This window comes from Shinella sp. GW821-FHT11G07 (assembly GCF_058808115.1).
This window is the reverse complement of record NZ_JBXARJ010000022.1, coordinates 1-95,860: the sequence shown is the minus strand read 5'-3', so window position 1 is coordinate 95,860 and position 95,860 is coordinate 1. Positions and strand designations below refer to the sequence as shown.

Here is a 95,860-nt window from a genome sequence, read left to right as displayed (position 1 = left end):
ATCAAAATCTCCTCATGCATATTGCCGAGAAAATTCTACTTTTGAACCCGATTAGTGCGCGGGAGGATTACCAGCTCTTGAAACGGCCTTGTTAGCCAACTGTTCCATCCAGTGTGCTTGCCGCATAAAGAAGGACCAGAACCAATCCACATTGCGGCATATATCGGCGAGCATTTGGTAAGCCCGTCGGCCTTCTGGATCGGCACGCAGATTTGGTGCGGCAAGTATAACGAGGTGGACAACGCCTTTCGCAGTCAAGGCATCGGGGGCAAGCTTATGGCGTGGGTTGAACAGGAGGGGGAGCGAACCGAATGCGCTGTGACCCGCATCGCCATGGTGCTGGGCAAGGTGCGCACACATCGCTTCTACGTAGAAAATGGCTACTTCGATGACGGGTGTTGATGGTGAAAGCCTTGAGCCGTGGTGCGGAAGAATTTCCGGAATATACCGCTCGGCGCCTCTAAGGGTCTCTTCAGTACCGATAGAGTCCGGTGTGCCTATCTGTGCCGCATTACATTGACTGTCCGTCCTCAGATCATTTACCTCGGATTGGATCGCGGATCAGCGAACTGCCGGCCTCGTCTTGGGATGATGTTGTGATGCTGCAAGAGCCGTTGTTGGATGGTTTGTCGTTTGATCTTGCCGCGTCGTGCGATAGTGGTCTAGACTCCGTCGACCGTGTGTCCGCTGGGTGCCCACTTTCGTGCTTTGCTTGCATCTTATTTCTGGCTGCGCGAAATTTGTCCGATATTTGCCATATCCGCAGCTAGGATGCGGCTCCGTCAGCTCAGTTCGAGTGGAACATGAAGAAGCGTGTGGTTGCCGAAGATCATTCGTCGCGGTTCGTCCGACTTCTCCTGACATATCGGCTCTATGTCCTCGGGGCAGCGAGCCTCTTCGTCTTCGCTCTCGTCGCCTTCGCCATTTACCGGCTGACGGCGGAGGTGCGCTACGAGGAGGTGCTGGCAGTACTTTCGGCCACCTCCTGGAGCGCCATTGCGCTCGCGGTGCTGTTCACCGGTCTCAGCTTCCTCGCGCTGGTCTTTTACGACGCCAACGCGCTCGACCATATCGGCCGCCGTATACCCCTCCTTACAGTCGCCGTGACGGCCTTCATGGCCTATGCGGTCGGCAATACGGTGGGTTTCGGGCCGCTCAGCGGCGGAGCGATCCGCTTCCGGGCCTATTCCCGCCTTGGCTTGGCCCCTGGCGAGATCGCCCGCGTCATTGCCTTCGTGACACTCGCCTTCGGTCTTGGTCTGCTTTCCGTCAGCGCGCTGGCGGCGCTCGCCGTCGCCCCGCGTGTGGCCAGCATTCTCGGCGTCGATGCTCTGTGGCTGCGCGTCATAGCGCTGCTGATCCTCGCTGCGCTGGTCGGCGTATTCTATATCGGCCGCAACGGGCATGTGATCAGCCTCAAAGGCTTTCAGCTTCTGTTGCCGGACAGCCGCACCGCCTCCCGCCAGTTCCTCGTCTCAGCCTTCGATATCGCAGCCGCCGCCTCGGTGCTCTACGTGCTGCTGCCCGATACCCATGTCGGTTGGCCGACCTTTCTTGCCGTCTATGCGGTGGCGATCGGCTTCGGCGTGCTCAGCCACGTTCCAGCCGGTCTTGGCGTCTTCGAGGCGGTCATCATAGCGGGGCTTTCCAATGCCATCAGCATCGACCAGCTGCTAGGTAGTCTCGTGCTTTACCGGCTGGTCTACTATGTGCTGCCGTTGTTGTTTGCGACCGTGCTGCTGCTGGTCACCGAGATGCGGCAGCTTGCGCTGAAGCCTGGCGTCGCCGAGGCCGCGCAGCTTGCCGGCAAGCTCGCCCCGGCATTGATCGCCACGCTCTCGCTGGTGCTCGGCACCATGCTGATCTTTTCGAGCGTGGTGCCGACGCCTAACTCGGATCTCGATTTCCTGTCGAGTTACCTGCCGTTGCCGATCGTCGAGGGCGCACATTTCCTGTCGAGCCTGCTCGGCCTGCTGTTGATCGTCGCCGCCCGTGGGCTTGGACAGCGGCTGGACGGCGCCTGGTGGGTGGCGCTGGCAGGCGCATCGGTCGCCTTCGCCTTCGCCTTCCTCAAGGCCATAGCCGTCTTCGAGGCGGGGCTGCTTGTGTTGTTCATCGTTGCGCTGCTCGCCAATGCCCGTGCCTTCGACCGGCATTCCTCGCTGCTCCGGCAGGCGCTCGGACCGTCCTGGCTTGCCGCCATCGCGGTCATCATCGTCACCGCGACGCTTATCCTGCTCTTCGTCTACCGGGATACAGACTATGCGCATGAACTTTGGTGGCAGTTCGAGTTTTCGGAAGAAGCCCCGCGCGGCCTGCGTGCCCTGCTGGGGCTTGCCATAGCCTCGTCGGCGCTTGCGCTATTCAGCTTGCTGCGGCCGGCGCATTTCCGCACGGAAGGCCCGACGCCGGAGGAGTTGGTGCAAGCGGCCACCATCACAATGGGCCAGGATTTCGCCGATGCCAATCTCGTGCGCATGGGCGACAAGCGGTTGTTGTTTTCGCCTTCAGAGAAATCCTACATCATGTATGGCATTCACGGTCGCTCCTGGATCGCGCTCGCCGACCCGATTGGTCTGCAAGAGGAATTCGCTGAACTCGTCTGGCAGTTTGTCGGCGCGGCGCGGGCAGGCGGGGGGCGTGCGGCCTTTTACCAGATCTCTCCGGCCCTGCTTTCGGCCTGCGCCGATGTGGGGTTGCGCGCCTTCAAGCTTGGAGAACTAGCCATCATCGAACTGGCACAGTTCGAGATGAAGGGCAGCCGTTTCGCCAATCTGCGGCAATCCTACAATCGCGGCCAGCGCGATGGCCTCTCCTTCACCGTCGTACCGCCTGGTGAGGTCGCCGCGATCCTACCCGATCTCCAGGCGGTATCCGATGGTTGGCTCGATCACCACAATACCAAGGAAAAGACCTTTTCGCTCGGCGCCTTCGACGGTGCCTATGTAATGGCGCAACCCGTCGCCGTGGTGTGGCTGGACAATCGGATCGTCGCCTTTGCCACGTTGATGGTGACGGACACCAAGGCGGAAGCGACCGTTGACCTGATGCGTTTTGCCCCCCAGGCCCCGAAGGGCACGATGGACTTCCTCTTCGCCAGCATCCTCGAATACCTTCGCACCGAGGGCTATCGACAGTTCAATCTGGGCATGGCGCCACTGTCAGGCATGGCGCAACGCGAGGCCGCTCCCGTCTGGGATCGTGTCGGTGGGGCTCTGTTCGAGCACGGTGAACGCTTCTACAACTTCAAGGGCCTGCGCGCCTTCAAGTCGAAGTTCCACCCACGCTGGGAGCCGCGTTACCTTGCCGTATCGAATGCCACCGGCGCGGCACTCGCCCTGATGGACGTAACCTTCCTGATCGGCGGGGGTGTCAAAGGAGTGATTTCCAAATGAAGGTTTTTTGCCCTCTCGCGCTTGCCATCCTTTTCTCCTGCGTGGCACCCCGCTTTACCGTCGCGCAGGAGAACAGCAAAACCTTTGCTACCGGTATGATCCCCGCTGACCACATCCTGCTACCGGATGGCGCCCCCGGTGCGAGCGTCTTTCTGATCTCGGATGCAGAGGGCTGGGGATCCGAGGAGGACAGGCAAGCCGCGAATCTCGTTGCAAAAGGCGCGGCCGTGATCGGTATTGATTTTCCGTCCTATCTCAAGGCCCTGCAGGCCGATGACGGCGACTGTGTCTATATGATTTCCGATGTCGAATCGCTCGCCCATCAAGTCCAGCGCGCCAGAGGGGCGACGAGCTACAATCCACCCATCGTCGCCGGCATCGGCGAGGGGGGAGCGCTGGCGCTCGCCATGATCGCCCAGAGCCCTGCCGCCACGCTTGGCGAGGCCATCGCCGTCGATCCTGTGGCCGGGATCCCGCTCGACAAGGTTCTCTGCACGCCCGCCTCCAAGACGAAGGCGGATGGGCGAACAATGTATGGTTTCTCCGATGGGCCGTTGCCCGCACCCGTGACCGTGTTCTTCACCGATAAGGCGCAGCAAGCGGGTCGCGATCACGTCGCCGCGCTGAAACAGGCGCATGCCGATATCGACGTGCGGGATGAAACAGCCTCGGCTCTGGACACCTTGGCGCAATCGGTAGCCGACCGGGTCGATGCCGCTGGTGATACGGACGGTCCGCTCGGCCTGCCGCTCGCCATCCTCAAAGCTGCGCCTGCCTTTGACACGATGGCGGTGGTCTATTCGGGGGATGGCGGCTGGCGCGACATCGACAAGCAGGTGGCGGGTGCGCTGCAACAACGCGGCATTCCTGTCATCGGCGTGGACTCCTTGCGGTACTTCTGGTCCGAGCGCAAACCGCAGGAGACGGCGGACGATCTTTCCCGTATCATCGGGGCCTTCCGCAAGGAGTGGAACGTCAAACACGTCCTGCTCGTCGGTTATTCCTTTGGCGCGGACATCCTGCCGGCAACCTACAACCTGCTTTCGCCTGAGAACCGAGCCCGGGTGCCACAGCTCACCCTCATGGCGCTCTCCCATCAGGTCGACTACGAAATCTCCGTATCCGGCTGGCTCGGTGTTGCGGGTGAAGGGGCGGGCGGCGATCCCGTCGACGACATCGCCAGGATAGACCCCAAACGCGTGCAATGCATTTCCGGTACGGAGGAGGATGACGACCCTTGCCCGACGCTCAAATCCTCCGGTGTGGAGGCGATTGCTATCAATGGGGGGCATCATTTCGATGGTGACTACGAAGGCCTTGCCGATCGGATCGTCAACGGGCTCAAGGCGCGGCTTGAGGCAAACTAAGCCCAGTCCCGCCACTTGACGCTAAAGATTACAAATCGATCATGGAGGTCGGAGTTCCTCCGATCGAAGCAGATACAGGTACGCCTTTGAATGGAAAGCGGTTTCTCATGGCAGTGCTCGAGATGGAATTCCTCGATCCGGGCGATACTTTGGCAAAAAGGCCTGCTGAAACTTTATTTAATTGTAAGACGACCCAGACCGATGGGCGGGCCTATAGATGCCGCCGGCAGAAGGGAACCGCGATGCTACGACACCGGACAGCCTGAAGGGAAGCATTGCCTCCCCGTTTATCGAGGATACGCATCATGCTCTCGACATTCAAAACCGTCGCCTTCGCCACAATCGCGCTCTCGCTTGCCACCGTTGGCGCTTTCGCCACCAGCCGGCATGAAAGACACGAGGGCTTCAGGGGCTAGATGGACGGATACGATTGCGGACCTCACGTCAAGACGACTCCGGTCGTCATGATGCAGGCACCGGTCTACAAACCGCGCCTCAACCAGGTTCTCGCCGGGGTCCAGGCGGCCGTCGCGCGGATTGATCGGGACCGGGCTATGCACAGGCATTCGGCTAGCGCCGCGCACGAGTCTCGATTGTGTACGTGACCAACCCTGCCCGGCAGAAGCCGGGAAGGGTTGGTCCATCGTCCGGCCGTTTCGCGACAGCCGTAATCTACGATGGCTTTTGTTTCGCATCCAGTCTGGTCGCGTTAGCTTACTCCCGCGGCCGAGACGCCATAGGGGTAGTATCCCGTTGTTCCATCAAAGTCCGGACAAGGCGTTTGCCGTGACGCGGGCAGTTCTGCCGGTCACGGTCTTCCACTGCGTTACGTCGTGGATTCGATGAATGTAGGAGCAGATCAAAATCCCGCGCTAAGTTCGAACCGACGATGAACATCATGCATCCCGGAGAAGGCTCGATTTTGTGTTCCAGGCGTTGCTTCTGCCGCTGCAGGCTTCGCAGGAACAATTTGGTTCTGCTAACTTGCGCGTGAAGTGCACCGGCTTTGCCGGAGACCGCGATTCATGAGCAGCAACGTCTATGACAATAAAGACGGTGGATAAATTCTCTCCTGAAGTCCGCGCTCGCAAAGGCGAGCGGCCCCGCGCAAGTTCAGGTGGAGCCGGTTAAGCGTTTCGTCCAGTCCTCGACCCGGTTGCTTTCCAGGCGGCGGGCGGCGTGGCTGCGCCAGCTGTCGGCAAGGCACTCGAGCGCGGCGATGCCGGCCAGCTCCGAGTGGTTGAGCGGATCGATGTAGAAGGCACGCCAGATGCGCGTCAGCGTCCATTCCGGCGCACGACGCTCATGCAGGATAAGGCGGTCGGCGGGCGAGACGGTGCCGGGTGTGAGCACCCGGTAATACCAGCCGGTTCGTCCGGTCGACTGCACCAGGCGCGCCATCTCCGTTCGGCCGAAGCGCTCGTTCAGCTTCCAGCAGGGCTGCCGCCCCTGGCTGACCTCAAGGACCGTGGTGCCGAGCTCGAAGACATCCCCGATCGCCACCATGCTCTCCGTCAGCCCGACCGTCGAGAGGTTCTCGCCGAAGGCGCCGGGGCCGGCAAGAAGCGGATGCGGCCCGAGATCGCTCGTCCACTCGGCATAGTGTTCGAAGGGGTAGTGGTGCACGGCCTTTTCCAGCCCGCCATGCCGCACCGTATCGCCCTGCATGTCGCCAATGAGACCGGTCTTGGTCAGAGCAAGCGCATGGTCGACCGGCGATTTCACGATGCCGCTCGGCATGCCGCGTGCACCCAGCGGCGCGACGCTGCCGATGCCCAGGCTGAGCAATGCGACTTCCGTCATGGCGTGACAACCGACGGTGTCGGTATGGCGCAGCGGCCATCGGTGCAGGTGCCATCCTCGGCTGCGACGGACTGCACCGGGGGAGCGGAAATTGCCATGGCGATCCGTGCTCCGACGGCGATGTCATCCTCCACGCCGAAAGCCTGGTGCAGGATGGTGCCGTCCCGCCCGATCAGCACGGAGGAGGGTGTTCCGCGCAGCCCGAAGCGCTGCATCGTCACCGGAATATTCGATCCCTCTTCGGCCTTGTCGATGCCGACCGGGGATTTCAGCCGGTACTCGTAGAGGAATGCCTTGAGGGTGACCGGCGACATGGCTGCATGGTGTTCGAAGACCGTGTGGATGCCGAGGACCTGCAGATCCGTCTGGGCGAAGACGCGCTCGATGCGCTGGACCTGCGGAATGGCCTGCGCCACGCAGCCGGGGCAGAGGAGCTGGAAACTGTGCAGGAAGACCGGCCGCCCTCGCAGGCCGGCGAGTGTCAGTGGGATCGGTGTGTTGAACCATTCGCTGATCGCGAGTTCCGGGGCAAGTGGCGTCTCAGGCGTGGTCATGGTCACCTCCCGCTATATGATGACAACGGCCGGGCCGGGCGTGCCCGTTGCATTGCAGGGACCTGTGAGGGTAAATCTCGGCATGTTCTTTCCTTTCATTTGCCTGGAGGGGAGGAATGGCCGGTCTGGCAATGGCAGTTGCCGGACCGGCACGGGGTCATTTGGCCGGCACGACCTTGCCGGGCAGGCTGAGATCACCCGAGGCCACCTTGAACACGTTGCTGACGCACAGCAGCGGCGCATGCAGGTTGCCGTTGACCTTCAGACCCGCCGTCACGCCGTCGAATGAAGCACCCTTGATGCCGCCGATCAGCGAGAGGGGAATGGCCACATCCACCGTATCGCCCTTGAAGCTGGTCGGATATTCCGGGCTGTCGATGAGCAGCGGAACGCCGGGCCAGGTCTCCGGCACCTTCGGCTTGGTACCTTCGGGGATGTCGATCACCTTGAGGCCGCCGCCACAGGCCTTGTCCTGTGCCAGCACCACCCAGTGCGGATGCCAGACATGGCGGTTCTTGCCCCCCTTGGCCGCATCGTCGAAATCCGGGTGGAAAGTGACGGCGAGCGCGACGATGCCCTGGCCCTTGTCGAAGCCGATCTCGCCACTGTCGAGACTCGTCGGCCAGACATAGGCATAGACACTGGAGCCCTCGAACTTGCCCGTCGCATCGGGCTTGTCCTTGCCCGCCTCGCCGCGCACGCGGGTGGTGAAGATCGCGCTATCACCTTTGGTGACGATCGTCGTCTCGATGATGTCGAACGCAGCCTCTAGCGCCTCGGCGGGCTCTGCCTTGATGGAATGGGCGGAGGCTGTCGTCAGCCACAGCAAGGCCGTTCCGGCGGCGAGGGCGCCGGTTGCAAATCTGCCGAACATGATGGTCTTCCTTTCGTTTGCCTGGAGGGTCGGAACTATCCCGCTTGAAAAGCATCCCAGGTGGCAGCCCGGGATGCGGGATCGGCTTCATCGTGATCGCGGCAATCGACGCGCAACGCGCGTTGGCCGAAGGCGGCGTCGACGAAATGACAATGATGGGGGCGTGTGGTATCCGCATGCGCAAAGGGCGAGAAGTGGCGACAGGTCACGCACATGCGCTGGACGGGGATAGCCCCCGCCACTTGCAGATGCCGGATCATCTTGACGAGGGTGAGGAGGAGTTCTTCCTGCTCGCGTTCATCGAGCGCGCCAAGGGCCTCGACGGCAAGGCCATCACCGGTGTCCGAGGCGGCAAGGGCTGCAAGGCCCGCCGCCGTAGACACCACGCGCACCGCGCGCCGGTCGCTCGCCTCCGGCCGCTTCTCCAGATAGGCCTTGCGCTCCAGGGCATTGATCGAATCCGTCGCCGTCGGCTGCGAAACGCCGAGATGGGCTGCGATCTCGCGCACGCCAAGGCCGTCCACCCCGCGGCCTTCCAGCAGCGTCAGGATGGCAAGCTGCGTCGGGTTGAGCCCACTCGCCTTCGACCGGTTCCATTCGTCGATGCGCATGGCCATGCCGACGCGGGAAAGGCCTTCGCGAAGGCGTTCGGTGATGGAATGTGAGTCTGTGGGCGTCTCCATGGGGGGAATATATATAGGAGTCCTATATAATATCAAGGCCGCAAAAAATAAACTCGGGACGGAACGAGAACCGTTCAGAATCGCGCACCAAGGTCAAACGAAGTGGCAACGTTTAGTTGATTTCAACTGTTGAGTTGTATTATCGAATATTTGCAATAAGCCCTGAAAAATATGGGGTTTTTTGCGGTGGCATATTGTGAGCCTTCATTGTCCGATGCACTCTGTTTCTGACTTCTGCGGTGAGAGGTCGGAAGGACGTATGATGCACTACAATATTCGTTCTTTGCAGGTGTTCGAGTGTGTTTACCGGCATGCATCCTTGATGGGTGCAGCACGCGAACTCGGCATAACGTCCAGCGCCATCAGCCATCAACTCCGGGGTTTGCGCGCGCAGATCGGCGAAGAACTCTTCGTCAAGCAAGGGCGCAAGATTGCCTTTACCGACCGCGGACGGCAGATTGCTGAAAGCCTGAAGTATGCGTTCTCCGAGATCGATTCTTCTGTTCGCAACGGTATTGCTGCCTCCAATCGTTTTCTGCGTGTGACGATGTGCAGCTGCTTCGGACTCGGTTGGTTCATTCCCCTGTTGAATGCCACCGAACAGGAGGCCTGGCGCAGTTGTCTGCGAGTGAAGATGTATGCCGGAGAAACCGACATCAGCGACAGCATTGCCGACGTGTTCTTTTCCACCACGCCCCTGAAGGCGGGATATTGGTCGGCTAAAATGTTCGATGAGACTCTGGTCGCTGTGGCCAGCGAAGCAAGAGGTGGACAGCAGCTCATCACGCATGAGGTCGAAGAGGCGAGCTTCGGCGAGGACTGGTCTGCGTACTCCCGAACGGCCGGCAGCCTGTGGCCGTCTCCGTTTGAACGATCTGCACTGATCGGCTCTAGTCACTACATCTTCGGGCTTGAAATGGCGATGGCAGGCGTTGGTGTCGCGCTGGTTCCGGATTTTCTGGCAGAACACAAGTTGAAGGAGGGACGCGTCATCCTGAGTTCAAGCCATCGGATGCCCTCCGGGCGCGCCTACTACATGAACATAAAACATGCCCGGCGCCATGAGCCGCTGATCGACGAGTTCTGTTCCTGGGTGCTCAAGGTCGCGCGCCGGTAGGGCGTGGCTAAGGTCCGAAGTTCCCGGCAAGCTGAGACAGGAAGATCTTGAGGAGTGCCGCATCGAAATGCCCGTCGGAGCTCTTCATCATATCGATGGTCTCGCGCTGCGACCAGGCGCGCTTGTAGGGGCGTATTGTCGTCATCGCCTCGTAGACATCGCAGATCGCTGCCATGCGCGCGGCGAGCGGAATTGCCTCGCCGGCTAGCCGGTCGGGATAGCCTCGCCCGTCGTATCGCTCGTGATGGTGGAGGCAGATGTCGAGCGCCGTACGCGAGACGCCGTCGATCCGTTGCAGCATGTCGAAACCTTGCCGTGGATGCGCGCGGATCAACGCGAGTTCCGGCGGGGTCAGACTGCCGGTCTTGGCGAGGATGGCGACGGGGATCACGGTCTTGCCGATATCGTGCAGAAGGCCGCCCAACGCTAGTTCCCGCACCGTCGTTTCATCGAAGCCGAGGCGGCGGCCGAAACAGGTGAGGAGCGTGCTGACGGCAAGCGAGTGCAGGTAGGTGACCTGGTCCCTGTCCTTCAGCCGGGACATGGCGATAAGGGCTGCGGCATTGTCCAGGGCGGCCGACATGATCTGGTCGACGGCGAGCGTCGCATGTTCCAACCGCGCGACCCCGTTCATGCGAGCTTCAGCGATTATGTTTCTGACAAGCGGGGTTGTCTCGGCAAGCGTCCTTTCTGCCTGCTCCAGCTCTCGGGGGGAAAAAGAGCGCAGCAGCCGTTCCCGCTCGTGTTCTCCCGCGTGGTCACGACACGATGCGGTCGCGATGTCGACGCCCTTCTCGGTGTCAATGAGCAGGCTGAGAGTGCGACTGCTGAAGACCCTCTCCAGTTCTTCGCCGGAGAGGATGACGAAACAGCCGGACGGGGTGGACCCTTCCAGCGGTGAATGTTCGAGCTCGTGCACGAACATCCCGATCCTGGCTTCATGCACACGGATGCGCTTCTTCATGGCAAGGCCCTTACTCGGGAAAGGGAGGGCAGGGCGTGTCTCCGGCCCGCGAGAAAGTGCTCGTCGCCGTCGCCGGCGCAAACCTGATTGCGTCCCTGCGCCTTGGCGTTATAGAGCCGTCGGTCCGCGGTCGCGAGAACCTCGCTCCATTCGATGGCTGTGCCTGGCATGCGGATGCACAGGCCGATGCTGGCAGTGACGGAAATGGGCGGTTCGTGTTCTACTGTCATGGCCGCTACGCCGCGGCGCAGCCGCTCGGCGATTTCAACCGCCTGCGTGCCACCGCTGAGATCGAGGATGATGAGGAATTCCTCTCCACCGAAGCGCGCCACCACATCGGTGCTGCGCAAGGTGCGCTTCATCTGGTCGGCCGTTGCCTTCAGCACGAGGTCGCCGACCGCGTGGCCATGCGTGTCGTTGATGCGCTTGAAGTGGTCGAGATCGACGATCAGCACGCCAAGCGGCCAATCATTGGTATCGGAATCGCGCATGCGGACGGTGGCGAGCTCCTCTACGGTCCTTCGGTTGAGCAATTGTGTTAGCGGGTCGTGCTCGGAGAGGAAGCGCAGAGTCTCCGTCAGGCGCTGCTGCTCCTGCTCCATCAGTTTTTTTTCAAGCAGCTGCCCGTGCAGGATGGCAAGCCCCTCAAAAATCTCCTCCAACTCTCGGCTCGCGCGTGGTCCCCGTCGTGTCCCGTCGAAATTATCGGCCGCGAGCGCCAGGATTTGGTTGCGTGCCGAAAGCAGGGGCGCAAAGAGCAGACGGCGCGCAGCCAGCGCAAATCCGAGCAGGAGGCAACAAATCATGGCGAAGGATGTCACGCCTGTTAAAAGTGCATGACGCGCATCGCTCGCGCGACGTTGCGCGCTTTCGATGGTTGCCCGAATTATTTGCGAGCGCAGCTCGTCAGGGGCTTTCAGGCCGCGGACATAGCGGTCCGTGAATGTCTTGGCGGAGATGTCCTGTCCAGTTGCCGAGAGGTGGAGCACCTCGTCGAGATAGGGCAGCGAACCGAGGAAGTAGCTTCGGTTGGTCATTTCGACCGCCGCCTGCACTTCCGGCGCCTTTAGATGGGCAGGCGCATAGAGCCGGAGATCGTGCCACAGGAGTTCCAGCTTCGCCCGTATCGCGTTCATGGCCGCCCGCTCGTCCTCGGCGGTTTTCGCGCCGGCGAGGATGAGCACGGTGTGGGAGCCGAGGCGACCAGTCATCTCCCTGAGAGCACCGGCCGCGTTGAGTAGCAGGATTTCTGCGGAAAGATTTTGCGTTCTCGCGGCGATCTCGCTGCCGAGCCGGTCGCGCAGGTTAAATGCGTGATCTGCGCTGCGGAAAAGGGCATGTACGGCCGCCGCCACCTTGTCGGGATTCCGCTCTTCGGGCGGAAAGGTGGCAACCTTGTCGACGACGGCGCGGGCGCTGCGGAGATGGGCTTTCAGAAGGGCATAGTCTTTGGAATAGCGGCCGTTTTGCGAGAGTTCTTCATGATAGGCTTCTCTCATCTCGGCGAGGCGGCCATCGGTTTCGGCGCGTTTCTGACGCAGGGCCTCGATGACGGCGGGGCCGCGACTGGTCATGGCATTGTTGGAGGGGCCTCGTTCCGAGGAGATGGCACTGACCGCCATAAGGATAAGCTCGTAGCGGGCGAGTTCCTCCGCTTCCGCTTGTGCCTCCCGGCGCAACTTCTGGGCCTGGCCGAGAAAATGGATAGCGATGACGGCACAGCACAGCAGAATGCCGCCGCCTGCACCAAAAAGAATATGTTTCAAGCCAATCGAGAATTTCCGTACTGGATGGCCAGTCATTCACAACTCCGCACCTGCATGCCGCGTCCGTATGGCCGCGGTACAGCATGTCGGCGTTTCCTTGAGAAGTTGACAAAAGATAGGTGAATTTACCTCATGGCTTGAGCCAATTGCCGGAAATCGAGGGCTTTGGTGTGGAAAAAGCGCAGTGACGGGGTTCACAGCAGTACAATGGATAAAGAAAATGATGAGGTCAGCTCAACATGGAGAATATAATTCATTCGTCTTTGTGGCGCGCAATATGTTCCTAGCAACCTGTGGTAATTATTTATGATTAGTTTCGTATTTAATTGCGAATTAACAATTTTCCGTAATATTACTTTAGTCGATTAACCTGCATGCCATGACGGCATTCTTACATCAGCCATGAAAAGTGTGCGAAGCCGGCTCTGCTCGCTGCCAGCGAGGCCGTGTCTTGATGAGACGGGTGCGACGTCAATCCGGTCCACGCCACCCAAGAGGCAGACATGTCCATTTTGCAAAATGCCAAGATCATGACGAAGGTGCTGACGCCGCTCATCGTGCTGAGCGCCATCACCGTCGCCAGTATTCTTTATCTGTCGCTGAATTATCTCAAAGCTGATGCGAGCTACAGCGAGTTCATCGCGAGCGACAACAAGGCGACGCTGTTAATGGCTAGAGCCAATACCAGCGTCCACACGGTCGCCTACATCACTTACAAAGTGATCGTCTATGACCAAAGCTCTCCAGAAATGGCGGGCCTTAAAGAAAGCTATGCAGAGAATGTTAAGACGGCGATGGAGCGGTTCGAGGGTGCCAAAAAATACTTCCCGGAAGGAAGCGCGGATATTCAGGGCTTCATCGACACGGCCAAAGCCATTTTCCGAGAGCTGGACAGAGCTGTCGAGTATGCGTCAAATAACAGGAACGACGAAGCAATCGCCATCCTCGCGAAGCAAGATCTGGAGATTATCAAGCTCAGGAAAGGTATTGTTGCCTGGGTCGACAAGGGCATGGCATCCGTCGATGCACAATCGGACCAGTTGACCGCCGATGCTCATTTCACGGTGGATATGTCGCTGGCGGTTCTCGGCGCCGTTCTTCTCGCCGCGATCGCAGCCTCCTTGGCGGTAACGGTGTATGGCATCACGCGACCGGTCAATGCGCTGCGCCAGCGAATGCTGTCGCTTGCCGAGGGCGAGACGCAGCAACCGGTCTTCGGGCTGACCCGCAAGGACGAAGTCGGTCAGATGGCGTCCGCCGTTGCCGTCTTCCGCGACAATGCCGTTGAGCGTATCCGGCTCGAGCAGGAGTCGGAAGCGGGCCGCAGCCTTTCTGAAAGCGAACGCCTGGAGCGGGAAAAGCAGAAGGCGCAGGAGGCCGCAACGATCCAGGGGGCTGTCGACGCCCTCGCCGCCGGCCTCGTACACCTCTCCAACGGTGACATGACCTATCGCATTGAGCAGCCTTTTGGCCTCAACCTCGATGGCCTGCGCGGCAACTTCAACACGTCGATGATCAAGCTGCAATCCACCCTGCAGCGCGTCGAGGAAAGCACACGCAGCATCAATGCCGGCGCGCAGGAAATGCGCTCGGGCGCTGACGACCTCGCTCGCCGCACCGAGCAGCAAGCGGCTTCGGTCGAGGAGACGGCCGCCGCGCTGGAGGAAATCACCACGGCCGTCAAGGATTCCGCCCGCCGGGCCGAGGAGGCGGGTACGTTGGTCGCTCGGACGCGGGAAGGGGCCGAACGTTCGGGTGTGGTTGTCCGCGATGCGGTCGAGGCCATGCAGCTCATCGAGAAATCGTCGGGTGAGATCACCAATATCATCAGTGTCATTGACGAGATCGCCTTCCAGACGAACCTGCTGGCGCTGAATGCCGGTGTCGAGGCGGCGCGTGCGGGAGAGGCGGGCAAGGGCTTTGCGGTCGTGGCGCAGGAAGTGCGCGAACTCGCCCAGCGGTCGGCCGCCGCCGCCAAGGATATCAAGAACCTGATCGGTGCCTCCAGCCACCAGGTACAGGCCGGTGTGCACAAGGTGCGTGAGACCGGCGCGGCCCTCGGCACGATCGCGACGGAGGTGCAGGAGATCAACCGCAACGTCATGGCCATCGTCGAGGCGGCGCGGGAACAGTCGATCGGTCTTGGGGAGATCAACACCGCGGTGAACGCGATGGATCAGGGCACGCAGCAGAACGCCGCGATGGTCGAGCAAACGACCGCCGCGACGCACAGCCTCTCCACCGATGTTTCAGCGCTGACGCAGCTGCTGGCTCAGTTCAAGCTGCAGGACCGTGGTGCGGCGTCCGCTGTCACTGCCCAGGCCCCTCATGCTGTGGTGAAGGCTTCTGCACCTCGCGCTCTTGTCCGCAAAGTAGCAAACGCATTCTCAGGCTCCGCAGCATTCGCCAAAGCTCCATAAGGCGACAGCTGGGAGGAGTTCTGAGCGGCCGGGGGGTGGCCTCCCGCCCCCCGGCCACGTCCTTCGCCGACTTCAGGAGATTGCAGTGTCCAACGTCCTTGCCTTTCCCACCCTCCGGCCGGTTTCCGTCGACAGGAGCGATATCTTCGATGAAGCCGAGATTCAGGCTTTCGTCTTGCGCAATTCGGTGTGCAAGCCCGAACGCGTGCAGGATCTGAGGTACAAGCTGCTACTTGCAACGGAGGCGGCCGGGCTGCTTCGGCATCTGGTCGACACGATCCGGCTCGATCTGGATCTGGATAAAATCGAGGGGCATTCCTGAGCCGGGACACAGCACTCCCTTTCCGGCGAAGGCTGGGGCGGGAAGTGCATCGACGACCTGGATATCGGCTGTCGTGCCGCCCAGAGTGATAATGGAGTTCTTGGCAATGCTGACTGTCTACAACTGCCTCGTGAACGAGCATGATCTTCGCCTCGTTGTTCTCGCCGGGTTGGTCTGCACCCTGGCATCGTTTTCGGCGATCAATCTCCTGCACCATGTGGTTCGGACGGAAGGCAGGCTTCGGGCGGTGTGGCTGTGGGTGGCCGCCATGGCCACGGGGTTTGGCATATGGGCGACCCATTTCATCGCGATGCTCGCGTTCTCGCCGGCTATGCCGACCGGCTACAACATCACGCTGACGGCGGCCTCGCTTGTAGCCGCGATCCTGCTGACCCGTCTTGGCCTTTCCATCGTGCTGGCCGCAATCCGCTTTGCCCGGTGGTGCGGGGGCGCGGTCGTCGGTGGCGGGATTGCCGTCATGCATTATACCGGCATGGCCGCCTTCGAGATCCCCGGCCGTATAGAATGGGATCCGCTGCTCGTCGTCGCCTCGATTGTGCTCGGCACGACGATCGGCGCGCTCGCCTTGCCCGTCGGCCTGCGGGATCGCACGAAGAAGGCGCTCGCAGGTGGAACATTGCTGCTGACTGTCGCCATTGTCAGCCATCACTTCACCGCCATGGGGGCGGCCGTGATCGTGCCCGACCCGCGCTTCGACGTCTCACCCATGGCCATTCCGGCGGGTTGGCTGGCGGTGCTGGTCTCGGTTGCGGCCCTCACGATCCTGCTGTTGACTTTTGCCGGGCTCGCGCTGGATGTTCGCGATCGCCGATTGGCCGAAAGGCAGGCAGAGCGCATGCGCGGTCTTGCCAATGCCGCCTTCGAAGGCCTGCTGGTCTGCCAGCGCGGTGCCATCGTTTCAGCCAACGCCAGTTTCGAACTGCTCGCCGGCCGCACAGAGGATGAGCTGGCCGGAACCGATCTTGCGACATTCCTGCCGGAGGAGGCCGCGCGCCGCCAATTGGCGGAAAAGCCGAATGTTGCCTTCGAGACATGGTTATGCGCGGCTGATGGCACCATGATCGATGTCGAGGTGATCTCGCGGCCGATCGGTCTTTCGAATGAGACGCATACGGCGATCGCCGTTCGCGATCTGCGTGCGCACAAGAAGGCGGAAAACAGCATCCATTTTCTAGCTCACCACGATACCTTGACGGGGCTTGCCAACCGCAACAGTTTCAATACGAAACTCGATGAGCTGATTGCCGCCCACCAGCCGGATGGTCCTATGAGCGGTACACATCTGGCCGTGCTCTGCCTCGACCTCGATCGCTTCAAGGAGGTCAACGACCTCTTCGGCCACGCCGCTGGCGACAGGCTCCTGCAGAAGGTGGCACAAGTCGCTTCGAAGGTTCTGCGCAAGGGCCAGCTAATGGCGCGGCTCGGCGGCGATGAATTCGCCATCATCGCGCCCGGCCTCAGCAATCCCGCGCAAGCCGGCCGGATCGCCGAAAGCATTCTCGATTTCCTGCGAGCGGAAAACGAGAATGCCGCCACCACCGAGGGCCTGATTTCGACGAGTATCGGCATCGCCATCTTCCCTGCGGATGCGATAGACCGCACCTCGCTCATGAGCCATGCCGATACCGCGCTTTATCGTGCGAAAGCCGACGGGAGAGGCACCTATCGGTTCTTCGAAACGACGATGGGTGATCAGGTGCGCGAACGTCGGCGCATCGAGCACGATCTCCGGCATGCGATCGTGCGCGGTGAACTGTCGCTTGTCTACCAGCCCCAGGCACGCACGGCCGACCGCGAAATCGTAGGTTTCGAGGCACTGCTGCGCTGGTACAGCCGTGAACGCGGCCGCATCGGGCCGGACGTGTTCATTCCCATCGCGGAGGAATGCGGGCTGATCCTGCCTATCGGCGAATGGGTGTTGCGCGAAGCCTGCCGGGAGGCTGCGGGCTGGGCGCGTCCGCTCGGCATTGCCGTGAACGTCTCGCCGGTTCAGCTTCATAGCGCCCATTTTGCGCAGTTGGTCCACGAGATACTCCTTGAGACCGGCCTGTCGCCCGACCGCCTGGAGCTGGAAATCACGGAAACGGCTCTCATCCGTGATTTCAACCGCGCTCTCGCTACCCTACGCCTGCTGAAAAACCTTGGCGTTCGGATCGCGATGGATGATTTCGGAACCGGCTATTCCTCCCTTTCCAACCTGCGGGCGTTTCCCTTCGACAAGATCAAGATCGATGCTTCGTTCATCCGCTCGGTCGATGGAAACGGAGAGGCGGCGACGATCGTGCGCGCTGTCCTTGGGCTGGGGAGGGGGCTCAAGCTGCCCGTTCTCGCGGAAGGTGTCGAAACGGCCGGAGAGCTGGCCTTCCTCAGCTCCGAGGAATGCCAGGAGGTGCAGGGTTATCTCTTGGGCAGGCCTCAACCAATCGAGGACTTCGGGCTGTATACCGGGTCCTTCACGGGCGACATTTCGTCAGGTTTCGCCCGATTGGCGCAAGGTAAGAGTTAGGTGTCAGCGAGCCTCGAACATTGCAGATGGTGAGCGGCAGTGGGCGAAACCGCCGGCGTCCAAGCCGTAATCGAAAGGCACGGTCAGCGCTCCAAATCCCTTCAAGGCGGCCGTAAACGAGAATGCCTGCCGCAATCATGTTCAAGTGTGTGTCGTGCGTCTCCGGTTTCGACGGTCGAGCCGTTGTACGCGGCTTCACATCACAACAGCGGCGACAATCGGCAACCTTCTACGGCATTTGGACACCCGTGCGCCATCCGGTGGGCATACTCATGGCACCGGTTGACGACGGCGTGGACCCGCGGCAGTTTCCGTCAATGCAGCCATGAACGGGAAACGGGATGTCGAGAGTATGAGCAGTGATGCGAGGCATGCCCATTCGGACGGCGACCACGATCATGGGGCCGAGGTGACGCCATCGAACGAACGGCGGATCCGTCTTGTCTTCATCCTCACGGCCAGCTACGCCCTCGTGCAGGCGGTCGGAGGCTGGCTTGCCGGGTCGCTTGCCCTGATCGCGGACGCCGGGCACATGGTTTCGGATTCGGCGGCGCTCTTGCTGGCCTTGATCGCCTATCGCGTTGCACGCTGGCCCGTCGATGCGCAGCGGACCTATGGGTTTCACCGCGTGCGGGTTCTCGCCGCCCTTGCCAATGGCGCAACACTGCTGCTGCTGGTCGTCTGGATCGCGTGGGAGGCCGTGCAGCGGATCAACGAGCCCGCGGAAATCCTTGCCGGCCCCATGCTGGTTGTCGCTGTCATCGGCCTCGGGGTGAACCTGATCGGCGCCTATGCCTTGTGGACCGGCAACAGCGGCGACAGCAATCTGCGCGGAGCGCTCCTGCACGTCATCGGGGACCTGTTGGGATCGGTCGGCGCGATTGCAGCGGCGGTCGGTATCATGCTGACAGGCTGGAGTATTCTCGATCCGATCCTGTCGGTGCTCGTCGCCGGCCTCGTCATCCGGTCGGCCTGGGGGCTCGTTGTCGATTCCATTCGCGTCCTCCTGCAGGCAACGCCGAAAGGCATCCGCGCGGATGACATAGAAGCGAGCTTGCGGAGCCTTCCAGGCGTGTCAGGAGCCGGCCACTTTCACGCCTGGACACTGACCGACGAGAGCATCGTCGCGACGGTCCATGTCAGTCCCGCCGCGGGAGTCGATCCCCTATCGCTGCCGCCGGTGATCGCCGCCTGGCTCAAGGCGAAGGGGAACATCGATCACGTCACGGTGCAGGTGGATCCGCCGGGTGCGCTTGTCGCCCGGCACGAGTGACCGGGCCGCGCCATCAGCCATCCGACCAGAAACGGCTCTCGTCGAACGTCGTCTGCTGGTCGGCGGGTTGAACACGCCGCTCCAGTGGTTGCTGGATATCCTCGGCGCTTGCCACCGTCTGCCGCAAGCTCGTCGGAAGGCGCAGCTGCTCCAGTTCCTTGGCCGGTGCGAGCGCCCAGTCGAGGAGCGCGGTTTCGGAAACCGCCCATTCCGCCTGCGTGCCGGAAAGGCCTGAACCGGTGAGACTGGACTCGACCGCAGTCGGCTGCCGCAGCAGGCCCGTGCCCTGCACGACCCAGAACGATGCGGACGGAACGAACGCGGCAGTGTTCACGGGAAGTGCGCGCTCGATAGCGGCGGACCGAAATGTCGGAAGCGGCGCAACAATCGTCGCGAGGTCGACGAATGACGGCTCCTCGGCAACCATCTCGCGTGTGGTCTGCAGCTCCAATGCCTTCTCCGCGCGGCCTTTGCGGGTCGGCAGCATGGCGGTGAGCAGCGTGCTTTCGGACGGAGATGCCTCACCTTTGAATTTCGATTTTCCCGCAGTGCTGGCGGCGATCACGGATGTCGCCTTGACCCGCCGTTTGTAGTCCACCATCGCCAGATCATAGCCCGGCAAGGCCCGGCCGTCGACCGGCAGATGCAGTGTCTGGCCGTTCGGGAAAATGCGCGCCAGCTCCTGGCGCGACACCCGCGGCCAGGCCCGGACACGGCCGACATCGAGATGCACGAAGGGCGAGCCGGAGGTCGGATAGTAGCCGACGCCGCCGATCTGCAGCTGCATGGCAATCTCCCGCAGCCGCGCGAGCTTGACGCCGGGAATGAAGAAGTCCATCGCCTTGCCGAGTGTGTGCTGGCTGTTCTTCGCGACGCCTGTATTGCGCGAGCGGCCGCGCAGCATGGTGTTGGTGGCCGGTGAACGGTAGGCCGAGACGATATTGATGTAATCCTTCGCGCCGGCGCGCTGGTAGACTTCCCAGACCAGATCCAGCAGGCGCGGATCCATGCGGGCCGGCTCGTTCCGACGCCAGTCGCGCAGGAGGCGATTGACCTGTGCGAGCCCCTTCGGGTCGTACTTGCCATTGCGCTTGTAGGTGATTGTCGCACGCTCGCCGGTATGGGTGAAGAACAGCTTAAGCGCGCGGACTTCCGCAAAGGCTGCGGAGGGGGCGGCGGTCAGGGCGGCGACGGCAATCGCACTTGCCTGCGCAACCCGGCGCGCAGCTTTGCCAAAACCATTCCTTGCAACGGGATGCAGGGCGTGGACCCACGACGCGGGCAACAAATACTCGAACACGACACGTTCCAATCCAACGAGATACAGCCATCGAAAGCGGATGACGGCGCTCAGGCACCGGTGAGGATTATGGTCAATGAAGGGTTAAGATCCAGTTGATGGCGGCCGGGCGGGCACCGATCCTGTCCTCAGCTCCTGCCGCGGAGGCCTGGACAGGCCCCCATCCGAGGCTGCCGGCGCGCGCAATGGCGCCGGCAACGTTGGCAGAAGGGCTCCCGCGACCGGGCCGCACCCTTACGAAATCACGACGACCCGGGCTCCCACGGGAACCCGTTCGTAAAGGTCCTCGACATGGTCGTTAACCATCCGGATGCAGCCGTTCGAAACCGCTTTGCCAATTGTCCAGGGTTCGGTGGTGCCGTGAATCCGGTAGAGCGTGTCGCGCCCGTCGCGAAACAGATAGAGGGCCCGGGAGCCCAACGGGTTCTTCGGTCCGCCCGGCACGCCCCCGGCATGGCGGGCATACTTCTTCGGGTTGCGCCGGATCATGTTGTCGGTCGGTCGCCAGCTTGGCCATTTTGCCTTGCGGCCAACGGTCGCCGAGCCGGAAAAGGCCAATCCGGCGCGGCCGACCCCGACCCCGTAGCGGCGTGCAAAACTGTCCTCTTCGATGAGGTAAAGGTAACGGTCCTGCGGCGCGACCACGATGGTGCCGGGCTCTTCCGAATAGGGCGAGGTCACGAGTTGCGGCAAGAAACGTGCGTCGATGTCTAATGTGCGCTTCTTCCCCTCGGCAAGGGCAAGGGCAAGGCTCGGCGAGATGAGCAGCGCGAGAGTTGCAAGGCTGAAGCTTCGCCGGTCAAGGCCCACCACTGCCGGGGCGGGGTCTATGTCGGATGGGAAGAGACGTCTCATGGAAATCATCCTTGCTGCGGGCAGGGCGCATCAGGCCGCCATCTGTCACCCGCGATCAAAAAGTGGAAGAATACGGTGAAGCGGAACAGGCCGCCGATTGCAGTGCAGCCGCTCGATGGAGCCTGTTATCCGCAATCGACCCGGCACGGCCACGCCTGTAACGTCAAGCCACGCGAGGGGGAGGCAGGATCAGGAGGACGGGACCTGGTACCTGCGGGTCGGACGCTCGGTCGGGCCGTAGGCAATACGCAGGACCCACTCCCGGCCAGTGCCATTCGACAAGCCAGCCACAGGCCTCGTGGCAACTGTCCGCCGGGGCCGGGTGATCGGGAATGTCGTTATCGATATCCGCGACCGTCAGGTTTGCAGTAAGGTGCGACGGCTCGAACGATGGATGGCTGCGGGCGGCGGCCGACGCTGTTGTGCTGATGCCGACGACCAGTGACATCAGCAGTATGACGATCCATCTCACGACTGCGTGGTGCGGCATGCCCGTAACACTCAAGTAGCTCCGACCTCGAAGGATAATGTCGCGGCATTGTGCTTAAGAAGCCGTTAGCGGCGCCGATTTCCACGCGGTTTCCAGCCTTTGCAGAATTCTCGGAAATGCGCGCTTTCGCGCACTTGCACCTCAAGTAGCTAGAGGTTTTATGATCCGGCTCCTTGAATTTGGAGGCGACATGAACAGGCGGCAATTTTGGGGATCGACCGTGGCGGGGCTGGGCTTGCTGGCGGCAAGCCATGTGATGGCACAGGGTAACGGCACGACGGCGACACCTGACCTCATGGAACCTGGCCGCTTGCCAGAGCGGGTCCTCGGGCGCGACGATGCGCCCGTCACCATCATCGAATATGCTTCGATGACCTGTGGCCACTGCGCCAATTTCCACCTCAACGTCTGGCCGGCCTTCAAGGCGGAGTTCGTCGATACCGGCAAGGTTCGCTTCATCCTGCGCGAATTCCCCTTCGATCCACGATCGACTGCCGCCTTCATGCTCGCCCGCTGCATGGGCGACGACAAATGGTATCCGACAGTCGATCTGCTCTTCCGCAACCAGCCGCGCTGGGCGCGGGTGGAAGACGGGAAAGCGGGCTTCCTGTCAGTTCTTTCGATGACAGGCCTGAAGGAAGTAGATCTAGAGGCCTGCCTTGGCGACCAGGCGCTGCTCGACAAGGTGAACGCCGTTGCCGCGCGGGGCCAGGAGCTCGGCGTGGATTCGACGCCGACCTTCTTCATAAACGGCCAGAAATACACCGGCGTCATGCCGATCGAGCAAATGCGCTCCATTATCGAGCCCCTCGTTGCGGTAGCAGGAAAATGACCATCGGAAACATCAGGAATGCCCTTCTCGCAGGGCTCATTCTGGCTGCTATTCCAGCCTTCGCCGAGGAACGGGCGGACCAGGTTGCGGCCCGCGTCGGCGATACGGAAATTCTGGAATCCGATGTCGCGTTCGCAACCTCGTTCCTCGGTGATTCCAATCCAGAGGCGACGCAGGAGGCCAGGAAATCGGCTGTCGTCGATGCGCTGATCGATCTCAAGGTGGTGTCGGATGCTGCGATCCGTGATGGTATGGAGAACGACGAGACGTTCAAGCGCCAGATGGCGTTTCTCCGCCAGCAGGCCTTGAGGCAGGCCTACCTGGCCAAGGCCGCCGCGGTCGTCGTGACGGAAGATGTGGTGCGCAAGACCTATGACGAGCGTGTCGCCGCGATGCCGGTAGTCGAGGAGGTGCGCCTGCGGCACATCCTGACCAGCGACCAGGCCAGCGCCGATGCGGCCATCCGCGACATTGCCGGGGGAATGCCCTTCGAGGAGGTGGCGGGACGTGCTTCGCTGGACGACGCATCGAAGGGTAAAGGCGGCGACCTCGGTTTTCTGACGATCGAGCAGCTTCCGCCGGAGCTGGGAACGGCCATTGCGACGATGAAGGCTGGCGAGACTTCCACCAACCCCATCGAAACGCCGTTCGGTTTTCACGTCCTGAAGCTGGAAGAGCGGCGCAAGCGCGAACCGCCCGCCTTCGAAACCGTGTCGGCGGAGCTGCGGAGCGGCATGGAGGCCCAGGCCGTTGGCAAGATCGTCGCCGACCTCAAGGCGAGCGCGCGCATCGAGAAGCTCGTTCCCGATGTCGCCATGCCTGACGCATCTGACGATGGGCACGACCACGGTGCCAACTGAGGCGGCGAACCAGTTGGTCGACGGTGTGCACCAGCGCACGATTCGGCGCGGAACTGGATCATGCTGCTCGTCCTGTCGGGTTTCGTCCTGGTCGTGACTGCTTACAGCGCGCTCCATATCCGCAGTGAAATCGATATGTCGGCGCCGACGGGCGCCGCGAAACCATGATGCAACCGTCGACGGAGCGCAAAGACGTGAACGACCAGGCCCCCCGCGCTATCCAGGCGGGTTCTCCTCCTGGGTATGGTGTCGTCGACACTTACGGCCTGTTCCACCCTCTCTCCCGCCAGCATCACGAACATCACGCCAAGCATCGCCCGCCGCCCCATGGGACTGCCGAGCGAGGAGGAACTGGCGGCGCGCTATGCCGGCCTGGAGGATGGTGGCTACACATTGCCGGCCGTTCCCTACCAGCAGATCGATCCGAAATTCTATCGCCAGCGGGTGATGAACACCACGGGCGAGCCTGCAGGCACCGTTGTGGTCGATGTAGGCTCTAGGTTTCTCTATGTTGTGGAGCCCGGCGGCACGGCCATGCGGTACGGGGTGGGGCTCGGCCGAGCCGGCTTTGCCTAAGAGGGCGAGGGGGTTGTCCAGTGGCGCCAGAGATGGCCGCGCTGGAAGGCGCCGGCCGAAATGATCGCGCGCCAGCCCGAACTGGCGAAATTCTCCGTTGAAAACGGCGGGCAGCCGCCCGGACCGGACAACGCGCTCGGCGCCCCGCGCCCTTTATATCTTCCAGAACGGCGAAGACACGCTCTATCGCCTGCATGGGACTCGCGAGTGGAACTCCATCGGCACGTCCGTTTCCTCCGGCTGCGTTCGGCTGATCAACCAGGATGTCATCGACCTCTATACCCGGGTGCCATCGAAGGCGCGCATCATGGTGCGCTGAAACCCGACGATATCGCGGCATGAATGCCCTTGCGGCTTCACGTCATTTATGCGAATGACTTGCAATAGCATTTGCAACTAGTGGATCGAACATGGATACGCGTCGGGAAGGTTGGTTGCATGCGGGCGGAGACGTCTCCCTCTCCGATGTTCATCGCTCTATCCCAGTCAGGAAGGATGCATCGACGCTCCGGCGGGCGCTTGCCTTCTTCGGGCCGGGTTATCTCGTCGCCGTCGGCTACATGGATCCGGGCAACTGGGCGACCTCGCTCGCCGGCGGGTCACGTTTCGGCTACACGCTGCTTGTCGTGGCGCTGGTGTCCAACATCATGGCGATCGTCCTGCAATCGCTGTGCGCGCGGCTGGCGATCGCCTCGGGTCGCGACCTGGCACAGGCCTGTCGCGACGCCTTTTCTCGCCCCGTGGCGATCGGCCTTTGGCTTCTGGCGGAAATCGCCATCATCGCCACCGATATTGCCGAGGTCATCGGCACGGCAATCGGCCTCAACCTGATCTTCGGCATCCCGCTGGAAGTCGGCGTCATCGTCACGGCGCTGGACGTGTTCCTGATCCTCTACCTGCAGCGCATGGGCTTCCGCTGGCTCGAGGCCTTCGTGATTGCCCTGCTCGGCATCATCGCCGTTTGCTTCGCTGTCCAGATCGGTCTTGCGGATCCGGACTGGGGCGAGGTCATCCGCGGCTTTGCGCCGACGACCGAGATCGTCACCAATCCGGACATGCTCTACCTCGCGCTCGGTATTCTGGGGGCGACCGTCATGCCGCACAATCTCTATCTGCATTCCGGGATCGTCCAGACGCGTGCCTATGGGGAGACGCTTGCCGAGCGGCGCGAGGCACTGACATTCGCGACGATTGATTCCACCGTGGCGCTCATGTTCGCGCTCCTGGTGAATGCCTCCATCCTGATCCTCGCCGCCGCGGCCTTTCACGCGACAGGTCGCACGGACATCGCCGAACTCGGCGAGGCGCACAATCTTCTGGCGCCGCTTCTCGGCATCGCCCTCGCCCCCACGCTCTTCGGCGTGGCGCTCCTGTGCTGCGGCATCAACTCGACGGTGACGGCGACGCTGGCCGGACAGGTGGTCATGGAAGGGTTCCTGCGCATGCGCCTGGCGCCCTGGTTGCGGCGGTTGATCACGCGGGGGATCGCCATCATTCCGGCTGCCGGCGTGACCATCATCTATGGCGACAGCGGAACGGCCGAGCTTCTCATCCTCACGCAGGTCGTCCTCAGCCTCCAGCTTTCCTTCGCGGTCTTCCCGCTCGTGATGTTCACGGCTGATCGCCGGAAAATGGGAGAGCTCATCGCGCCGCGTTGGCTGACGGCGCTGGCACTGCTGATCGCGATCGTCATCGCGGGGTTGAATATCAAAATGCTGGTGGATTTTGTTCTTTAGGGCCGCGGTCAAAGACCCTGTCGATCAAAGATGGTCCCATCTCCGGGAGGTTTGTTCCCGCCAGGCGCTCGGCCACCACTCCTCATTTGCTGAGAAGAGGCTTATGGGATTTTATGGCAGCATTGGATGCGGCCCTGGGGCGAGATGGCCGACTGTGGGTTAGGCTCGGAAATACCTGCATTTTTCAATCCGAAGGTCTTCGCCGCAAAACCAGTTGTACATTCGGCGATCAGAAACGCCGAGGCCGCCGCTTCGGCGCTGCAAATCACCTCTCTATGAGGTGAACCGGGAAACGCTGCTCAGAACCCATCGAGGGAGATCATGTTCGGTCGTCTCCAGGATTGGCGCCGCATCGCCACCCGATACGACTGATGTCCGACCGGCGTCTTCTCCGCCCTTGCTCTGCCCGCAACTGTCATCGTCTGGCTGTGATCAACGAATCCTGACGAAAAGGATGGTCACTTCTCGGCGCAAATCCCAGGCCAGCCCTGAGTGAAAATCAAGATGCTCAAGTACGTCCGTTGGCATCCAAGACGTTGCTGGCTGCGGCATTTCATCAGGGCGCTATCCGAGGGATGACACTGTCTGGGCCGTATCGCCGTCGATGATCAGGCCATTGACGATCCCGCTACGGAGCAGCGCCTTGGCGGCATGGGCCTTTTCCTGTCCTGCGATCAGCAGGATAACCGGCAGCGTTTTCAACTGCTCGAAGCCGAGCGCGATGGTCCGCTGGTTGAGATCGTGATCCACCTGACGGCCGTCCTTGTCGAAGAAAATGCCGTTCGTGTCGCCGACCGCGCCGGCGTCCCGCAGGCTTTCCAGCTCCGCCTTGCTGATCATGCCCTGGTTTCGCAACAGGGATTCTTCCGTCAGTTCGCCTGCGCTGATGATGCAGACCGATGCCGTTTCGGCAATCTCCATCGCCTTGACGACGGAGCGCTGTGAGAGGAGTACGCGCTTGTCCTCGACCGAGTCGGCGATGAACGGAACGGGCAGGAAGAAACCCTGTGCGCCGGTGCGGCGGGCCAGGTTGTGGACCACCTCGAACGGATTATAGGCGTTATTCGCAGTCAGCGAACCCATGACCGAGATGAAGCGAGCGTGCGGCGCACGCACGCCGGCAAGGTGCAGTGTCATCTGTTCGATCGTGCGCCCCCAGCCGGTCCCGACCGTGATGCTTTCATTCTCTGCTAGAAGTGTCTTCAGGTGGTTTGCAGCTGCGACGCCCACCGCCCGGAACGCAATCTGCTTGCGGATATCGCTGTCAGCGGGGGAGCCGTCATGGAAACCGAAGGCTGGTGTGGAGATGCAGAAGTCGAGGCCGAACCGGCGGCTGAGCATGTCCTCGATGGGCAGCACGCCAACGCGCTGATGATCGATCGATATGCTGACAAGGCCGCTTTCCCGCGCTTCCGACAGCATTTTGTTGACCCGCGCGCGGGTCAGTCCGAGCCGGTTGGCCGTCATCTCCTGATTGAGGCCTCCGACATAGTAGTACCAGGCCGCGCGGATCATCAGTTCGTCGTCTTCAAGGGGCATGATTCGTCCTTTCGAGTACAAATGTAATTTTGTTTGACATTTGTCTCAATGCATATTCTACTCTTCTCATTCGCTTTGAACGCGAATGAGGGAACGGGTCAATCATCGATCCGTATTGGAGGAAATCACATGTCTGGAATGTGGAGGAAAGCGGCACTCGCTGCCGCTGCAGGATTTCTGTTGTCTGCCGTCAGCGCCAGCGCAATGAACCTGGCATGGGTACATGCCAATGCCGCCGCCCAGTCGGAGCAGCGCGTCAAGGCCGGCTTCGATGCCTGGCTGAAGGAAACGGGCAAGGACTGGAATGTCAGCCTGCTCGACAGCGGCGGTTCGGGCGAACGTACGGCCTCGAACCTGCAGGATGCGGCCGCGCGCGGCGTGGATGCCATCATCATCACTATGGCGGATCTGCGCGCCTCGCGCGCGGCGCTCGATGCGGCCATCAAGGCGAACATCCCGGTCATCACGGTCGACAGCGGCTACATTCCGGGCGTGCTCGCCGATATCACCACCAACAACTGGGCCATGTCCTCGGATGTCTCGCCTTATCTGCTGAACGAACTGGGCGGTAAGGGCAACATCATTTTCCTGCGCATGGCCGAGCATCATGGCACCCGCAAGCGTGGCGACGTCATGGAGACGATCCTCAAGGAGTATCCGGACGTGAAGGTGCTGGCCGAGCACAATATCGACTACACAGCCTTCTTCGAGGACACGACTTCGACCATGCAGGACTATGCCTCCCGCTTCGGCGAGGAGATCAATGCGGTCTGGGCGCCCTGGGACGAGCCGGCACAGGCCGCCATTAACGTGCTCCAGGGCGCGGGCCTCAAGAACGTTAAGGTCATCGGCATCGACGGTCATCCGAATGCCGTTGCGGAAGTGTGCAAGGAAGGCGGCTTGATGATCGCCACCGTCAGCCAGCCCTTCGAGAAGATGGGTGCGCAGGCGGGCGAATGGATCGAGGCGATCGTCGAGAAGAAGGAAGACCCGGCAAAGGTCATCCCCTCGAAGACCGTCTACATGGATGCGCCGCTCGTCACCAAGCAGAACTGCGCGGAATTCCTCCCCAAGTGACCGCCAGGCCGGCCCGCTTTTGCGGCGGGCCGGCACCTTTTCGCGAACAGGTTCTGTGGAGAGACGGATGTCCGTCAGCCTATCCGACATCGTGATGCAGTATCCCGGCACCCGGGCGCTCGACAGCGTCAGCGTCGATTTCCGCTTCGACGAGGTTCATGGTCTTATCGGCGAGAACGGCGCCGGCAAGACGACACTGGTCAGCATTCTCGGCGGTTCCAAACAGCCGACAGCCGGCCGGATCCATGTCGACGGAACCGAAGTGACGCTTGCCAGCGCGGGTGACGCCTTGCGCAAGGGCATCGCTCATGTCTCGCAGGAAGGCAGCCTCGTACCGGCCCTCAGCGCCGCGCAGAACATCCTTCTGGGCGATGAGCCCCGCATGGCGCTCGGCATCATCGACAGGCGCGCGCTGAAGCGGCGCGCCACTGCGCTCATGACGCAATGGTTTCCGGATGTTCCGATCGATCTCGATGCGCCGGTGGAAAGCCTGCCGATGGCCGACCAGAAGGTCATCGAGATCGTCCGGGCGCTGCGCAGCGATATCCGCCTTCTGATCCTCGACGAACCGACGGCGACCCTGCCGTCGCGCGAGAAGGAAAGCCTCTGGAGCATCATAAGGTCCCTTCCTGCGCGCGGCATCGGCATCGTGCTCATCAGCCACTTCCTGTCCGAAGTGAAAGCGCTGAGCGACCGTATCACGGTCCTGCGCGACGGCCGGCATATCGCCACCCGGCCGGCCGGCGAGACGACCGAGGCGCAGCTCATCGACTATATGCTGCAGCGCTCAGGCAAGCCCTCCGCAATGGAGGCCGAGGCCGTCCGCGAGCGTCAGCAGGGCCAGACAGTCTTCCAGGCGGACGGCTGGCGCGCCGGCAATGTCCATGTCGACCACTTCGCCATCCGAGCAGGGGAGATTGTCGGGCTGATCGGGCTTACTGGCGCGGGGCATTTCGGTTTCGCGCGCTCGATCTATACCGGCGAGGGCGTCGTCGCCGGCAAGGCCTTTTTCAAGGGAGAACCGCTTGCACGGATCGATGCCCGCCGAATGCAGAAGCGCGGCGTGGCCTTCATCCCAGACCAGCGCATGGAAAATTCCCTCGTGGCCGACTGGGAGGTGCGGGAAAATCTCGCCATGGTCCATCCCGCGCATGCGGCAGTCGGCGGCCTCGGTGTCTTGTCCCCGGCAAGGGAGAGGCGCGAGGCCGCATCGATCATGGCGCTCCTCAACGTCAAGGCGCATTCCAGCGCCCAGATGATCAAGGACCTCAGTGGTGGCAACAAGCAGAAGGTCTCTATCGGCAAGTGGCTCTACGGCGCGGATGCGCGCTACGGCCTGATGATCTTCGTCGAGCCAACCGAAGGCGTCGATATCGGAGCCAAGCGGGAAATCCACGCGCAGATCCGACGGCTGGCGGCACAGGGCACGGCGGTCATCGTCACCTCGTCCGACCTCATGGAAATCGCCGAGGTTTCCGATCGCGTCGTCCCCTTCGTCAACGGCCGGGCCTGTAGTGAGATCGCCAAACCCGACTTCTCCGAAAACCGATTCATTTCAGCCATGGCAGGAGTGCTCCCGTGAACGCTGCATCCCCCACCGCCGAAGCCAGGGAGGCTTCGTCCAGCCGCATCCGCAAGGACTGGCTGCTCCGCTACAGCACGCTCTTCGTGCTCATCCTGCTTTTCCTGGGCTTCGCGCTGAGCGTCGATCGTTTCCTGACGACCACCAACCTTCTCAACATCGTGCAGCAGATTTCCATGCTGACGATCGTCGGGGCCGGGCTGACCTTCGGTTTCGCCGCGCGCGAGATGGACCTGTCGGTCGGCTACATGGTCGGCCTGTCGGGTATCCTCGTGCCGCTGATGCTGGTCTCCGGCGTTCCGCTGCCGGTTGCGCTACTGACCGGCGTCGGGGCAGGCCTGCTGGTCGGCGCGATCAACGCTGCGCTGGTGACGCTCGTCGGCGTACCGTCGTTGATCGCCACGCTGGCGACCGGTTCCATTCTCTATGGCGTCAACTTCCTGACGACCGGCGGGCGAGCCATATACGGCGGTCTTCCGGATACCTATCTGTGGTTTGGCCAGGGCCAGTTGCTCGGCATCCCGGTCCTCGCCTATGCCATGGTTCTCTTCGTGGCGCTGGCATGGTTCGTAATGGAGCGCACGATCTTCGGCCGCTACATCTACGCCGTCGGCGGCAACCTGAAGGCGGCAGAACTGTCGGGCGTCAACGGACGCTTCTATCGCGCCGCCGGGCTCATCGTGTGCAGTCTCTTCGCCGCTGTCGCCGGTGCGCTGCTCGCCGCCCGCCTCGGCTCGGGCCAGCCCAATGCCGGGGAACGCTACCTGCTCGACGGTCTCGCCACGGTGTTCATCGGCATGACCATGTTCCGTCCGGGCACCGCGACGATCGCGGGCACCTTCTTCGGTGCCCTCTTCATCGGGGTCATCAACAACGGCCTCAACCTCATCGGCATGGACACGTACATCCAGAGCATCGTGAAGGGTCTCATCATCCTCGTCGCGGTGGCGATCGTGTCGCGCACGACGAAACTCAAGCTGCTCTAGTCACGGCCGGTTCAATTTCAACATTGCAAGCAACAGGGAGGGACGCGTGGGCGCTCCTGTCAATTCCAACCTTCTCGAACTCTATAGGACCATGCGGCGCATCCGCACGTTTGAAGAGCGGGTAGGTGAACTCTTCCTCCGCGGCCACTCGGCCGGTTCCATGCTACATCTGTCGATCGGCGAAGAATCCAGCGCCGCCGGCGTCTGTGCCGCCATGAAGCCGCAGGATACATTCACGACGCATCATCGCGGCCACGGCATCTTCCTCGCCCGCGGCGCCGATCCGGCGCAGATGATGGCCGAGATCGGCGGCAAGGAAACTGGCTATTGCAAGGGCAAGGGCGGCTCGATGCACATCGCCGACATGGCGCTTGGGCATCTCGGCGCCAACGCCATCGTCGGCGGCGGCATTCCGGCCGTCGTCGGGGCCGGCCTGTCGAGCAAGCAGCTCAAGCAGGACTCGGTCTCCATCGCCTTCTTCGGCGACGGCGCCATGCAGCAGGGTATCCTCTACGAGAGCATGAACATGGCAGCACTTTGGGATCTGCCGGTGCTCTTCGTGTGCGTCAACAACCAGTATGGCATGGGCACCCGCATCGACCAGGCCACCCGAAGCAGCCGCTTTGACGAGCGCGCCAAGGCCTTCGGCCTCAACGGCGCCGTGGTGAATGGCCTCGACGTCGAGGAAGTGGAAACCGCGGCCCGCTGGCTCGTGGACGACGCTCGCGCGGGCAAACCCGGCTTCCTGTCCGTCGAAGTGTACCGCTTCTTCGGCCATGCCCGCATGGACAAGAGCCCCTATCGCAGCGAGGCGGAGGAAGTCGAGGGTCGCAAGAAAGACCCGGTTCTGTTTGCTCGCGAGAAACTGATCTCAAACGGTCTCGAAACGGTCGCCGCACTCGACGTGCTGGACAAGGAGATCGCGACCGAAATGGATGCGACGATCGACTTCGCCGTCGAGTCCAAGGCGCCACCGCTCTCTTCCATGTTCCGCGACGTCTATGCCGTCGGAGAACCCGAGCCGGAGCCGGTTAGCGCTCGGATCGATCGTGTACTTGCCAGGGATGACGCATGATGACCTCCACCACCTACAGAGACGCACTGCGCAAGGCGCTGGACGATGCGATGCATGAAGACGAGACGATCGTCGTGATCGGCGAAGAGGTCGGCCGTTACGGCGGCGCTTACGGCGTCACGAAGGATCTGATCAAGACGCATGGGCCGCAGCGCCTCATCGACACGCCGATTTCTGAACCGGCGATCATCGGTGCGGCGGTGGGGGCGGCGATGACCGGCCTGCGCCCTGTCGCCGAGTTGATGTATGTCGATTTCCTCGGTATGACGATGGACCAGCTTGCCAACCAGGCGGCGAAGATCCGCTACATGTTCGGCGGGCAGATCGGGGTGCCGATGGTGCTGCGCACGCAGGGCGGCACGGGGCGCTCGGCCGGCGCACAACATTCCCAGAGCCTGGAAGCCTGGGTCATGCATACGCCCGGCCTGCGCCTCGCCATGCCGGCGACGGCGGCCGATGCCTATCATCTCCTGCGCCAGAGCCTGACCAAGCCTGATCCCGTCGTGTTCATCGAGCACAAGGCGCTTTACACCCGCAAGGAAGAGGTGGATTTCGATGCCGAGCCGCTGCCGTGGGGCAAGGCCGCCGTGCGCCGCCACGGCAAGGATCTCGTAATCGTGACCTATTCCCGGCAGGTGTTCTACGCACTGGAGGCCGCCGAGGCGCTCTCCCGCAAGGGCATAGAGGTGACCGTCATCGATCTTCGCACCCTCAATCCGCTGGATTTCGATACGGTGCGCGAGCATGTCGAGAAGGTCGGGAAGGCTTTGGTCGTGTCCGAGGGCGTGATGACGGCCGGCGTGGCCGCAGAGCTTGCAGCGCGCATTTCGGAAGAGTGCTTCGACTTCCTGGAGCAGCCCGTCGTGCGCGTCGCGGGTGAGGACATTCCGATTTCCGTTTCGCAGGATCTCGAATCCGGCAGCGTGCCTTCCCCCCGTTCCATCGCCGATGCCGCGGAAAGAATGCTGTCATGACGGAACGCATCCTGAAGATGCCCCGCCTCGGCGAAACGATGGACGAGGGCAGGGTTGTGGGCTGGCTGATCGCGCCGGGCGACAGCTTCAAGCGCGGCGACCCGATCCTCGAAATCGAGACGGACAAGACGATCGCCGAGTTTCCCGCGCTCGGCGACGGCCGGCTCGGGGAAATTCTCGTGTCCATCGGCGACATGGTGGACGTCGGCAAACCCTTGGCGCGCCTCGACATCGGCGACGGCCCAGATTGGACGACCGAAGACGGCGACAAATCCGATCACGTCTCCAGTGACACGAACGCGGCCGACGGCTGGAGCGAGACCGATCTCGCCATGCCACGTCTCGGCGAGACGATGGAGGAGGGGCGCATCGCCAAGTGGCTGAAGTCGCCCGGCGACCGTTTTGCCCGGGGTGAGGCGATCCTTGAGATCGAGACGGACAAAACGATTGCCGAGTTTCCCGCGCTGCATGACGGCAGGATGGTTTCCATCCTGTGCGGCGAGGGTGAGATGGTGACGGTCGGCGAGCCTATCGCGCGTATCGAAGCGCCTGCTGCTCTGGTTGCTCCAGTCATCGAGCCTTCCATGCCGATCGTTCAGATGCAAACCATCGAACCTGTTGCGCCCGTTCGCGCAGCGATGCGCCAGGGTGAGCGGGTGCGGGCGACGCCATTGGCGCGCAGGCTGGCTCGTCGCCAGGGATTGGATATCGCCACGATGGCGGGCACCGGTCGGCGCGGCCGTATCGAGAAGGCCGATGTCCTTGCGGCTGCCGGCAATGTCTCGGGGCCGGCCGACGTGCGCTTTGCCACGCTCCGGCGCGGGCGAATGGCCTATTCGGACAGCGGCGCGGCCTCCGGCCGGCCGGTGCTGCTATTGCACGGTTTTTCGGGCGATCGCACGACATGGGCTTCCGTCGCTGCCGGCCTGAAGCGCGCCGGCCGGCGCGTCGTCACGCCCGACCTGCCGGGCCATGGCCTGACGGAAATCGAGGTGCGGGATGCATCGGAGCTTGCTCAGGACCTGCCGGAATTTCTCGATGCTCTCGGCCTTGCCGAGATTGACGTCGTGGCCCATTCCCTCGGGGCGATGGCGGCACTTGGCCTGGCGAATGCGATGCCCGGGCGGGTAAGCTCGCTTTCGCTTATCGCGCCGGCCGGCCTCGGCTCGGAGATCGACACCGGCTTCGTGCATGGCATGGCGCAGGCGGAAGCGCCGGGCGAGGTCGCCCATCTCCTGCGGCGCTTGTCGGTCAACGGCGTGGACCTGTCGGATGCGGCCTTGGCGGCGCTTGCGGCCGATCTTTCCAGAGGCAGGCTCGCGGCATTGGCCCGGGCGATCGCCGGAACGTCCGGACAGAAGGTTGACGGCCTGGCGGCGATCGGCAAGCTGTCCGGCAAGGTGCCCGTGCGTGTTCTCTTCGGCCTTGAGGACCGGATCATTCCCTGGAAACACGTACTGGCGCTGCCGCCCACTGTCGCGATCCATCTTCTGGCGCGCTCCGGCCATATGCCGCAATGGGACCAGACCAGGGACGTGCTTGATATTCTTACAGCATGAGGAGGCACTATGGCCGATACGATGGAACGACTGAAAGACGCGCAGCGGCGCATCGGCACGCTGGCCAAGGCCAGCCCCGAGCTTTTCGGCGGCTTTGCCAGGGTCAGCAAGGTGGCGGCGAGCGCCGGCACCTTCAGTGCCGCACAGAAGGAACTGATGGCTGTTGCGATCGCCGTTGCCAAGGGATGCGAGGATTGCATCCTCTATCACGTCGATGCGGCCGTGAAACATGGAGCAAGGGAAGCCGAACTGATCGAAGCGCTGGAGGTGGCGATCGAGATGGGAGGCGGGCCGGCCGTCATGTACGGCTCGAAAGCCTTGGAAATCATGCGCTCTCTTCAATAGCGCCGAAAAGGTATCTGCCGGGAGGAGAAAGATGGCCTATTTCCTGACCGCCGACGGTGGCACCGAAAGCCTCCGCGCGCGCGTTTACGACCTATCCGGCGCCTGTCTAAGCAGTGCTGCCGTGGCTTACGAGACGAAATTCTCCGCGGGCGCGCGTGCCGAGCAGGACCCGGAAGACTGGTGGCGGGCCTTCGTCGCGGCAGCTAGACAGGCGATCGAGAACGCGCGCGTCGATCCATCAGCCATCGAGGCAATCACGCTCGCGACGACGAGCTGCACGGTCGTCGCGCTGGATCGCGAGGGTAAGGCGCTTCGGCCCGCGATCATATGGATGGATGTGCGCGCCAGCGCCGAGGCGGAAGCGGTTCTGGCGACTGGAGACGGCGCGCTGATCTCCAATGGTGGGGGGCGTGGTCCCGTTTCGGCGGAATGGATGATCCCTAAGGTGCTGTGGATCGCCCGCAACGAGCCGGAGGTTTTCGAGAAGGCTCATACGATCTGCGAGTATCAGGACTTCATGACGTTGCGGCTCACGGGCGAACGCGCCGCCAGCCTGAACAATGTCACGCTGCGCTGGCATTATCAGACGGATCGCGGCGGCTGGCCCGCCACGCTTGTGGAGGCGCTGGGTCTCGGTTCCCTGCTCGACAAATGGCCGCAGCGCATCGTTCCGCCGGGCGGCGTAATCGCGAACCTGTCGGCAAGGGCCGCCGGCGAACTCGGCCTGTCGACCCAGGTGAAGGTCGTCCAGGGCGGGGCCGATGCGCTGATCGGCATGATCGGTCTCGGCGTGGCCCATCCGGGTCAGCTCGCTTTGATCACCGGCTCCTCGCACCTGCAATTCGGCGTGACGGAATCGGCGGTTCATGCGCCCGGCATCTGGGGCACCTACCGGGACTGCGTCTATCCCGACCGCTACATCGTCGAGGGCGGCCAGACCTCCACGGGATCCATCATCGCCTGGCTTGGCCGCCTCATGAACGGCACCATGGACCTCGACGACCTGAACCGGAAGGCGGCTGCGCTGGAGCCGGGTTGTGAGGGGCTTCTCGTGCAGGACCATTTCCAGGGCAACCGGACGCCTTATACCGATCCGTTGTCGCGCGGGGCGATCGTCGGCCTCACGCTCGCCCACGAGCCGCACCACATCTTCCGGGCGATCATGGAGGGGATCGGCTTCGGTACGCGCGCCATCCTTGACGCCATGGCGGACGCCGGTTACCGCGGCACGGAAATCACCGTGGGTGGTGGTGCCGGCGCCTCCGACCTCTGGCTGCAGATCCATGCCGATACGGCAGGCCTGCCGGTCTGCGTGCCGGCCTCGCGCGATGCGCCGTCCGTCGGCTCGGCAGTTCTTGCCGCCCATGGCGCGGGCCATTTCGCGACCATCGATGATGGTATCGCCGCGATGGTCCGGCCCGGTAAACGCATCGAACCGCGCACCCGCGAGATGGCGCTCTACGCGGATATCTACCAGCAGTATCTCGCACTCTATCCGGCGCTGAAGTCCGTCCGCGGGCAGAAAGGCAGGACGGCATGAGCGGGGATGCGGATTTCCGGCTGGATGGTAAGCGTGCGGTCGTAACAGGAGCGGCGCGCGGCATCGGCCGGGCGATCGCCGAGCGCCTGGTCGCCGCGGGCGCCGAAGTTGTCGTGGTCGACCGGGACGAGGCCGAAGGCAAGGCAACGGCAAAGGCCATTGCGACGGCGGGTGGCAAAGCGACGTTCTTCGCGCTCGATGTCACCGATCCTGACATGGTCACGCGTGTCGTGGAGACGATCTACCAGCAACACGGCGCAGTCGATGTTCTCGTCAACAATGCGGGCATTGTGCGCAACGCGCCGGCGACCGAGATGAGTTTCGAGGACTGGAAGGCGGTTATCGACATCGATCTCGGCGGTGTCTTTCATTGCGCGCAAGCCTTTGGCCGTCGCATGGTCGCCGCAGGGCGGGGCACGATGGTGAATGTTTCATCCATGTGCGGCGAGATCGTCGTCCATCCTCAGCCGCAGGTCGCCTACAATGCGGCCAAGGCTGGCGTCAACCTCCTCACCAAGTCGCTCGCCGTCGAATGGGCGAAGAACGGCATGCGCGTCAATGCCGTCGCACCCGGTTATGTCGGAACCGAACTGACACTGCGCGGCCGCAGCAATCCCGAATGGTTCGATACATGGATGACGATGACCCCGATGGGGCGTCTCGGTGAGCCGCATGAAATCGCCAATGCCGTCCTTTTCCTGGCCGCCGATGCGTCGAGCTTCATCACCGGAACGGTGCTGACGATCGACGGCGGCTATACTGCACTATAGCTCACGGAGACTTCTCATGACTGCTTCCAATCGCACAGTCCTCGTTACTGGCGCCAGCCGGGGCATCGGCGCAGCCATAGCGATCGGCCTTGCAAAGCGCGGCTACGACGTCGCCCTGAACGACATCGCGCGCCAGAAAGATACCCTTGCAGGTGTCGCTGCCGAGATCGAGGCCCTTGGCCGCCGGGCCGTGCTCGCGCTAGCCGATGTCAGCGACAAAAGCGCGGTCGAGGCCATGGCGAAGACCATCGCCGAAGCCTTCGGCCATATCGACGCCGTCGTGAACAATGCCGGCATCCTGATAGCCGGCGACGTGGACGGCTTGAAGGAGGAACACTGGGACAGCGTGATGGATGTGAATGCCAAGGGCACGTTCCTGGTCATCCAGTCGCTGCTGCCGATGATGAAGGCGCGCAAGTACGGGCGCATCGTCAACATAGCGTCGATTGGTGGCAAGCACGGTGCTCCTTCCCAGGCGCACTACTCGGCCTCGAAGGCCGCCGTGATGGGCTTCACACGCGTTCTGGCTCAGGAGGTCGGTGCCGATGGGATCACGGCGAACTGCGTCTGTCCCGGCATCATCCTGACGGACATGGGCCGCGTGAACCTCGATGATCTTGAGGTGCGCAAGAGCTGGCAGGACAAGACCGCCATGCGCCGCATCGGCGATCCGGAAGACGTGGTCGGCGCCGTCGCCTTCTTCGCGTCCGACGACGCCGCCTTCGTTACCGGCCAGACGCTGAATGTGGACGGCGGTATCGTTTTTAGCTGAGAGTGCTGGGGTCGGAACAAGAGGAGTGCGAAATCGTGCGGCAAGGTCGGACAGAGTGAGAACTTAAGCGGCACGTGGCAACCCAGCGAGAAGGCGAAGCAACCGGATTCCTTCCTGCCGGTATTGCTCGCTGCCCCAGATGTAGATGCCGAAGACAGGGCGCTTCAGCTTATGGGCTGTCTCGCTTTCGGTCGGGCTGATGGGCAGAATGCTGAGGCAGCCATACCGATCGGAAAGATCGCTAAAGCCGGTCCATTCATGCACTTCTTTTAATATGTCGGGAACCTCGGCCGGCGGATACATGTCGTTGATCTCGGCATTCAATGCCTCGGCGGCTACGGGGACTTCGCCGGCGGTGGGTGTGACGATCTGCTTTCCGGGTGCACATGGGTTGCACCCGGGTCCGTGCCGCATAGGCCATCAGGCCCGCACCGGCATCGTGGCAACAAGCCAAAATGTTCACGCGAGCGTGCCTTCACGGGCTGATCGAGGTTGCTGCCGCTCGCGGATCTGGCTTACCGGTGTTCGAAAGCGGCGTTCAGGATGCTGAGGTAGGTTTCCGCCGCGCGTTGCGAGCCCGGGGAAATCTGCACATGCTCCATGAAGTTGTGCAGGATGCCGTCGAAGCTCTCGTGACTGACGGTGACGCCTTTTTCTCTAAGCGCGGCGGCGAATTCGACGCCTTGATCATAGATCGGGTCGGCGCGGGCGGCGAGGATGTGGGTCGGCGGCATCAGGTGCAGATCCGGCGAGAGGATCATGGAGCTGCGCCAGTCCGTCCCGTCCTCGGGAGCGCGCAGATAGTGGTCGGCGAACCAGTAGAGCTCATCGGTTTCGAGATAATAGCCCTTGGCGAATTCCTTCATCGACCCGGTCGGTTGGCCGTCGTGGGGCAAGCGAAAGTCCGTGGCGGGATAGAGCAGTACCGCCGCGCGTGGACGTTGCCCGCGAAGGGCGCCATGAAGGGCTGCGACAATGGCCAGTCCGCCGCCGGCGCTGTCGCCGGACACGATGATATCGTCAGGTGCGAGGCCCAGTCCGTTGGTGGCCCAGTCCCAGGCGGTCATCGCGTCATCAGTGGCTGCGGGAAAACGATGTTCCGGAGCCAGACGATAATCGACCGACGCGACGCGGCGGCCGCTCATTTCGGCGATCCATCGCGACTGCCGATCATAGGTCTCGACATTGCCCAGTACGTAGCCGCCGCCGTGGAAATAGAGGATCAACGTGTCGGGTCTTGCCCGTGACGGCGTATAGAGGCGGATCGGAACGCCGGCTTGCGATATGGCGATATCCTCCACTGCCACGCTGCCGATATAGGCCGGCCCGCGCTCGTGATAGCCTTCACGATATGCCGAACGAATGTCGGAGAGGGACGGCGTTGGATTGGCGGCCTGCCGGGCGTTGAGTTCGGCGACCATGTCCTTGAGCGCTGCTTCGATCATCGATGTCCCTGTCCTCCCCAGCATCGGCTGACGCGATGCCTTCTCCGTTGCAAGCAGCCCGGGGGCCTGCTCGAAATCCTTCATAGCGCAACCCTTGACCGCCGTCATTTGTCGATATACGCATATAGTAATCGATATACAATTATAATAATTGAGATGCGCTTATGTCTTTCCTGCAGATCCGCGGTGTCGTCCACAGTTATGGTGCCAATCGAGCGACGGCGCTGGGGGGCGTCGCACTCGATATCAAGGAGAGTGAGTTCTTCACGCTGCTCGGACCGTCGGGCTGCGGCAAGACCACGCTCCTGCGTATTCTTGCGGGTTTCGAACTGCCGGGAGCGGGGGAAGTGTTGCTCGACGCCGAGCCGCTGCTGCGAGTCCCGCCCTGGCAGCGCCCGGTGAACACGGTGTTCCAGAATTACGCCCTGTTTCCGCATCTCAGCATTCTGCGCAATGTGACGTTCGGATTGAAGATGCGCGGCGTGCCGAAGGCGGAACGCCATGCGCAGGCGCGGCTGGCACTCGAACAGGTCCGCCTCGACAGCTACCTCGACCGCAAGCCGGCCGAACTTTCCGGCGGCCAGCAGCAGCGGGTGGCGCTGGCCCGGGCGCTCGCCTGCAAGCCGCGGCTCCTGCTGCTCGACGAGCCGCTTTCGGCGCTTGACTACAAGCTGCGCAAGGAAATGCAGGGCGAACTGAAGCGCCTGCAGGTAGAGACGGCGACGACATTCGTCTTCGTTACCCACGACCAGGAAGAGGCGCTGGCGATGTCGGACCGTATCGCGGTCATGAATGCAGGCAGGGTCGAGCAGGTGGGGTCGCCGCAGGAAATCTATGCGCGGCCGAAAACCGGCTTCGTCGCGGGCTTCATCGGCGAATCCAATATCTATGATGTGCGCGCGGCACCCGACGGTACCCTGCTGCTGGCGGATGGAACCACGCTTCCGATCAAGGGACCGGATCACGCGCAGGTGGTTATCCGGCCGGAGGCACTGCGCGTCGATAACAACGGTATCCTGCGCGGGACTGTCGAGGAACTGGTGTTTTCCGGGGCTTCGACCCGCATCCGCGTCAAGCTTGCCGGCTGTCTCGGCGTGGCGCATGTCGATGCGCCCGGCAGGCTCGCCAGCGAACTGGCCGTCGGCGACGACGTTCGCTTGGCGGTGGACCCAACGCAGCTTGCGGTGATTGGCCAATGAGCGCGCCCGGATACAATCCCGTCAACGGGCTGAAGCGTTATTTTCAGACGCTGCCGGCCGTGCTCGTCATAGCGGTCTTCATGGGCCTGCCGATGCTGATCATGGCCTTTGTCTCCATCGTCGAGCGCGCGCCGGATGGCGGGGTCACATGGGGCCAGTTTACGCTGCGGGCCTATGGCAATTTCCTCTTCGAGGAATCGTTGATGGGTGGGGTCGAGCTCAACACCGACTACATGACCATCTATCTGCGGTCCTTCGTCCTGTCCGGCCTGACGGTGGTCGGCACGCTGCTGATTGCGTTTCCCGCAGCCCTGTTCGTGGCGCTTCAGCGTGTCGAGCGCCGCAACCTCTATATTTTTCTGATCTCGATCCCGTTCTGGGTCAATCTGCTGGTGCGCAACTATGCCTGGATCCTGCTGCTGCGGACCGAGGGGCTGCTTGATCAGGCTCTGATGGGCGTCGGCATCACGTCGCAGCCGCTCGACCTTCTCTATACGGACACGGCGGTAGCGATCGGCCTGATCTATTCATTCCTGCCGCTGATGGTGATGCCGCTCTATGCGGCCCTGGAAAAGTTCGACTTCTCGTTGGTCGAAGCGGCTTTCGATCTCGGCGCGAACCGGATCAAGACGCTGTTCTATGTGATCGTTCCCGGCGTTCGTCCAGGCATCGTCGCGGGATGCCTGCTGGTCTTCATTCCTGGTCTCGGCGCTTATGTGACGCCGGCGCTGCTCGGTGGTTCCAAGTCGATGATGATCGGCAACCTGATCGAGAACCAGTTCGGCGCGGCGCGTGACTGGCCGTTCGGCGCAGCGCTCTCCTTCGTGCTGCTGCTGATCGTGGCGCTGGCTGCCGCCCTGCGTTTCGTCGTCGGGGCACGGGAGGCGCGCGCATGAGCCAGCGCTTCCAGTCTCTCCCCTGGCGTCTTCGCGGGCTGACCAGCGCGACCGTCCTGCTGTTCGTCTATCTCTACCTGCCGATGGCGGTGCTCTTCGTCTATTCGTTCAATGGCGGCCAGATGGCAACGATCTGGGGTGGCTTTTCCACGCGCTGGTATGGGACGGTACTGGCGAGCGCGGATTTTCGCGCGGCGGCGTTCAATTCTCTGATCATCGCGCTTTCGGCGGCCACATTGTCGACGGCGCTTGCCACCATGGCGGCACTCGGTTTCCGCGGCAAACGTCTCTACGGCGAAAGCCTGCTGATGCCGTTCCTGTCATTTCCGCTGGTCATTCCCGAAATCGTCACCGCCGTCGCTACGCTGATCTTCTTCATCAGCATCGGCCTGCCGCTCGGGCTTGGCGGGCTGATCGCAGCCCATACCGTGTTCTGCATTCCCTTCGCCTTCATGACCGTAAAGGCGCGGCTCGATTCCATGGACATGACGATCGAGCGGGCGGCGGCGGACCTCTACGCGACACCGGCCAAGGGGTTCTACTACGTCACGCTGCCGTTGCTCTGGCCTGCCGTGATGTCGGGCTTCATCCTGGCTCTGATCGTGTCGCTCGATGATTTTGTTATCTCGCTTTTTCTCGCCGGACCCTCATCGACCACGCTGCCCATCTACATGTTCGGGATGATCCGGCTGGGCGTCAGCCCGGCGGTCAATGCGATCTCGGTCATCATCCTCGCCCTTTCACTGGCTTTCGTGGCGGCTGCCGCGCTGGTCAATCGCCTCAACCGCATCTGATCCGATACATAAGGGAGACACGCGATGTCATTCGGAAAGACGATACTTCTGGGAGGTCTCGCGGCACTGGCCGCCTTTGGTTCCGCCGCAGCGGAAGAGGAAAAGAAGCTCAACCTCTATTTCTGGCCGGCCTATGTTCCGGAGGAACTGCTGGCCCGGTTCACCGCCGAGACCGGTATCGCCACCACGCTCGATCTCTATGACACCAACGAGGCGCTGCTCGCCAAGCTGCAGGCCGGTGCGGCGGGCTATGACGTGGTCATTCCCTCCGACTACATCGTGCCGACGATGATCCGGGAGAAATTGCTGCAGAAGATCGATTCCAGATCGATGGCGAACGGCAAGAACATCGCCGCCAATTTCGCGTCGCCTGAATTCGATCCCGAGCGCGCCTATACCGCACCCTATACTTGGGGCACGACGGGTCTGGTCTACGACGCCGCCAAGACCGGCGGCGACCTGCCGGAGAGCTGGTCGGTGTTCTTCGAGCCGGGTCCGCTGCGCGGCAAGATTGCATCGCTGGACGACGAGGTCGAAGTCTACAGCGCTGCCGCCTACTATCTCGGCCTCGACAAATGCACCGAACAGCCGGCAGAGGCGCAGAAGATTCTCGACCTGCTGCTCAAGCAGAAGGCCGACCTCAAGCTGTACTCGTCCTCGGCAACCGTCGATCGCATGATTGCGGGCGAGGTGGCGGTGCACCACATGTGGAACGGCGCGGCCCACAAGGTCATCGCGGCGGTGCCGACGGTGCGCTACATCTATGCCAAGGAAGGCCTCACCCAATGGGCCGACAACCTGGCCATTCCGACTACAGCGCAGCATCCGGAAAATGCGCGGGTGTTCATAAACTGGATGATGGATCCCAAGAACATCGCCGAGGTCACCAATTTCGCCGGCTACATGAATTCGATTTCGGGCTCGGAGCGCTATATCGATCCGGCCCTTGCCAAGGATGCGGCCGTCAACATGCCGGCCGAGTTTGCCGACCGGATGCGGCCGGCGCGAGCCTGCTCGCCCGAGGCGCGCGAACTGCGCAACAAGGTGTGGACCAAGCTGAAGAAGTAAGGTTCGGAGGCCCCGGCCGGCAGTTGCCGGGGCCTCGCATCGTTTCCAGTCCAGGGCATGCGCATGTCTCTCTCCCCCCGCACCGAAACCTACAAGCCGGCTCTGTTTTCCGAGCACGGCATGGTCGTCACCCAGAATGCCCGCGCGGCGCGGCCCGGCGCGGATATTCTCGCGGCCGGTGGCAATGCCGCTGATGCCGCGGTCGCTGTGTCCTTCGTGTTGGGTGTCGTCGAACCCTGGATGAGCGGCATCGGCGGTGGCGGCGCCGCGCTGTTTCGGGATGCGGCCTCGGGCGTGGTCCATTCCGTCGATTTCAGCCTGCTTGCGCCTCGGCTGATCCCGTCTGGCGCCGATCATCCGGTGGCCGTTCCTGGAACGGTCGCCGGTATATCGGCTCTGCATGCACGGTTCGGTCGCATGCCATGGGCCGAGCTGCTTGCACCGGCAATCGCGGAGGCGCGGGCCGGCCTGCTGCTCGACTGGCATTCGGCGCTCGTCATCTCGACATCGGCCGCGCGGCTGGGAGCCGACCCGGTCATGGCGACACAATTCCTGCCTGGTGGTGTGCCGCCGTCGATCGGCGACCTCGCCGAATCCCGTCGGCTGCCGATGGAAAAGCTGGCCGACACGCTGCAGGCGATAGCCGAGGGCGGCGCGGACGCGTTCTATCGTGGGGATATCGCCGCCAGGCTGGCGGGTGAGATTGCCGACCTCGGTGGGAGCATCGACCGCGCCGATCTGGCTGCCATGTCGGGCAGGATCGAGGCCGCGGAGACTGTTCGGTTTCGTCAGGCCGAGGTGTTTGTGTCTCCGGGCCTGATCTATGGCCGGACCCTTGGCCGCACATTGTCGCTGCTGGAAGGTACTACCGGTGGAGGAACAGGGATGCGGGACTGGTACGTCGCCCTCGTTCAAGCGCTCGATGCGGCGCTGCCGGAGCACGTGGAGCGGCACGGCGATCTGCGTGACGGGGCATCGCATTTTGCGACCGCGGACGCGGCGGGCAATCTCTGCAGCGTCAGCCAAACGCTTCAATCGGTCTTCGGATCTGCCGTGATGACCCCGGACACCGGCATTATCCTCAACGACGGCATGCTCTCGTTCGTTGCCGAGCCCGCAAGCCCGGGCGCGCCGGCGCGGAGAAGGACTTGGCCGACGCCTGTCTGCCCGGTCATCGTCGGGAACGGTGAGCACGCCACCGCCATCGGCGGCGTGGGAGCGCGCCGGATGCTGTCGGCGGTGGCGCAGATCGTGGGCTTCGTGGTCGATCACGGCATGACGCTGGAAGAGGCGGTCCATCAGCCCCGCGTGGAATGCGCGTCCGATATGGTCATCATCCATCCCGCCTTGGCCGAGATGCTTGCCGATGCATTTCAAATGAGGCGGACGGTCAGCGTTTCACACACGGTTTGGCCGCCCGCATATTCCATCGTCACTGCTCTTGCAGTAGAACCCGACGGAGCGATTGGATGCGCAGACCCGATTTCGCCGGGAGCGGATGCCGCCGCACCCGACGGGTGAAAGCATCATCGAACCAACGGACACGCGATGAAGGACACGAAAGCAGACAGCAGCGGTCTCCCCCCTTCTAGCGAGGAGGGCGCGCCGGATATTGATCAACGTCTGTTCAACAATTCCGTCCGCAAGGCGATGGACATTCTCGCAGCCTTCACCAATGCCCCGGCGCCGCAGACGATCCACGAACTGGCCCAGGCGACGGGAAGCGACCGGAGCTCGGTGCAGCGTGCCGTCTATACCCTGCACAAGCTCGGCTATCTCGCGCACGATCCCGTAACGCGGCGCTATGCGGTGTCGTTGCGGATGATGGACCTGGCGTTTGCCTATCTGCGATCCGACCGGCTGACGGAAGCGGCCTTGCCGCATATGGCGGTGCTGACAGATCGCTGTCGCGAAAGCGTGCATCTGAGCCGGATTGACGGCTGGGACATCATCTATCTCGTTCGCCTGCCGCATGGCCAGCACCAGCATTTTGCGGGTCTTCCCGGCCGCCGCCGCCCTGCGTTCTGTACTTCGGGCGGTCGGGCGATGCTATCGCAATGGGACCGCGAGGCTGCCCGGCGTTACATCGAGGAAAGCCCGCGCGCGCCGCTCACGCCGCTGACGACCACCGATCCCGTCCGGCTGATGGACATGCTGGACGAGGCCCGCGAGCGTGGATACGCCACCTCGGACGAAGAGGTCCTGCTCGGCGACTGCGGCATCTCCGTTCCGCTGCCGATCGGCGCAACCGGAGAGGTGGCGGCACTGCACGTCACCTATTCGCGCTATGCTTATGACCGGGCCCGCGCCGAGGCGGAACTGTTGCCGGCGCTTATGTCGGCGGGGCATGCCATCCGCAACGTGCTGTCGGCACGATAACCACTCACGCTCAGGCCGCCGACACGGCCTTCAGCATGGCGATGACCTTCTGGTCGAGCGCGTCGTTGATCGGCAGGCTTTCGGAGGCGAGGCGCACGATAACGGTCTCGGACGCCGGGTCGATCCACAGGCTTTGCCCGTGAATGCCGAGCCCGGCCAGCGCGCCGGTGCCGGTTTCATACCAGAAATAACGATAGCTGCCGCCCGGAAACGTATCCGCCTGGTCGCCGGCAGCCCAGACCGCGCGATCGCCGTTCTGCCAAATCTCGTCGAGCAGGGCGGGGGACAGGATGCCGCCGCCGCCGATGCGGATCAGCTCGCCCAGCCGGGCAAGATCGCGGGCCGTGACCGACAGGCCGCCCGATCCGCGGGGATTGCCGGCGCGATCGACAGTGATCTGTGCGTCGCTATAGGCCCCGAGGGGCCGCCACAGCGCGGTGCCGAGGAAATCGGCATAGCGCTCTCCGCTGGCCGCTTCAATGACAAGCGCCGCCATGTCGGCATTCGGCGAGCGATAAGCGTGGCGGCTGCCATGCGCATGCACCGCCCTCGGCAGCGAGCACACCAATTGCCGGAGCGTCACCGTCGGTTCGTCCGGCCGTTCCGGGTTCCACAGCATGGCGCGGCGGTAGCGGTCGTAGTCGCCGCTTCTGTCGAGATAGGTTTCGTTGAAATCCACCGCCACCGTCATGTTGAGCAGGTCGACCAGTTTGAGGTCGCCATAGGCCGACCCCGTCGCTTGGGGCAGGTAGGTCGAAATCAGGTCGGTAGGCGACAGCAGTCCCCGATCCATGAGGATGCCGGCCAGCAGGCCGGTGACGGATTTCGAGATCGAGAAGATGATGTGCGGCTTGGCCGGGTCGCAATGACCGGCATACCATTCGGCGATCACCTCACCGCGGCGCATGATCACCAGCGCATCGCTTTCGCTTTCGGCAAGAAAATCGGCGAGGCCGCGCGTCTCGCCGGACAGGGTCTCGATGCCGAGTTTGGCGAAGCTGCCGAGTTCGAGCGGCGGCGCTTCGGACGCGCGTGTGCCGCGAACGATCGCAGACGGCACGAGCTCGGAAACATTCTGGAACGACCACGTCGAGTAGGGCCTGGCGCGCCAGTTCGCGAGGTCGATGTCTGCTCTGGTAGCGACGCTTGATGCCATCTGGATATCTCGTCATGCAGGGCTTGATGTCGTGGGCGACACTGCCGGAATTCAGGATAATCATCCTATTATAGTGCGATCGCAAATCGCGCAATGGGGAAGCGATTTTTTGCGAAGTTTCGTAAAAAATATCGTATTATCAATGATAAATTATCAGTCCTCTTCCAGATTTCTCGATGAAAACTGCTTGCAAAGAATATGAATGAGTGCGATTTTTCCAGCAGTTTTTGCATCTTGCGTGGGGACTGCGATGAACAATTCAGAGACCATGAAATTCCGCGATCCCGTGCAGCCGGGCGCGCCCATCATTTCGCGCCAGGACTGGGACATGCCGCCCCATCACCGCTGGACGTTCCAGCATGTTCGCGAGATGACCGCGACGGCGCAGGTCTGGCGCGGGGAGGGACCTTCGATGCCGCTGCCCGGCCGGCCCGAGGCTGTGGATGCCGTCGTCTATGAATTCGCAGGCGAACGCCGGACCGTGGGCGAATTCGTTGCCGCCAGCTACACGGATGGGTTTCTCGTGCTGTATCGCGGCGCCGTGGTGGCGGAAACCTATCTTAACGGCATGACGCCGCACGGCACGCATCTGGCCATGTCGGTTACGAAGACCATCGTCGGCCTGCTTATCGGCATTTTCGTCGGCCGCGGCGTGCTGGATGTCGCAGCACCCGTAACGGACTACCTGCCCGAACTCGCCGACACGGCCTACAAGGGGGCGACCCTGCAGCATGTGCTCGACATGACGACGGGCGTGGTCTTCGACGAATCCTACATCACGCCCGGCTCGCATATGCAGCAGCTCGATCTCGCATGCGGCTGGAAAGTGCATGACCAGCCGGGCTGGCCGCGCACGGTGTGGGAGCTGATCCTGTCGCTGAAGGAACAGGAACGGCCGCATGGTGCGCTGTTCAAGTACCGCTCGATCGAAACGGACGTTCTGGGCTTCATCCTCGAAAGGGTGACAGCGACGTCGCTGGCCGAACTGATCAGCCGCGAACTCTGGGTTCCGATGGGCGCTGCGGAGGACGCCTATATCACGGTCGACAACGGCGGTGCGGCCCTTGCCGACGGCGGTTTCTGCGCCAGCCTGCGCGACTACGGCCGTCTCGCCCAGCTTCTTCTGGATGGCGGACGGCGGGATGGGCGGCAGATCATTCCGGAGGCCTGGATCGAGGCGACACGCAATGCATCGGACGCGCTGTTCCAGGGCGTTTATCGGGTCGCGCTGCCGAATGGGGCCTATCACAACCAGATCTGGATCGAGGATACGGCCCGCAGATCCTACATGGCGCGGGGAATTTTCGGCCAGTTCATCTATGTCGATCCGGCGAGCGCCTTTGCGGTCGTCAAGCTCTCGACATGGCCGGAATTCGTCAGCGACGAGAGGACGCTGGAGTTCCTGTCCGTCGTACATGCCATCCGCGATCATCTCGATGCCCGATAGCTTTTTTATTCCGGTGCGAAGGTGGCGTGTTTCAGCAGGAACGCGGCGCTTTCGCCGATGTCGCGAGTAATCGCCTCTCGCGCACGGCCCGCGTCGCCCGCGACCAGTGCTTCGAGCACTCGCGCATGGTGATCCATCGCCAGGATGTCGGCGAGCGGCGCAGCGAAGCCATCGCCGAAATGGCGCAGGAACGGGCCGACCTGCATCCAGATCGTTTCGATCAGAAACAGCAGAGACGGGTTTTCGCAATGCTGATAGATCGAAGATTTGAAGCTGTAGTCCGTTGCCAGATACTGGCGGATGTCGCCTGCTTTTGCTGCGTTGGTAAGCTCGTCGCTCAGCCTGCGCAGGGTTCGCAGATTGTTGCCGTTGATGTGGGCGGCTGCCTTTTCGGCTGCGGCGGCTTCGATGACAATGCGCGAGTCCATCAGTTGCGCAAAGCTCAATGCCGTCATCTGCGGAACTTCGAGGGTTCCATTGGGTAGCGATCTCAGCGCCTGCACGGCCTGCAGCCGCATCAGCGCGGCGCGCACGGGCATGTCGCTGGTGCCGAGTTCCTGTGCGAGTTTTCGCGACGTCAGCTTCTGGCCCGGCATGAACTGGCCAGAAATCAGGGCGCGCACGATCTCTCGATAGACCTTTTCGTGCAGCGGCTCACTTTCTACCGCGACGAGCCCGATTGTCGGATTCTTTGACATCTCTATGTTCCGTGTCTCTAGGCCTTGCCGATTCCACTCCCGCGAAGAGCGACCAGTTTCCGGAGGCTTTCGCATTTCATGAGTTGCTATTTTTCTAGCAAGTTTATGCATGTAAGAAAATAGCCTGTAAGATGTTGGTGACACATTGCGCGATCTGCGATCGCACTTTAGATGTGTCCATAACGAAATACAAAGTGGCGTCTGTGCCGTAGCGCGGCGCGCTAAAGGGATGGCGAACGCTCGTTGACCTTCGGCGTAGTCGCCATCCGTGCAAACTGAGGACTATGGTGATGCCTGCAGATATTCGGGTCGGTGGCCTGTTTCTGTTTCCCCTGAAGTCGGCATCAGCCGTCGATGTCTGGACTGCTAGCGTCGAGCTGGAAGGCCTTGCCGGCGACCGCCGGATGATGGTGACTGATGCGCAGGGCGAATGCCTGACCTCACGCAAGTTTCCCGCCCTGCTCAGCCTGCGCTGCAGCCTGGAGGGCGATGTCGTGATCCTCTCCGCACCTGATGCCGGAGCTTGTATTTTCTCGCGTGCCGAATTGGCGCCCGCGCACTATGCCGGCGCCAGCGTCTGGGGCGAGTATGTCGAGGTTCTCGACGCAGGAAGCCGCGTCGCTTCATGGCTTTCGGCCTATCTAGGTCATGCCTGCAGGCTGGTGATCAAAGGAGAGCGAACAGTGAGGCCTCTGGCGCTCGGCGAGGGTGGGGTCGTCAGTTTTGCCGACACGGCCCCTTTGCTGCTCATCGGCGAGGCGTCACTAGCCGACCTCAACGATCATATGGAGTGGCCGGTCGAAATGGCACGATTCCGGCCCAATGTCGTTGTCCGCGGTGCGCTGCCGTTCGAGGAGGATGGCTGGCATCATATTCACATCGGTGACGTCGCGTTTGAGGTTGCCGGTCCATGCGATCGTTGCGTGGTCACGACGTTAGATCCCGTCACCGGCGCGGCGCGCAGCGATAGCGAACCTCTGGCGACACTGGCCAAGCGTCGGCGCGGAGAGGACGGCAAGCCCTACTTCGGCCAGTTCCTGATTCCGCGGCACGGCGGCAGGATCTTTGTCGATGACCAAATTACTGTTCTGTCCCGCAAGACCCCCGTGGCGCTGCAAGCTGCGCCTGCCACCATAGCGAAGCCGCGTCCATTGTTCGCTGCCACAAAGACAAAGGGTCCACTGTCGCTCATCTGCATGGGCATCACCCACGAGACCGGTGAGATGGCGACCTTCCGGTTCCGGATCGAGAACGGCGGGGCAATCGACTATCGGCCAGGTCAGTTCATGACGCTGCTGCTCGATGTCGATGGCGAGGCCGTGCGGCGTAACTACACGATATCCTCCTCTCCATCGCGGCCGCATCATCTTTCAGTGAGCGTCAAGCGTGTGGCCGGCGGCCGGATCTCCAACTGGCTGCACGACAATCTCAGGCCCGGTGACCGCGTGCCGGCACTGGCACCCAGCGGTCACTTTCATTTGGATGCCGCTGGGCAATCTCCACGGCTGCTAATGCTGTCGGCGGGCAGCGGCATCACGCCGATGATCTCAATGTTGCGCTATATCGTCGATCTCGACCTGCCGTATGACGTTGTCTTTCATCATAGTGCACGAACAGTTGAAGACATGGCGTTTGAGGATGAATTGGCGTCGTTCAGTCGGCAGATGTCGGGTCGGCTGCATGTGAGCTGGAACCTGACGGCGGCTCGCGAAGCGGTGCAATCGCGTTCGGGTGTTTTTTCCGGACGATTGAATGAAGAGATGCTTGCCGCGGTCTGCCGCGACATTGCCGCACGCACCACGCTGTGCTGCGGCCCGGCAGGATTTCGCGCGGTAGCGAAGGCTTTGCAGCAGGGTTTCGCGCCTGGCGCCATCTTTCTCGAAGAGAGTTTCGGCGCAGATTTCGATCAGTCGGCAACGGAGATTTCGGAGCCTTATCGGGTGACGTTCGGCGCAAGTGGCAAGATTGTCGAGGGCAACGATACTGCTACTTTGCTGGAGATCGCGCGTGAGCATGGCATCGAACTGGCGGCGGATTGCGAGGCGGGAATCTGCGGCACCTGCCGCTGTCGGGTGATCGAGGGCGAATGGAGACTTTCCGCACGCTGTGCCGATCGTGACAGGCATGCGCTCACCGATGGCGATAAGCAGGGTGGCTATGTGCTGGCCTGCACGACGCGGCCAATCGGCGATGTGGTGGTTGCACTGTGACCTGAATCGGGCTCTTCAACTGGCAACCCCCAAAAGTTGGATCAGAGCCGAAAGGCGACCCTGACCCAGAGCTAAGTCTGCGTGCCTAATCAGGACCCGGCTTGCCGCGTCCGATTGTCGATGCCCCTGATTGTTTCCAGGAATGGAGAGCGGACACCCAACCAGCCACTCGGGCCAAGCCCATGTCTGGTCTAGAGATTCCGCTGCGGACGAACTTTGCAATAACAGGGTCGTTAGTTCTGATCTCTTCGATAGCTATCCACACCACACTCGGCCGCAAAACATGCGGGCTAAAAGTTTACTTTCTTAATCATCTTTTTCGTGTATTTGGGTTCGCATCCGCTCTCGGACAGACGGCGGAGGTCTCATAGCAGCGGAATCCGAACGTGCAGCAATTACAATCCCCACGAAACGGCGTCGAAGGCGCGACGTTCTGGCGGTCGGCTGTGCGTGGGTCTGGTGCGCCGATCGTCCCTTCTTGAGGTAACGATGTCGGCGGCGCTCAACGCTCTCTTCGCCTTGCATCGCCGGTCGCTCCTGTGGACCGTCCTGCGTATCGTTCGCGACCCTCATACGGCCGAGGATCTCGCCCAGGAAACGTATATTCGCGCGAAACGGGCCTTCGACGAGGGGACCGTCGAGCATCCCGAAGGCTTCCTGCATCAAACAGCCCGCAACCTCGCCCTCGACCATTTGCGTAAGACAGGCACGCGTGCCGCTGTCGAGACGAGTGGCCTGGAAGAGACGGCGGCCGAGACAGTGGCGAGCCAGGTCGTTTCGATCGAGGATGCCATTATCGAGCGGCAGAGATTTTCGGCGTTCAAAGCGGCTTTGCAAGGGTTGCCGAAGCGGGCACAGGCAGTTCTCATTTTGAGCCGCGTCGAGAATTGGCCACAACACCAGATTGCCGAGCACCTCGGTGTTTCCGAGCGCACGGTTTTCAACGATCTGAAGATGGCGATGGCGCATTGCCGGGATGCCATTGCCCGGCACGAAGGATGACGGGCGGCGGCCCAAGGGTGGGCGGGCCGCCCATTTTTTGGGTTTAGATGAGAAAGAGGTGAGTGTTTTCCGGTTTTCCGCTGTCCATACGTCTAGGATAGAAGGAACCGCATCGCACGCGGGATTGGATGGCTTTGGTGGGACGCAATAGATTTGGTGATCGGCATGAGCGGGAGGTGGATTTCGTCCATGACGATCCGATCGTCGACGCCGCTCTCGACTGGTTCACGCGCCTTCAAGTTGGTAAGGCGGATGCGGACCTGCGCGCTCGGTTCGAAGAATGGTTGAAGCAGGATTCCCGGCACGAGCATGAGTTTCGCGCGCTCAAGGAAATGTGGGGCTCGAAAGTCTTCGAACAGGCGGTCGCCGGGCTCGACACTTTCGATGCGCCGGCGAGTACAGAAGGCGCAGACGACCGCCGCCGACGGTGGCCGATAAAGACGATCACCGCTGCCGCCTCGATCCTTGTTGCAGCAGGGGCGTGGCAAGGACCGAGTGCTGTCCTTGCTTGGCAGGCAGACTATATCACGACACCCGGCGAGCAATCGGTCGTAGCACTTGCGGACGGCTCCCGGATGATCATGAACACGGACACCGCTGTTGCGGTGGATTTCGAGGGTGGCCGGCGAAGCGTTCGGCTGCTGAAGGGCGAAGCGTTCTTCGATGTCCTTCACGATGCAGACCACCCGTTCCAGGTGGCGGGCGCGTATGGTGAAGTCGAGGTCAAGGGAACGGCTTTCTCCGTGCGCACCGACGAGGCGGAAACAGCCGTGGTCCTGGAACGGGGCCGGGTTGATGTGACCTGTCTGTGCAGCGCCGGCGGCGAAGCCCAGTTGCAGCCCGGACAGACCGTGACCGCGTCCGCCGCTGCCCTATCGGAGGTCGCCAATGTCGATACCGGCCATGCCCTTGCCTGGCGAGACGGCCGTGTTTCCTTCGATGATGTAACGCTTGGTAAAGTGGTTACGGAACTAGGCCGCTACTATCGCGGACGCGTGTTCGTAATGAGCGATCGAGCTGAGCGGCTTATCGTTTCAGGGAACTATCGCCTGGACAATATCGAAGGGGCATTGCGCAGCCTGGCGGATGCCGCAGGTATCAGAATGACCCGCATTCCAGGGGGTGTGATAATCCTTCGTTAAAAAGGCAACTTTTTTTGCCGGATTTCCAGACCCGCTGCGTCAACCAAATTGAGGGCAGCGGTCTGGGCAATGCGGATCGACCCTCGGGTGAGTTAAATGAGGGTATTTCGGAATGACGATGGGGCAGTCAAAATCGTATAGGGCGCGACTGGGAGCAAGCAGCGGTGCGCGCAAAGCCGTTCAAATGTTGCTGGCGACCACCATTCTCGGCGCCACACCTCTCGTCATCCAGACATCGGCGATGGCACAAAGCCAGCCCGCCGCCTCCGCCTCGCAGGCGATCTCCTTCAACATATCGCCGCAATCGCTGGCCTCGGCGCTGGATGCCTTCATTCGCCAGAGCGGTTGGCAGATCAGCTATTCCTCGGCGTTGGTTCGCGGCAAGCAGTCCGACGGCATTCGGGGGAGTGCGACCGCGGGCAGCGCCCTGCATCGCTTGGTCGCGGGAACCGGCATCACCGTCAGGATCGGCGCGCCGGGCTCTGCAGCACTGGTCGGTCCGGTCGATGGTGTCACTGGCTCCGTCGGTCCCGGCAATTCGACCGCGCTCGAGACCATTACAGTCGAAGGGGAGGAGGGCGCCTGGGGGCCTGTCGCAGGCATCGTTGCCAGCCGTTCGGCGACCGGCACGAAAACCGACACGCCGCTGATTGAAGTGCCGCAGTCGATTTCGGTGATCACGGCCGACGAGATCAAGGCGCGCGGTGCGGAAACCATCAAGGAGGCTGTGAACTACACGGCCGGCGTTCACGTCGGCGGCAGCAGCGCATCCACCCGCGCTTTCGACAACATCGAGATACGCGGCTTCGCGCCGACGCCGCTCTATTTCGAAGGCACATATTTGCCTTACATCGGCGATCTCGGCGGCTCGCCGCAGATCGACCCTTACCTGCTCGAGCGGGTGGAGGTCCTGAAGGGGCCGTCTTCGGTCCTCTACGGCCAGAACTATCCGGGCGGCATCGTCAACATGGTGAGCAAGCGCCCCACGGATACGCCCTTCCATGAAGTCGTCGCAGGGACGGGAACCGACGGCCGCGCTTACGGCGCGTTCGATTTTTCCGGCCCTGTCGCTGACAATGACGCTATCCTCTATCGTCTGACGGGCGTGGCGACGCGCACGGAGACGAACATCGACTATACGAAGGATGATCGTCTGCTGCTCGCACCTTCCTTCACGCTGAAGCCGGACGAGGACACCTCCTTCACGGTGCTTTCGCACTATCAGAAGGACGGTGGGGTGCCGGATTACCAGCCGCTTCCCTATATCGGAACGGTGGAGGCGGGGCCGTTTGGAAAGATCGATCGGGATCTGTTCACCGGCGAGCCAGCCTATAACAGCTACGATCGCGAGCAAGCAATCATCGGCTACGACTTCAGGCACCGTTTCAACGATGTCTGGTCGGTTCGGCACAATGCGAAATACATCTCGGTCGATGATTCCTATCGCACGTTCTTCAGCGGCGGCTATGTCGAAACCAACGGCGTGGTCGATTACACGAAGATGAGGCGCAACGCGATCGACTATTCGTCCGACAATCAGGTATTCGCCACCGATACCAATCTGCAGGCCGAATTCTCGACCGGTGCAGTTGAACATACGGTGATCGTCGGCACCGACTACAAGTGGTTCCGCAACGACTATACGGGCCGCTATGGTTTCGGCAACACGCCGCTGGACGTCTTCAATCCCGACTATGGATCCTACAAGGAGCCGACTGTGGGCGCCCGTTGGGACAATCGGATCAGCCAGCTCGGCATCTATCTCCAGGACCAGATCAAATGGGACAACTGGATCCTGACGCTTGGCGGGCGCTATGATTGGGCATGGCAAACTGACGAGGACCTTCTCACATCGACCGTCAGCAAGAAGACAGATACCGCGTTTACCGGCCGCGCCGGCCTGATCTACCTCTTTGACAACGGCCTTGCGCCCTACGTGAGCTATTCCACCTCCTTCATGCCCTATTCCGGCTTTGACGGGCAGAACAATCCTTTCAAGCCGACAACCGGGCAGCAAACGGAAGTCGGCATCAAATACGAGCCGGTGGGTTACAACGCCCTCATCACGGTCTCCGCCTATGATCTCAAGCAGCAGAACGTGCCGACCTATGACAGCCTGACCTTCCTGCCCTCCCAGCGAGGGGAAATACACGTTCAGGGCGTCGAGATCGAAGGCAAGGCCACCGTGTTCGACAGCCTCGATCTCATCGCCACGGCTGCCTACACGGATTCGGTCTATTCCAAGGCGGATGACGGGACAGAGGGAAACAAGGTCCGATTCATGCCGCCGGTGAACCTCTCGCTCTGGGCGAAGTACCGTGTGGAGGATGGTCCGCTTAGCGGTCTCGGCCTGGGTGCAGGGGTGCGTCATTCGAGCAGCGGGTATGGTAATGATGCCAATAGCTTCAAGTACCCATCATACACTGTGGTCGATGCAGCGGTTTCCTATGATTTCGGGAAGAGCAACCCCGATTTGGAAGGGCTGGAACTGAACATCACCGCGCAAAACCTCTTCGATAAGACCTATGTGAACGGCTGCAGCAACATCAATTCCTGCTTCTATGGAAAGTCGCGCTCGGTTTACGCCAACCTGAGTTTCCAATGGTAGTTGCCGTTTCTGAATGCTTACCGCGCCCGAATCCAGCGCACCTGTCTTCGGAGGCCATAAATGCGGCCCACGGAAATCGGCGACGGTGACTGCAAAGCTCATGGTGTCTTTTCCCCCGCTTGTGAGAATCATTCTCCTCCCGCTGGCGGTGTTGCTGGTTGTCGGATCTGCCCGGTCTGAGGACGGATTCCCGCGACATGTTCAGCACGCCTTCGGCACGACGACCGTGTCGAAGGCGCCAGAGCGGATCATGACGCTCGGTTGGAGCAGCGAGGATGCTGTCCTCGCGCTTGGCAGGATACCAGTTGGCATGCCGCGGTATCGTTTTTTCGAAAGCGGTATCTTCCCTTGGAACGTAGAGCGGTTGGCGGGAACCCGGCCGCATCTCCTTGATGGTGGCCTCGATTATGAGGCAATCGCCGAATTGCGGCCCGATCTCATTCTGGCGATCTATTCCGGCGTTGACGATCACGCCTACAAGCGGCTTTCGCGTCTTGCGCCGACGATCGTCTATCGGTCGGCACCTTGGTCGGCCGACTGGAAAGAACAGATGGAGTTGGTGGGCGACGCACTCGGCAAAAGTGTTGAAGCCAAGGCGCTGATCGAGAAGACCGCATCGTCCCTGTCCGCGATGGGTGACGGCTGGCCGATCCTGCGCGGCAAGACCTTTACTTTCGGAACCTACTTTGCCGGTGCTTCGGGCATCGTTGTCTATCTTCAGGAAGATCCCCGTGTCGTCGCCTTGCTTGAACTGGGGCTTAAGGCATCACCCGGGATTGCGGCGCTTTCCGCCGCCAATGCCGGCCGGGGTTCCATCGAGGTCAGCCTGGAGACAATCGACATGCTCGATGCCGATATCCTGGTCATGTGGTACGCGCCCGGCGCGCGCGCGGCGGCAGAGGCGCAGCCGTTGTTCAAGACGCTGGGAGCGGTGAAGCGCGGCGCCTATGTGGCTCTGGAGGACCCGGTCGAGGTCTGGTCGACCTCCGCGCTCAGCGTCCTGTCGGTTCCCTATGGCTTTCCCCGATTTGTACCCCGCCTTGCGGAAGCGGCGGCTCGGGCAGGAGGAGAATGATATGACAACAAATGCCGGTGCGCTCTCAGCTGCGCAGGACCATGACCACGATCACGATCCTTACGTGGAGGACTACTTCTTCGCTACGGCCTTGTCGGTCGAGCGTTTCACACCGTCCATGGTGCGGGTTTTGCTGAAGGTCCATGGCGGGGAAAGGCTGGTTGCGAGCGGACATCCCGACGAGTGGCTGCGGCTTGCGCTGAAGCCGGACGCCGAGACGCCGGTGACGCTGCCGGTCTTGATGGAGAACGGCAAATGGGGCCGGCCGGATGGCTCGAAGCATTGCCCGAACCGGCCTTATACGGTTCGGCGTTGGGATCCGAAGACCTGCGAGATGGTGATCGATCTCGTCGCGCATGAGGGCGGCGTGGCGGCCGGCTGGGCGATGGGCGCAAAGGCCGGAGATGTGGTCGGAATCTGCAATCCGGAGGGGCGATTCTGGATGCCGAGGGAAAGTCGCTGGCTGATGATGCTGACCGACATTACCGGGCTGCCGGCGGTTGGTCGGGTGCTGGAGGAATTGCCGGCTGGGTTTCGCGCCATCGTGCATGTGGAGGTGCCGTCGGAGGCGGATCGGCAGGTAATCGAGACGGTAGCGAGCGTGACGATCACCTGGCATGCCTGCCACGGGCTGAAGCCTGAACGGCCCGGCTATACCGAACTGCCGCGCATCGCTGGCGCGATCCGAGAGCTGCCGGAGGGGCCGGGCTATATCTATATTGCCGGCGAGGCGAAGGCCGCCGCCGCCTGCCGCGCACATTTCCGCGATGGGCTTGGCTTTGACAAGACCCGCATCGATGCCGTCGGCTACTGGATCGAGGGGCAGGCGCGGGTATGAGCGCTTTTCTCGCGGCGGGTGATCGCGCGGGGCAACCCGCATCGGGTTACACCGCCCCTTCACAAGCAGCCTGGTTGTTGGTCGGTCTCTTTCTGCTCGCTGTCTTTGCGGCGGCAAGCCTCGTGCTGGGCACGCGTCCGATCGCCTTGCCTATCGCGCTCGACGCCCTGTTTTCCTACGATGCGTCCTCCTCGGACCATATCGTCGTTCGGGACTACCGCCTGCCGCGAACAGCACTGGCCATTCTTTGCGGTGCTGCGTTCGGGGTGTCGGGGGCGCTCATTCAGGCGGCTACGCGCAATCCCTTGGCCGATCCGGGCATTCTCGGCGTCAATGCAGGGGCGGCGTTCTTCGTGACGGTTGCGGTCGGACTGCTCGGCTTCCAGTCGATCGATGCCTATCTATGGGCGGCGTTCTCCGGTGCGATCGTGGTCACGCTCGCCGTCCATGCGCTGGGGGGGAGGGGGCGGAACGGCATGACACCGGTGCGCCTGGTGCTGTCGGGCTTGGCATTGTCGGCGGTCCTTGGCGGCATCGGTTCGTCGATCACCCTGCTCGACCCGCAGGCCTTCGATGTGCTGCGCCTCTGGTCTGTCGGCTCGGTTGCCGGCCGCGACATGCATGCGGTTGCGACCGTTGCACCCTTCATCGGCCTGGGATTGCTGATCGCGCTCGCCGCCGCTCGCTCGCTCAATGCTCTCGCCCTCGGCGACGACCTTGCCCGTTCGCTCGGCGCCGATGTGTTGCGCGCCCGTATCCTGGTTGTGGTCGCCGTCACGCTGCTTGCCGGTGCGGGCACGGCAGCCGCTGGTCCGATCGGTTTCATCGGCTTGATCGTGCCGCATGTCGTGCGCTGGATTACAGGCCCCGACCAGCGCCGCATCATCCCACTGACCATGGTCTTCGCAGCGGTCTTGCTGCTTTGCGCCGACATTGCCGGCCGTCTCGTTCTCTACCCTGGCGAACTGGAAGCGGGCATCGTCACCGCCTTTCTCGGCGGGCCCGTGCTGATCCTGCTGGCCCGGCGCAGGCAAGCGAGCGGGTTATGAAGAAAGACCACCGGTCTCCCATCGTTTTTGGCCGGCCGGTGCTGGCCGTACGGGTCTTGGGCGATCACCTGTCTTTCCTGCTGGATCTGCGCACTCTCGGCGTCGCTGCCGTTCTTCTGGTCCTGGCGCTCTGTAGCGCCGCGCTCTCCCTGGCAAGCGGCACCTATGCCATTCCATTTGCCGACGTGGTCCGCGCAGTCTTCGGCCATGGCGAGGCGATGGTGCTGATGATCGTCACCGAATGGCGTTTGCCGCGGGTGATGCTTGCCCTGCTTCTGGGAGGTGCTCTGGGTTTAAGCGGGGCAATCTTCCAGTCGTTGACGCGCAATCCGCTGGGCTCGCCGGACATCATCGGCTTTGCTGCCGGTTCCTATACAGGCGCACTCGTAGTGATGCTTCTCCTATCGGGCGGCTACTATGAGACGGCGGCAGGTGCGCTTATCGGTGGCATCGTCACGGCACTCGCCGTCTACCTCTTCGCCTATCGACGCGGCGTGCAGGGTTTCCGCCTGATCATCGTCGGCATCGGCGTCTCGGCGATGCTGTCGGCGGTCAATGCCTGGATGATCCGGGAGGCTGATCTTCAGGTGGCAATGAGTGCCGCGATTTGGGGGGCGGGCTCGCTGAACGGTCTCGGTGTCGAACAGCTCGTCCCCGTGGTCGTCGTGCTCTGCGTGATCGTGCCGCTGACGCTTCTGCTCGCGCGGCCGATGCGGCAGCTGGAGATGGGCGACGATGCAGCGCGGGCCAGTGGTGTCGACGCGAACCGTGTGCGGCTCTCGCTAATGGTGCTCGGTGTCGCACTGACGGCGACCGTCACGGCGGCGGCTGGCCCCATCGCCTTCATCGCGCTCGCCGCCCCGCAGATTGCACGGCGGCTTATCCATTCGGCCGGTGTCCCGCTGCTGTCGTCGGCCGTGATGGGAGCACTTCTGCTTTCCGCTGCAGATTGGGCCGCGCAGCACGCCTTTGCTACGCAACTGCCAGTCGGCGTCATGACCGTCAGTATCGGTGGTGTCTACTTCCTCTGGCTGCTCGTCCGGGAGGGCCGCACATGACACAATCTCCCCACCCGTCCGATATGCCCCTCCATGCCGATGCGGTGACGCTTGGCTATGATGAACGAACGATCGCGCGGGACCTGTCCGTCGCGATACCTGACGGTTCCTTTACTGTCATCGTCGGGCCGAATGCTTGCGGCAAGTCCACGCTGCTGCGCGCACTATCGCGCCTGCTCACACCGTCGCAGGGTCGGGTCGTGCTTGATGGCAAGTCCATCGGTGATCTGCCTGCAAAGGCGGTTGCGCAAAAGCTTGGCCTGCTGCCGCAGAGCACAGTCGCTCCGGAGGGTATCACGGTGGCGGATCTGGTCGCGCGCGGGCGTTATCCGCACCAGTCCTTCTTCCGGCAATGGTCGAAGGCGGATGAGGCCGCGGTCGGCGCGGCCATGGCCGCCACGGATGTCGCCGGCCTCTCCGGTCGCCTCGTCTCCGAGCTCTCCGGCGGTCAGCGCCAGCGCGTCTGGGTCGCCATGGTGCTCGCCCAGGAAACGCCAATTCTGCTGCTTGATGAGCCGACTACCTTCCTCGATATCGCCCACCAGATCGAGATGCTGGACCTGTTTGCCGATCTCAATGCGCAAGGCCGCGCGATCATCGCCGTACTGCACGACCTCAACCACGCCTGCCGCTACGCGTCTCATCTCATCGCCATGAAGGATGGAAACATTTTTGCGGAGGGCGCGCCCGCCGCAATCGTCACGGAAAAACTGGTTGAAGATGTCTTCGGCCTGCGGGCCCTCGTCATCGACGATCCCATCTCGAACACACCTCTTGTCGTGCCAAGGAGAAGGCCCAGTTCACTGATGTTAAACAGTGGTGAAATCGCGCGGTCCAGCCATTCGCGCCGATAGCGCAAAATTCATGAGGGCGAGGCGGCATCGGTCCTGGTGGAGTGGGGGGCTTTGTCAGGACGCTAGCCGGCGGCACAATTTCGTGCCTCTCCTGTGCTTGAGGGCATGGGTCTTACAGTATCTGACGCGGTACGTATCTGCTAGCCCGTTAACCCGGGCGGCTAACGAGGGTGCACTGCCACTTGAACTCCTTTCGGGCAGCGAAGCGCATGACGCTTGGTTCCGCACTAAGGTGCTCGAAGCTCTGAACGATACTCGAACGGACGTCTCGGATGATGAAGTCGCGGCCCACTTCGCGGAACGTCGAGCGGCAAGCGCGGCCTAAAGCGGGTGCACCCAAATCGTGAAGCTGACTTGGTTTGCGTTATCGGATGGCGACGCATCTTCACATATATTGAGGCAGGTAATCCTTCAGCCGCCGTCTTGATCGACGAGCGGATCAGGGCCGCGACTTGTCGCCTGATCGATTCTCCCGCGAGTGGGCGCATTGGCAGAATTGCTGGTACGCGCAAACTTGGGATCAACGGCACGCCCTATGTCGCGGCATATGCCGTTACCGAGACGAAAGTTCGTATTCTGCACGTCCTCCATGGCGGAGGAGTTACTAAACTCTTTGCCAGCCATCTAAATCGACTCGCACTAGCCGATCGAGCGGATGAGTCCTTTCAAGAATATCTGCACTCGGGGATCGTGCCGATACCGGATTCTAAGAGGCGGCGATATCGAGGATGCAGACGCGCTGACAGGCTACAACGATGTTCACTTCAGTCACTACCGCTGGAGCACTGAGATCATCGCGAATAGACTTAGGGTGGAGACGGTCGAAGGCGTGCATTTGACGCGTGGCCGGGAGATTTCGGTCATTCCACACAATAGTCCCTTCCGCCGAAACAGTGTTCATTAGAGCCTGACACTCATGCAAATTCCGAACGAAGCCGCCTCGCAAGGAGGTTGTTCCAACGGAGATGCAAATGAAGCTCTATCATCACCCGCTGTCCGGTCACGCGCATCGCGCGCACCTGTTCCTGTCCTTGATCGGCGAAACTTTTGAACTGATCGAGGTCGATCTCGCCAAGGGCGAGCATAAGCAGCCGGCTTTTCTAAAGCTCAACAGCCTCGGCCAGATACCTGTCCTCGTTGATGGTGAGACGGTCGTTCAGGATTCGAACGCCATTCTCGTTTATCTCGCGAAGAAGTACGGAAAGACGGACTGGTTGCCGGACGATCCGATCGGTGCTGCCAGGATCGAGCGCTGGCTATCGATCGCCGCCGGCCAGATCGCCTATGGCCCGGCCGCTGCCCGCCTCGTCACGGTCTTCGGTGCAAAGTTCGACACGGAAGAAGTCATCGGGCGTGCGCATAACCTGCTCAAGGTGGTCGAGGGCGAGCTTTCTCACCGTGATTGGCTGGCTGCAAGCCATGTCACCATAGCCGACATCGCTCTCTACAGCTATATCGCCCGCGCTCCCGAAGGCAATGTCGACCTGTCGGCCTATCCGAAGGTGGGGGCCTGGCTTGCACGTATCGAAAAACTTCCGGGGTTCGTGCCCTTCGCGACGACACCAGTCGGCCTCGCCGCTTAAAACACCCACGTCCGATAGGAGAAAGGCCGCGGCGATGGATAGTCATGTGAGCAACATCGGGCCATTGCCGTGGCATAGCGGTGAACGCGCGCTTCAAAAAAGCGCGGGCGTCGAAAACGCGGCCGCCGATCTCGGCCGTCGTTTCGTCCGCGATCACCTGATCGAGCAGCACCGCCTCTTCTATCCGCAGCTTCCGTTTTTCGTCGTCGGCGCCGTCGATCCGGCAGGTGATCCATGGGCCACCATCATCACCGGTCAACCAGGTTTCGTGAGTACTCCAGACGACCACACCCTCCACGCTGCGTTCCGCCGCGATCCATCTGATCCGGCGGATAAGGGCTTCAACGAAGGTGATGCCATTGGGGTCCTGGGCATTGAACTACACACACGGCGACGTAACCGGCTCAATGGCAATATCGCGGGTGCAAGTGCTTTAGGCTTCGATCTGAAAGTCGTGCACAGCTACGGCAACTGCCCCCGCTACATCCAGCTTCGCGACTTCTATTTCGTCAGAGACCCCAGCCTTCCGTTTGCCGGAGACGTCGAGAACCTCTCGGAGATGGACGAAGATGCGAGGCACATGATCAGGCACGCCGATGCCTTCTTCGTCGCCTCCTACGCGGAGGAAGGCGGCGCGCGGCAGACCGATGGATCAAGCCGCGGCGGGAAGCCCGGCTTTGTCCGGATCGGCGAGGATGGCACGTTGACCATCCCGGATTTCAACGGAAACACCTTCTTCAACACTCTAGGCAACATCCATTTGAATGGGCGCGCGGGACTGACCTTCGTCGATTTTTTAACTGGCGACATGCTGCAGATGACCGGGCGCGCTGAAGTCATCCTAGATTCCACAGATGTCGAAACCTTTCAGGGGGCGGAGCGGTTTTGGACGTTCAAGGCGGAAAAGCTTATCCGGCGCAGGGGCGTACTCGCTATCCGTTGGACGGCGCGCGAAGATGGCAAAAGCCCCTATGCGGAGATGACCGGTGACTGGAATCAGGCCGATGAGCGTACCCGCGCGAAGGAGCTTGCTAAGCAATGGCGTCCCTTCCGGATCGAGCACGCGATCGACGAGAGTGCAACGATCCGCTCGCTCTACTTGAAACCGGCTGATGAAGCTGGCGTGATCTTCCATAGGGCAGGACAGCATTTGCCGATCCGGGTGATGCTGCCTGACGGCGATGGGCCGGCAATTCGCACCTACACGATTTCGGCCGCTCCTTCCGATGGTATGTACCGCATCAGCGTGAAGCGAGATGGAAAGGTATCGCGGTTCCTTCACAGCCTGTCCGAGGGGTCGGTGATCGAGGCGCGTGCACCTTCGGGATCTTTCATGATCGATCCGGTAGCGTCGCGACCAGTCGTATTGCTCGCTGCCGGGGTCGGCATCACGCCAATGATCTCGATGCTTCGCAACATTGTGTATGAGGGACAGCGTAGACAGCGTGTCCGCAAAACCTGGCTCTTTTATGCGGCGCGCTCAAAGGCGGAACAGGCATTCGGTGATGAGCTTGACGAGCTGGCGGTCGCATCAGGCGGGAATATTCGGATCTGCCGCCTGCTGAGCGATACGGAAGGCGCCGAGTCTCGAACGCATTTCGACGCGGTGGGGCATATCGACGTCGAGCTGCTCAAACGAACGTTGCCCCTGGACGACTATGACTATTATCTCTGCGGGCCATCCGCGTTCATGCAGGACACCTATTCGGGCCTGCGTTCACTCAACATTGGCGACGGCAGAATACACGCAGAGAGCTTCGGGCCGGCCTCAATTCGTCGGACGCGGGATAACGACACGTCTGGTGTTGAGAACAAAAAACCTGCGACGCGGCCGGTAACCGTCGCTTTCAGCCAATCTGGCAAAAAAAGCCGTTGGACGCCAGGCAGCGGTACTTTGCTGGAACTGGCCGAAGCCGGTGGTCTGACACCAGAATTCGGCTGCAGGAGCGGGTCATGTGGAACCTGCATGACGAAAGTACTCCAAGGAGCGATCGCCTACGAGGCGGCGCCGGCGGCGTCCGTTGCTGATGGTCATGCGTTGATTTGCAGCGCCTATCCAGCACAGGAAGGCAGCGAGACGGAACTTCAACTTGCTCTCTAGGGCCGATGAGCGAGATTTAGTTGATGTGTTTGCTTGCACGCAGTCTGGTCACTGCGAAGTCGACGAAGCTCCGGACCTTGGCCGATGCGTGGCGACCGTCCGGATGAACGACGTGGATCGGCAAAGGCTGCTCCTCGTAGTCATTGAGGACGGTTTGCAACTCACCCGCATCCAGCCTGGCGGCGATCTGGTAGGATAAAACGCGCGTCAACCCCCAACCCTGAACCGCTGCCAGGACGGCGCCTTCATTGCTGCTGCAGAAAAGGCGGGGCGTGATCCGCACGCTGGTGATTTCTTCGGCCCCAAACCTCCACTCAAGCGACGACCATGCGCTTGTTGGCGCAACGATGCGATGGTCTATGAGATCCGAAGGTGTCGTCGGTTTGCCGTTTCTTTCGAAGTAAGCTGGAGATGCGCAAACGACCCGTCTGACTTCGCCGACCCTTGTGGCCGCGAAACCGGAGTCGGGCAGGTGCCCGATGCGGATGGCGACATCAACCTCCTCTTCCACAAGATTGACGATCCTGTCTGCGAACAATGCGCGCCCTATGACATCGGGATGAAGGTCGAGGAACTCGGTCAACAGCGGCATGACATAGAGAGCGCCGAACATCGAAGGCGCTGTGACACTGAGTGTTCCCGTTGGTTTGCTGAACGTTGCGGCAGCGGAGGCTTCCGCCTCATTGAGTTCGGACAGAAGTCTTTGACAGTCTGCAAAATATCGACTTCCAGCATCTGTAAGCTTCACCGAGCGCGTCGTTCGGGTGAGAAGGCGTGCGCCGATGGCCTCCTCAAGCGAGGAGACAATTCTGGTGACGGCGGGAGGGCTCATGTTGAGTTGACGCCCCGCGCCGGCGAAGCTGCCCGCTTCCCCGACCTTCACGAAGACCTTCATCGCCTGCCATCGATCCATATGTCTTATTCCATGGAAGGAAAGTGTTGGTGCGGTAGATGGCGTACCGGAACGCGTGATGCAACGACTAAATCGAGCATTCGCGGCGGTTGGGTCTTCGCTTGGCGGGTTCACCGGTAGTCGCTAGTGCCGCCTTCCACACGGCCAGGGAATGTTTCCTGTCATCCGCCATCAGTTTGGTTGGCACTCCCCCAATCCCACCAAGTTCGCCCGTTGGATCGCGAGCGGTTTGGCTTTGTCAATGCACCCAAATTTCGCAAACACCTGCTGCCTCTCCTGTAGTTCGTTGATCGGCCGAAGAGGGAGACCGGTAGGACAGCTAGGAAACCAATTATGATCAGATAGAATAATTGGTGACGCAAAGCCATTCTCCCGATGTTTTACACGTTGGACAGAAAGGTCATTGCCGCGACGGCAAGCACGTTGGCTCCTTTTGGGAGAGCAGTCTCGTCGACACGGAATTGCGGGTGGTGGAGAGGATAGATGGCCTCGATTGCGTCGTTGCGGATGCCGAGGCGGAAGTAAACCGAAGGGCACTTTTCGCTGTAGAATGCAAAATCGTCGGCCGCGGTCCAGCCTGGCGCGTTCAATACATTGTCGCGTCCAACGACGTCAGCACCTGCGCGCTGGATGATATCCACCATCTCCGGGGCATTGATGACCGGCGGTTCTCCACGCTGAAGGTTGACCTCAACGCCAGCGCCATGGGTCGTCGCGACACCTTCGAGGACCTGCCGCAGCCGGCGCCAGGCCTTCTGCCTTGTTTCCTCATGGCCGCTGCGGATCGTGCCCTTCAGACGGACTTCCGGCGCGATGACATTGTAGGCGCCTCCGCCCGAGATGCTGGTGACCGATATCACGAGGGGATCATAGGGATCGATTTCCCGCGATACGATCTTCTGCAACTCCGAGACCATCGAGCAGGCAACGGCGATCGCGTCCACACCATCCGACGGCTTTGCGGCGTGGGCGGAGCTACCTGATACAACGACATCGAAAATGTCGCAGGCCAGGGTATAGGGGCCTGCACCGACAGCGATCCGGCCCGCCGGCGTGTAGGGATCGACATGAATACCGATCGCTGCGTCCACATCGTCGAGAAGGCCTTCCTCGATGACGCGGCGACCGCCGAGGGGTTCGGCTTCCTCGGCGGGCTGGAAGATCAGCCTTACGGTGCCGCTGAAGGATTGTTTCTGCCGATCGAGGAGAACCGCAGCGGCGTAGCCCATGGCCGCGTGCGCATCGTGGCCACAGGCATGCATCACGCCCGGTCGCTCCGATGTAAACGGCACGCCCGATGTCTCGTTGATCGGCAAGGCATCGATATCGGCCCGGATCACGACCTTGCGGTTCGACAGTCCGGCCGCACCGACGATATCGACCGCGAGGCCGAAGCCGGCGACGGGTCGAATATTCTCAAGCCCTGCTTCCTCGAGCACCTGCCTCAGATAGGCCTGTGTCGCGCGTTCCTCGTTCGAGAGTTCCGGGTTGCGGTGGAGGTGACGCCGGATCTCGATCATCCGGCGTTCTAGGGTTGGCTCCATGCCAGACATGTCTTCAGGCTTTGACATGGATTTCCCGCGGGAAGTTGGTGAGGGTTTCGTATCCCTGCTCTGTCACCAGGAAGGTCTCGCTGACCTCGATGCCCCAGCCGTCCATCCACATGCCGAGGATGGAGTGCAGCACGTTGCCGGGCTTCAGGATGCTCTTGTCCCCCGGGCGCAGGCTGATCGTGTGTTCGCCCCAGTCCGGCGGATAGGCAACGCCGATGGAGTAGCCGATGCGCGACTCCTTCTTCAGGCCATAGCGCTGGATGACCTGTCGCCAGCTGGCCTCGACCTCCTCCGCCGTCACGCCCGCCTTGATGGTTGCAAGCACGGCCTCCATGCCTTCGAGCACAGCCTTGCCCGTATCGCTCACCTTGGTGGGCATCTTGCCGAGTTGCATCGTTCTGGCGAGGCCGGCTGTATAGCGGCGCACCACGCCGGCCAGTTCAAGTGCCACCGTCTCGTTTTCTCCAAAGCGTCGGTCGCTCCACATGACGTGGGGGGCGGATGCGTTTTCGCCGGCAAGAATGGTCGGGGGAAGCGCGGTAATGTCGCCGGCGAAGTCTGGCGAGCCCGCAATCTGCGCGGCCTGAATTCTGGCGATGGCATCACATTCGCGCACGCCGGGCGCAATGACGTCATAGGCCGCGGTCACGGCCGCTTCGGCAAGGCGTGATGCCTTGCGCAGGTAATCGATCTCGGCGGCTGATTTCACGCTGCGGATCCAGTTCACCAGGAGGTCCGCGTCGTGGATCGTTGCGTTGGGCAGGCCGGCGGTGAGGCGGGCATGCGCCTTGGGCGAGTAGTAGTAGGCTTCGAGTTCGATGCCGATATTGCCTTGCCCCCAACCCTTCCGGGCAATCCACGCTGCAATCCAGTCCATCGGATGGCGATCGGCGCGCTGCACATGATCTTCCGGAAAGCCGACGACGTTGTCCGGTTTCATCCATGCGGTCAGCAGGCCACCGGCCGCGTCCATGGCGCGGCCGATCCACACGGGTTCTTCGTCGGTGATCGGCACGAGCACAACCTGCGGCGTATAGAAGGACCAGCCATCATAACCGGTGATGTAATGCTGATTGGCAACGTCGTTGACAATCAGGAGGTCGAGGTTGCGGCGTGCCATTTCCGTGCGGATGGCGTGAAGCCTGGCCTTGTATTCGGAAAGCGCGAAGGGAAGTTCGATCATGAAGAACGCATCCTGTTCGATGGGCTGACTATTCGGGCGGGAAGGGAAGGGTAAGCAGTCGATGGGCAGCGGTCGGGTCAGCGGCGATGCCGCATTGGCGCAGGCTAGCCCATGCGGCTGCCAAGTTGCTGGTGACTACCGGCAGGCCGGACAGCCGTTCGATTTCGGGAACACATTGCGCGGCCCTAAGCGCCGTACAGGCAATGAAAAGCGCTTCCGCGCCTGGCGTAATGGTAGCAATAGCCAGCCTGACGATCTCCTCGTGCGGCAAGCGCGCCATTGCTCGGTCATCTTCCATGCCAAGACACATGAGGCGATCGACAGAAAAGCCCTGCTCAGAGAAGAAAGCGTGCATGGGCTCTGCCGTGCCCCGGACATAGGGTGTCAGAATATTGATGCGGCGCGCCTGAAAAGCAAGGAGAGCCCGAACAGCCGAGCCGGCGGGGGTAATCACCGGCGTTTCTGGCTTGCCGGCTTGCACTGCGGCGATAACCTCATCCTCGCCAATGACAACGGAAGCGGACGTGCACCCGTACACGATGGCATCGACATTCTCATCTGGAAGGATGAGCGACGAGGCAGTAGCGAGAAGCGGATGCATCGCGCGCAGGTTTTCCGGCGTGGTTGGATTGACGTAGGGGATTCGTGCCACGTGCACGGCAATGTCGTCGTTTGCCACCAGGCGCCGGAAATCGCCTTCCACCGTATGGTCGGTCGCAAGCGCGATCAGGCCGATACGCCTCCGACTGGGGCGCTCATCAAGTGTCGGCCTTGGCTGAATTTCGACGATCATGCGTGCTCCGCAGGTTTCAATCGGCATTGAGCCGTGCCGAGAAAAGCATGTCAATCTGCGAAAAAGATACGTGTCAATTTACTAGAGTGAGAGCACGTTTCGGTCCGGCGCGGCGCGCAGCAGCGAAGCGAGGACATCGAGCCCTGCGCGCAGTTCAAATTCTTCCGTCGCGCCCACTGACACGCGAACGGCGCCGACCGGAGATCCATCGAGGCAGAACGGCGTACTGGGAGCAACTGCGATACCGCGCGCTCTCGCTTGCGATATGAACGCAACCTCGTTGTGGCCGGGGGCAAGAGGGAGCCACACGTGGAGTGACTCGGGATGTGTACGATAGGGGAGGCGTTCCAGACATTGTGTGACGATCCGGTTTCGGGCGCGAAGCTTGTCGCGTTGCCAGTCGATCAGTGTATCCACGGTTCCGTCATTCAGCCAGGCGGTGGCGAGTTCAACTATTATCGGCGTCGCCATCCAGTTGGCCAGCAGTTGGCGGTTCGCGATGGTGGCGGCGAACTGATCCGGTGCGGCAATGTAGCCGACCCGCAACCCCGGCATGGTAGCTTTGGAGAAGCCGGTCACGTAAATCGTGCGTTCCGGGGCAAGGGCCATAATGGGGCTCAACCGATCGCTTATGAGGGGGCCGAACACATCGACTTCGACAATCGCCATGTCATGTCTGCGCGCGACTTCGGCCAAGGCACGCCGTCGAGTTTCGGACATGAGTATGGCCGTGGGATTGGCGATGTTGGGTTGGAGTGTGATGGCGCGTATCGCCTCGTGGCTACACGCTTCCTCCAGCGCCTCAGGCAGCATGCCATCCGAATCCGCCGGTATCGCGTGGACCCGTATTCCCAGATAGTCCGCGAGCGGCCGAATGACGTGGTAACAGACTTCCTCCGCCGCAAGAATCGAACCAGGCCCGACTGCGGACATCATTGCGACTGTGAAGGCGGACGATGCGCCATTCGTCGGGAGCACATTCTGCGCCGAAGCCGGCACCCCCAGCGAACAGAGCCAGGCGGCTGCCGCTTCATTGTGCCGGGGGAAAATGGTGTTTGGCCGAAAGGACAGAACGGATGTGGGCGCTATGGTGTCGCCTAGTCGGTGCAGAGCCTCCTTCATCAAGTCGAGTTGCATGGTGGCGCAGATGGGTGTGACGATGGAAAGATCGATCACATTCGCCGGGCGTTCCGCAATGTACGGCGTTTGAAAGGCCGAGCCGGACGTTCTGACATAGGTGCCCCGCCCGACCTCTCCAGACACAAGGCCGCGCCGCGCGAGGATATCATAGGCCTTGCTGACCGTCTGGATCGAGACCTTCAGATCATACGCCAGGTCCCGGTGCGCGGGCAGCTTCTCGCCTGCCTGGAGGCGGCCGATTTTGATCGCTGCTGAAAATTGATCTGCGAGCGAGACGTAAACCGGCCGTCGCAACAGGCCGACATCAGGGTGCCAGTTTGTCATGCTTTTATTTGGGCTAAATGCAGGACAATTTCAATCTCGCATTCTTGCTCTAGAGGTCGCTGCTTTCCCACGTAGGGAAAGTTGGGGCAATCTCGGTCAAATGCTGATCGGCGCGGAGCCCAGCGTATAGCCATCCTTCAGTATCGGATGGACCTCTCAATGCGGCCATCGGCCAGGAAGATGCAGAGTCGCCCCAATATTTGGCGATACAGGCGAGCGCTTCGCCAAGCGGTGACTTGCCAGCGAAACGAGCACGATGATGGCGAGCCCAGGTCCCCATGCCCGCGATCAACGCTGCTGATCGTTCTTGCCTTGCTGCAACCCGAGCGTCGGCGGAGAGATCGCGTATCTCGCCGTCGATGCGATAGCGCTCGCCGATCCGCTTCACTCGCTCTTCCGCAATTGGCGCTGAGCCAGTGCGGATGATCTCGGCCAGCTTACGCCTTGCTTGTGTCCAACGATAGGCAAGCAGGATGTCCGGGCCGACGCGATCCGCTGCAATCGGCCAGTTACAACCGGCGTAGCCACCCACTTGAAGAATGTCCGTCGCAACAGGCGCCTGCCTTTGGCTCCGACTGAGGTAATTACATCCGGCCGATGAGCACCAGCCGGCCGGGTTCGATGACGCGGATGGCATGCTCCACGCCGGCGTCGACGACAAGGTGGTCGCCGGGGCCGCAGGGTGTCGTCGTACCATTCATCGTCACTTCGAAACGGCCGGAGACGACGATGGCAAACTCTTCCGCTGCGGCGGCGTGCGCCGGGATATCGGCCTCGACTTCGGCGTCGATGAGCATCATGTCGCCGAGTTTTCCCGTGATGCGGCCGCGGAAGCCGGGGTATTCGACGATGGTTTCGTCACTCATGGTTCCAGGTCCTTGCTGGCGATGAAGAGAAAGCCGGCGCTGGCGACTTCGCTGGTCTCGACCGGCGTCAGGCCTGCGGCCTGCGCCCATTCGATCATGGTTTCTGGCGCGTCGAAGCGCATATTCTTCGCCATGCTCGGGGATAAGCGGGCGATCTGTTCGCGAAAGGCAGGTGGTGCGGTGATGAGCGCCAGCCGGCCGCCGGGTTTCAGCGCTCGGGCCATTTCCTTCAGGCTTTCGAGCGGTTCGGGGAAGAAGAAGAACGCGTTGAGGCAATAGACCTTGTCGACCGTGCTATCCGCAACGGGAAGAGCGGCGGCGTCCGCCTCGTGCAACGTGAGCCGGCCCTCGCGAAGCGCTTGAGCATTCAATCGGCCGGTATTGGCGACCATGTCTGCGCTATGGTCGATGGCGATTGCGCGACAGCCGCCGGCCAGCAGCCGGCGCAGGAAGACGCCACCCCCGCAGCCGACTTCGAGCACGAGGTCGGACGTCTCTGGGGGCAGGTGTCGGAGTGCCAGGTTAAAACCAGCCTTGTGGCCGAAGGGGAAGCGGTAAAGCAGGTAGCCGAGAAGGCCACCCGGCCGCCGCGCGATGCGGTCGACCATGGCAGAGGAAAGCGAAAACATGGAGATACCCTCGGTCTATCGGGTGACGGGAATGGCGCGTGCGGCGCGTGAGACGAAGAGAACGGCGAAGACGAGGGCCACCGCTGCGCCGCCGAAGGTGACGGCATAGCCCGTGCGCCCGGCCAGCCAGACAACCAGCCCGGCAATCACCATTTCACCAAGCACGTTGGCGCTCTGCAGCACGGTGACGTCGGTGCCCGCCTGTTTGCCCGCGCCGCCAAAGGCCATGATGATCGTCGCGGCGGAGACAGCAATACAGCCGCTCGCTACCGAGAGAAGGCCGATCGCCAGCAAGACGGAGAGCCAGCCAGCCGGCAGTATGCCACCGGCGATGAGCCCCCAGGCGGCAAAGGAGGTGGCGGCGAGCATCATACCGGTCCCCATGGCAACCCAGCGATTGCGGGCGGCCAGCGCGCTGCCGAGCGGGCACCCGATGGCGAGCATCACGAAACCGCTGAGCGTGGCGACAAGCCCGGTATCCTGGCTGGACCATCCATTGTCGACTAGGAAAATCCTGCTGACGCTGAGCCCGCCCGCATGGGCGCCACCATAGATGAAGGCGAGCGCCAGCAGGAGGAACACGCCGGGGCGCTTGAACGTATCGGCAAGCCGCGCCCGGCCGCCGTCCTTTGCGGCGCCAGATCGTGCCGGTTCGCGCCAGGAGAGCGCGATTGCCACGGTGAGAAGGGGGAACAGTGCAAGCAGCAGGAAAACGCCCTGTTGTCCCAGCGTATCGGCGACCATCAACACGCCGCCGCCGCCCACCATGAAGCCGGCCATCATGCCGCCGACCTGAAGCGCGTTGGCATAGGCGAGCCCGCGTCCTGCAAGCTGCTCGGCGGCAAGACCGTCCGTCGCCGTGTCTTGCGTTGCGCTCGCAATCGCGCCAACAGCAAGCGCGGTCACGGCCATCCAGAGCCCGGCGCCCTCCAGGGGAAGGAAGGCAAGCAGGATGAGGCAGGCGGTAAGGATCACCTGCATCGGCACGATCCAGCTCTTGCGCCGCCCGAGGCTGGCGTGCCAGCGATTGTCGACCAAGGGTGCCCAGAAAAATTTCAGGATCCAGGGCAGGCCGGCAAGCGGCACCAGCGCGATGACATCGAGCGAGACGCCGCCCTGGCGCATCAGCACCGGCACGGCTTCCATGGAAAGACCCATCGGCAGGCCCTGCGTGAAATAGAGCGCGCCGATCAGCAGGAAGAAGCGGCTGCTGCCGGTTTCGGCGGGAGCATCGCCGGTGGCGGCCAGCGGCATGGTGTTGTCGATCCCGCTCATCACCACACCTTTGCCACGGTAAGGCCAATCGTGCGGCCGGCTGCAGCGACGCCCATGTCGGTGCCGCTATAGCTGAAATAGTTCTTCAGGTAGCGCTCGTCCGTAAGGTTCTTGGCCCACAGGCTGGCACTCCATCCATCCTTCTCGACGCCGATATGGGCATCGACCAGGTGCGTCGGCGCCTGCCGGTACTTGTTGTCGGAGGTGAAGGCGTAGGAGCTGCGGAAGGTGTAGTCGAGTCCGGCCTTCAGCACCGCGCCGGCTTCCAGCTCGCGTGTGAAATTCACGCCGGCGGTGACGCTGTGGCGCGGTGCGAAGGGCAGGTCGTTGCCGGTATAGACCGCGCCCATGATCGTATCGACGAAGTCGTCGTATTTCGCATGGGTATAGCCGTAGCCGGCGCGAAGCCCGATTTCTTCGGTCAGTTGTGCCGTCGCCTCGATTTCAAAACCCTTCGACGTGGCGGCAGCCGCGTTGCGATAGACGCGCGTGAACGGCGTCGTATAGATGACCGCCTGCTGGTCCTTCCAGTCGATGTAGAAGAGCGAGGCCGCCATCGTGAACCGTCCGTCGTCGGAAGTCGCCTTGGTGCCGAGTTCGTAGGACGTGGTGGTTTCGGGATCGTAGCGGTTGGCTGATCCGTCCGCCTCGATGTAGGGGCTGATGCCGCCGGATTTATAGCCTCGGCTTATCTTGCCATAGACGATATTGCCTTCTGACAGGTGATAGGTGAGGGCGGCTTCCGGCGAGAAGTTGGAGAAGGAGGCGTCTCCCTCCGCGCGGCCGGGCGTGCCGAACATAAAGCTGCCGCTCGGCGAGGAGATTTCACTGGTCGTCGACTTGCGGTCATAGGTGTAGCGCCCGCCTGCCGACACCTCCCACTCCGGTGTCACGAAGTAGCCCGCCTCGCCGAACACCGAAAAGGTGTCCGCCGATTGTTCGAAGCCGTCGCGGCTCCAGACACTGCGCGGGAAGGAGACAAGATCGAAATACTGCGTGCCCTCGAAACGCTCGTGCATGTAGAAGAGGCCGCCGCTCCAGCGGAAGACGTCGTTGTCGAGCGAGGAGAGGCGGAATTCCTGGCTGAACTGGCGCTGGGTTTCTTCCTGCGCCTGGCCGATGTAGGGCGTCGCGGTGAAGTCGCCGTCGAGATAGCTCGACATCTCGTGGCCGCGAAAAGCGGTGACGGAGGTCAATCGCACGGTCTCGAAATCGTGGTCGATGCGGACGGAAAGCCCGCCGCTGTCGACGCTGTTTTCCGGTTCGAAATCGTGCGTCGCCTCGTGATCGAAGGCAAGCGGCAGCGGTGCATACCAGAGGCCGCCGTCGCCGCGGTCGCGCGTGAAGTCGCCGATGATCTTCACCTGCGTGCCGTCGCCGACCTCGCCCGTCGCAACGACCCGGCCGGTCAGCAGGTCGGTGTCGCTGACGTCGTCGCCACTGACGAGATTTTCGATATAGCCGCGATTGCCGCTCCAGGCTGCGGACGTGCGCACGGCCCAGTCCGTTCCCTCGATCGGCATTTCGAACGCGGCCTTGAAGCGCGTGTCGAGGTCGGTACCGACCGTTGCGGAGACTTCGCCGCCCGTGGTGTCGCCCGGCTCGCGCGAGATCAGGTTGATTGCACCACCGATTGTGTTCTTGCCGTAGAGAGTGGCTTGCGAGCCGCGCACGACCTCGACGCGCTCGAGGTCTTCCAGGATGAAGGGATAGCCCATCGGGCGGGCGATATAGACGTCGTCAAGGAACATGCCGACAGCCGGCTGCCGATCGACGCCACCGGCAATGCCGAGCGAGGTGACGCCGCGGATGCTGACCGGCCCGCCCTGGCCGTTGAACAGCACATTGGGCGTCTTGAAGGCGGCATCTTCCATCGTGTCCGTCCGGCCCTTGCCGAGTTCGTCTCCGGCAATGGCGGTGACCGCGACGGGCGCATTCTGGATCTTCTCCTCGCGCCGCCGCGCCGTCACGACGATCTGCTCGAGCACCGTAGCCTCGCCGGACGTATCGGCTGGCCGATCCTGCGCATATATCCTGGCGGCATCGAGGAAGACGAAACCCGCCGTGGCGAGAAGGGTGGCAGTACGCAGGGCGCGACGTTTTTTATTCATGACGGATTTCCTCATCTTTCCGCTGGGTCTTCGCATGCACACCACCTTCGGCACAATCAAGCGGCCGTTCGGGATCGGGGCAAAGACGTTCGGGATTCGGACTTCGTGGATTTGGCCGATCTAGCGGGCCTTGCCGGCAATGGTGGTGGGTGCCACGCCAAAGCGGCGGCGGAACTCCGTGGCGAAATGCTGCGGCTGGTAGCCGACCTGCCGGGCGACGTGGGCAATCGAGGTTTCGCCGCCTTCCAGCAGCATGCGCGCGGCATCGAGCCGGTTCGCCTTGACGAAACCGTAGACCGTGGTGCCGAACAGCGCGTGGAAACCCGCGCCGAGTTTCTTGGCATTCGTGCCGACGCGGCGGGCAAGCTCCGGCACGCTGGGCGGCGAAGCGAGTTCGGCAAGCAGGATGCTGCGCGCCTCGTGCAGCCGGGCGATGTCACGCGCCGGCCAGCCCGCATTCGCGCTGCCATGATCAGGCACTACGGCATCGTCGAGAACATGCGCGAGCATCTCCATGGCCTTGCCGGTCATGTAGAGACGACGGGCCGGGCCTTGCAACGGGCAGCCCAGCATCTGCCAGGCGATCCTGCGGGCCACCTCCGGAAGCGCCAGCTGCGGATCCGGCGTCTTGCGGGCAATCAGCGACAGCGTCTCGCCGCCGACCAGCGGCTCTGCCATTTCTTCCTCGATCTGTATGAAAACGGCCGCGACGCTGCCATCGCGCAGAACCACATGCCGGGTATGGACTTCGTCGATTGCGGAAAAGATCGTGCCGCCGCCGCTCTGCCAGAGGTGTTCGCCAAACCCGTCCTGTTGCACGCACAGACTGCCTTCCAGCAACGTGCCGATCCAATGGCCGGGTGGCGTCACGCTTTCCCACACCATCTCCCGCCGGACGGGGGTGGTTTCCAGGAAGATATTGAGGCCGCAGGCGCGGATGATCTCCACGAGGTTCTCCGGGGAGAGGGGTGTCACGGGTTTGCAGACCCGAAACGCTCCATTTCGATCCGGGAACGATCACAATATATGACTATAGTCAAGTTATTTGTGGGGTGGCCTCAATCTATATCCAGCGGTGGCGCCGCCAGCCGGCTTGAGGTGAACCTGATGAAGGGACGGGACAGCATGATCGGCAGGATCCACGACTGAACGCGCATGCCGAAGGTGCTCTGCGGAATGTAGTGACCGCCGATCTTGCGCGAGACCGCCTGCATCTTCGTCACCAGCGGCCGCATCCTGGCTTCATAGTTGTCGAGTGCTTCGACATGGCCCTTCTGCGCGAGTTCGGCAGCGAGGATATAGGCGCCAGCCATGGCGGTGGAGGTTCCCTGGCCCGCCAGGAAGGTCAGGCACCAGGCGGAGTCACCTAGAAGTGCGATGCGGCCTTTCGACCATTTCGGGACTTCGATCTGGGAGACGGTGTCGAAGAACGACTGGTCCCAGTCGATCGCGGTTTCGAGAGCGGACGCGACCGGTTCCGGCCAGTGGCCGAATTCTTCTCGCAGCACTGCGCGTCGGGCTTCGGCATCCAGCCGGTCTGTGCGTTCGTCCCGCCAGCAAAAAAGTGTAGCGGCTGTGCCGTCACCGACAGCGTAGAGACCGCCCTGGTGATCGACATCCATCATGCCGACGAAGCTCGCGCCAAGCGGTTTTGTCAGCGGCACGCGCCAGGCGCTGGCGCGGTAGCCGAGCGGCCGGAGAAACGCTTCGTGGGGGCCAAAGGCAAGCGCCCGCACGCCGCTGCGATAACCGTCGGCACCGACGACGAGGTCGAAACGGTCGCGGCTGCCGTCGGAGAAGGTGACGTCCACGCCTGATCCGTCGTCCTCAAGGGCCGCCACGGTCAACTCGTAGCGGACCGGGCATTTTCCTTCGATGGCGCCGGTGAGGATGCCCTGGAAATCGCTGCGCATAATGGCGAGGAGACGCCCCTTTGCCGCCTTTGCAAGCGTGCGATAGTCATAGGAGAAGAGCTTTCGGCCGTTCCGGTCGAGATGATGGGCCGCGCCGAGCGGCATGGCCTTCGCCCGGAACGCCTCCACCAGGCCCAGGCGCTCCGCCACCAGCCAGCCATTGATATGCAGGCCGATGGAATAGCCGCCGGTGCGGCCACGGGCGGCTTTTTCCACCACGACCGGCTCGATGCCATGCCGCAGCAGGCAGGCGGCGAAGGTCAGGCCCGCAGGCCCGCCGCCGACGATGAGGACACGCATGAAGGCCTCCTCAGAACGTCATGTTGATGCGGCCGCCGATCGTGCGACCCTGGCCGAGTTGGTAAAGGTTGCCAAGGCCGGGATACTGGAAGCCATAGGTCGTGTAGGTCTTGTCGAAGACGTTCGTCACGAAGGCTTCGGCCGTGACCTTGTCGTCGAGCTCCCATTTCACGCCAAGGTCGACAAGCGCGTAGTCCTTCTGGCCGATCGTGTTGGTTTCGTCGAAATAGTGCTCGCTCACATAGGTCAGGCCAGCATAGGGAACGAGCGCGCCGCGGCCGCTTTCCAGCTCGAAGCGATAGTCCAGCATCAAGTTGGCGGTGAATTCCGGCGCGTAGGGCACCGTGTTGCCTGTCAGGTCGGCACCGGGCGTGAAAGGGTTCTTGTAGTCGGTAAAGCGCGTGTGGTTGTAGGCAAGGCCCGCCGTGATGCCGAGTTCCTCGGTGGGTTTTGCGCGAACCTTCAGGTCAATGCCCTTTGCGGTCACCTCGCCGACATTCTGCAGATATTGGAACGGCTGCGCGCCGACGAACATCTGGTAGTCCTTGGTGACGTTGTAGTAGGCGGAAAGCTGTGCTTCCAGCGTGCCGGCCTCGTCGCGATACTTCAGGCCGACCTCACCATTGTAGGTGTTCTGCGGATCGTAGGTGAAGGCGATGTTGGCGGGCGCCACGTTGCGGGTGAAGCCGCCGGCCTTGAAGCCCGTGCTGAGAACGCCGTAGACGCGCCACTCGTCGGTCAGGCCATAGCTCGCGGCGAGCTTCGGCGATAGCGCGGTGAAGGAATTGTCGTCGTTGAGCGTCACGCCACCCGTCGCTTCCGCGGCCGCACGCTCGTAATCAAGGCGCAGGCCGGGCGAGATGTCGAGCCGGTCGGTGGCATGCCACGTCACATCGCCGAAGAGCGCGTAGGAATCGATCTTCTGGTTCGAAACCTGTCCTGCAGCCGGGACGCTCCGCGTGAAATCGAGGTGTTGATAATAGAGGCCCGCCACATAGTCGATCGGGCTGCCCTGGTCCGGATTGGAGGCGATGCGCAGTTCCTGGCTCAGCGTCCATTGTTTTTCCGGCGTATAGCTGCCGAAAATCGTGCGGTCGAGATCGCTCTTCTGGTAGCCGGTCAGGGCGGTGATGGTGGCGAAGCCGAGGTCGTAGGCGGCATTGATACCAAAATTCCAGGTGTCCAGATCGTATTCCGACGGTGCCGGGAAAGCGATGCGGTCCTCCAGCATCGACTCGAGGACAAAGTATTCTTCCGTCGAGGAAACGCGGCCACGTCCGGCGCTGATGGTCACGTCCCACGGGCTGCCGTCCGGCGCATAGCGCAGGCGGACCTGTCCGGTCACGTCCCTGGTGCCACCCACGTCTTCGCCGAGCATGGTCGTATAGGTGTCCTTGTCGTGCAGCAGGGAGAGGTTCACGTCGCTGTAGAGCACGCCATCGATCAGCGGCGTGTTGGCATAGAAGGTGCCGCCGGCCCCCTCACTGGTCATGTCTGCATCGAAGCCGAAACGCTGTTCGTTGTCGGGCTTGCGGGTGACGATGTTGATGACGCCGCCAATGGCGCCACGGCCGTAGAGCGTGCCCTGTGGGCCGTAGAGCAGTTCGGCGCTCTCGACGCTGCCGGGCAAGGCGCGGGTCAGGTTGAAACTGTCCTGCGGCAGGCCATCGACATAGACCTGCGTGCTCGGATTGTAGAAGTCGAGCGAAGCCTGGCCGCGGATGGTGAAGTTGGCATAGGCGCGGCTGGAGCGTGAGCGGATATTCACGTCCGGGAAGATGCGGTCGAGGTCGGCGACCGTATCGATGCCGCGCATATGCAGTTCTTCTGCGTTGGCGATATCGGTGGCGGACGGCAGTAGGAAATAGTCCTCGGTGCGTTTGGTCGCGGTAATGATTATCGGTTCGAGCACCGTCGCCTCAGCGCTGTCCTGCGCCAATGCACTTTGCGGCGAGAGGCTGACAGCGAGGGCAAGAAGGGAAACGCCGGACAAACGGTGACGCATCATGGTTTCGATACCTTTTCTGGGACTGAGTTGCGCCCCCCGTGCCGCGCAGCGGCAAGGGTGCGGGGCGCGAGAAGAATGGCGACAAGGATGAAAGCCGCCGAGGCGGAAAACAGCCAGCCATAGCCGAAGGCCTTGCCAAGCACGCCGGCGACCGAGGCGGCGGCGATAGCAAGGATTGCGTCGATGCTCTGGAGGGCAGCGAAATCTGTCGCTGTCTGGTCCGGATTGCACCAGTTCATCATTGCTGCGTAGAGCGCGACGAAGGAGAAGGCGACGGCACCCACCTGCAGGAGAAGGATGCCGACGGCGAGTGTCGGCGAAACGGTGTTAGCGAACTCGACGACGGCAAGGGCTGCAAGCAGTGCGGCGTTGAGGATCGCGGCAATCACGATCGACCGTGTTGTGCCGGCCGTTTGCACGACGAGCGCACCGAGCGAGGAGGCGATGAAGCCGGCGACGGCCCCGCCTGCACCGCGCAGAAGACCGATCATGTCGAGCGCAATGCCCTTGTCGACGAGATAGGGGCCGGTCAGCGACGATCCCATGCGGATTCCGACCTGGTAGATGACGAGAAAGATCAGCCCCTGTGTAAGGGTTCGGTTGGCGAAGGTGGTTCGAAGGCCAATCCGATGCGTGCCGACCACCCTTTTCTCACGCGGTGCTGCGAGCCCGCTGGACAAGAAGACGGGTATGGTGAGCAGGCAGACAAAGCCTGCCATGGACGCCATGGAAACCGCCCAGCCGGCATGCTGGTAGACGACGAGCCACAGCCCCCCGCCGATCAGGAAACCGAGATAGGCGCCGGCCGTCGAAGCGCCGCTGGCAAGCCCGCGGCTGTCGGCGTCGGACGCCCTCACGGCGAGCGAATCCGTCGCGACATCCTGTGTGGCGGCGAAAACACCCATCACGAGAAGGACGCCGGCGAGCCAGGCCATATGGGTCTGGGGTGGTAGCGCCGTGGCGGCGAGGAAGCACAGAATGATGCCGACCTGGCACACCAGGATCCAGCTGCGTTCGGTGAGGAACCGATCGATGAGCGGTGCCCAGAGGAATTTCAGCGCCCAGGGCAGGAACAGCACTGAGAGATAGCCGATCTGGTCGAGCGGCATGCTGGCATCGCGCAGCACGACGGGTAGTGCCGTCTGCACCATGCTGCCCGTGACGGACTGTGCGGCATAGAGGCCGGCAAGCAGGCCAAGCACGGTCCATGTGGTGGAACGTGCGGCGATATTCGTAAAAGCTGTCGACATTGCCCCTCACAGCGAGTTTCCTGCTCTCAGTAGGCTGTCGCAGAAAACTTGACTATTGTAATCAGGTTCAGCGATATTGCGATCCGGTCCATTATTTTGGCGACACACATGAATCTCAGAGTGGAACAGCGTGCGCTCGCGCAGTCGGATCAGGACGATGTGGTCGTGCTCGGCCCGAGCCCCGCCGATTCGACCTTTTCCGCCGCGTCGACGGAGGGCGCCTACAAGATCCTCGGCGTCAGGCCGGGCCTGACGATTTCCGTCTTCGACATGGTGGTTGGTGCCGATTTCGTCGGCCGCTTCGCGACGGAGCCGTGCGTGGCGATCGATTTTCTGTTCGAGGCCTCGGGCCAGGGCTGGCTGCTCGACAAGGATGCCGAGCACCGGCTATCGTCGATCCCCTATCGGCCGGGACGCATCTACATCATGGTGGCGCCAACCGGGGCGGTCGGGTTCTACGACGTGCCGGTCGCTACCCGGTTCAAGGGCATGGATATCCGCGTCGATATTGCTCTCTGGCACAAGCTTGGCGCCGGCGATGTGCTGGCGAATCTCGACGAACACCATGCCCTGCACATGGCGTCAGGCAACGGCACGTGGGTTGGCGTGCTGCCGGTGCCGCCCGATCTTCTCGCGGTCGCCCGCGCGCTTTTCGACAGCGCGATGGTGGACAGCGACGACCTTGCCTTCGAGGCGCGCGCGCTCGACATCATCAACGCGTCGATCGTCGCCATGCGCCGCACGCAGCCGGCCCAGACCGTGCCGCCCCGCGACCGCCGCCCGCTCCAGCGCGCGCGGGATCTGTTGATCGCCGAACTTGCCCGCCCCTGGACGCTCGACGATCTTGCCCGCGAGGTGGGTCTGACGCAGAAGCGGCTCAAATCGGGCTTCAAGAGCCTGTATGGCTTCGCGGTCTACGCTTTCCTCAAGGAGCAGCGCCTCCTGGAAGCACGCCGGCTGATCGAGGTTGGCGAGATGAACATCACCCAGGCCGCGATTGCCGTCGGGTACAGCAATCCCAGCCACTTCTCGCAACTCTACCTGCGCCGCTTCGGCATGCAGCCGTCCCGCGCGCTTGCGGCGCGGTCCGGGGAGCGCGAGGTGTGACGGATATGGCCAGTGCTGAGGCGCATGACGTTACCCGTTCGCCTGCCGCCGCGGTCGGCACCTTGCCGGAACCGGAGGAAATGCAAGGTGATGCCCGGCGCTGGCGCGAGGTCGGCCCCGGCATGTTCCTCGGTGTCACCGATCTTCGTCTCGATACGCCGCTCGCCTACCAGAGCCATACCTTTCCGGCGATCTGCCTTTCTGTCGTGCTGGAAGGTTTTGCCACCAACACGACGGAGGGCATCGAAGGCGGGTTCTGCCCGGACGAGGTCTGGATCACCTCCACCGGCGAATGCCTGCCGACGAGCATGACGATCCATGCCGATCAACCGGTGCGCGTGGTGGAACTGTTGCTGACGCCCGCCTGGAGCGAGCACAACCAAGCCGCCATGGAGGGCGATCCCACCTATCAGGCCATGCAGCGGGCGATGCGCCAGCCGGTGATGATCCGCCGCCATGCGCTCGACGCGCGGCTTCGCCAGATCGCCTGGTCCGTGTTGAACCCGCCAGCGCACGGCGCCTTCACCAACGTGCATCTCGATGCCAGCGCCATGAGCCTGCTCAGCATTCTGGCGGAAGCCTTTCGTCCCGCCGAGGTGGCCGCGACCGCCAACCTCACGCCGAAATCGCTGGAGCGCATACTGGAAATCCGACGGTACATAGATGCCAATGCCGCGGCTATCGATTCGCTCGTTGCCCTTGCCGCCCGCTTCGCCATCGGCCAAAGCAAGCTCAAGCAGGATTTCCAGCGTGCCTTTGGCACGAGCGCCCGGGAATATCTTCTGGAACGGCGATTGTTGATCGGGCGTAACGCCATCCTGCGCGACGGGCTGAGCATTGCGGAGGCGGCCTACAAGGCCGGCTACCAGCACCCGGCAAACTTCACCTCGGCCTTCACCCGGCATTTCGGCTATCCGCCTAGCCGCTTGAAATCTTGAATGATTTAAAACTGGACAATAATCGTAAGCTTTTTGCCGAAACGCATAAGCCAAGCGCCTCGACCCATCTTCCTCCCGAAACGATAATCCGCGTCGAATTGGGTCCGGGGATTGATCATGAAAACTGCCATAAGGTTCGCAGCCCTACTTGCGAGCACCAGCCTGCCTGTCGTTGCTCTCGCACAGGATGCGACGGAAGCGACCATCCTGAAGCCGATCATCGTTACGGCGCAGAAGCGCGCGGCGGAGAGCAAGGACGTGCCGGCAAGCATTGCGGTCGAGAGCGGCGAGACGCTGGCGCTTCGGAAAACCCGGCGCCGCGACGATGCCATCGCCGCCGAGCCGAATGCGCAGGCCGGTGCCGTAACGGCGAAACTCTATACGTCCTTCACCGCGATCCGCGGCGTCGGCTCCGCTCTGATCGAGAGCGATCCGTCCGTCGGCGTCTATCTCGACGGCGTCGGCATCGGCAGCGCGCAAGCCCATAGCGGCACGCTGCTTGACGTCGATCGCATCGAGCTTCTGCGTGGACCGCAGGGCACGCTCTACGGCCGTAACAACATTGCCGGTTCCGTCAACATCATCTCGAACCTGCCCGATCCCGACCAGACCAGCGGCGAAGTCGGCGTCGAGTATGGCCGGTTCGGTACCATGACGGCGACCGGCATCTTCAATACGCCGATCGGTGACAATGGCTGGGCGGTGCGCGGTGCCATTTCTGCGTCCAAGACCGACGGTTTCCTCCACTCGACGATCAATGGTGAGGATCTCGGCGGTGGCAAGGATGTGCACGGCCGCGTCAGCATAGCCGGTGACCTTACCGACAACCTCGAGTTCCTCGGCATCGTCGATGTCGAGCGTCAGGTGCTGGACGGTGAGATGTTCGGCATGCCGGAAGCGGATTTCCTGAAGGGCAGGAGGGGTGTCGCTGTCGATGATCCGACGCGCATCGAGAGCGATCTTGCTACCGCCTCCGGCCAGTTCACCTACCACCTCGACAATGGCGACAAGGTCGTCTCGATTACTGGCTTCCAGAAAAGCGCGGTAGATGTCGACGGCAATGGCTTTCCGCTCGGCTATTTCGCGGCCTATGACGCGCTTTTCCAGTCCCTCGGCTTTCCGAATTTCCGCTACCGCGCGGACAATCCGTTCGACGGCAGCTATCGTCAATGGTCGCAAGAGGTGCGCTACGTCTCCGAGGACAACGAGCGCTTCAACTGGGTCGCCGGCCTTTACGGCGAATTCTCCGAGGCCTCGCGCACCTATGGCGCCAACAGCACGTTTACCGGTGGCGCGGCGACGTTGTCGACCCGCGGCGATACGGACACGGTCTCGCTCTCGGGCTTTGCGGACGGCACCTACGCATTGAACGACCAATGGAAGGTTTTTGGCGGCCTGCGTATCGGCCATGATCGCAAGTCCTTCGACTACGACTTCACCGCAAATGAGACCGCCGAACTGCTCGGCTTGACCGGGACCTTTGCGCGTGGCTACAGCGCCAGGCTTTCCGAAACCTACGTCACGCCGCGCATTGGCCTGCAATTCGAGCCGATGGAGGGACTGAACCTCTATGGCGGCGTTTCGAGCGGCTACAAGTCAGGCGGCTTCAATTCCGGCTTCGTCGGCCTCGGTGATGAGGGCGCCTATGATTCGGAAAGCGTCACCAGCTACGAAGTGGGTCTGAAGTCCGCGGCTCTCGACGACCGGCTGAAGGTCGAGGCGTCGCTGTTCTACATCGACTGGCGCGACCAGCAGGTGCAAGGTTTCAATGCGCTGACGGGCGCCACCCCGATCTCGAATGCGCCGCAGAGCCGATCCTTCGGCGGCGAACTCTCCGTTGCCTATGATATCGACGAGCACTGGACGCTGACCGCCGGTGCCGGCTACGCGGACGCCACCTATAAGGAATTCCGCAATGCCCGCGCGCTCGACGGCTCCGGCACGGTGGATGTCAGCGGCAACCAGCAGCAGTTCGTTTCGCGCTTCACCGGTTCGGCCGGTGCCGCCTACCAGTGGGAGGCGGGCTTCGACGATCTCGTCGGCAAGGTTGGCGTGAACTATCGCTACCGGTCGAGCTACTATTTCGACGTGCAGAACACGATCAGGCAGAAGGGTTACGGTCTGCTGGACGCCTATGCCGGGGTGGAGAACAACCGTTATGCCGCTTACGTCTTCGCCAAAAACATCGGCGACGTGGACTATCGCACGGTAGCGGTCAATCTCGGTGTCGGGACGCTCGTTTCGCCGGGAGACCCGCTGACGTTCGGCGGCAGCTTCAAGCTCAAGTTCTGAGCTACCGATGGCGAAGACCACGGTGAACACACCCGAAAAGGCCGGGCAAGGTGCCGAGGTTGCCGGCGGCGGAGCCGCTGGCCGCCTATGGGCGCTGACCGAGGGGCACCGCGGCAGGATGGGCATCGTCATCGCGGCCTCGACCTTGGCCGCCGTGCTGGAAACGGCCGTTGCGGCTGTCGTTGCGCTGGCCGTCGGAGCCCTGGTTTCTGGAGATCGCGATGGCGCGATGTTCTGGTCGTTGGGGCTCGTTGGCTCGGTCATGCTCTCCTGTCTCATGCAGATCGTGTCGAACCTGCTGTCGCATCGCGTGGCGATCGACGTACAGGCCGAGACGCGGCTTGCGATCGGCCGGAAACTCTGGTCCGCTCCGCTCGGAGCCGTCCAGAGTTTCGAGGCCGCCGATATCCGTCGCACGCTCATGGAGGATGTCGAGCGCATCGAGGATGGCATCGCCCATCTCATCCCCGATCTCGTTGCTGTCATGATCGTGCCGCTCGTCTTCGGCGTCGCCATGCTGGTCGTCGACTGGCGGCTGGCTATTGCCGTGTTCATGCCGGTGTTCGCAGGGTTTACTGCTTTTTCTCTGATCCTGAGGCGTGATGGTGGACTGTCCGTCCGTTTCGTCGCGGCGCAGGCGGCGGTCGATGCGACCTTGCAGGAGGCGATCCGCATGGTCCCGGTCATCAAGGCTTATGGCATCGGCCCAGGCGATCTGCGCCGGGCGGAGGCGGCCTTCCGGGAGGTGGAGGATGTGGTCGGCCAGTGGTTGGCCTTCGCGGCATCCAGCACCAACTGGTTCTTCCTCACCACCACCTCGACGCTGCTGGTCGTGGCACCGCTCGGCCTCTGGCTCCATCCGATGCCCGACGGTTTCTCCGTCCTCGTCTTTTTCCTGCTTTCCGCCTTCGCATTCTCTTCGCTTGGCGCACGGCTGTTCGGCGCGATGGGGCGGCTGCGCATCCAGCAAGCCTCGCTGGCGCGTGTCGATGCGCTGCTCGGTCTGCCGGATCTCCCCGTTCTCCAGGCGCAGCCGCAAAGCGGGCAGGACGTCCGGTTCGAAAAGGTTGCTTTCGCTTATGGTGACGGCTTTGCGCTGACGGAGATCAACCTCGACATCAGGGCCGGGCAGAGGCTGGCGCTTGTCGGTCCCAGCGGCTCCGGGAAATCGACTTTGGCGCGTCTTCTGCTTCGCTTTTTCGACCCCGATTCCGGCTGTATCACCCTTGGCAACCGCGATATCCGTTCCTTCCCCCAGCAGGACCTTGCCGCGCAGTTTACGGCCGTGTTCCAGGAAACGTTCCTGTTTTCCCAAACCATCCGTGCCAACATCGCAATCGGACGGCCGGGGGCGACAGGGGATGAGATCGTCGCGGCGGCGCGCCTTGCCGAGGTGGATGGTTTCATCCGGTCACTGCCCAACGGTTACGATACGATCCTCGATCGGGGCGAGGGGCTCTCCGGCGGGCAGAAGCAGCGCATCGCGATTGCCCGCGCCATCCTGAAGGGCGCACCGATCCTCGTGCTCGACGAGGCGACGGCCTATCTCGATCCGGACAGCCAGCACGAAATCCAACAGGCGCTGGATGCACTTGCGAGGGGCAGGACGGTGATAGCGATAGCCCATCGCCTCTCCTCCGTGCGGGCGTTCGATCGCATCGTCTACCTAGAGGATGGCCGCATTGCCGAAAGCGGCTCGCATGATGAACTCCTGGCGCGCGACGGCGCCTATGCGCGGCAGTGGCGATCCCATGTCACAGCCCGATCCTTCACCCTTCAAAACAGGACGGACGTTGATGGCGGATCGTGATGCGCTTCTGTCCCTTGGCCTTCGGCTGGACACAGGCTTGCTCGGGCGTATGCTCGACGGGCTGCTGCTCGCTGCACAGCCGCTTCTTGCCGCGGTTTTCCTCTGGCACTCTGCCGACGGCGATCCGGCGCGCTCGGCCCTCTGGTGCGCCGGCATGCTGCTTGCGATCTTCGTGTTTCGTCGCCTGCTGCTCTGGCCCATATCGAGAAGACTCTATGCCGGAGCCTATGGTGGCGGGCTGCGCCTTCGGCGGTTGATTCTTGCGCATCTGATCCGCATGCCGCTCGGCGCATTCCGGGCGATCGCTGGCGGCAAGCTTATCCAGGCCGTTTCGGAAGACGTGCTCTGGCTGGAAAACCATGCATCCTATACGCGGCCGGAGATCGCTGCCAATGCCGCAGTCCTTTGCGTCTGCCTGGCCGGGGCGATCGTCGCCTGGCCAATCGCCGGCCTCGCGGCCATCGCGACCATGGTGGCCGGCTTTGTCATACTTATCATCGCGCAGCGCCGGCTTGCGGTGGGGCTGGAGCGTCGCGCGCAGAGCCTTGCCGGGGCGTCGCTCGCCATGCAGGAGCAGGCGGAGGGCGTATCGGTGCTGCGCGCCTTTGCCGCCGGCGGCGATGTCGGGCATGACTTCGCCCTGAATGTCGCGCGGCTGCGCGACGGTGCCTGGCGCGGCGTCCGGCAGATCACGCCGATCGCCATCCTGTTCCGCATGACCATTGAGATGTCGGCGGCCATTGCCGTCCTCATCTCCATTTTTACCTTTGGCAGTGCGTCAGGCACCGATGCCATCCGGCTGACGGGCGCCCTTCTGCTGATCGTTTCGGCGACCGTTCCGGCCCGAAACTTTGCGACCCTTACCGCCATGCTTGTGCTCGCCCGGATCGGACAGCGCAATATCGCGGCCATTGTTGCTGCACCGCTACCCCGGATGCGCGAGGGCAGAAGCCCCAATACCTTCGACGTCCGCTACGAGAACGTATCCTTCACGCATGCCGGTCGGCAGGCGCCCGCGCTTTCCGGTGCCTCCTTCGAGGCGAGACATGGCGAGATGGTTGCCCTGATCGGCGCCAATGGCAGCGGCAAGACCACCTGCCTGCACCTGTTGATGCGCTTCTGGGAGCCGGACGCCGGCACCATCTTCATCGGTAATCGGGATATCCGGGAGATTGATGACCGGACGCTGGCCGCGATGATCGCCCCCGTCTTTCAGGAGGCCCTGCTTTTCAACGAAACCATCGCCGACAACATCCGTGCGGGCCGCCCGGAGGCATCCGACCTTGAGGTCGAGGTGGCGGCAAAGGCCGCTGCCGTGCATGACACGATCCTGGGCTTCGAGAACGGCTATCGGACGATGGTCGGCACGCTCGGCGCCCGTCTCTCCGGCGGCGAGCGCCAGCGCATCTGTATCGCCAGGGCGATCCTCAAGGACGCGCCGATCGTCCTCCTCGACGAAGCGACCTCCGCGCTCGACCCGGAGAACGAGGAGGCGATCCAACGGGCGATTTCGTCTCTCGCCAACGGTCGCACCCTCTTCGTCATCGCGCACAACCTGCCCTCGATCATCGCTGCCGATCGGGTCATTCTCCTCGGCGCCGGCACGATTGTGGCGAGCGGCACGCATGAAAGCCTGCTGGAGACGTCGCCGCTCTATCGCCACCTGTGGAGCCGTGCGACCGTCACGCAGGACTGGAGAATGGCGGGCACCGATAGTCTTTCCTGTAATGCTGTGGCGCGCGACCTTATCTAGCTGGCGACAGATTTAACGAGTCCTCGCGATCTGCTTTCCCTTCAAGACCTGAGATGCAATTCGGCATTCACCCAGGAAATCAGGCCGACTGCCTGAGCATGAGATCGGATCTCAGCAGAATCTGATCCTTGGCGGTCGCGCCATCGTTCACCTCGCTGAGTTTGCGAAGGAGAAGTTCGATCGCGAGGCGGCCGATCTCGTTGTAGTTCTGCGCGACCGTCGTAATGGGCGGGCAGGCATACCGCGACAAAGGATGGTCGTCGTGACCGGCGACACGGAGGTCGTAGCCGGCACCGTGGCCGATCTTCAAGCCGCGCTGCCAGGCGGCGGCGATGACACCGAAGGCCAGACGGTCATTGGCGCAAAGAATGGTGCGGGAGGCGAGTTGATCCGGCTTCGTGAAGAGGCGGCTTGCCTCCTCGAAGGCGAACTGTTCGAAATCCCAGGTGGTCGTGTCGGCGACCGGCAGGATTCGCGGCTCGACATTGAGGCGTTCCATGGCCTCCCGGTAGGCACTCAGGCGGGTGGCGGCGTTCGTATTGACCTGCGGCATGCCGAAATAGCAGGGTGGTTCGCCGGACCGGCAGAGATAGTCGACGATCAGCCCGAAACTCTGGCGGTTGTCCGTGCCGACGAACGCCGAGGCCTCATCGATCGGAGAATCGACATAGACGAGTGGAATGGCTTCGCCGAGCCGTTCCAGCGTGGTGTGGCGCGAGCGCGTTCCGAGCGGTGCGATGATGGCGCCGGCGACGTTCATCGACTTAAACGTCTTGATTGCGTTGTCCTCCATATCCGCGCGTCCATCTGACGACAGCACGAAGGCAAGGAAGCCCGCTTCATTGGCGATCAGTTCGATGCGCCGCGTCAGCGCCATGTAGAACGGGTCGGCCGAGTTGGGAATGACCACGCCGATGATGTTCGAGCGGCGGCGGTTGAGGTTCACGGCGAAGATATTCGGCCGAAAGCCGGATTTTTTCAACGCTTCCTCGATGGTGTCGCGCGTTTTCTTGCGCACCGAAGACGGGTCGTTGAAGTACTTCGACACCGTGGGCCGGGACAGGCCGACGAACTCGGAAAAATCCTCCATCGTTCTGATCGACTTGGCCAAACGTGTGCTCCCTGGATTCTGATGCACGCCTTCTTAGCTGGCCCCATTTCGGGGGGAAAGCGCAAACTGGAGGCGACAATCGGCAGTTCGGCGATCAGTCGGCGGCAAACTGCACCTTCATCGTGGCGGGGTCCGTCGGCTTCCGTGTAAAGAACGGCAGAACCTCCTCCAGCGTCAGCCGATGCGAGACGAGTTTTGCCATGCTGCCATCATCGCGCTTGAGGATATCCAGCGCATCAGGGATATTGCGGTTCAACGAATGCGAACCGACCAGCTTCAACTGACGGCGAAAGATCTCGAACGGCGCGATAGAGATCCGCGCATCCGGCGCGCAAACGCCGAAAAGCAGGGCCGTGCCACCATCGGCGACAAGGTCGATCATGCCTTCGACGACACGCGCAATGCCGGTGGCATCGGCCACGAAGTCGTAGGAGCGCGTTCTGCTCGAAAGGTCTGCGGAACCGGAGACAATTCCGCCCAGCCCGAGTTCGGCGGCGAAGGCGAGGCGGCTTTCGTTGATATCGGCGACCTTGACGTTTTCCGCACCTTCCGCCTTCAGCGAAAGCGCCAGCAGCAGGCCGATCGGGCCGGCGCCGATGACCAGCGCCTCGCGCGGCATGGGTGCGCCGTTGCGCAGACCCGCGCTGCCGATGCCGTTCACCACGCAGGCGAGCGGCTCCGCGAGAGCTGCGATGTGATAGGGCATGTCGCCGATGCCGTGCAGGTGGTCGGCGCGCACGATGCTGTATTCGGCAAAGCCGCCATTGTGCGACACGCCATAGGCCTTCAGGTTTTGGCAGAGGTTCGATAGCCCTTTCCGGCAGGAAGGACAGGTGCCGCAGGGCAGGTTCGGATCGACGGCGACCCGGTCTCCAACGTGAACACCGGTGACATCGGCTGCAATCGCCTGAACCTCACCGGCAAATTCATGGCCCGGCACAAGCGGGAAGGCGCCGTCGCCATAACGCGCGTGCAGCACATCGATATCCGTGTGGCAGAGGCCAGATGCTCGGACCTTGACCAGGGCATGGCCGGGGGGAAGATCGCCGACCGGCAGATCGGCAAGGCTCGCTTCGCCCTTGGCGGTGAAGTGGATCGCTTTCATGTGGCTTGCCATGGCTCAGCTCATCCAGTTGCCGCCGTCGACATTGTATGTCTGGGCGAGAATGTAATCGCTGTCCTTCGAGGCGAGGAAGACGGCGAGACCCTTGATGTCATCCGGCGTCGCGAACCGGCCGATCGGCACGGACTGCGCCACCGCCGCCTTCTTCTCGCCCGGCCTCAGCCCTTCCCACTCGGCGAATTTCGCATCGACGATATCCCAATGTTCGCCGTCGACCACGCCAGGCGCGATCGCGTTGACATTGATGCCGTGCTTGACGAGAGCAAGCGCCGCCGACTGCGTCGCGGAGATGATGGCGGCCTTCGACGCACAATAGAGCGTCACCAGCGCTTCGCCGCGCCGGCCGGCCTGGCTTGCCATGTTGATGATCTTGCCGCCGCGCCCGCGCGCGATCATCACATTCGCCACCGCCTTCATCGTGAACAGCGGGCCTTTGAGGTTCACGTTGAAAACGCGGTCGTAACTGTCTTCGGTGATCGCCTGGATTGGCGCCATGTCGAAGATCGCCGCGTTATTGACGAGGATGTCGATGCCGCCGAAGTCTTTGTCGACCTGCTTGATCACGGCTTCGATGTCGGCAAGGTTCGTGACGTCAAGCTTGACGGCAGTCGCAGCAGGACCGATGGAAGCGGCCGCTTCGCGCGCGCGCTCGAGATTGATGTCGGCAATGACGACCTTTGCGCCCTCGGCGGCGTAGGCTTCCGCGAAGCCGAGGCCAATTCCGCGCGCGCCGCCGGTGATCAGGGCAATCTTGTCTTGAAGTCTCATGTCGGTTCTCCATCCCGTCGTCAAAACGGGCTGTGGTGGCGGTTCTGTTGATCGAAAACTTTTTTGATGCGGAGAGGCCCGGCGCCGAAACGCCAGGCCCCCCGGGAGGGCCCGCGGGCAAGCCGCAGGCTGAACCCGTTACTTGATGTAGCCGGCGCGCGTCATGTCGCGCTCGACCTGCGTCTGGGCCGCTTCAAGCGCGGCATCGACGGTCTGCTGGCCGGCGAGCGCTGCGCTGACCTGTTGACCAACGAAGGTGCCGATCGCCTGGAACTCCGGAATGGCGACGAACTGCACGCCGGTATAGGGCACCGGATCCTTGGTCGGCTTGGACGGATCGGCCGACAGGATTGCCTGCAATACGGTTTCCGCGAACGGTGCCGCCTTCTGGTATTCCGGCAGCGCGTAGGTGGATTTGCGTGTGCCCGGGGGCACGGCAACCCAGCCTTCGCTCTCGCCGACCATCTTCACATAGTCCTTGGAGGTCGCCCATTTCAGGAAGGACTTGGCGACGTCGGCTTTCTGCGAGGTTGCCGGAATGGCGAGGTTCCAGGACCAGGACCAGCTCGATCCATTCGCCGTTTCTGCGATCGGCGAGCGCGTGAAGGCGATCTTGTCGGCGACCTGGCTCTGCTTGGGATCGTAGACGCGACCCGCGGCGGACGTCGCGTCGATCCACATCGCGCAATGGCCGGTCGCAAACAGGGTCTGGTTCTCGTTGAACCCGTTCGCCGTCGCACCCTGGGGGCCGTATTCACCCAGAAGGGCAACGTAGTCAGTGATGGCTTTCTTCCACGGCTCGGAATTGAGCTGCGGCTTCCAGTCCATGTCGAACCAGCGCCCGCCATAGGCATTCACCATCGTGCCGAGGAAGGCCATGTTCTCGCCCCAGCCCGGCTTACCGCGCAGGCAGATACCGTACTGCTGCTTGGACTTGTCGGTGAGTTTGGCCGCGTATTCCTTGATCTGCTCGTAGGTCGGCTGATCAGGCATGGTGAGGCCGGCTGCGTCGAACAGATCCTTGCGATAGAGCGTGAACGAGCTTTCGGTGTAGAACGGCACAGCATAGAGCTTGCCGTCGACGGTCAGCCCTGCCTTGATCGGCTCCAGAAGGTCGGCATAGTCGTAATCGTCGCCGAGATCGTCGACCGGCGCCAGCCATCCTTGCTTACCCCAGATCGGCGCCTCATAGCCGCCGATGGTCATGATGTCGAACTGGCCGCCCTTGGTGGCGATGTCGGTCGTCACGCGCTCACGCAGGACGTTTTCTTCCAACACGATCCAGTTGATCTTGTTGCCGGTTTCCTTCTCCCAGGCGGCAGACAGCTTCTGCATGATGATCATGTCGCCGTTGTTCACGGTGGCGATGCTGATTTCCTCCGCCTGTGCCAGGCCGGGGAGCAGGCCCAGGCCGACGGCAGACGATGACAGAATGCAAATAAGAGTCCTCATAGTCCGTTCCTCCTTTACGGATGTCCACGCATAAAGCTACATGCGTAAAGTTTTTATCCGGTATGTTGCGGGCGAATGTCAAGAGAATTATCGGGTGTCGGTAGGCGCCTATTTTCTGATTGTGGCATAAGTATCTGAAAAATATCGCCTAAATATAGTGCGCCTGCTGCACTGCATGATGACGTTTGCTGCGTTGCCGCATTGAACAATGGCATAAATTAATTTACGCGCGTAAAGTTATGTTGACTTTTGCAATGCAAGGCCGTTATCTCTCATGCAGTTGGTGGAGTCGTTTCGGCGGCTTTCATGCGGGAGAGAAAGCATTGGCTACAAAAAGCACATTGGCGGCGGAGGTTTTGGGGCCGACGGTCACGGTCGGTGAAATCCTAGTTGAGATCATGGCGACGACGATCGGCGCCGGGTTTCTGGAGGCCCAGCCGCTTCTGGGCCCGTTCCCGAGCGGCGCCCCTGCCATTTTCATCGACCAGGTGGCGCGTATCGGTGGTGCTGCGGGCATAGTCGCCGCCGTGGGTGACGACGATTTCGGCACGCTCAACGTGGAACGGTTGCGGGCCGATGGCGTCGACGTCTCGGCGATCGCTACGATTGCCGGCAAGCCGACAGGCAGTGCCTTCGTCCGCTATCGCAACGATGGCGCACGCGATTTCGTGTTCAACATTGCGTATTCGGCGGCCGGCGAAACGAGCATGACCGAGGCGGCACGCACACTGATCGCGCGGGCGGGGCACGTCCATGTCATGGGCTCGGCCTTCGCCATTCCCGGCATTGCCGAAATCCTGGTGGAAGCGGTCCAAGCAGTAAAGGCGCGCGGCGGCTCGGTTTCCTTTGATCCGAACATCCGCAAGGAGCTTGTGCAGGACGGTGCGGGCCGCAAGCTCATCGATGACATGCTTGCGGTGACCGACCTGCTGTTGCCATCCGGTGACGAATTGCTGGTTGCGGCCGGTGCTGCGACGGAAGAGGCTGCGGTGCAGCACCTCCTCGGCTTGGGCATCGGCGAAGTCGTGCTGAAGCGCGGCAGTGACGGGTCTACCCATTTCAGCAAGGTCTTTGGCCGTGTCGACTGCCCGGCTTTCACGGTTGAGGAGGTCGACCCGACGGGCGCGGGCGACTGCTTCGGCGCAGCCTATCTGACAAGCCGGCGTGCCGGCCTGCCGCCCGCCCGGGCGCTGCTTTACGCCAATGCCGCCGGCGCCCGCACTGTCACCAAGCAGGGGCCGATGGAAGGTGTTTCCAACAGGGCGGAGCTTGATGATTTCATTGCCGCTGCGGGCCGGGAGCTGACAGCATGAAGAACGTCCTGATGGGCCTTGCCGCCGCCCGGCATGCGGGTCAGCCTTATGGAATTCCCTCCATTTGCTCTGCGCATCCCGTTGTGCTGCGTGCAGCATTGCGGCGCGCCGCAAAGAGTGGCGGGCCGGTGCTCATCGAGGCGACCTGCAACCAGGTCAACCAGTTCGGCGGGTATACCGGGATGACGCCTGCCGATTTCGTCGCCTTCGTCGGGCAGATCGCCGGCGATGAGGGTGTGCACCCCGACCAGATCATTTTCGGTGGCGACCATCTTGGTCCCAATCCCTGGCGCAAGGAGACGGCGGAGGTCGCGCTTGCGAATGCGGCAGGCATGATCGAAGCCTATGTCGCAGCCGGTTTCGGCAAGATTCACCTCGACGCCTCGATGGGCTGCGCCGGCGAGCCCGCCGCCCTCGACGACAGCACCGTGGCGGAGCGCGCCGCCGCGCTCTGTGCCGTTGCGGAACGAACGGCCGCCCGTGCCGGACTGCCGGCTCCCGTCTATATCCTCGGCACGGAAGTGCCCGTCCCGGGCGGCGCGGACCACGTATTGGCGACGGTCGAGCCGACGGCGCCGGAAGCGGCCCGCGAGACCATTGCCGTGCATCGTGCGGCATTCGCCAGGGCGGGGCTCGCCGAGGTCTTTGCGCGTGTCATCGCTTTTGTCGTACAGCCGGGTGTCGAGTTCGGAAGCGACAATGTCATCGCCTACGATCCGCCGCGTGCCGCAGCCTTGAGCAGCCTTCTCGACGACGAGCCGACGTTGGTTTTCGAGGCCCATTCGACGGACTACCAAACGGGCAATGCGCTGGCGGCCCTGGTCCACGACGGCTACCCGATCCTGAAGGTTGGGCCGGGTCTCACCTTCGCCTATCGCGAGGCCCTGTATGCGCTCGACCTCGTCGCGTCGGAACTGGTACCCGGTTACGGCGAGCGTTCCCTTGCCAAGGCCATGGAGGCGCTGCTGACGGAAGCGCCCGGCTATTGGATCGGCTATTACCACGGTGATGCCACGGCGCTGCGCGTCCAGCGCCATTTCAGTTACAGCGATCGTATCCGTTATTACTGGACGCGGCCGGAGGCGGAGGCTGCCGTGGCGAGATTGATGGGCGTGCTTGACGGTGTGCGCATCCCCGAACCGGTGCTACATCAGTATCTGCCGCAGGTTGCCCCGCAAGAGGGCCAAAGGGCCGAGGACATTCTGGTTGCCGCAGTGGACCGGGTGCTCGCGCTCTATGAACGCGCGACCGCTGCCAGCGTTCGCGGCTGAAAAGACGCACCGACGGCTTTGCCGCTCGTGTGCCGGTTGGGAGGAGGAAAACATGGCGACTGCGAACACGCGTGGATTGGCGCGGCTGATGTTGGCGCCCTCGGTTGGGTTGTTGTTGGTTTGGATGAT

At 62.3% G+C, this 95,860-nt stretch carries 78 protein-coding genes and 4 pseudogenes; 51 read left to right on the top strand and 31 right to left on the bottom strand.

What is annotated here, in order from left to right; translation table 11 throughout:
- Positions 1 to 117: 117 nt before the first annotated feature.
- From AC1RT2_RS29795 to AC1RT2_RS29785, 3 genes are all read left to right on the top strand, one after another.
- The gene (locus AC1RT2_RS29795; RefSeq protein ID WP_493107802.1) at positions 118 to 402 is read left to right on the top strand and encodes a GNAT family N-acetyltransferase; all 285 of its coding nucleotides are present in this window, start codon (positions 118 to 120) and stop codon (positions 400 to 402) included.
- Between the two features lie 401 nt (positions 403 to 803).
- Positions 804 to 3,395: a bifunctional lysylphosphatidylglycerol flippase/synthetase MprF gene (gene mprF, locus AC1RT2_RS29790; RefSeq protein WP_493107801.1), complete on the top strand. Its 2,592-nt coding sequence runs from the start codon at positions 804 to 806 to the stop codon at positions 3,393 to 3,395.
- Positions 3,392 to 4,762: a virulence factor family protein gene (locus AC1RT2_RS29785; protein WP_493107799.1), complete on the top strand. Its 1,371-nt coding sequence runs from the start codon at positions 3,392 to 3,394 to the stop codon at positions 4,760 to 4,762. The genes mprF and AC1RT2_RS29785 overlap by 4 nt, the downstream gene beginning before the upstream one ends.
- 1,113 nt (positions 4,763 to 5,875) lie before the next feature.
- On the opposite strand, the gene AC1RT2_RS29780 is transcribed toward AC1RT2_RS29785, so the two are convergent.
- The 4 genes from AC1RT2_RS29780 to AC1RT2_RS29765 all read right to left on the bottom strand — a co-directional run bounded on the left by AC1RT2_RS29780 (position 5,876) and on the right by AC1RT2_RS29765 (position 8,676).
- Positions 5,876 to 6,565 carry an MOSC domain-containing protein gene (locus AC1RT2_RS29780; protein ID WP_493107797.1) on the bottom strand — a complete coding sequence of 230 codons (690 nt, stop codon included), beginning with the start codon at positions 6,563 to 6,565 and terminating at the stop codon, positions 5,876 to 5,878.
- Positions 6,562 to 7,119 carry a redoxin family protein gene (locus tag AC1RT2_RS29775; RefSeq protein WP_493107796.1) on the bottom strand — a complete coding sequence of 186 codons (558 nt, stop codon included), beginning with the start codon at positions 7,117 to 7,119 and terminating at the stop codon, positions 6,562 to 6,564. The genes AC1RT2_RS29780 and AC1RT2_RS29775 overlap by 4 nt, the downstream gene beginning before the upstream one ends.
- Before the next feature lie 157 nt (positions 7,120 to 7,276).
- Positions 7,277 to 7,993, bottom strand: coding sequence for a hypothetical protein (locus tag AC1RT2_RS29770; protein WP_493107794.1), 717 nt, complete (start codon positions 7,991 to 7,993; stop codon positions 7,277 to 7,279).
- A 35-nt stretch (positions 7,994 to 8,028) separates the two neighbouring features.
- Positions 8,029 to 8,676 (bottom strand): MarR family winged helix-turn-helix transcriptional regulator, encoded by a 648-nt coding sequence (locus AC1RT2_RS29765; RefSeq protein WP_493107792.1) that lies wholly within the window; start codon positions 8,674 to 8,676, stop codon positions 8,029 to 8,031.
- Between the two features lie 259 nt (positions 8,677 to 8,935).
- On the opposite strand from AC1RT2_RS29765, the gene AC1RT2_RS29760 reads away from it, so the two are divergent.
- Positions 8,936 to 9,793, top strand: coding sequence for a LysR family transcriptional regulator (locus AC1RT2_RS29760; RefSeq protein ID WP_493107790.1), 858 nt, complete (start codon positions 8,936 to 8,938; stop codon positions 9,791 to 9,793).
- A gap of 7 nt (positions 9,794 to 9,800) precedes the next feature.
- Here AC1RT2_RS29760 and AC1RT2_RS29755 read toward each other — a convergent pair whose 3' ends face one another.
- Together AC1RT2_RS29755 and AC1RT2_RS29750 are read right to left on the bottom strand one after the other, a co-directional pair.
- The gene (locus AC1RT2_RS29755; RefSeq protein ID WP_493107787.1) at positions 9,801 to 10,757 is read right to left on the bottom strand and encodes an HD-GYP domain-containing protein; all 957 of its coding nucleotides are present in this window, start codon (positions 10,755 to 10,757) and stop codon (positions 9,801 to 9,803) included.
- The gene (locus AC1RT2_RS29750) at positions 10,754 to 12,112 is read right to left on the bottom strand and encodes a GGDEF domain-containing protein (RefSeq protein WP_493107785.1); all 1,359 of its coding nucleotides are present in this window, start codon (positions 12,110 to 12,112) and stop codon (positions 10,754 to 10,756) included. Before AC1RT2_RS29750 ends, AC1RT2_RS29755 begins: the two co-directional genes overlap by 4 nt.
- Here AC1RT2_RS29750 and AC1RT2_RS29745 point away from each other — a divergent pair.
- From AC1RT2_RS29745 to AC1RT2_RS29725, 5 genes are all read left to right on the top strand, one after another.
- Positions 12,095 to 12,646 (top strand): hypothetical protein, encoded by a 552-nt coding sequence (locus tag AC1RT2_RS29745; RefSeq protein ID WP_493107783.1) that lies wholly within the window; start codon positions 12,095 to 12,097, stop codon positions 12,644 to 12,646. The genes AC1RT2_RS29750 and AC1RT2_RS29745 overlap by 18 nt on opposite strands.
- Positions 12,647 to 13,026: 380 nt before the next feature.
- A complete protein-coding gene (locus tag AC1RT2_RS29740) occupies positions 13,027 to 14,943 on the top strand; it encodes a methyl-accepting chemotaxis protein (protein ID WP_493107781.1) in 1,917 nt (638 codons plus the stop codon).
- Between the two features lie 85 nt (positions 14,944 to 15,028).
- On the top strand, positions 15,029 to 15,265 hold the full coding sequence (locus tag AC1RT2_RS29735; RefSeq protein WP_493107779.1) for a hypothetical protein: 237 nt from the start codon (positions 15,029 to 15,031) through the stop codon (positions 15,263 to 15,265).
- 106 nt (positions 15,266 to 15,371) lie between these two features.
- A complete protein-coding gene (locus AC1RT2_RS29730) occupies positions 15,372 to 17,792 on the top strand; it encodes a bifunctional diguanylate cyclase/phosphodiesterase (protein WP_493107777.1) in 2,421 nt (806 codons plus the stop codon).
- A gap of 352 nt (positions 17,793 to 18,144) precedes the next feature.
- Positions 18,145 to 19,065 carry a cation diffusion facilitator family transporter gene (locus AC1RT2_RS29725; RefSeq protein WP_493107775.1) on the top strand — a complete coding sequence of 307 codons (921 nt, stop codon included), beginning with the start codon at positions 18,145 to 18,147 and terminating at the stop codon, positions 19,063 to 19,065.
- A 13-nt stretch (positions 19,066 to 19,078) separates the two neighbouring features.
- On the opposite strand, the gene AC1RT2_RS29720 is transcribed toward AC1RT2_RS29725, so the two are convergent.
- Together AC1RT2_RS29720 and AC1RT2_RS29715 are read right to left on the bottom strand one after the other, a co-directional pair.
- The gene (locus AC1RT2_RS29720; protein WP_493107814.1) at positions 19,079 to 20,350 is read right to left on the bottom strand and encodes a peptidoglycan L,D-endopeptidase MepK; all 1,272 of its coding nucleotides are present in this window, start codon (positions 20,348 to 20,350) and stop codon (positions 19,079 to 19,081) included.
- 249 nt (positions 20,351 to 20,599) lie between these two features.
- Positions 20,600 to 21,220: a L,D-transpeptidase gene (locus AC1RT2_RS29715; RefSeq protein WP_493107773.1), complete on the bottom strand. Its 621-nt coding sequence runs from the start codon at positions 21,218 to 21,220 to the stop codon at positions 20,600 to 20,602.
- A 680-nt stretch (positions 21,221 to 21,900) separates the two neighbouring features.
- Between AC1RT2_RS29715 and AC1RT2_RS29710 the strand changes: the two genes are divergently transcribed.
- From AC1RT2_RS29710 to AC1RT2_RS29690, 5 genes and pseudogenes are all read left to right on the top strand, one after another.
- On the top strand, positions 21,901 to 22,542 hold the full coding sequence (locus tag AC1RT2_RS29710; protein ID WP_493107771.1) for a DsbA family protein: 642 nt from the start codon (positions 21,901 to 21,903) through the stop codon (positions 22,540 to 22,542).
- Positions 22,539 to 23,402, top strand: coding sequence for a peptidyl-prolyl cis-trans isomerase (locus AC1RT2_RS29705; RefSeq protein WP_493107769.1), 864 nt, complete (start codon positions 22,539 to 22,541; stop codon positions 23,400 to 23,402). The genes AC1RT2_RS29710 and AC1RT2_RS29705 overlap by 4 nt, the downstream gene beginning before the upstream one ends.
- Positions 23,403 to 23,645: 243 nt before the next feature.
- Positions 23,646 to 24,297, top strand: a pseudogene (locus tag AC1RT2_RS29700) (L,D-transpeptidase).
- Between the two features lie 91 nt (positions 24,298 to 24,388).
- Positions 24,389 to 25,714 carry an Nramp family divalent metal transporter gene (locus AC1RT2_RS29695; RefSeq protein WP_493107767.1) on the top strand — a complete coding sequence of 442 codons (1,326 nt, stop codon included), beginning with the start codon at positions 24,389 to 24,391 and terminating at the stop codon, positions 25,712 to 25,714.
- Between the two features lie 315 nt (positions 25,715 to 26,029).
- Positions 26,030 to 26,146: pseudogene (locus AC1RT2_RS29690) on the top strand (IS5/IS1182 family transposase); the annotation flags it as partial.
- A 132-nt stretch (positions 26,147 to 26,278) separates the two neighbouring features.
- Here the strand turns inward: AC1RT2_RS29690 and AC1RT2_RS29685 are convergent.
- A complete protein-coding gene (locus tag AC1RT2_RS29685; protein ID WP_493107766.1) occupies positions 26,279 to 27,253 on the bottom strand; it encodes a sugar-binding transcriptional regulator in 975 nt (324 codons plus the stop codon).
- Between the two features lie 129 nt (positions 27,254 to 27,382).
- Here AC1RT2_RS29685 and AC1RT2_RS29680 point away from each other — a divergent pair, with 129 nt between their 5' ends.
- From AC1RT2_RS29680 to AC1RT2_RS29635, 10 genes are all read left to right on the top strand, one after another.
- Positions 27,383 to 28,330 (top strand): sugar ABC transporter substrate-binding protein, encoded by a 948-nt coding sequence (locus AC1RT2_RS29680; RefSeq protein WP_493107764.1) that lies wholly within the window; start codon positions 27,383 to 27,385, stop codon positions 28,328 to 28,330.
- A 67-nt stretch (positions 28,331 to 28,397) separates the two neighbouring features.
- Positions 28,398 to 29,912: a sugar ABC transporter ATP-binding protein gene (locus AC1RT2_RS29675; protein WP_493107762.1), complete on the top strand. Its 1,515-nt coding sequence runs from the start codon at positions 28,398 to 28,400 to the stop codon at positions 29,910 to 29,912.
- A complete protein-coding gene (locus AC1RT2_RS29670; protein WP_493107760.1) occupies positions 29,909 to 30,898 on the top strand; it encodes an ABC transporter permease in 990 nt (329 codons plus the stop codon). Before AC1RT2_RS29675 ends, AC1RT2_RS29670 begins: the two co-directional genes overlap by 4 nt.
- Before the next feature lie 46 nt (positions 30,899 to 30,944).
- Positions 30,945 to 31,973, top strand: coding sequence for a thiamine pyrophosphate-dependent dehydrogenase E1 component subunit alpha (locus AC1RT2_RS29665; RefSeq protein ID WP_493107758.1), 1,029 nt, complete (start codon positions 30,945 to 30,947; stop codon positions 31,971 to 31,973).
- Positions 31,970 to 32,947 (top strand): alpha-ketoacid dehydrogenase subunit beta, encoded by a 978-nt coding sequence (locus tag AC1RT2_RS29660; protein WP_493107756.1) that lies wholly within the window; start codon positions 31,970 to 31,972, stop codon positions 32,945 to 32,947. Before AC1RT2_RS29665 ends, AC1RT2_RS29660 begins: the two co-directional genes overlap by 4 nt.
- Entirely contained in the window at positions 32,944 to 34,506 is a 1,563-nt protein-coding gene (locus AC1RT2_RS29655) for an acetoin dehydrogenase dihydrolipoyllysine-residue acetyltransferase subunit (protein WP_493107754.1), read from the top strand. Before AC1RT2_RS29660 ends, AC1RT2_RS29655 begins: the two co-directional genes overlap by 4 nt.
- Before the next feature lie 9 nt (positions 34,507 to 34,515).
- On the top strand, positions 34,516 to 34,851 hold the full coding sequence (locus tag AC1RT2_RS29650; RefSeq protein WP_493107752.1) for a carboxymuconolactone decarboxylase family protein: 336 nt from the start codon (positions 34,516 to 34,518) through the stop codon (positions 34,849 to 34,851).
- 31 nt (positions 34,852 to 34,882) lie between these two features.
- Positions 34,883 to 36,391: an FGGY-family carbohydrate kinase gene (locus tag AC1RT2_RS29645; protein WP_493107750.1), complete on the top strand. Its 1,509-nt coding sequence runs from the start codon at positions 34,883 to 34,885 to the stop codon at positions 36,389 to 36,391.
- Positions 36,388 to 37,161 carry an SDR family NAD(P)-dependent oxidoreductase gene (locus tag AC1RT2_RS29640; RefSeq protein ID WP_493107748.1) on the top strand — a complete coding sequence of 258 codons (774 nt, stop codon included), beginning with the start codon at positions 36,388 to 36,390 and terminating at the stop codon, positions 37,159 to 37,161. The genes AC1RT2_RS29645 and AC1RT2_RS29640 overlap by 4 nt, the downstream gene beginning before the upstream one ends.
- A gap of 16 nt (positions 37,162 to 37,177) precedes the next feature.
- A complete protein-coding gene (locus tag AC1RT2_RS29635) occupies positions 37,178 to 37,933 on the top strand; it encodes an SDR family NAD(P)-dependent oxidoreductase (RefSeq protein WP_493107746.1) in 756 nt (251 codons plus the stop codon).
- Positions 37,934 to 37,996: 63 nt separating this feature from the next.
- Here AC1RT2_RS29635 and AC1RT2_RS29630 read toward each other — a convergent pair whose 3' ends face one another.
- Positions 37,997 to 38,257, bottom strand: coding sequence for a hypothetical protein (locus AC1RT2_RS29630; protein ID WP_493107816.1), 261 nt, complete (start codon positions 38,255 to 38,257; stop codon positions 37,997 to 37,999).
- Between the two features lie 191 nt (positions 38,258 to 38,448).
- A complete protein-coding gene (locus AC1RT2_RS29625) occupies positions 38,449 to 39,378 on the bottom strand; it encodes an alpha/beta hydrolase (protein ID WP_493107744.1) in 930 nt (309 codons plus the stop codon).
- Positions 39,379 to 39,542: 164 nt separating this feature from the next.
- Here AC1RT2_RS29625 and AC1RT2_RS29620 point away from each other — a divergent pair, with 164 nt between their 5' ends.
- The 6 genes from AC1RT2_RS29620 (at position 39,543) to AC1RT2_RS29595 (ending at position 45,714) form a co-directional block, all read left to right on the top strand.
- A complete protein-coding gene (locus AC1RT2_RS29620) occupies positions 39,543 to 40,577 on the top strand; it encodes an ABC transporter ATP-binding protein (protein WP_493107742.1) in 1,035 nt (344 codons plus the stop codon).
- Entirely contained in the window at positions 40,574 to 41,473 is a 900-nt protein-coding gene (locus tag AC1RT2_RS29615) for an ABC transporter permease (RefSeq protein ID WP_493107740.1), read from the top strand. The genes AC1RT2_RS29620 and AC1RT2_RS29615 overlap by 4 nt, the downstream gene beginning before the upstream one ends.
- Positions 41,470 to 42,267, top strand: a complete 798-nt coding sequence (locus tag AC1RT2_RS29610; RefSeq protein WP_493107738.1) for an ABC transporter permease — start codon at positions 41,470 to 41,472, stop codon at positions 42,265 to 42,267. Before AC1RT2_RS29615 ends, AC1RT2_RS29610 begins: the two co-directional genes overlap by 4 nt.
- Before the next feature lie 24 nt (positions 42,268 to 42,291).
- Complete coding sequence (locus AC1RT2_RS29605; protein ID WP_493107736.1) at positions 42,292 to 43,335, top strand: extracellular solute-binding protein; 1,044 nt, start codon at positions 42,292 to 42,294, stop codon at positions 43,333 to 43,335.
- Positions 43,336 to 43,455: 120 nt separating this feature from the next.
- Positions 43,456 to 44,856, top strand: coding sequence for a gamma-glutamyltransferase (locus AC1RT2_RS29600; protein ID WP_493107734.1), 1,401 nt, complete (start codon positions 43,456 to 43,458; stop codon positions 44,854 to 44,856).
- Between the two features lie 27 nt (positions 44,857 to 44,883).
- Positions 44,884 to 45,714, top strand: a complete 831-nt coding sequence (locus tag AC1RT2_RS29595; RefSeq protein ID WP_493107732.1) for an IclR family transcriptional regulator — start codon at positions 44,884 to 44,886, stop codon at positions 45,712 to 45,714.
- A gap of 10 nt (positions 45,715 to 45,724) precedes the next feature.
- Here the strand turns inward: AC1RT2_RS29595 and AC1RT2_RS29590 are convergent, their stop codons facing one another.
- Complete coding sequence (locus AC1RT2_RS29590; protein WP_493107730.1) at positions 45,725 to 46,870, bottom strand: serine hydrolase domain-containing protein; 1,146 nt, start codon at positions 46,868 to 46,870, stop codon at positions 45,725 to 45,727.
- Positions 46,871 to 47,120: 250 nt separating this feature from the next.
- On the opposite strand from AC1RT2_RS29590, the gene AC1RT2_RS29585 reads away from it, so the two are divergent.
- On the top strand, positions 47,121 to 48,317 hold the full coding sequence (locus AC1RT2_RS29585) for a serine hydrolase domain-containing protein (protein ID WP_493107728.1): 1,197 nt from the start codon (positions 47,121 to 47,123) through the stop codon (positions 48,315 to 48,317).
- Between the two features lie 5 nt (positions 48,318 to 48,322).
- On the opposite strand, the gene AC1RT2_RS29580 is transcribed toward AC1RT2_RS29585, so the two are convergent.
- On the bottom strand, positions 48,323 to 49,126 hold the full coding sequence (locus tag AC1RT2_RS29580) for a GntR family transcriptional regulator (protein WP_493107726.1): 804 nt from the start codon (positions 49,124 to 49,126) through the stop codon (positions 48,323 to 48,325).
- Between the two features lie 179 nt (positions 49,127 to 49,305).
- Here AC1RT2_RS29580 and AC1RT2_RS29575 point away from each other — a divergent pair, with 179 nt between their 5' ends.
- From AC1RT2_RS29575 to AC1RT2_RS29515, 13 genes and pseudogenes are all read left to right on the top strand, one after another.
- The gene (locus tag AC1RT2_RS29575; RefSeq protein WP_493107724.1) at positions 49,306 to 51,225 is read left to right on the top strand and encodes an MOSC domain-containing protein; all 1,920 of its coding nucleotides are present in this window, start codon (positions 49,306 to 49,308) and stop codon (positions 51,223 to 51,225) included.
- Between the two features lie 489 nt (positions 51,226 to 51,714).
- A complete protein-coding gene (locus AC1RT2_RS29570) occupies positions 51,715 to 52,227 on the top strand; it encodes an RNA polymerase sigma factor (protein ID WP_493107722.1) in 513 nt (170 codons plus the stop codon).
- Positions 52,228 to 52,403: 176 nt separating this feature from the next.
- Entirely contained in the window at positions 52,404 to 53,369 is a 966-nt protein-coding gene (locus AC1RT2_RS29565) for a FecR family protein (RefSeq protein ID WP_493107720.1), read from the top strand.
- Positions 53,370 to 53,553: 184 nt separating this feature from the next.
- The gene (locus tag AC1RT2_RS29560; protein ID WP_493107718.1) at positions 53,554 to 55,977 is read left to right on the top strand and encodes a TonB-dependent siderophore receptor; all 2,424 of its coding nucleotides are present in this window, start codon (positions 53,554 to 53,556) and stop codon (positions 55,975 to 55,977) included.
- A 250-nt stretch (positions 55,978 to 56,227) separates the two neighbouring features.
- On the top strand, positions 56,228 to 57,052 hold the full coding sequence (locus AC1RT2_RS29555; protein WP_493107716.1) for an iron-siderophore ABC transporter substrate-binding protein: 825 nt from the start codon (positions 56,228 to 56,230) through the stop codon (positions 57,050 to 57,052).
- Position 57,053: 1 nt separating this feature from the next.
- Positions 57,054 to 57,890 carry a siderophore-interacting protein gene (locus AC1RT2_RS29550; protein ID WP_493107714.1) on the top strand — a complete coding sequence of 279 codons (837 nt, stop codon included), beginning with the start codon at positions 57,054 to 57,056 and terminating at the stop codon, positions 57,888 to 57,890.
- Complete coding sequence (locus AC1RT2_RS29545; protein ID WP_493107712.1) at positions 57,887 to 58,939, top strand: FecCD family ABC transporter permease; 1,053 nt, start codon at positions 57,887 to 57,889, stop codon at positions 58,937 to 58,939. Before AC1RT2_RS29550 ends, AC1RT2_RS29545 begins: the two co-directional genes overlap by 4 nt.
- Positions 58,936 to 59,997 (top strand): FecCD family ABC transporter permease, encoded by a 1,062-nt coding sequence (locus AC1RT2_RS29540; RefSeq protein ID WP_493107710.1) that lies wholly within the window; start codon positions 58,936 to 58,938, stop codon positions 59,995 to 59,997. The genes AC1RT2_RS29545 and AC1RT2_RS29540 overlap by 4 nt, the downstream gene beginning before the upstream one ends.
- Positions 59,994 to 60,851, top strand: coding sequence for an ABC transporter ATP-binding protein (locus tag AC1RT2_RS29535; protein ID WP_493107708.1), 858 nt, complete (start codon positions 59,994 to 59,996; stop codon positions 60,849 to 60,851). Before AC1RT2_RS29540 ends, AC1RT2_RS29535 begins: the two co-directional genes overlap by 4 nt.
- Positions 60,852 to 60,932: 81 nt before the next feature.
- Positions 60,933 to 61,198, top strand: a pseudogene (locus AC1RT2_RS29530) (type II toxin-antitoxin system RelB/DinJ family antitoxin); the annotation flags it as partial.
- A complete protein-coding gene (locus AC1RT2_RS29525; protein WP_493107812.1) occupies positions 61,182 to 61,640 on the top strand; it encodes a type II toxin-antitoxin system RelE/ParE family toxin in 459 nt (152 codons plus the stop codon). The pseudogene AC1RT2_RS29530 and the gene AC1RT2_RS29525, both read left to right, overlap by 17 nt.
- 182 nt (positions 61,641 to 61,822) lie before the next feature.
- Entirely contained in the window at positions 61,823 to 62,434 is a 612-nt protein-coding gene (locus AC1RT2_RS29520) for a glutathione S-transferase family protein (protein ID WP_493107706.1), read from the top strand.
- 46 nt (positions 62,435 to 62,480) lie between these two features.
- On the top strand, positions 62,481 to 64,535 hold the full coding sequence (locus AC1RT2_RS29515) for a pyridoxamine 5'-phosphate oxidase family protein (RefSeq protein ID WP_493107705.1): 2,055 nt from the start codon (positions 62,481 to 62,483) through the stop codon (positions 64,533 to 64,535).
- 16 nt (positions 64,536 to 64,551) lie between these two features.
- Here the strand turns inward: AC1RT2_RS29515 and AC1RT2_RS29510 are convergent, their stop codons facing one another.
- The 14 genes and pseudogenes from AC1RT2_RS29510 to AC1RT2_RS29445 all read right to left on the bottom strand — a co-directional run bounded on the left by AC1RT2_RS29510 (position 64,552) and on the right by AC1RT2_RS29445 (position 80,793).
- Positions 64,552 to 65,448, bottom strand: coding sequence for a LysR family transcriptional regulator (locus tag AC1RT2_RS29510; RefSeq protein ID WP_493107703.1), 897 nt, complete (start codon positions 65,446 to 65,448; stop codon positions 64,552 to 64,554).
- 380 nt (positions 65,449 to 65,828) lie between these two features.
- Positions 65,829 to 67,019 (bottom strand): M20 metallopeptidase family protein, encoded by a 1,191-nt coding sequence (locus AC1RT2_RS29505; protein WP_493107701.1) that lies wholly within the window; start codon positions 67,017 to 67,019, stop codon positions 65,829 to 65,831.
- Entirely contained in the window at positions 67,006 to 68,184 is a 1,179-nt protein-coding gene (locus tag AC1RT2_RS29500; RefSeq protein ID WP_493107699.1) for a M24 family metallopeptidase, read from the bottom strand. The genes AC1RT2_RS29505 and AC1RT2_RS29500 overlap by 14 nt, the downstream gene beginning before the upstream one ends.
- A 28-nt stretch (positions 68,185 to 68,212) precedes the next feature.
- The gene (gene eutA / locus AC1RT2_RS29495) at positions 68,213 to 68,977 is read right to left on the bottom strand and encodes an ectoine utilization protein EutA (RefSeq protein ID WP_493107698.1); all 765 of its coding nucleotides are present in this window, start codon (positions 68,975 to 68,977) and stop codon (positions 68,213 to 68,215) included.
- A gap of 81 nt (positions 68,978 to 69,058) precedes the next feature.
- The gene (ehuR, locus tag AC1RT2_RS29490; RefSeq protein ID WP_493107696.1) at positions 69,059 to 70,441 is read right to left on the bottom strand and encodes a MocR-like ectoine utilization transcription factor EhuR; all 1,383 of its coding nucleotides are present in this window, start codon (positions 70,439 to 70,441) and stop codon (positions 69,059 to 69,061) included.
- Positions 70,442 to 70,596: 155 nt separating this feature from the next.
- A pseudogene (locus AC1RT2_RS29485) lies at positions 70,597 to 70,988 on the bottom strand (IS66 family transposase); the annotation flags it as partial.
- 37 nt (positions 70,989 to 71,025) lie between these two features.
- Positions 71,026 to 71,307 (bottom strand): cupin domain-containing protein, encoded by a 282-nt coding sequence (locus AC1RT2_RS29480; RefSeq protein ID WP_493107694.1) that lies wholly within the window; start codon positions 71,305 to 71,307, stop codon positions 71,026 to 71,028.
- Entirely contained in the window at positions 71,304 to 71,936 is a 633-nt protein-coding gene (locus AC1RT2_RS29475) for a class I SAM-dependent methyltransferase (protein ID WP_493107692.1), read from the bottom strand. The genes AC1RT2_RS29480 and AC1RT2_RS29475 overlap by 4 nt, the downstream gene beginning before the upstream one ends.
- A 15-nt stretch (positions 71,937 to 71,951) precedes the next feature.
- Complete coding sequence (locus AC1RT2_RS29470) at positions 71,952 to 73,211, bottom strand: MFS transporter (protein ID WP_493107690.1); 1,260 nt, start codon at positions 73,209 to 73,211, stop codon at positions 71,952 to 71,954.
- Positions 73,211 to 75,322 (bottom strand): TonB-dependent receptor, encoded by a 2,112-nt coding sequence (locus AC1RT2_RS29465; protein WP_493107688.1) that lies wholly within the window; start codon positions 75,320 to 75,322, stop codon positions 73,211 to 73,213. The genes AC1RT2_RS29470 and AC1RT2_RS29465 overlap by 1 nt, the downstream gene beginning before the upstream one ends.
- A 120-nt stretch (positions 75,323 to 75,442) precedes the next feature.
- The gene (locus tag AC1RT2_RS29460) at positions 75,443 to 76,270 is read right to left on the bottom strand and encodes a helix-turn-helix transcriptional regulator (protein ID WP_493107686.1); all 828 of its coding nucleotides are present in this window, start codon (positions 76,268 to 76,270) and stop codon (positions 75,443 to 75,445) included.
- 110 nt (positions 76,271 to 76,380) lie between these two features.
- Entirely contained in the window at positions 76,381 to 77,535 is a 1,155-nt protein-coding gene (locus AC1RT2_RS29455) for an FAD-dependent monooxygenase (RefSeq protein WP_493107684.1), read from the bottom strand.
- A gap of 10 nt (positions 77,536 to 77,545) precedes the next feature.
- Entirely contained in the window at positions 77,546 to 79,543 is a 1,998-nt protein-coding gene (locus tag AC1RT2_RS29450) for a TonB-dependent receptor (RefSeq protein ID WP_493107682.1), read from the bottom strand.
- On the bottom strand, positions 79,540 to 80,793 hold the full coding sequence (locus AC1RT2_RS29445) for an MFS transporter (RefSeq protein ID WP_493107680.1): 1,254 nt from the start codon (positions 80,791 to 80,793) through the stop codon (positions 79,540 to 79,542). The genes AC1RT2_RS29450 and AC1RT2_RS29445 overlap by 4 nt, the downstream gene beginning before the upstream one ends.
- Positions 80,794 to 80,901: 108 nt before the next feature.
- On the opposite strand from AC1RT2_RS29445, the gene AC1RT2_RS29440 reads away from it, so the two are divergent.
- The 5 genes from AC1RT2_RS29440 (at position 80,902) to AC1RT2_RS29420 (ending at position 88,693) form a co-directional block, all read left to right on the top strand.
- Positions 80,902 to 81,900, top strand: a complete 999-nt coding sequence (locus AC1RT2_RS29440; protein ID WP_493107678.1) for a helix-turn-helix transcriptional regulator — start codon at positions 80,902 to 80,904, stop codon at positions 81,898 to 81,900.
- Between the two features lie 5 nt (positions 81,901 to 81,905).
- Complete coding sequence (locus AC1RT2_RS29435) at positions 81,906 to 82,838, top strand: AraC family transcriptional regulator (RefSeq protein ID WP_493107810.1); 933 nt, start codon at positions 81,906 to 81,908, stop codon at positions 82,836 to 82,838.
- Positions 82,839 to 82,955: 117 nt separating this feature from the next.
- Complete coding sequence (locus AC1RT2_RS29430) at positions 82,956 to 85,130, top strand: TonB-dependent receptor (RefSeq protein ID WP_493107676.1); 2,175 nt, start codon at positions 82,956 to 82,958, stop codon at positions 85,128 to 85,130.
- A gap of 7 nt (positions 85,131 to 85,137) precedes the next feature.
- Entirely contained in the window at positions 85,138 to 86,940 is a 1,803-nt protein-coding gene (locus tag AC1RT2_RS29425) for an ABC transporter ATP-binding protein (RefSeq protein WP_493107674.1), read from the top strand.
- Positions 86,927 to 88,693, top strand: a complete 1,767-nt coding sequence (locus tag AC1RT2_RS29420) for an ABC transporter ATP-binding protein (RefSeq protein ID WP_493107672.1) — start codon at positions 86,927 to 86,929, stop codon at positions 88,691 to 88,693. The genes AC1RT2_RS29425 and AC1RT2_RS29420 overlap by 14 nt, the downstream gene beginning before the upstream one ends.
- Positions 88,694 to 88,772: 79 nt before the next feature.
- Here the strand turns inward: AC1RT2_RS29420 and AC1RT2_RS29415 are convergent, their stop codons facing one another.
- The 4 genes from AC1RT2_RS29415 to AC1RT2_RS29400 form a co-directional block, all read right to left on the bottom strand.
- The gene (locus AC1RT2_RS29415) at positions 88,773 to 89,783 is read right to left on the bottom strand and encodes a LacI family DNA-binding transcriptional regulator (protein WP_493107808.1); all 1,011 of its coding nucleotides are present in this window, start codon (positions 89,781 to 89,783) and stop codon (positions 88,773 to 88,775) included.
- Between the two features lie 115 nt (positions 89,784 to 89,898).
- Entirely contained in the window at positions 89,899 to 90,909 is a 1,011-nt protein-coding gene (locus tag AC1RT2_RS29410; protein ID WP_493107806.1) for a zinc-dependent alcohol dehydrogenase family protein, read from the bottom strand.
- Between the two features lie 15 nt (positions 90,910 to 90,924).
- Positions 90,925 to 91,695: an L-iditol 2-dehydrogenase gene (locus AC1RT2_RS29405; RefSeq protein WP_493107670.1), complete on the bottom strand. Its 771-nt coding sequence runs from the start codon at positions 91,693 to 91,695 to the stop codon at positions 90,925 to 90,927.
- Positions 91,696 to 91,833: 138 nt separating this feature from the next.
- Positions 91,834 to 93,147 carry an ABC transporter substrate-binding protein gene (locus AC1RT2_RS29400; protein WP_493107668.1) on the bottom strand — a complete coding sequence of 438 codons (1,314 nt, stop codon included), beginning with the start codon at positions 93,145 to 93,147 and terminating at the stop codon, positions 91,834 to 91,836.
- Between the two features lie 254 nt (positions 93,148 to 93,401).
- Here AC1RT2_RS29400 and AC1RT2_RS29395 point away from each other — a divergent pair, with 254 nt between their 5' ends.
- Positions 93,402 to 94,460 carry a tagatose kinase gene (locus tag AC1RT2_RS29395; protein WP_493107804.1) on the top strand — a complete coding sequence of 353 codons (1,059 nt, stop codon included), beginning with the start codon at positions 93,402 to 93,404 and terminating at the stop codon, positions 94,458 to 94,460.
- Entirely contained in the window at positions 94,457 to 95,731 is a 1,275-nt protein-coding gene (locus AC1RT2_RS29390; protein WP_493107666.1) for a D-tagatose-bisphosphate aldolase, class II, non-catalytic subunit, read from the top strand. The genes AC1RT2_RS29395 and AC1RT2_RS29390 overlap by 4 nt, the downstream gene beginning before the upstream one ends.
- Positions 95,732 to 95,860 lie beyond the last annotated feature (129 nt).

What these genes read in the sequence shown, in the direction of transcription:
- AC1RT2_RS29520 (WP_493107706.1), top strand. Translation starts at nt 61,823, where the DNA reads ATGAAGCTCTATCATCACCCGCTGTCCGGTCACGCGCATCGCGCGCAC.
- AC1RT2_RS29535 (WP_493107708.1), top strand. Translation starts at nt 59,994, where the DNA reads ATGACACAATCTCCCCACCCGTCCGATATGCCCCTCCATGCCGATGCG.
- AC1RT2_RS29500 (WP_493107699.1), bottom strand. Translation starts at nt 68,184, where the DNA reads ATGATCGAACTTCCCTTCGCGCTTTCCGAATACAAGGCCAGGCTTCAC.
- AC1RT2_RS29415 (WP_493107808.1), bottom strand. Translation starts at nt 89,783, where the DNA reads ATGGAGGATTTTTCCGAGTTCGTCGGCCTGTCCCGGCCCACGGTGTCG.
- AC1RT2_RS29685 (WP_493107766.1), bottom strand. Translation starts at nt 27,253, where the DNA reads ATGCCCCTTGAAGACGACGAACTGATGATCCGCGCGGCCTGGTACTAC.
- AC1RT2_RS29480 (WP_493107694.1), bottom strand. Translation starts at nt 71,307, where the DNA reads ATGAGTGACGAAACCATCGTCGAATACCCCGGCTTCCGCGGCCGCATC.
- AC1RT2_RS29395 (WP_493107804.1), top strand. Translation starts at nt 93,402, where the DNA reads ATGCAAGGCCGTTATCTCTCATGCAGTTGGTGGAGTCGTTTCGGCGGC.
- AC1RT2_RS29440 (WP_493107678.1), top strand. Translation starts at nt 80,902, where the DNA reads ATGAATCTCAGAGTGGAACAGCGTGCGCTCGCGCAGTCGGATCAGGAC.
- AC1RT2_RS29645 (WP_493107750.1), top strand. Translation starts at nt 34,883, where the DNA reads ATGGCCTATTTCCTGACCGCCGACGGTGGCACCGAAAGCCTCCGCGCG.
- AC1RT2_RS29615 (WP_493107740.1), top strand. Translation starts at nt 40,574, where the DNA reads ATGAGCGCGCCCGGATACAATCCCGTCAACGGGCTGAAGCGTTATTTT.
- AC1RT2_RS29705 (WP_493107769.1), top strand. Translation starts at nt 22,539, where the DNA reads ATGACCATCGGAAACATCAGGAATGCCCTTCTCGCAGGGCTCATTCTG.
- AC1RT2_RS29585 (WP_493107728.1), top strand. Translation starts at nt 47,121, where the DNA reads ATGAACAATTCAGAGACCATGAAATTCCGCGATCCCGTGCAGCCGGGC.
- AC1RT2_RS29590 (WP_493107730.1), bottom strand. Translation starts at nt 46,870, where the DNA reads ATGGCATCAAGCGTCGCTACCAGAGCAGACATCGACCTCGCGAACTGG.
- AC1RT2_RS29410 (WP_493107806.1), bottom strand. Translation starts at nt 90,909, where the DNA reads ATGAAAGCGATCCACTTCACCGCCAAGGGCGAAGCGAGCCTTGCCGAT.
- eutA (WP_493107698.1), bottom strand. Translation starts at nt 68,977, where the DNA reads ATGATCGTCGAAATTCAGCCAAGGCCGACACTTGATGAGCGCCCCAGT.
- AC1RT2_RS29545 (WP_493107712.1), top strand. Translation starts at nt 57,887, where the DNA reads ATGAGCGCTTTTCTCGCGGCGGGTGATCGCGCGGGGCAACCCGCATCG.
- AC1RT2_RS29610 (WP_493107738.1), top strand. Translation starts at nt 41,470, where the DNA reads ATGAGCCAGCGCTTCCAGTCTCTCCCCTGGCGTCTTCGCGGGCTGACC.
- AC1RT2_RS29575 (WP_493107724.1), top strand. Translation starts at nt 49,306, where the DNA reads ATGCCTGCAGATATTCGGGTCGGTGGCCTGTTTCTGTTTCCCCTGAAG.
- AC1RT2_RS29390 (WP_493107666.1), top strand. Translation starts at nt 94,457, where the DNA reads ATGAAGAACGTCCTGATGGGCCTTGCCGCCGCCCGGCATGCGGGTCAG.
- AC1RT2_RS29470 (WP_493107690.1), bottom strand. Translation starts at nt 73,211, where the DNA reads ATGAGCGGGATCGACAACACCATGCCGCTGGCCGCCACCGGCGATGCT.
- AC1RT2_RS29780 (WP_493107797.1), bottom strand. Translation starts at nt 6,565, where the DNA reads ATGACGGAAGTCGCATTGCTCAGCCTGGGCATCGGCAGCGTCGCGCCG.
- ehuR (WP_493107696.1), bottom strand. Translation starts at nt 70,441, where the DNA reads ATGACAAACTGGCACCCTGATGTCGGCCTGTTGCGACGGCCGGTTTAC.
- AC1RT2_RS29540 (WP_493107710.1), top strand. Translation starts at nt 58,936, where the DNA reads ATGAAGAAAGACCACCGGTCTCCCATCGTTTTTGGCCGGCCGGTGCTG.
- AC1RT2_RS29745 (WP_493107783.1), top strand. Translation starts at nt 12,095, where the DNA reads ATGTACGGCCGCCGCCACCTTGTCGGGATTCCGCTCTTCGGGCGGAAA.
- AC1RT2_RS29465 (WP_493107688.1), bottom strand. Translation starts at nt 75,322, where the DNA reads ATGAATAAAAAACGTCGCGCCCTGCGTACTGCCACCCTTCTCGCCACG.
- AC1RT2_RS29605 (WP_493107736.1), top strand. Translation starts at nt 42,292, where the DNA reads ATGTCATTCGGAAAGACGATACTTCTGGGAGGTCTCGCGGCACTGGCC.
- AC1RT2_RS29640 (WP_493107748.1), top strand. Translation starts at nt 36,388, where the DNA reads ATGAGCGGGGATGCGGATTTCCGGCTGGATGGTAAGCGTGCGGTCGTA.
- AC1RT2_RS29730 (WP_493107777.1), top strand. Translation starts at nt 15,372, where the DNA reads ATGCTGACTGTCTACAACTGCCTCGTGAACGAGCATGATCTTCGCCTC.
- AC1RT2_RS29650 (WP_493107752.1), top strand. Translation starts at nt 34,516, where the DNA reads ATGGCCGATACGATGGAACGACTGAAAGACGCGCAGCGGCGCATCGGC.
- AC1RT2_RS29765 (WP_493107792.1), bottom strand. Translation starts at nt 8,676, where the DNA reads ATGGAGACGCCCACAGACTCACATTCCATCACCGAACGCCTTCGCGAA.
- AC1RT2_RS29400 (WP_493107668.1), bottom strand. Translation starts at nt 93,147, where the DNA reads ATGAGGACTCTTATTTGCATTCTGTCATCGTCTGCCGTCGGCCTGGGC.
- AC1RT2_RS29595 (WP_493107732.1), top strand. Translation starts at nt 44,884, where the DNA reads ATGAAGGACACGAAAGCAGACAGCAGCGGTCTCCCCCCTTCTAGCGAG.
- AC1RT2_RS29740 (WP_493107781.1), top strand. Translation starts at nt 13,027, where the DNA reads ATGTCCATTTTGCAAAATGCCAAGATCATGACGAAGGTGCTGACGCCG.
- AC1RT2_RS29560 (WP_493107718.1), top strand. Translation starts at nt 53,554, where the DNA reads ATGTTGCTGGCGACCACCATTCTCGGCGCCACACCTCTCGTCATCCAG.
- AC1RT2_RS29445 (WP_493107680.1), bottom strand. Translation starts at nt 80,793, where the DNA reads ATGTCGACAGCTTTTACGAATATCGCCGCACGTTCCACCACATGGACC.
- AC1RT2_RS29450 (WP_493107682.1), bottom strand. Translation starts at nt 79,543, where the DNA reads ATGATGCGTCACCGTTTGTCCGGCGTTTCCCTTCTTGCCCTCGCTGTC.
- AC1RT2_RS29770 (WP_493107794.1), bottom strand. Translation starts at nt 7,993, where the DNA reads ATGTTCGGCAGATTTGCAACCGGCGCCCTCGCCGCCGGAACGGCCTTG.
- AC1RT2_RS29695 (WP_493107767.1), top strand. Translation starts at nt 24,389, where the DNA reads ATGGATACGCGTCGGGAAGGTTGGTTGCATGCGGGCGGAGACGTCTCC.
- AC1RT2_RS29430 (WP_493107676.1), top strand. Translation starts at nt 82,956, where the DNA reads ATGAAAACTGCCATAAGGTTCGCAGCCCTACTTGCGAGCACCAGCCTG.
- AC1RT2_RS29785 (WP_493107799.1), top strand. Translation starts at nt 3,392, where the DNA reads ATGAAGGTTTTTTGCCCTCTCGCGCTTGCCATCCTTTTCTCCTGCGTG.
- AC1RT2_RS29715 (WP_493107773.1), bottom strand. Translation starts at nt 21,220, where the DNA reads ATGAGACGTCTCTTCCCATCCGACATAGACCCCGCCCCGGCAGTGGTG.
- AC1RT2_RS29455 (WP_493107684.1), bottom strand. Translation starts at nt 77,535, where the DNA reads ATGCGTGTCCTCATCGTCGGCGGCGGGCCTGCGGGCCTGACCTTCGCC.
- AC1RT2_RS29625 (WP_493107744.1), bottom strand. Translation starts at nt 39,378, where the DNA reads ATGATCGAAGCAGCGCTCAAGGACATGGTCGCCGAACTCAACGCCCGG.
- AC1RT2_RS29675 (WP_493107762.1), top strand. Translation starts at nt 28,398, where the DNA reads ATGTCCGTCAGCCTATCCGACATCGTGATGCAGTATCCCGGCACCCGG.
- AC1RT2_RS29755 (WP_493107787.1), bottom strand. Translation starts at nt 10,757, where the DNA reads ATGAAGAAGCGCATCCGTGTGCATGAAGCCAGGATCGGGATGTTCGTG.
- AC1RT2_RS29680 (WP_493107764.1), top strand. Translation starts at nt 27,383, where the DNA reads ATGTCTGGAATGTGGAGGAAAGCGGCACTCGCTGCCGCTGCAGGATTT.
- AC1RT2_RS29510 (WP_493107703.1), bottom strand. Translation starts at nt 65,448, where the DNA reads ATGGATCGATGGCAGGCGATGAAGGTCTTCGTGAAGGTCGGGGAAGCG.
- AC1RT2_RS29635 (WP_493107746.1), top strand. Translation starts at nt 37,178, where the DNA reads ATGACTGCTTCCAATCGCACAGTCCTCGTTACTGGCGCCAGCCGGGGC.
- AC1RT2_RS29660 (WP_493107756.1), top strand. Translation starts at nt 31,970, where the DNA reads ATGATGACCTCCACCACCTACAGAGACGCACTGCGCAAGGCGCTGGAC.
- AC1RT2_RS29550 (WP_493107714.1), top strand. Translation starts at nt 57,054, where the DNA reads ATGACAACAAATGCCGGTGCGCTCTCAGCTGCGCAGGACCATGACCAC.
- AC1RT2_RS29760 (WP_493107790.1), top strand. Translation starts at nt 8,936, where the DNA reads ATGATGCACTACAATATTCGTTCTTTGCAGGTGTTCGAGTGTGTTTAC.
- AC1RT2_RS29580 (WP_493107726.1), bottom strand. Translation starts at nt 49,126, where the DNA reads ATGCATAAACTTGCTAGAAAAATAGCAACTCATGAAATGCGAAAGCCT.
- AC1RT2_RS29475 (WP_493107692.1), bottom strand. Translation starts at nt 71,936, where the DNA reads ATGTTTTCGCTTTCCTCTGCCATGGTCGACCGCATCGCGCGGCGGCCG.
- AC1RT2_RS29555 (WP_493107716.1), top strand. Translation starts at nt 56,228, where the DNA reads ATGACGCTCGGTTGGAGCAGCGAGGATGCTGTCCTCGCGCTTGGCAGG.
- AC1RT2_RS29620 (WP_493107742.1), top strand. Translation starts at nt 39,543, where the DNA reads ATGTCTTTCCTGCAGATCCGCGGTGTCGTCCACAGTTATGGTGCCAAT.
- AC1RT2_RS29710 (WP_493107771.1), top strand. Translation starts at nt 21,901, where the DNA reads ATGAACAGGCGGCAATTTTGGGGATCGACCGTGGCGGGGCTGGGCTTG.
- AC1RT2_RS29570 (WP_493107722.1), top strand. Translation starts at nt 51,715, where the DNA reads ATGTCGGCGGCGCTCAACGCTCTCTTCGCCTTGCATCGCCGGTCGCTC.
- AC1RT2_RS29655 (WP_493107754.1), top strand. Translation starts at nt 32,944, where the DNA reads ATGACGGAACGCATCCTGAAGATGCCCCGCCTCGGCGAAACGATGGAC.
- AC1RT2_RS29420 (WP_493107672.1), top strand. Translation starts at nt 86,927, where the DNA reads ATGGCGGATCGTGATGCGCTTCTGTCCCTTGGCCTTCGGCTGGACACA.
- AC1RT2_RS29405 (WP_493107670.1), bottom strand. Translation starts at nt 91,695, where the DNA reads ATGAGACTTCAAGACAAGATTGCCCTGATCACCGGCGGCGCGCGCGGA.
- AC1RT2_RS29600 (WP_493107734.1), top strand. Translation starts at nt 43,456, where the DNA reads ATGGTCGTCACCCAGAATGCCCGCGCGGCGCGGCCCGGCGCGGATATT.
- AC1RT2_RS29435 (WP_493107810.1), top strand. Translation starts at nt 81,906, where the DNA reads ATGGCCAGTGCTGAGGCGCATGACGTTACCCGTTCGCCTGCCGCCGCG.
- AC1RT2_RS29725 (WP_493107775.1), top strand. Translation starts at nt 18,145, where the DNA reads ATGAGCAGTGATGCGAGGCATGCCCATTCGGACGGCGACCACGATCAT.
- AC1RT2_RS29425 (WP_493107674.1), top strand. Translation starts at nt 85,138, where the DNA reads ATGGCGAAGACCACGGTGAACACACCCGAAAAGGCCGGGCAAGGTGCC.
- mprF (WP_493107801.1), top strand. Translation starts at nt 804, where the DNA reads ATGAAGAAGCGTGTGGTTGCCGAAGATCATTCGTCGCGGTTCGTCCGA.
- AC1RT2_RS29505 (WP_493107701.1), bottom strand. Translation starts at nt 67,019, where the DNA reads ATGTCAAAGCCTGAAGACATGTCTGGCATGGAGCCAACCCTAGAACGC.
- AC1RT2_RS29775 (WP_493107796.1), bottom strand. Translation starts at nt 7,119, where the DNA reads ATGACCACGCCTGAGACGCCACTTGCCCCGGAACTCGCGATCAGCGAA.